Origin of the sequence: Bradyrhizobium sp. Ce-3, from assembly GCF_022835695.1 — a bacterium.
Classification (GTDB): domain Bacteria; phylum Pseudomonadota; class Alphaproteobacteria; order Rhizobiales; family Xanthobacteraceae; genus Bradyrhizobium.
The window spans coordinates 444166-554806 of the sequence record NZ_BQUV01000002.1; the positions used below are offsets into that span (position 1 = coordinate 444166).

The 110641-nt window shown below is 65.4% G+C and carries 107 protein-coding genes and 1 tRNA gene (2 of these 108 running past the window's edge); 61 read left to right on the plus strand and 47 right to left on the minus strand.

Annotated elements, in window-relative coordinates:
- Window positions 1–36: the final stretch of a ComEC/Rec2 family competence protein gene (locus tag BRSPCE3_RS08460; RefSeq protein WP_244065334.1), read on the plus strand. The gene continues 2250 nt to the left of window position 1, outside the view; 36 of the gene's 2286 nt are visible here — the last part of the coding sequence; the start codon falls outside the window, past its left edge; its stop codon occupies window positions 34–36.
- Between the two features lie 11 nt (window positions 37–47).
- On the opposite strand, the gene BRSPCE3_RS08465 is transcribed toward BRSPCE3_RS08460, so the two are convergent.
- From BRSPCE3_RS08465 to BRSPCE3_RS08510, 10 genes are all read right to left on the minus strand, one after another.
- Complete coding sequence (locus tag BRSPCE3_RS08465) at window positions 48–275, minus strand: hypothetical protein (RefSeq protein ID WP_244065335.1); 228 nt, start codon at window positions 273–275, stop codon at window positions 48–50.
- A gap of 161 nt (window positions 276–436) precedes the next feature.
- Window positions 437–865: a hypothetical protein gene (locus BRSPCE3_RS08470; RefSeq protein ID WP_244065336.1), complete on the minus strand. Its 429-nt coding sequence runs from the start codon at window positions 863–865 to the stop codon at window positions 437–439.
- Window positions 866–1104: 239 nt separating this feature from the next.
- On the minus strand, window positions 1105–1809 hold the full coding sequence (gene lexA, locus BRSPCE3_RS08475) for a transcriptional repressor LexA (RefSeq protein ID WP_244065337.1): 705 nt from the start codon (window positions 1807–1809) through the stop codon (window positions 1105–1107).
- A 244-nt stretch (window positions 1810–2053) separates the two neighbouring features.
- Window positions 2054–3265, minus strand: coding sequence for a gephyrin-like molybdotransferase Glp (glp, locus tag BRSPCE3_RS08480; protein ID WP_244065338.1), 1212 nt, complete (start codon window positions 3263–3265; stop codon window positions 2054–2056).
- Between the two features lie 19 nt (window positions 3266–3284).
- On the minus strand, window positions 3285–3917 hold the full coding sequence (locus BRSPCE3_RS08485; protein ID WP_244065339.1) for an HAD family phosphatase: 633 nt from the start codon (window positions 3915–3917) through the stop codon (window positions 3285–3287).
- Window positions 3918–4276: 359 nt separating this feature from the next.
- Window positions 4277–4429: a hypothetical protein gene (locus BRSPCE3_RS08490; RefSeq protein ID WP_244065341.1), complete on the minus strand. Its 153-nt coding sequence runs from the start codon at window positions 4427–4429 to the stop codon at window positions 4277–4279.
- Window positions 4430–4833: 404 nt separating this feature from the next.
- On the minus strand, window positions 4834–5064 hold the full coding sequence (locus tag BRSPCE3_RS08495; RefSeq protein WP_244065342.1) for a DUF6894 family protein: 231 nt from the start codon (window positions 5062–5064) through the stop codon (window positions 4834–4836).
- Between the two features lie 11 nt (window positions 5065–5075).
- The gene (locus BRSPCE3_RS08500; protein WP_244065343.1) at window positions 5076–5777 is read right to left on the minus strand and encodes a Crp/Fnr family transcriptional regulator; all 702 of its coding nucleotides are present in this window, start codon (window positions 5775–5777) and stop codon (window positions 5076–5078) included.
- A gap of 226 nt (window positions 5778–6003) precedes the next feature.
- A complete protein-coding gene (locus BRSPCE3_RS08505) occupies window positions 6004–6666 on the minus strand; it encodes a response regulator transcription factor (protein WP_244065344.1) in 663 nt (220 codons plus the stop codon).
- The gene (locus tag BRSPCE3_RS08510) at window positions 6663–8069 is read right to left on the minus strand and encodes a sensor histidine kinase (protein ID WP_244065345.1); all 1407 of its coding nucleotides are present in this window, start codon (window positions 8067–8069) and stop codon (window positions 6663–6665) included. The genes BRSPCE3_RS08505 and BRSPCE3_RS08510 overlap by 4 nt, the downstream gene beginning before the upstream one ends.
- 223 nt (window positions 8070–8292) lie before the next feature.
- Between BRSPCE3_RS08510 and BRSPCE3_RS08515 the strand changes: the two genes are divergently transcribed.
- The 6 genes from BRSPCE3_RS08515 to BRSPCE3_RS08540 all read left to right on the plus strand — a co-directional run bounded on the left by BRSPCE3_RS08515 (window position 8293) and on the right by BRSPCE3_RS08540 (window position 14935).
- A complete protein-coding gene (locus BRSPCE3_RS08515) occupies window positions 8293–9228 on the plus strand; it encodes a DUF3280 domain-containing protein (RefSeq protein WP_244065346.1) in 936 nt (311 codons plus the stop codon).
- Window positions 9229–9335: 107 nt separating this feature from the next.
- Complete coding sequence (locus BRSPCE3_RS08520; RefSeq protein WP_244065347.1) at window positions 9336–10247, plus strand: amino acid ABC transporter substrate-binding protein; 912 nt, start codon at window positions 9336–9338, stop codon at window positions 10245–10247.
- A gap of 167 nt (window positions 10248–10414) precedes the next feature.
- On the plus strand, window positions 10415–11458 hold the full coding sequence (locus BRSPCE3_RS08525) for an ABC transporter substrate-binding protein (RefSeq protein ID WP_244065348.1): 1044 nt from the start codon (window positions 10415–10417) through the stop codon (window positions 11456–11458).
- Between the two features lie 414 nt (window positions 11459–11872).
- Window positions 11873–12046 carry a hypothetical protein gene (locus BRSPCE3_RS08530; RefSeq protein ID WP_244065349.1) on the plus strand — a complete coding sequence of 58 codons (174 nt, stop codon included), beginning with the start codon at window positions 11873–11875 and terminating at the stop codon, window positions 12044–12046.
- A 134-nt stretch (window positions 12047–12180) separates the two neighbouring features.
- Complete coding sequence (locus BRSPCE3_RS08535) at window positions 12181–13368, plus strand: NADH:flavin oxidoreductase/NADH oxidase (RefSeq protein ID WP_244065350.1); 1188 nt, start codon at window positions 12181–12183, stop codon at window positions 13366–13368.
- Between the two features lie 208 nt (window positions 13369–13576).
- Window positions 13577–14935 carry a S41 family peptidase gene (locus BRSPCE3_RS08540; RefSeq protein WP_244065351.1) on the plus strand — a complete coding sequence of 453 codons (1359 nt, stop codon included), beginning with the start codon at window positions 13577–13579 and terminating at the stop codon, window positions 14933–14935.
- A 260-nt stretch (window positions 14936–15195) separates the two neighbouring features.
- Here the strand turns inward: BRSPCE3_RS08540 and BRSPCE3_RS08545 are convergent, their stop codons facing one another.
- The 5 genes from BRSPCE3_RS08545 to BRSPCE3_RS08565 form a co-directional block, all read right to left on the minus strand.
- Entirely contained in the window at window positions 15196–17928 is a 2733-nt protein-coding gene (locus tag BRSPCE3_RS08545) for an EAL domain-containing protein (protein WP_244065352.1), read from the minus strand.
- Window positions 17929–18085: 157 nt separating this feature from the next.
- On the minus strand, window positions 18086–18592 hold the full coding sequence (moaC, locus tag BRSPCE3_RS08550) for a cyclic pyranopterin monophosphate synthase MoaC (protein WP_244065354.1): 507 nt from the start codon (window positions 18590–18592) through the stop codon (window positions 18086–18088).
- A gap of 4 nt (window positions 18593–18596) precedes the next feature.
- On the minus strand, window positions 18597–19418 hold the full coding sequence (gene trpC / locus BRSPCE3_RS08555; protein WP_244065355.1) for an indole-3-glycerol phosphate synthase TrpC: 822 nt from the start codon (window positions 19416–19418) through the stop codon (window positions 18597–18599).
- A 10-nt stretch (window positions 19419–19428) separates the two neighbouring features.
- Window positions 19429–20442 carry an anthranilate phosphoribosyltransferase gene (trpD, locus tag BRSPCE3_RS08560; protein WP_244065356.1) on the minus strand — a complete coding sequence of 338 codons (1014 nt, stop codon included), beginning with the start codon at window positions 20440–20442 and terminating at the stop codon, window positions 19429–19431.
- A 70-nt stretch (window positions 20443–20512) separates the two neighbouring features.
- Complete coding sequence (locus BRSPCE3_RS08565; RefSeq protein ID WP_244065357.1) at window positions 20513–22414, minus strand: peptidylprolyl isomerase; 1902 nt, start codon at window positions 22412–22414, stop codon at window positions 20513–20515.
- 240 nt (window positions 22415–22654) lie between these two features.
- On the opposite strand from BRSPCE3_RS08565, the gene tpiA reads away from it, so the two are divergent.
- Window positions 22655–23407: a triose-phosphate isomerase gene (gene tpiA / locus BRSPCE3_RS08570; RefSeq protein ID WP_244065358.1), complete on the plus strand. Its 753-nt coding sequence runs from the start codon at window positions 22655–22657 to the stop codon at window positions 23405–23407.
- Between the two features lie 167 nt (window positions 23408–23574).
- On the opposite strand, the gene BRSPCE3_RS08575 is transcribed toward tpiA, so the two are convergent.
- Both BRSPCE3_RS08575 and BRSPCE3_RS08580 read right to left on the minus strand, forming a co-directional pair.
- Window positions 23575–24108, minus strand: coding sequence for a GNAT family N-acetyltransferase (locus BRSPCE3_RS08575; protein ID WP_244065359.1), 534 nt, complete (start codon window positions 24106–24108; stop codon window positions 23575–23577).
- 3 nt (window positions 24109–24111) lie between these two features.
- Window positions 24112–24678 (minus strand): XRE family transcriptional regulator, encoded by a 567-nt coding sequence (locus BRSPCE3_RS08580; RefSeq protein WP_244065828.1) that lies wholly within the window; start codon window positions 24676–24678, stop codon window positions 24112–24114.
- A 203-nt stretch (window positions 24679–24881) separates the two neighbouring features.
- On the opposite strand from BRSPCE3_RS08580, the gene secG reads away from it, so the two are divergent.
- Together secG and BRSPCE3_RS08590 are read left to right on the plus strand one after the other, a co-directional pair.
- Window positions 24882–25271 (plus strand): preprotein translocase subunit SecG, encoded by a 390-nt coding sequence (gene secG / locus BRSPCE3_RS08585; protein WP_244065360.1) that lies wholly within the window; start codon window positions 24882–24884, stop codon window positions 25269–25271.
- A gap of 167 nt (window positions 25272–25438) precedes the next feature.
- A complete protein-coding gene (locus BRSPCE3_RS08590) occupies window positions 25439–27070 on the plus strand; it encodes a CTP synthase (protein ID WP_244065361.1) in 1632 nt (543 codons plus the stop codon).
- Window positions 27071–27089: 19 nt separating this feature from the next.
- On the opposite strand, the gene BRSPCE3_RS08595 is transcribed toward BRSPCE3_RS08590, so the two are convergent.
- The 3 genes from BRSPCE3_RS08595 to BRSPCE3_RS08605 form a co-directional block, all read right to left on the minus strand.
- Window positions 27090–27755, minus strand: coding sequence for a class I SAM-dependent methyltransferase (locus tag BRSPCE3_RS08595; RefSeq protein WP_244065362.1), 666 nt, complete (start codon window positions 27753–27755; stop codon window positions 27090–27092).
- A 103-nt stretch (window positions 27756–27858) separates the two neighbouring features.
- Window positions 27859–29238 (minus strand): HAMP domain-containing sensor histidine kinase, encoded by a 1380-nt coding sequence (locus tag BRSPCE3_RS08600; protein WP_244065363.1) that lies wholly within the window; start codon window positions 29236–29238, stop codon window positions 27859–27861.
- Window positions 29235–29909: a response regulator transcription factor gene (locus tag BRSPCE3_RS08605; protein ID WP_244065364.1), complete on the minus strand. Its 675-nt coding sequence runs from the start codon at window positions 29907–29909 to the stop codon at window positions 29235–29237. The genes BRSPCE3_RS08600 and BRSPCE3_RS08605 overlap by 4 nt, the downstream gene beginning before the upstream one ends.
- A gap of 170 nt (window positions 29910–30079) precedes the next feature.
- Here BRSPCE3_RS08605 and BRSPCE3_RS08610 point away from each other — a divergent pair, with 170 nt between their 5' ends.
- Window positions 30080–30406, plus strand: a complete 327-nt coding sequence (locus tag BRSPCE3_RS08610) for an NIPSNAP family protein (RefSeq protein ID WP_244065365.1) — start codon at window positions 30080–30082, stop codon at window positions 30404–30406.
- A gap of 190 nt (window positions 30407–30596) precedes the next feature.
- On the opposite strand, the gene BRSPCE3_RS08615 is transcribed toward BRSPCE3_RS08610, so the two are convergent.
- On the minus strand, window positions 30597–30929 hold the full coding sequence (locus BRSPCE3_RS08615) for a PAAR domain-containing protein (protein ID WP_244065366.1): 333 nt from the start codon (window positions 30927–30929) through the stop codon (window positions 30597–30599).
- Between the two features lie 286 nt (window positions 30930–31215).
- On the opposite strand from BRSPCE3_RS08615, the gene kdsA reads away from it, so the two are divergent.
- Window positions 31216–32073, plus strand: coding sequence for a 3-deoxy-8-phosphooctulonate synthase (kdsA, locus tag BRSPCE3_RS08620; RefSeq protein WP_244065367.1), 858 nt, complete (start codon window positions 31216–31218; stop codon window positions 32071–32073).
- A 16-nt stretch (window positions 32074–32089) separates the two neighbouring features.
- A complete protein-coding gene (locus BRSPCE3_RS08625; RefSeq protein ID WP_244065368.1) occupies window positions 32090–33298 on the plus strand; it encodes an MFS transporter in 1209 nt (402 codons plus the stop codon).
- A 37-nt stretch (window positions 33299–33335) separates the two neighbouring features.
- Here the strand turns inward: BRSPCE3_RS08625 and BRSPCE3_RS08630 are convergent, their stop codons facing one another.
- From BRSPCE3_RS08630 to queF, 3 genes are all read right to left on the minus strand, one after another.
- Entirely contained in the window at window positions 33336–33632 is a 297-nt protein-coding gene (locus BRSPCE3_RS08630; RefSeq protein ID WP_244065369.1) for an antibiotic biosynthesis monooxygenase, read from the minus strand.
- A 102-nt stretch (window positions 33633–33734) separates the two neighbouring features.
- On the minus strand, window positions 33735–33917 hold the full coding sequence (locus BRSPCE3_RS08635; RefSeq protein WP_244065371.1) for a DUF1059 domain-containing protein: 183 nt from the start codon (window positions 33915–33917) through the stop codon (window positions 33735–33737).
- A 272-nt stretch (window positions 33918–34189) separates the two neighbouring features.
- A complete protein-coding gene (queF, locus tag BRSPCE3_RS08640) occupies window positions 34190–34666 on the minus strand; it encodes a preQ(1) synthase (RefSeq protein WP_244065372.1) in 477 nt (158 codons plus the stop codon).
- Window positions 34667–34786: 120 nt separating this feature from the next.
- Between queF and eno the strand changes: the two genes are divergently transcribed.
- From eno to BRSPCE3_RS08705, 13 genes are all read left to right on the plus strand, one after another.
- Complete coding sequence (gene eno, locus BRSPCE3_RS08645) at window positions 34787–36070, plus strand: phosphopyruvate hydratase (protein ID WP_244065373.1); 1284 nt, start codon at window positions 34787–34789, stop codon at window positions 36068–36070.
- Between the two features lie 50 nt (window positions 36071–36120).
- Window positions 36121–37257, plus strand: coding sequence for a zinc-binding dehydrogenase (locus BRSPCE3_RS08650; RefSeq protein ID WP_244065374.1), 1137 nt, complete (start codon window positions 36121–36123; stop codon window positions 37255–37257).
- Between the two features lie 170 nt (window positions 37258–37427).
- Window positions 37428–37979: an NADPH-dependent FMN reductase gene (locus BRSPCE3_RS08655; RefSeq protein WP_244065375.1), complete on the plus strand. Its 552-nt coding sequence runs from the start codon at window positions 37428–37430 to the stop codon at window positions 37977–37979.
- Window positions 37980–38081: 102 nt separating this feature from the next.
- Complete coding sequence (locus tag BRSPCE3_RS08660; protein WP_244065376.1) at window positions 38082–38399, plus strand: septum formation initiator family protein; 318 nt, start codon at window positions 38082–38084, stop codon at window positions 38397–38399.
- 157 nt (window positions 38400–38556) lie between these two features.
- Window positions 38557–39576 (plus strand): pyruvate dehydrogenase (acetyl-transferring) E1 component subunit alpha, encoded by a 1020-nt coding sequence (pdhA, locus tag BRSPCE3_RS08665; protein WP_244065378.1) that lies wholly within the window; start codon window positions 38557–38559, stop codon window positions 39574–39576.
- Between the two features lie 45 nt (window positions 39577–39621).
- Window positions 39622–41028 carry a pyruvate dehydrogenase complex E1 component subunit beta gene (locus BRSPCE3_RS08670; RefSeq protein ID WP_244065380.1) on the plus strand — a complete coding sequence of 469 codons (1407 nt, stop codon included), beginning with the start codon at window positions 39622–39624 and terminating at the stop codon, window positions 41026–41028.
- 5 nt (window positions 41029–41033) lie between these two features.
- Complete coding sequence (locus BRSPCE3_RS08675) at window positions 41034–41339, plus strand: DUF5076 domain-containing protein (RefSeq protein WP_021079261.1); 306 nt, start codon at window positions 41034–41036, stop codon at window positions 41337–41339.
- A gap of 2 nt (window positions 41340–41341) precedes the next feature.
- Window positions 41342–42709, plus strand: coding sequence for a pyruvate dehydrogenase complex dihydrolipoamide acetyltransferase (locus BRSPCE3_RS08680; RefSeq protein ID WP_244065381.1), 1368 nt, complete (start codon window positions 41342–41344; stop codon window positions 42707–42709).
- A gap of 12 nt (window positions 42710–42721) precedes the next feature.
- Window positions 42722–42898 (plus strand): hypothetical protein, encoded by a 177-nt coding sequence (locus tag BRSPCE3_RS08685; RefSeq protein ID WP_244065382.1) that lies wholly within the window; start codon window positions 42722–42724, stop codon window positions 42896–42898.
- Entirely contained in the window at window positions 42899–43141 is a 243-nt protein-coding gene (locus BRSPCE3_RS08690; protein WP_244065384.1) for a hypothetical protein, read from the plus strand. It abuts the gene before it with no gap.
- Window positions 43142–43158: 17 nt separating this feature from the next.
- Window positions 43159–44580 (plus strand): dihydrolipoyl dehydrogenase, encoded by a 1422-nt coding sequence (gene lpdA / locus BRSPCE3_RS08695; protein ID WP_244065386.1) that lies wholly within the window; start codon window positions 43159–43161, stop codon window positions 44578–44580.
- A gap of 177 nt (window positions 44581–44757) precedes the next feature.
- On the plus strand, window positions 44758–45999 hold the full coding sequence (locus BRSPCE3_RS08700; RefSeq protein WP_244065387.1) for a threonine synthase: 1242 nt from the start codon (window positions 44758–44760) through the stop codon (window positions 45997–45999).
- Between the two features lie 79 nt (window positions 46000–46078).
- A complete protein-coding gene (locus BRSPCE3_RS08705) occupies window positions 46079–47047 on the plus strand; it encodes a tripartite tricarboxylate transporter substrate binding protein BugD (protein ID WP_244065389.1) in 969 nt (322 codons plus the stop codon).
- 153 nt (window positions 47048–47200) lie between these two features.
- Here the strand turns inward: BRSPCE3_RS08705 and BRSPCE3_RS08710 are convergent, their stop codons facing one another.
- The gene (locus BRSPCE3_RS08710) at window positions 47201–49432 is read right to left on the minus strand and encodes a lytic transglycosylase domain-containing protein (RefSeq protein ID WP_244065391.1); all 2232 of its coding nucleotides are present in this window, start codon (window positions 49430–49432) and stop codon (window positions 47201–47203) included.
- Between the two features lie 301 nt (window positions 49433–49733).
- Here BRSPCE3_RS08710 and BRSPCE3_RS08715 point away from each other — a divergent pair, with 301 nt between their 5' ends.
- Window positions 49734–50582: an SMP-30/gluconolactonase/LRE family protein gene (locus BRSPCE3_RS08715; protein ID WP_244065392.1), complete on the plus strand. Its 849-nt coding sequence runs from the start codon at window positions 49734–49736 to the stop codon at window positions 50580–50582.
- Here BRSPCE3_RS08715 and BRSPCE3_RS08720 read toward each other — a convergent pair.
- On the minus strand, window positions 50579–50755 hold the full coding sequence (locus BRSPCE3_RS08720; RefSeq protein ID WP_244065393.1) for a hypothetical protein: 177 nt from the start codon (window positions 50753–50755) through the stop codon (window positions 50579–50581). The two genes, BRSPCE3_RS08715 and BRSPCE3_RS08720, sit on opposite strands and share 4 nt — an antisense overlap.
- Window positions 50756–50868: 113 nt before the next feature.
- Here BRSPCE3_RS08720 and BRSPCE3_RS08725 point away from each other — a divergent pair, with 113 nt between their 5' ends.
- Entirely contained in the window at window positions 50869–51006 is a 138-nt protein-coding gene (locus BRSPCE3_RS08725) for a hypothetical protein (protein WP_244065394.1), read from the plus strand.
- Window positions 51007–51046: 40 nt separating this feature from the next.
- On the opposite strand, the gene BRSPCE3_RS08730 is transcribed toward BRSPCE3_RS08725, so the two are convergent.
- The 3 genes from BRSPCE3_RS08730 to dctP are packed head-to-tail and all read right to left on the minus strand — an operon-like array spanning window position 51047 to window position 53975.
- Entirely contained in the window at window positions 51047–52405 is a 1359-nt protein-coding gene (locus tag BRSPCE3_RS08730) for a TRAP transporter large permease (protein ID WP_050402485.1), read from the minus strand.
- Entirely contained in the window at window positions 52402–52914 is a 513-nt protein-coding gene (locus BRSPCE3_RS08735) for a TRAP transporter small permease (RefSeq protein WP_375709875.1), read from the minus strand. The genes BRSPCE3_RS08730 and BRSPCE3_RS08735 overlap by 4 nt, the downstream gene beginning before the upstream one ends.
- Window positions 52915–52952: 38 nt before the next feature.
- Window positions 52953–53975, minus strand: coding sequence for a TRAP transporter substrate-binding protein DctP (gene dctP, locus BRSPCE3_RS08740; RefSeq protein WP_244065396.1), 1023 nt, complete (start codon window positions 53973–53975; stop codon window positions 52953–52955).
- 363 nt (window positions 53976–54338) lie between these two features.
- On the opposite strand from dctP, the gene BRSPCE3_RS08745 reads away from it, so the two are divergent.
- Complete coding sequence (locus tag BRSPCE3_RS08745; RefSeq protein ID WP_244065397.1) at window positions 54339–54572, plus strand: pentapeptide MXKDX repeat protein; 234 nt, start codon at window positions 54339–54341, stop codon at window positions 54570–54572.
- A gap of 59 nt (window positions 54573–54631) precedes the next feature.
- On the opposite strand, the gene BRSPCE3_RS08750 is transcribed toward BRSPCE3_RS08745, so the two are convergent.
- Both BRSPCE3_RS08750 and BRSPCE3_RS08755 read right to left on the minus strand, forming a co-directional pair.
- Window positions 54632–54988 (minus strand): DUF6481 family protein, encoded by a 357-nt coding sequence (locus tag BRSPCE3_RS08750; protein WP_244065398.1) that lies wholly within the window; start codon window positions 54986–54988, stop codon window positions 54632–54634.
- Window positions 54989–55255: 267 nt separating this feature from the next.
- On the minus strand, window positions 55256–55507 hold the full coding sequence (locus BRSPCE3_RS08755; protein ID WP_244065399.1) for a hypothetical protein: 252 nt from the start codon (window positions 55505–55507) through the stop codon (window positions 55256–55258).
- Window positions 55508–55657: 150 nt separating this feature from the next.
- On the opposite strand from BRSPCE3_RS08755, the gene BRSPCE3_RS08760 reads away from it, so the two are divergent.
- Together BRSPCE3_RS08760 and BRSPCE3_RS08765 are read left to right on the plus strand one after the other, a co-directional pair.
- Window positions 55658–55870, plus strand: coding sequence for a hypothetical protein (locus BRSPCE3_RS08760; RefSeq protein ID WP_375709876.1), 213 nt, complete (start codon window positions 55658–55660; stop codon window positions 55868–55870).
- Between the two features lie 137 nt (window positions 55871–56007).
- Window positions 56008–56301 carry a hypothetical protein gene (locus BRSPCE3_RS08765; protein ID WP_244065400.1) on the plus strand — a complete coding sequence of 98 codons (294 nt, stop codon included), beginning with the start codon at window positions 56008–56010 and terminating at the stop codon, window positions 56299–56301.
- A 15-nt stretch (window positions 56302–56316) separates the two neighbouring features.
- Here BRSPCE3_RS08765 and BRSPCE3_RS36020 read toward each other — a convergent pair whose 3' ends face one another.
- Complete coding sequence (locus BRSPCE3_RS36020; RefSeq protein WP_283843104.1) at window positions 56317–56448, minus strand: hypothetical protein; 132 nt, start codon at window positions 56446–56448, stop codon at window positions 56317–56319.
- 242 nt (window positions 56449–56690) lie between these two features.
- On the opposite strand from BRSPCE3_RS36020, the gene BRSPCE3_RS08770 reads away from it, so the two are divergent.
- The 3 genes from BRSPCE3_RS08770 (at window position 56691) to BRSPCE3_RS08780 (ending at window position 58606) form a co-directional block, all read left to right on the plus strand.
- The gene (locus BRSPCE3_RS08770) at window positions 56691–56906 is read left to right on the plus strand and encodes a hypothetical protein (protein ID WP_244065401.1); all 216 of its coding nucleotides are present in this window, start codon (window positions 56691–56693) and stop codon (window positions 56904–56906) included.
- A 138-nt stretch (window positions 56907–57044) separates the two neighbouring features.
- Complete coding sequence (locus tag BRSPCE3_RS08775) at window positions 57045–57974, plus strand: 2-dehydro-3-deoxygalactonokinase (RefSeq protein ID WP_244065830.1); 930 nt, start codon at window positions 57045–57047, stop codon at window positions 57972–57974.
- Window positions 57971–58606 (plus strand): 2-dehydro-3-deoxy-6-phosphogalactonate aldolase, encoded by a 636-nt coding sequence (locus BRSPCE3_RS08780; protein ID WP_244065402.1) that lies wholly within the window; start codon window positions 57971–57973, stop codon window positions 58604–58606. The genes BRSPCE3_RS08775 and BRSPCE3_RS08780 overlap by 4 nt, the downstream gene beginning before the upstream one ends.
- A 27-nt stretch (window positions 58607–58633) precedes the next feature.
- On the opposite strand, the gene BRSPCE3_RS08785 is transcribed toward BRSPCE3_RS08780, so the two are convergent.
- Window positions 58634–58939, minus strand: coding sequence for a hypothetical protein (locus tag BRSPCE3_RS08785; protein WP_163150412.1), 306 nt, complete (start codon window positions 58937–58939; stop codon window positions 58634–58636).
- A 254-nt stretch (window positions 58940–59193) separates the two neighbouring features.
- Between BRSPCE3_RS08785 and BRSPCE3_RS08790 the strand changes: the two genes are divergently transcribed.
- The 3 genes from BRSPCE3_RS08790 to BRSPCE3_RS08800 are packed head-to-tail and all read left to right on the plus strand — an operon-like array spanning window position 59194 to window position 60187.
- Window positions 59194–59607 carry an SRPBCC family protein gene (locus tag BRSPCE3_RS08790; RefSeq protein WP_244065403.1) on the plus strand — a complete coding sequence of 138 codons (414 nt, stop codon included), beginning with the start codon at window positions 59194–59196 and terminating at the stop codon, window positions 59605–59607.
- A gap of 20 nt (window positions 59608–59627) precedes the next feature.
- Window positions 59628–59870 (plus strand): YdeI/OmpD-associated family protein, encoded by a 243-nt coding sequence (locus BRSPCE3_RS08795; protein ID WP_244065404.1) that lies wholly within the window; start codon window positions 59628–59630, stop codon window positions 59868–59870.
- Between the two features lie 44 nt (window positions 59871–59914).
- A complete protein-coding gene (locus tag BRSPCE3_RS08800; protein ID WP_244065405.1) occupies window positions 59915–60187 on the plus strand; it encodes a hypothetical protein in 273 nt (90 codons plus the stop codon).
- A gap of 21 nt (window positions 60188–60208) precedes the next feature.
- Here BRSPCE3_RS08800 and BRSPCE3_RS08805 read toward each other — a convergent pair whose 3' ends face one another.
- The gene (locus BRSPCE3_RS08805) at window positions 60209–60505 is read right to left on the minus strand and encodes a Zn-ribbon domain-containing protein (RefSeq protein ID WP_244065406.1); all 297 of its coding nucleotides are present in this window, start codon (window positions 60503–60505) and stop codon (window positions 60209–60211) included.
- Window positions 60506–61226: 721 nt separating this feature from the next.
- The gene (locus BRSPCE3_RS08810; protein WP_244065407.1) at window positions 61227–61652 is read right to left on the minus strand and encodes a DUF992 domain-containing protein; all 426 of its coding nucleotides are present in this window, start codon (window positions 61650–61652) and stop codon (window positions 61227–61229) included.
- A gap of 877 nt (window positions 61653–62529) precedes the next feature.
- Between BRSPCE3_RS08810 and BRSPCE3_RS08815 the strand changes: the two genes are divergently transcribed.
- From BRSPCE3_RS08815 to BRSPCE3_RS08825, 3 genes are all read left to right on the plus strand, one after another.
- Window positions 62530–63048 (plus strand): hypothetical protein, encoded by a 519-nt coding sequence (locus BRSPCE3_RS08815; protein WP_244065408.1) that lies wholly within the window; start codon window positions 62530–62532, stop codon window positions 63046–63048.
- A gap of 140 nt (window positions 63049–63188) precedes the next feature.
- A complete protein-coding gene (locus tag BRSPCE3_RS08820) occupies window positions 63189–64775 on the plus strand; it encodes an alpha/beta hydrolase domain-containing protein (protein WP_244065409.1) in 1587 nt (528 codons plus the stop codon).
- 166 nt (window positions 64776–64941) lie between these two features.
- Window positions 64942–65574 (plus strand): TetR/AcrR family transcriptional regulator, encoded by a 633-nt coding sequence (locus tag BRSPCE3_RS08825; RefSeq protein WP_244065410.1) that lies wholly within the window; start codon window positions 64942–64944, stop codon window positions 65572–65574.
- Window positions 65575–65776: 202 nt separating this feature from the next.
- Here the strand turns inward: BRSPCE3_RS08825 and BRSPCE3_RS08830 are convergent.
- Window positions 65777–65853: transfer RNA gene (locus tag BRSPCE3_RS08830), tRNA-Arg, on the minus strand.
- Between the two features lie 291 nt (window positions 65854–66144).
- Between BRSPCE3_RS08830 and BRSPCE3_RS08835 the strand changes: the two genes are divergently transcribed.
- From BRSPCE3_RS08835 to BRSPCE3_RS08865, 7 genes are all read left to right on the plus strand, one after another.
- Window positions 66145–71352, plus strand: a complete 5208-nt coding sequence (locus BRSPCE3_RS08835; protein ID WP_244065411.1) for an alpha-2-macroglobulin — start codon at window positions 66145–66147, stop codon at window positions 71350–71352.
- Complete coding sequence (gene pbpC / locus BRSPCE3_RS08840) at window positions 71349–73463, plus strand: penicillin-binding protein 1C (RefSeq protein WP_244065412.1); 2115 nt, start codon at window positions 71349–71351, stop codon at window positions 73461–73463. Before BRSPCE3_RS08835 ends, pbpC begins: the two co-directional genes overlap by 4 nt.
- An 82-nt stretch (window positions 73464–73545) precedes the next feature.
- Complete coding sequence (locus BRSPCE3_RS08845; protein ID WP_244065413.1) at window positions 73546–75291, plus strand: glycosyltransferase family 39 protein; 1746 nt, start codon at window positions 73546–73548, stop codon at window positions 75289–75291.
- Between the two features lies 1 nt (window position 75292).
- On the plus strand, window positions 75293–76138 hold the full coding sequence (locus tag BRSPCE3_RS08850; RefSeq protein WP_244065414.1) for a phosphatase PAP2 family protein: 846 nt from the start codon (window positions 75293–75295) through the stop codon (window positions 76136–76138).
- A 62-nt stretch (window positions 76139–76200) separates the two neighbouring features.
- The gene (locus BRSPCE3_RS08855) at window positions 76201–76944 is read left to right on the plus strand and encodes a glycosyltransferase family 2 protein (RefSeq protein ID WP_244065415.1); all 744 of its coding nucleotides are present in this window, start codon (window positions 76201–76203) and stop codon (window positions 76942–76944) included.
- Window positions 76944–77282, plus strand: a complete 339-nt coding sequence (locus tag BRSPCE3_RS08860) for a lipid-A-disaccharide synthase N-terminal domain-containing protein (protein ID WP_244065416.1) — start codon at window positions 76944–76946, stop codon at window positions 77280–77282. Before BRSPCE3_RS08855 ends, BRSPCE3_RS08860 begins: the two co-directional genes overlap by 1 nt.
- Before the next feature lie 203 nt (window positions 77283–77485).
- A complete protein-coding gene (locus BRSPCE3_RS08865) occupies window positions 77486–79285 on the plus strand; it encodes a M23 family metallopeptidase (protein WP_244065417.1) in 1800 nt (599 codons plus the stop codon).
- An 18-nt stretch (window positions 79286–79303) separates the two neighbouring features.
- Here BRSPCE3_RS08865 and BRSPCE3_RS08870 read toward each other — a convergent pair whose 3' ends face one another.
- Complete coding sequence (locus BRSPCE3_RS08870; RefSeq protein WP_244065418.1) at window positions 79304–80986, minus strand: Na/Pi cotransporter family protein; 1683 nt, start codon at window positions 80984–80986, stop codon at window positions 79304–79306.
- A 263-nt stretch (window positions 80987–81249) separates the two neighbouring features.
- Between BRSPCE3_RS08870 and BRSPCE3_RS08875 the strand changes: the two genes are divergently transcribed.
- Both BRSPCE3_RS08875 and BRSPCE3_RS08880 read left to right on the plus strand, forming a co-directional pair.
- Window positions 81250–81495, plus strand: coding sequence for a PilZ domain-containing protein (locus BRSPCE3_RS08875; RefSeq protein ID WP_076828746.1), 246 nt, complete (start codon window positions 81250–81252; stop codon window positions 81493–81495).
- Between the two features lie 141 nt (window positions 81496–81636).
- Window positions 81637–82461 (plus strand): tetratricopeptide repeat protein, encoded by an 825-nt coding sequence (locus tag BRSPCE3_RS08880; protein ID WP_244065419.1) that lies wholly within the window; start codon window positions 81637–81639, stop codon window positions 82459–82461.
- Between the two features lie 27 nt (window positions 82462–82488).
- Here BRSPCE3_RS08880 and BRSPCE3_RS08885 read toward each other — a convergent pair whose 3' ends face one another.
- The 5 genes from BRSPCE3_RS08885 to metC all read right to left on the minus strand — a co-directional run bounded on the left by BRSPCE3_RS08885 (window position 82489) and on the right by metC (window position 88295).
- Entirely contained in the window at window positions 82489–83757 is a 1269-nt protein-coding gene (locus tag BRSPCE3_RS08885) for an AAA family ATPase (RefSeq protein WP_244065420.1), read from the minus strand.
- Window positions 83754–84497 (minus strand): CpaD family pilus assembly protein, encoded by a 744-nt coding sequence (locus BRSPCE3_RS08890; protein ID WP_244065421.1) that lies wholly within the window; start codon window positions 84495–84497, stop codon window positions 83754–83756. Before BRSPCE3_RS08890 ends, BRSPCE3_RS08885 begins: the two co-directional genes overlap by 4 nt.
- Before the next feature lie 30 nt (window positions 84498–84527).
- Entirely contained in the window at window positions 84528–85997 is a 1470-nt protein-coding gene (locus BRSPCE3_RS08895; protein ID WP_375709877.1) for a type II and III secretion system protein family protein, read from the minus strand.
- A gap of 13 nt (window positions 85998–86010) precedes the next feature.
- On the minus strand, window positions 86011–86814 hold the full coding sequence (cpaB, locus tag BRSPCE3_RS08900; RefSeq protein WP_244065422.1) for a Flp pilus assembly protein CpaB: 804 nt from the start codon (window positions 86812–86814) through the stop codon (window positions 86011–86013).
- Between the two features lie 284 nt (window positions 86815–87098).
- The gene (metC, locus tag BRSPCE3_RS08905; RefSeq protein WP_244065423.1) at window positions 87099–88295 is read right to left on the minus strand and encodes a cystathionine beta-lyase; all 1197 of its coding nucleotides are present in this window, start codon (window positions 88293–88295) and stop codon (window positions 87099–87101) included.
- 325 nt (window positions 88296–88620) lie between these two features.
- Between metC and BRSPCE3_RS08910 the strand changes: the two genes are divergently transcribed.
- From BRSPCE3_RS08910 to BRSPCE3_RS08925, 4 genes are read left to right on the plus strand one after another with little or no spacing between them, the layout of a single operon-like run.
- Entirely contained in the window at window positions 88621–89637 is a 1017-nt protein-coding gene (locus BRSPCE3_RS08910) for an amino acid ABC transporter substrate-binding protein (protein ID WP_244065424.1), read from the plus strand.
- Between the two features lie 24 nt (window positions 89638–89661).
- Window positions 89662–90867, plus strand: a complete 1206-nt coding sequence (locus BRSPCE3_RS08915; RefSeq protein ID WP_244065425.1) for an amino acid ABC transporter permease — start codon at window positions 89662–89664, stop codon at window positions 90865–90867.
- Window positions 90864–92384, plus strand: a complete 1521-nt coding sequence (locus BRSPCE3_RS08920; RefSeq protein WP_244065426.1) for an amino acid ABC transporter permease — start codon at window positions 90864–90866, stop codon at window positions 92382–92384. Before BRSPCE3_RS08915 ends, BRSPCE3_RS08920 begins: the two co-directional genes overlap by 4 nt.
- 10 nt (window positions 92385–92394) lie before the next feature.
- Window positions 92395–93135 carry an amino acid ABC transporter ATP-binding protein gene (locus tag BRSPCE3_RS08925; protein ID WP_244065427.1) on the plus strand — a complete coding sequence of 247 codons (741 nt, stop codon included), beginning with the start codon at window positions 92395–92397 and terminating at the stop codon, window positions 93133–93135.
- A 56-nt stretch (window positions 93136–93191) separates the two neighbouring features.
- Here the strand turns inward: BRSPCE3_RS08925 and BRSPCE3_RS08930 are convergent, their stop codons facing one another.
- The 4 genes from BRSPCE3_RS08930 to BRSPCE3_RS08945 all read right to left on the minus strand — a co-directional run bounded on the left by BRSPCE3_RS08930 (window position 93192) and on the right by BRSPCE3_RS08945 (window position 97843).
- Window positions 93192–94226: a cysteine synthase A gene (locus BRSPCE3_RS08930; protein ID WP_244065428.1), complete on the minus strand. Its 1035-nt coding sequence runs from the start codon at window positions 94224–94226 to the stop codon at window positions 93192–93194.
- A 233-nt stretch (window positions 94227–94459) separates the two neighbouring features.
- Window positions 94460–95641 carry a cyclopropane-fatty-acyl-phospholipid synthase family protein gene (locus tag BRSPCE3_RS08935; RefSeq protein WP_244065429.1) on the minus strand — a complete coding sequence of 394 codons (1182 nt, stop codon included), beginning with the start codon at window positions 95639–95641 and terminating at the stop codon, window positions 94460–94462.
- Window positions 95642–95690: 49 nt separating this feature from the next.
- Window positions 95691–96494, minus strand: coding sequence for a DUF1365 domain-containing protein (locus BRSPCE3_RS08940; protein WP_244065430.1), 804 nt, complete (start codon window positions 96492–96494; stop codon window positions 95691–95693).
- The gene (locus BRSPCE3_RS08945; protein ID WP_244065431.1) at window positions 96491–97843 is read right to left on the minus strand and encodes an NAD(P)/FAD-dependent oxidoreductase; all 1353 of its coding nucleotides are present in this window, start codon (window positions 97841–97843) and stop codon (window positions 96491–96493) included. The genes BRSPCE3_RS08940 and BRSPCE3_RS08945 overlap by 4 nt, the downstream gene beginning before the upstream one ends.
- A gap of 237 nt (window positions 97844–98080) precedes the next feature.
- On the opposite strand from BRSPCE3_RS08945, the gene BRSPCE3_RS08950 reads away from it, so the two are divergent.
- From BRSPCE3_RS08950 to BRSPCE3_RS08960, 3 genes are read left to right on the plus strand one after another with little or no spacing between them, the layout of a single operon-like run.
- Window positions 98081–98668, plus strand: a complete 588-nt coding sequence (locus BRSPCE3_RS08950; protein WP_244065432.1) for a sigma-70 family RNA polymerase sigma factor — start codon at window positions 98081–98083, stop codon at window positions 98666–98668.
- Window positions 98665–99315 carry a ChrR family anti-sigma-E factor gene (locus tag BRSPCE3_RS08955; RefSeq protein ID WP_244065433.1) on the plus strand — a complete coding sequence of 217 codons (651 nt, stop codon included), beginning with the start codon at window positions 98665–98667 and terminating at the stop codon, window positions 99313–99315. The genes BRSPCE3_RS08950 and BRSPCE3_RS08955 overlap by 4 nt, the downstream gene beginning before the upstream one ends.
- 24 nt (window positions 99316–99339) lie before the next feature.
- Window positions 99340–100140: a DUF1295 domain-containing protein gene (locus BRSPCE3_RS08960; protein ID WP_244065434.1), complete on the plus strand. Its 801-nt coding sequence runs from the start codon at window positions 99340–99342 to the stop codon at window positions 100138–100140.
- On the opposite strand, the gene BRSPCE3_RS08965 is transcribed toward BRSPCE3_RS08960, so the two are convergent.
- Window positions 100129–100530 (minus strand): DUF2177 family protein, encoded by a 402-nt coding sequence (locus BRSPCE3_RS08965; protein WP_244065435.1) that lies wholly within the window; start codon window positions 100528–100530, stop codon window positions 100129–100131. The genes BRSPCE3_RS08960 and BRSPCE3_RS08965 overlap by 12 nt on opposite strands.
- 444 nt (window positions 100531–100974) lie before the next feature.
- Here BRSPCE3_RS08965 and BRSPCE3_RS08970 point away from each other — a divergent pair, with 444 nt between their 5' ends.
- The 5 genes in view from BRSPCE3_RS08970 to BRSPCE3_RS08990 are tightly spaced (at most 48 nt apart) and all read left to right on the plus strand, a layout consistent with a single transcriptional unit that may run on beyond the window.
- Window positions 100975–102441, plus strand: a complete 1467-nt coding sequence (locus BRSPCE3_RS08970; RefSeq protein WP_375709892.1) for an efflux transporter outer membrane subunit — start codon at window positions 100975–100977, stop codon at window positions 102439–102441.
- Window positions 102431–103897, plus strand: a complete 1467-nt coding sequence (locus BRSPCE3_RS08975) for an efflux RND transporter periplasmic adaptor subunit (protein ID WP_244065436.1) — start codon at window positions 102431–102433, stop codon at window positions 103895–103897. The genes BRSPCE3_RS08970 and BRSPCE3_RS08975 overlap by 11 nt, the downstream gene beginning before the upstream one ends.
- A gap of 48 nt (window positions 103898–103945) precedes the next feature.
- Window positions 103946–107074, plus strand: a complete 3129-nt coding sequence (locus tag BRSPCE3_RS08980; RefSeq protein ID WP_244065437.1) for an efflux RND transporter permease subunit — start codon at window positions 103946–103948, stop codon at window positions 107072–107074.
- Complete coding sequence (locus tag BRSPCE3_RS08985; protein ID WP_244065438.1) at window positions 107071–110175, plus strand: efflux RND transporter permease subunit; 3105 nt, start codon at window positions 107071–107073, stop codon at window positions 110173–110175. Before BRSPCE3_RS08980 ends, BRSPCE3_RS08985 begins: the two co-directional genes overlap by 4 nt.
- Window positions 110176–110210: 35 nt before the next feature.
- On the plus strand, window positions 110211–110641 hold the 5' portion of the coding sequence (locus tag BRSPCE3_RS08990; RefSeq protein ID WP_244065439.1) for a tRNA-uridine aminocarboxypropyltransferase. Its footprint extends 295 nt past the window's final position; 431 of the gene's 726 nt are visible here — the first part of the coding sequence; the start codon lies at window positions 110211–110213; its stop codon lies beyond the right edge, outside the window.

Consider the following 110641-nt stretch of genomic DNA (forward strand, 5'->3'; position numbering starts at 1 on the left):
ACGCCGGCCGAGAGCGATCTGCAGGGAGAGGATTAGCCGCTTGAGGATTAGCCGTTGTCGGGCGGGTGACCGGCCGGCAATTCGAACAGGCCGAGATGGTATTCGTCGGAGTCGGGGCCGGCGTCGGGCTTCTTGACCAGCGTGAAGGAAGCCTCGGGGAATTGCTCCCAGACCTTCAGATCGTCAGCCGTTACGGTCAGCCAGCCGAACCGGAACATGTAGCGGCCCGGCTCCGTGACGCGTCCAGCCTTTTGCCATGTGACCTTGTCGACCACTGAGCAGGTTTCCGTGAGTGCACGTCCTCCGTGCCCGATGATGCGCCAAGGTGGCCGCCGACGCAAATCTCCCTATGCGCCCCGGAAGCGGACGTCCGGGGTCGCTCGAAATGGCTTAGGTCACTCGCCGACGGATGGCTCATTCCGCGGCGACGATGCGTTCAACCCAAAAACAGCGATGCGAATGCGGACGGCCGCCGCTCGACGACCTTGGGCTTCTGCACGACCGGCGGGTGCAGCGCAGGCAATTGCAGCACGCTGACGCGCTGTCCCTCGACCAGCTGGGTCACCAGCACATGGTTGCCGTCGGGAAATTCGACCGCGTCATGATGCCGATCCGGCACGTCCGGCTCGACTTCGTTGAACACGCCGACGCGATAGTTCAGCGTCTTGGTCCAGATCCAGCGGCTGTCGTAGCGAACGTTCTCGGCGAAAGCGAGCTCGGTGCCCGGCAGCATGCAAACCGCGACAGTGGGATCGTTCTCCGAAGCAAAGCCGCGGGTCGACGTGCCGCGGAAAGTCGTGGTGATCAGCGTCTCTCCGACAATGGCGGGGCGCGATGCCACGGCGTGCAGACTATAGTCACACATCGGATGGCTCCTCATTGAGGTAGCGACCCGTGCCTCTCTTTGAGGCATAGGGCCTCTACCAGAGTGGACGATAGCGAACGAGCGTCTGCTCGTTTCTAGGCGATTGTACGACTGGCCCGCGATTGCCTCAATCACAAACACGCGACGCTGCGCGAGAGGTATCGGAGCGCATCGGGCGGGCCGTACGTTACGCTATCAGTCAAGGAACGATCCGATGTGTCGCTCGTTCCTTGCCGCCATTAGTATTTGCGATAAAGGCCGATCAGCTTGCCCTGGATGCGGACCCGGTTCGGCGGCAGGATGCGCACTTCATAGGCGGTGTTGGCCGGCTCCAGCGCGATCGATGCACCGCGGCGGCGGAAGCGCTTCAGGGTGGCTTCCTCCTCGTCGATCAGCGCCACCACGATGTCGCCGGTGTTGGCGACGTCGTTGCGCTGGATCAGCGCCATGTCGCCGTCGAGGATGCCGGCATCGACCATCGAGTCACCGCGCACTTCGAGCGCATAATGCTCGCCGGCGCCGAGCATGTCCGGCGGTACGCTGATGGTGTGGCTGCGGGTCTGCAGCGCCTCGATCGGCGTACCGGCGGCGATCCGGCCCATCACCGGGACCGCGACCGGACGGTTGCCGTCGTCCTCGGCGATCGGCGGCGTGCTGGTGCGCTTGCCGAGGGTGCCTTCGATGACGCTCGGGGTGAAGCCGCGGCGGCCGCCGCCGCCACCGGCCGACAGTTCGGGCAGCTTGATGACCTCGATGGCGCGGGCGCGGTTGGGCAGGCGGCGGATGAAGCCGCGCTCCTCCAGGGCAGTGATCAGGCGGTGGATACCGGACTTCGAGCGCAGGTCGAGCGCATCCTTCATCTCGTCGAATGAGGGCGGGACGCCGGCCTCCTTCAGACGTTCATTGATGAAACGCAGAAGTTCGTACTGTTTGCGCGTGAGCATCTCGAGTATTCCCCCGGTTGATAGCGTCGTTCGATTCCGAGACTCTTCAGGTGGGCCTGCAGGCGGGGCCTGACCTCCGAAGCGCCGTGCTGTTTGCAAGCGCCCCCTGAATGGTCTCCCGTTTGTAGACACCAGTACTCGAAACAAATCATGAACGGACACTATATGTTCGATATGTGTTCCGCAACCACTTAATTTCCGGTGAACGCGTTCTGCAACGCGCGATCGACGGGCTGCGAAAGCCTCACTCAGGCAGTGTCAGGATCTCGCATTCGCTGCCCTTGGCGGCGGCGGGCGCAAACGGCGGACGCACGAGAAGTGCCCGTGCCGCAGCGAGATTCCCGAGCAGCGACGAGTCCTGCTGCATCACGGGCGTTGCGATCAGCGAGCCGTCTTCGCGCGTCTCGAGACGCGCACGCAGATAGTCCTCGCGCTGGTCGTTGGCGGCGAGGTCGCGGCCGAGCAGGGCGCTCGCGCGGCGATGATGAATCACTTTTCGGCCGCTCAGCGCCCGAATCAACGGCACCAGAAACAGGAAGGCGCAGACATAGGACGACACCGGATTGCCGGGCAGGCCGATCACCCGCATCGCCCCTAATCGGCCGTGCATCATCGGCTTGCCGGGCCGCATCGCGATCCGCCAGAACGCCATCTCGACACCCTCGGCCTCCAGCGACTGCTTGACCAGATCGTGGTCGCCGACCGAGGCGCCGCCGGTCGTGATCAGGATGTCGGCGCCGGTTTCCCGTGCCCGGCGGATGCCGGCGGTGGTGGACTCCACCGTGTCGGCGGCAATCCCGAGATCGACGGTCTCGGCGCCTTCGGCGCGCGCCAGCGCCCGCAGCGCATAGCCGTTGGAATAGACGATCTGGCCGGGGCCGGGCTTTGATCCCGGCATCACCAGCTCGTCGCCGGTCGCCAGCACCGCGACCTTGGGACGGCGGCGCACCGCGAGCTCCGGGTGGTTCATGGCGGCGGCCAGCGACAGCGCGCGGTCGGAGAGGCGGCTGCCGGCCTCGAGCAGCACGTCGCCCTCGCGGAAATCGACCCCGGCCGGGCGGATGTGCCGCCCGGCGGTGGCGGCTTCCGTGATCGTGATGTGGTCGCCGTCGACCGCGGTGTCTTCCTGGATGATGACGGCGTCGGCGCCATCGGGGATCACACCACCGGTGAAGATCCGCACCGCTTCGCCGGCGCCGACCGTCCGCTCGAACGGCCGGCCGGCCGCGACTTCGCCGATCACCCTGAGGCGGGCCGAGAGGTCAGCCGCGTCGGCAGCGCGCACGGCATAACCGTCCATCGCCGACATCGGCTGCGGCGGCTGGGTGCGCCGCGCGGCGAGGTCGCGCGCCAGGGTGCGGTGGTAGGCGGCATCGAGCGCGACCATCTCCTCCGGCAGCGGTTCGGCGCCGGCGAGGACGGCGGACAGGGCATCGGCAACCGGCATCAGGGCCACGCTCGGAGCTCCTCAATTCCTAATGTTCAATACCAAGTGCAGTCAGAGCCCTCGCCACGTCATCCATCGATGTCACGTGGACGGCATGAAGGCCGCGCGCCCGCGCACCTTCGACATTGGCGGCCAAATCGTCGAAGAACAGGATCCGAGACGCCGGCACGCCGATGGCTTGTACCACATGATCGTAGGCCTCGGCGTCGGGTTTGCGATGCCCGATGGTCGAGGACAGGAAAACGTTACGGAAATGGCTGAGCAGCTCGGCATGGACCACCGAGAAATGCGCGACATGGGCGGGATTGGTGTTGGAGAAGGCATAGAGCGGCATCCGCTCCGCGGCGGCCGCGAGCAGGGGGGCGATATCAGGCATCGCGCCGGTGAAGATCGCATTCCAGCCCTCGAGGAATTGCGCGTCCGTGATGTCGATGCCGAGCGTTCGGCGCAAATTAGCGAAGAACGCCGCGTCGTCGATCCGTCCGATCTCGTGATGCTTGTAGCTGTCGTCGACGACAAAGCGCGTGGCGAGCTCGGCCGGCGCGCAGCCGGCATGCTGCGCCCAGTGCGCCATCACCTTGTCGAGGTCGATGTCGAGCACGACGCGGCCGATATCGAACAGCAACACGTCGACGGAATCGGGAGAGAGTTGCGAGGTCATTGCGTGAAACCGTGTACGAGAATTGCGGGCAGGCGGCAATGTCCTCGATTTGTGCGGCAGGCATGCGACCACGGTGCTGGCGGCCGGTGATCTTCTCATCGTCGACCCGGCTTTCGCCACCCCATCCTGGTGTCATCGTCCGGCATTGACCGGGCGATCCAGTATTCCAGAGACGGCTATGCTTGGGCCGAGAGGCCGCGGCGTACTGGATAGCCCGGTCAAGCCGGGCGATGACAGTTGTGGTTGGGGATGCAGCTTCGCGTTCGTCGCAAAACCGCCAGGACGACGATGAAGATGGTGCTCAGGAAAGATGAAGATGGTGCTCAGGAAATAAGGCGCATCGTCATTGCGTACTTCACTCACAGTCTGGAAAGCGCCAGGCCGAGGTAAGCGATCAGCGCGCCGGTGCTGAGAATGATGACGACGAGCGCCTGCTCTGAACGCGCCTGCAAGGTTTTCCGGGTCACAATGATGACGCTCCATCCTCCAAAATCATACTGTCCAACTAACATTGGTTGGTGTCCGTTCCGGTTCCTGTCCGGGGAACTTGCGCGCGCGTCAGGCCGCGCGGGCACGCCGGCCTCGTCCTGTTCCAGGCCAGAAATGCGCAACGCCGCCCGCATTGAAATATGGCGGGCGGCGTTGGTTCTAGCCCCAGGAGGGATGGCAAAATCCTGACCTGTACGGATACGGACGACGGACGAATAAGGTTCGCGCCTTCGACCCCGTACGACTCCGGTACCCCGAACGGCCAGAGGAAAGCATCGGCGACGAGGTCTAGGATGACGTGACCAAGTTGCTTTGGCCTCAGCGTGTACCCCCTCGCTGGGGCCTCTCTTTGCGCGACGGATCAGGGAGAGGGCAGCAACCGCGGTTCTCGCGAAGGAATGAAGCCGCCGTGAGTCGCTGGTGGGGGCTAGCGCTTCGCTAACACCGTTGCGTTGAGCTCGACCGCCAGGATCTCGGCATGCTGATCGCGCACCAGAATCTTGATGGATCTCGAGCGTTGGCCGGCGTTGTCCTTCGCGATGTCACACGCGGTTTGCCAGGCCTTGAGCTCGGCCTGCTGCGCGTCGGCCAGGTCGACGCCTTCGCGATCCAGGAGGACGCTGCCGTCTTCTTGAAGATCAAAAAAGAACTGTGCCATAGCCGATCTCATTACGCAGAGGGGGTGAGATGGAGATAGTGCGGGTCGAATTGGCCGCGCTCTTCCAGCCCCGCCCGATCGAGCAGATTGAACGCCGCGCGGTCGATTTCGATCAGTCCGTCGCCACGAAGTTCCTGCAGCACCCGGTTGACGTGCACGGTCGACAGCGCCAGGCAATCGCCGAGTTCGGCCTGCGTGATCGGCAGCCTGAAGGTTTCGCCCGACGTCCGGCCGACCGCCTCCAGCCGGCGGCGCATTTCCGACAACAGATGAGCCATGCGCTGAACGCCGGTCCGGCGGCCGACATTGAGGATCCATTCCCTGAAGATGGATGCGTCGATCAGCGTCTCCCGCCAAAGCGCGGCGGCGATGTTCGGGAACACCGCGTTCATCCGCTTCAAGGCCTCGTGCGGGATGAGGCCCAGCGTGCAGGATGTGAGTGCGACGAGGTCGTGGTCCATGATTCCGAGGTGGAGGCTTTGAAGATCCGGAATCTCCCCTGGAATATGCAGCGACAGGATTTGTCGCTGCCCATCGGGCGTCGACTTGGACCGGAACACGAAGCCCTCCGCCACCAGGCAGCATTGGGTTGCTCTCTGTCCGTCATGCACGATGATCTCGCGCGCCCGGAACTCGCGCCTCTGAATCGGGAGTGTCTGCAGCGTTTCGATATCAGCGCGATCGAGCCTGTTGGAGACACTGATCTTGCGCACCAGCGCTTCCGATAGAGTTCCAGCCATCATCCCGTTCCCTGTCATCGGAGCCAGGACGATCAGGCGTGGTCCTGCTGCTTCGGGACGCTACGAGCGCAACCGACGCCCAGCGGTCATTGCCGGCGACGAAGGGCAACGGATGGAACGGGACCCGTGTTCCAGATCGGAATGCGCTTTGCCGCTGATCGCACGGTCTCTTGAACATACGGCCCGACGGGCCGCGAGCTCACCGTTCGCCGAGATCGATCTGCGTCAGGATGCCCTGGCGCAGCGCGAGGCGGACCAGCTCGATGTCGGTGCCGACGCCGAGCTTGTCCTTGATCATGGAGTGCAGGTTGGCGACCGTCTTGGGGCTGAGGTGCAGCGTCACGGCGATCTCGTCGGTGGTCTTCTCCGCGAGCAACATGCGCAGCACCTCGAACTCCCGTGCGGTCAGCAGATCGGCGGCGGCGCTCTCGCCGGCGAGGTGGCTGAGCGCGAGCTCGTGGTCGATATCCGGGCTGATCGCGATCTTGCCCGACAGCGCCTCCATCACGGCATGCACCAGCGTCTCCGGCGGGCTGGTCTTGGTGACATAGCCGCTGGCGCCGGCGCGGATCGCCTGCACGGCAAAGGCCGCGTTCTGGTGCATGGTGAACACCAGGATCTTGGCGCGCTTGTCCCACTGCCTGAGCCGCCGGATCGCCTCGATGCCGCCGATGCCGGGCATCGACAGGTCCATGATCACGAGGTCGGGCGTGGTCTCCTTGTAGAGACGGTAGGCCTCGACGCCGTCGGAGGCTTCGGCGACGACGGAGAGGCCCGGCTGCTTTTGCAGCATCGCCCGGTAGCCCTCCCGAACGACGGCGTGGTCGTCGACCAGGAGGATGGTGCGTGCCGTCGCGCTCATGCCGCGCGATCCCTGGGTGCGGCCTCCAGGCCGGCCGCGACGGGAACGCTGACGCGCAGCGACGAGCCACCGGACTGCCTGGCCGCGAAGCTCAGCCGCCCGCCCAGTGCTGCGACCCGCTCGCGCATCCCGAGCAGGCCCATGCCGGACTTGGCCGGTGGATCGCCGGGCTTGCCATCATCGTCGATCGCAAGCACGATTTCGCCGTCGCCGGCCAAAGCCGGCTCGCGCATCTCGAGCCGTAGTGTGACCCGCGTGGCGCCGGCGTGCTTGGCGGCGTTGGTGAGCGCCTCCTGCACGATGCGATAGAGATTGGCGGCGGTCGAGGCGGGGATGCGCTCGAACGATCCCGCAACGGTGATCTCGAACCGCTGACGTCCCCGGCTGCGGCTGTTCCAGCCGGCGATCAGACCCTCCAGGCTGGCCGCAAGTCCGAGCTCGTCGACGTCGGGCGGACGCAACCGGAACAGGGCGCCGCGCAGCGTCTCCATCATGTCGGTCGCGGTGCGCGCGATGCCGTCGCATTCGGCGAGCAGGGGTGGACAATCCTGCGCCGCGGTCAGGCGTGCCGAGGCGGCGAGCGCACGGATGGCGGCCAGCGACTGCCCGAATTCGTCATGCAACTCGCGTGCAAGATGCCGGCGCTCCTCGTCCTGCACCAGGATCAGCTTTTGCGTCAGCGCGTTGCGGTCGCCGAGCGCGGCGGCGAGGCGCTCGGCGAGCTGATTGAAGACATCGCCGATCGCCGACAGTTCGGCGAGATCGAACGGCGGCAGGCGCGCGGCGAGGTCGCCTGTGGCGATCCGCGCCAGCCCGTCGCGGATCAACAGCGTCGGACGCAGCGCGCGCGACAGCGCGGCATAGACCAGGGCGCAAAGCAGCGGCAGCGCCAGCATCAGCACCGTCATCAGCCGGCCGGCATCGTGCCAGGCCTCGGCCGTCAGCACGGCCGGATCGACCCAGACCACGGCCTCGCCGATCGCCTGGCCGCGCGAGACCACCGGGCGGACGGCCTCGCGGCCGGGATCGAACAGGCGGCGATACAGCGCAGTAAAGGCCAGTGGCGGGGTGGCCATATCGGTCTGCGCACCGCCGCAGAACCGCTGGCTGATCTCACCGCCTGTGTTGCGAAAAGCGAGGCACAGCCCCGGCGCCATTACCGAGGCGGCGACGCCGTCGAGATTGGGGAAGTCGGAGCGCGCATTGTTCAGCCACTGGGTCTTGCTCTGCTGCAGCTCCAGCGTCCTGGCAGTGACATCGGCAACGGCTGTGATCCTCGCGCGCACCGAGCGATCGGCATCGACCAGGAAGTAGCCGGAGATCGCTGCAAAGCAGAGCATCGACACGACGGCCACGCGCAACGTCAGCCGCAGTTTCAGATCGCTTCCGGACCAATTCCGCATCGGTGTATCCTCAGAGGTCGCAGACGGGCCATGGCGCCCGCCGGCGGGCAGGGCCGTCATGCCCATTAAACGGCAGAATGCGAGTGTCGAGAAGCGCCGCCATGAGCGCGGACCGCCGTCGTGAAATTTTCCCGGCACCGGCCGGGAGGCACGCAGCTGCGGCACGGAGGCCCGTCGGCCTAGGTTGCGATCATCCGCTCCCAACCGCTGAAAGGCCTAGATCATGCGCCAGTCCCGTCTCGTCCTGCTCTCCGTTGCCCTGATCGGCCTGCTGGCCGGAATTGGTCCGCTGCGCGCCGGGACCGGCGCCGCGGCAACGGCCCCACTCGGCGTCAGCATCGATGATTTCAGCTATCTCGACACCTCGGGCGAGGTCGTCGATCAGACCGTCGCGCATCAGAAGCGGCTGGATGCGTTGATGCAGAAGCTGCGCGCCGATGTTGCCGCGGAGCCGCGCTATCGGCTGGTCCCATCGGCGGCGCCCGCGGGCGAGGCCCGGATCAAGGTGATCGGCGGCGTGCAGAAGATGAGCACGCTGATCCAGTGGGCCAAGGTGGCGGTGATCGACGCCGCCGCGAGCCAGGTGCTGTACGAGAAGCTTTACACGTTTCGTGGCGATACGGATGAGGCGTGGGACCACGCGGCGATGTTCGTGTCGCGCGAGGTACGCGGCGCTCTTGCGACCGTGCTGCCGCCGGAACAGACCGCTGCCCCGGCGCCGATCCGGCTTGCGGTGTTCGAATTCGAGCTCGAGGATACCTCCGCGGCACCGTCGTCAGGCGTCGCCGGCTCCGATGCAGTCACTCTCGCCGACGTCACGAAGGGCGTGCGCGATCGCATTGCGCAGTCCGGCCGCTACCGCCTGGTCGATACCGGCGGCGCGAGCGCGGAGCCGGTCAAGGCGCGGGCGCTGCGCGACTGCGACGGTTGCGAGGCTACGATTGCGCAGCAGCTCGGCGCTGATCAATCGCTGATTGGCGTGATCAGGCGGGTCAGCCGGACCGAATACACGGTCGGCTTCCAGGTGCGCGACGCCCGCAGCGGCACGGTCGTCTCGCGCGGCGACAGCGGCCTGCGGATGGGCGCCGATTATTCCTGGACCCGCGGCGCGGTCCATCTGGTCGGCGACCGCCTGCTCGAGGGCGAGACGCAGCGGTAGGTCGACGGACCATCGCAAACTGCGATAGCTGCTAGACACGGCGTCATCTGGCCGTGCTCTGATCCGTGCGCTATCAACGCCGCCTGATCGCCGCACAGGAGCCGCCGATGCGTTTGCCCGCCATTCTCTTCGCCCTCACGCTCGCCGCAAGCCCCGCGGCGGCCGAGGAGCTGTCGGGCACGCTGCAGAAGATCAAGGAGACGAAGAAGGTCACGCTCGGCTTTCAAGAGGCCTCGGTTCCCTTCAGCTATCTCGACGACAATGCGCGGCCGATTGGCTTCGCGCTCGACATCTGCCTGAAGATCGTCGACGCGGTGAAGAAGCAGCTCGGCATGCCCGACATCGCGGTCGACTATCTCCCGGTGACCTCGTCGAACCGCATTCCCTTGATGGTCAACGGCACGATCGACCTGCATTGCTCGGCCACCACCAACAGCGCCGAGCGCCAGAAGCAGGTGACTTTCACCAACTCGCATTTCCTCAGCGCGACGCGCTTTGCCGCCAAGAAATCCGCGGGCATCAACACGATCGACGACCTCAAGGGCAAGTCGGTCACCGCAGTGGCTGGCTCGGTGAACCTGACCCAGCTCATCAAGGTCAACACCGAACGCAAGCTCGGCATCAACGTGCTGCCGGCCAAGGACCAGGCCGAGGCGTTTTTGATGCTGGAGACCGATCGTGCCCAGGCCTATGCGCTCGATGACGTGCAGCTGGCCGTTGCGATCGCGCGATCGAAGCAGCCTGCGCTCTACATGATCAGCGAAGAGGCCTTCTCGAAGGCGGAGCCGTTCGGCGTCATGCTGCGCCGGGAGGACGCGCCGTTCAAGGCGCTGGCCGACCGCGCCACGGCGGAGCTCTACCAGAGCCCGGAGATCGAGGTGATGTACGGGAAGTGGCTGCAGCAGCCGACGCCGCCGAACGGCATCAACTATAACGTGGCGATGTCGCCGGCGCTGAAGAATGCATTCGCCCATCCGAGCGCGAGCTTCGATCCCGATGTGTACGAGGTTACGAAGTAGTCCGGAGCAGGATGGGCAGAGCGAAGCGATATCCATCATTCGGACCGCGGGAAAACGGATCATCGCGCCAGGCAGCCAATCCTTGGAACGGCTTTTCGCGCGCGCGGCGAAAAACGAAATAGCGTCTCATATACATCGGCGGCGTTTCTCCTAAGCTTGCAGCAGTTGTGACTGCTGATCAGGAGCTCAAGCCGGTGACCACGCCATTCTCCCTCTCTCGACGTTCTGCGCTCGGTGCGCTTGCCGGAAGTCTGATCGCAAGCCGTGCGCACGCAGAGGGCGGGGCAGGCGCGGCGCCCGATCTCGGCGGCGTCACGCTGCGCGTCGCCTATTACAAGGGCGGCTGGCGTCAGCTGTTGCAGGCGGCGGGCGAGGACAAGACGCCGTACCGGATCGAATGGAAGGAGCTCAACAACGGCGTGCTCCACATCGAGGCCTTGAACGGCGATGCGCTCGATATCGGTTCGGGCAGCGAGATTCCCGCGATGTTCGCCGCGCGGCAGAACGCCAAGGTGCGCTTCATCGCGGTCACCCATGAGGATCTCAATATCCAGGTCACGGTCGCGGCGAAGGATGCGCCGATCCATTCGATTGCCGACCTCAAGGGCAAGCGCGTCGGCTATGTGCGCGCGACCACCGCGCATTACTTCCTCGCCAAGCAGCTCGAGGAGGCCGGCATTGCATTCGGCGATATCGAGGCGATCAATCTGACGCCGTCGGACGGTTATTCGGCGTTCGCCTCCGGCAAGCTCGATGCATGGGCGATCTACGGCTATAACGGCCAGCTCGCCATCGCCAGGCAGGGCGCGCGCTTGCTCAAGACCGGCGTCGGCTATCTCTCGGGCAATTTCCCGATCTACGCCAATCCGAAGGTGGTCGACGATCCGCTGCGCCACGCCGCGGTGAGCGATCTGTTGCTGCGGATCCAGCGCGCCTATGCGTTCGCCAACAGGAATTTTGCGCTCTACGCGGCGGCACAGGTGGCGGAAACCCATCTGCCGCTGCAGGACATTCTCGATCAGTTCGCCCGCCGCAGCGACGATTTCTCGCTCGCCGGCGTCAGCCCCGACGTGCCGGAGACCCACCAGAAGGTCGCCGATACCTTCCTCAAGCTCGGCGTGCTCGATGCGCGTGCCGAGGTTGGAAAATTCTGGGACACGAGCTTCAACGACGCGATCGCCGCGGGCGCAGCAAAGCTTGCGCGCAGTTGACCGTCGCCGCGAGGACGTAGTCCATATGGGCTAGGGTGACGAGCGGGCGGGAACCGCGCGATCGGCGCGTCCATTTCCCGGAGATCGCCGCGCTCCGGCCGACAACGCCAGTCCGCCCGCAGCTTCAATGTTTTACGGCCCCAGCGTGACGGCTGGGGCCGCAGGAGGTGTTGTGTGCCTCTGGGGCAATGATCAGGGGACAATCACCGAACGGCACACGGGCGGCAAAGTTCCGGCAGTGCCGTGGCCGGCTCTGCCATGCAGCCATGCAGACGGGCAAGCTTGCAGACGGGGCCAAGGCCGTACCATGATGATGTCGACCGGCTCGAATCGAACGCGGCGTGGTCGACGGCCCGGCGCCGGCCTCGAACGGCGCTGGCGTTACATTGTTGTTGCGGCTGATTGCCTTCGTTGATGCCGATTGTTTCGGAGCTGACATTGAATCACGACGCATTGGCCAAGCTCACCGTCACCATCATTGTCCTGGTGGCGCTGCTGGTATGGCGTGTCGCCGACCAGAAGAAAGCGATCGCATGCGGGGTCAACTGCCCGACCGACCTGTCGGCCAGCCGGAAGCCCGCTCAATAGGATCGCAACGGTTCGTCGCGCGATATCGGCTCGGCGTCGCGCGCCTCTATCGACGATCGCGTGCCGCGTATATCGTCGCCGGCAAAACCAAGATCGGCCCGTGCACCGGGGTAACGACCTCATGTGAGGAAGCCATGTCCGACAGACTGCTGTTTTCGCCGATGACCATCCGCGGCGTCACGCTGAAGAACCGCATCGTGGTGCCGCCGATGCACCAATATTCCGCCGAGAAGGGCTTTCCGACCGACTGGCATCTGATGAATGCAGGCAAGTTCGCCGCCGGCGGCGCCGGTCTCGTGATCGTCGAATCGACCAAGGTCGAGCGCCGCGGCTGCGGCACGATCGGCGATCTCGGCATCTGGGACGACAAGTTCATCGCGCCGCTCGGCCGCCTCGCGGGCTTCATCAAGCAGCAGAATGCGGTGGCCGGCATCCAGCTCGGCCATTCCGGTCGTAAGGCGCGCGCGAGCCGGCCGTGGGAGGGCGACCGTCCGCTGGAGCGCACGCCCGAGATCGAGGATTGGGACGCCTGGACGCCGGTGGCGCCGAGCGCGGTCGCCCATAGCGAACGCTGGCCGGTGCCGCGCGCGCTGGAAACCCATGAGGTGCAGGACCTCGTCGCAGCCTGGGGGCAGGCGGCACGGCGCGCGCACGCGGCCGGGTTCGATGTGCTGGAGCTGCACGGCGCCCATGGCTATCTCGTGCACGAATTCCTCTCCGGGCGTTCGAACCAGCGCAGCGACGCGTATGGCGGCTCGGAATCGAACCGGATGCGGTTCCTGATCGAGGTGACCGAAGCCGTGCGTGCGCACTGGCCGGACCACAAGCCGCTGTTCGTGCGGCTGTCGGTCGAGGACAATGCCGGCTGGGGCCCGGAGCAGAGCGCCCGGCTGGCGACGATCCTGAAGGCCAAGGGCGTCGACGTGATCGACTGCTCGTCGGGCGGAATCAGCGAGATGGCGCCGATCCTCGGCAAGGAGATCAAATACAACTATCAGGTGCCGCTGGCGGAATATGTCCGCTCCCATGCCGATATCATGACCATGGCGGTCGGCCTGATCATCCATGGTGACCAGGCCGAACAGATCCTGCGTGATAAACAAGCAGATTTGATCGCGGTCGGCCGGGAAATCCTCAATAACCCGAACTGGCCGATGGATGCCGCGCTAAAACTCGGGGTTGAAGGGCCATTTCGCAATGTTCCTCCGCAGTTTGGCTATTGGCTGGGCACGCGGGCCAAGCGCGGCTTCGGGACCCAGCCGTCGACCTGGCAGAACGGGTTGCGGGAAGCTGGTCCAGAGGCCGACCGGGAGCTGACTTGAAAGGCTGGCTTGGAAGCCCGATCTGGAAGGCCGAGAGGCCGATCTGGAAGGCTGATCCGGGGCTGGACAGGGTATCGTGACAGGACCGTAATGGTCCGGTGACGCGGCGGCCTTGATCCGACCAAAAAGCCGTTGTGTGGTGCCCCGCGTCGGGGTGGGGCCGAATGTTGCGAAACGTTGCCGGCCGATAGCGAAGGGATCACGGATAATGCGCAAACATGTTGGCTTCTTCCTCGGGACGGTCGCGGGCGCGTGTCTCACCCTGCTCGTGGCCTCGCCGCAGGGCGCGCATCTGTTCGCCGTCGCCAACGCCGCCGCGCATTCCGACAACAGCAACACCTATTCGCAGCTCAACCTGTTCGGTGAGGTGTTCGAGAAGGTCAAGAGCGACTACGTCGAGAAGCCCGACGACTCCAAGCTCGTCGAAGGGGCGATCAACGGCATGATCTCCTCGCTCGATCCGCACTCCCGCTACATGAACGAGAAGGGCTGGGCGGAGATGCAGGAGACCACGCATGGCGAGTTCGGCGGGCTCGGCATCGAGGTCACGATGGAGGACGGCTTCGTCAAGGTGGTGGCGCCGATCGACGACACGCCGGCCTCGCGCGCCGGCATCATGTCGGGCGACGTCATCACCACGATCGACGATGACCAGATCCAGGGCATGACGCTCGACCAGGCCGTCAACAAGATGAAGGGCGCGCCCAACAGCTCGATCCGGCTGAAGATCATCCGCAAGGACGCCGACAAGCCGATCGAGCTCTCGATCACCCGCGAGGTCATCCGCGTCCGCCCCGTGAAGTACCACGTCGAGGGCGGCGACATCGGCTACATCAGGATCACCTCATTCAACGAGCAGACCACCGAGGGCCTGCGCAAGGCGATCGCGGAGATCCAGAAGCAGGTTCCGCAGGACAAGCTCGACGGCTACGTCGTCGACCTCCGCAACAATCCGGGCGGCCTGCTCGACCAGGCGGTGTCCGTGACCTCGACCCTGATGCAGCGGGGCGAGGTGGTCTCGACCCGCGGCCGCAACCCGGAAGAGACCCAGCGCTTCACCGCCCATGGCGGCGACATGACCAAGGGCAAGCCGCTCGTCGTCCTGATCAACGGCGGCTCCGCATCCGCCTCCGAGATCGTCGCCGGTGCGCTGCACGACCACAAGCGCGCGACCCTGATCGGCACCCGCTCGTTCGGCAAGGGGTCGGTGCAGACCATCATTCCGCTCGGCACCGGCAATGGTGCGCTGGCGCTGACCACGGCGCGCTATTTCACTCCGTCGGGCCACTCGATCCAGGCGCTCGGCATCAAGCCCGACATCGAAGTGCTGCAGGACGTGCCGGACGAGTTCAAGACCCGCTCAGAGATCATCAGCGAGGCCAAGATGCGCGGCCATCTGGCGGCCGAGGGCGCCGAGCAGACCGGCTCGCAGTCCTACGTCCCGCCGGACGAGAAGAACGACAAGGCGCTGGCCGCGGCGTTCAACCAGCTGCGCGGCGTTACCGTCAACGCCGACGCCAAGAACGCCGACACCAAGGCAGCCCAGAAGCGCCCGGTGCCGAACTAGAGCCACCTGTAGCCCGGACGAAGCGAAATCCGGGAACCGTCTGCGCATTAGCAGGGTCCCCGGATTGCGCTTCGCTCCATCCGGGCTACGGAACTGCCAAAATATCGAAAACAACCCCATGCACAGTAGCCGGTGGTGGCTTGCGCTCAACCAGGCCATTGACACGTCGGGCAATTTCAGGGCATTATTCTAATATTCCGAAATCGTGCAATTGCGCCCCTCGGGCTCCGGTCCCCGAGAAGCCTCACGCCCGAGAAGCCCTATGCCGCGCCGACGACCGGCTTGCGCCGGCGCGTGGCGGCCGTGCCCGCGGCGGGGCCGTGGCGGTGCCCGGCCAGCAGCTCGCGGATCTGGGCCGCGGGTTTGGGCGGGCTGAACAGATAGCCCTGCATTTCCGAACAGCCGAGCTCGCGCAGCAATTGCTGCTGCTGCGCGGTCTCGACGCCTTCCGCCGTGGTGGTCATGCTGCGCTCGGCCGCGATGTTGACGACGGCCTCGACGATGCCGGCCGAGCCTTGCGGATCGGCGATGTCGGTGACGAAGCAGCGGTCGATCTTGATCTTGTCGAACGGGAAGCGCTTCAGATAGCTCAGCGACGAGTAACCGGTGCCGAAATCGTCGAGCGCGATCCGGATGCCGATGGCGCGCAGCTGATGCAGCGCGGCCAGCGCCGTCTCGTCGTCGCGGATCAGCACCGCCTCGGTGATCTCGAGCTCCAGCCGGCTCGCTGACAGGCCCGACGCCGCGAGCGCCGCGATCACCTTGAGCGCCAGCGTGCCGCTGCGGAACTGGATCGGCGAGACGTTGACCGCGAGCCTGACATGGTCGGGCCAGTTCACGGCCTCCTTGCACGCCGTCATCAGCACCCATTCGCCGAGCTGGTTGATCAGGCCGGTCTCCTCGGCGATCGGCACGAACTCGGCCGGCGAGATCATGCCGCGCACCGGATGGCGCCAGCGCACCAGCGCCTCGCAGCCGGTGATCGCGTTGCTGCGCAGGTCGACGCACGGCTGGTAATGAACTTCGAGTCCGCTGCCGGCCGAGATCGTCTGCCGCAGCTCCATCTCGAGCTCGCGGCGGGCGCGGGCGTCGGCATCCATCGCCGGCTCGAAGAAGCGCGAGACGCGCCGGCCGGCCGACTTCGCCGCATACATCGCAAGGTCGGCGTTCTTCATGATCTGGTCGAGATCGGTGCCGTCCTTCGGCGCCAGCGCAACGCCGATGCTGGCATCGGTCGTGACCTGGTGGCCGAGGCATTGATAGGGTGTGCGGATCACCTCGTAGATGCGCGCCACGAGGTCGGTGACCTCGATCTCGCTCTTCACGCCGGTCTGCACGATCGCGAATTCGTCGCCGCCGAGCCGGGCGACGAAATCGCCGTCGCCGATCACGCCGCTCAGCGTCCGCGCGACCGACTTGAGCAGTTCGTCGCCGACCATGTGGCCGAGCGAGTCGTTGATGCCCTTGAATTCGTCGATGTCGATATAGAGCACCGCGAGCTGGCTGTCCGGTGCGACATGCGCCAGCTCGCGCTTGATCTCCTCGTGGAACAGCGCGCGGTTCGGCAGGTCGGTGAGCGCATCGTAGTGGGCGAGATGCGTGATGCGCTCCTCGGCGCGGCGGCGCTCGGTGACGTCCTCGTGGGTGGCGAGCCAGCCGCCATCGGCCAAGGGCTCATTGACGACCTGGATCGAGCGCCCGTCGGGCGTCGTGATCACCATGGTGTTGCGGGTGCCGACGTCGCGCAGCACGAGGTTGACGTAGCGTTCGACGTCGCCCTGGAACGAGCCGGTCAGGTGGCGATGCACGATGACGTCGCGGAAGCTGCAGCCGGGCCGGATGACGTCGGCGGACAATCCGTACATCTCGATATAGCGCTTGTTGCAGATCACCAGGCGCTGCCCGGCATCGAACAGCAACAGCCCCTGCGTCATGTTGTTGACGGCGGTATCGAGCCTGAGCTTCTCCAGCGTCAGGCGCTGCTGCTGGGCGCGATGGTGCTGCACCAGCTTGCGCACCACGAGCGTCAGCAGGATCGCGATCGCCAGCACGGACAGGGCGGTCACCACGATCAGGATGGCGATCTGCTCGCGCCAGCTGGCGAGCGCCGCTTCCCTGGTGGTCGTCGCGACGACCACGATCGGGTATTTGGTCAGCGCCCGCGACGACAGCAGGCGGTCCTTGCCGTCGACCGGGCTGGCGAGCCGCGTGGTGCTCTGCGGCAGCTCGAAGACCTGCTGCTGGTTGGCCGGGCCGCTGCGAAAGTTCTTCCCGATCAGCTCCTCGACATGGGGATAGCGCGCCAGCAGCGTGCCGTCGCGATGGTGCATCGAGATCGCAGCACCTTCGCCGAGCGCAACGGTGGAGAAGAACCTCTCGAAGGTCGCCGGCTCGATGCCGCGGCCGACCACGCCGAGGAATTCGCCGTGCGGACCGGTGACCTTGCGGACGATGACGGTGGTCCAGCCGCCGTTGACGCGGCTGACCACCGGCGCGACCAGCATGTCGGGCGAGTAGGGGCTCGATTTGAAGATCTGGAAGTAGGTGCGGTCGGCGATGTTGACCTGCGGCAGCGGCCAGGCGCCCGAGCTGTTGATCAGCACGCCCTCCGCGTCGAACACGTTGAGGCTGCCGACATTGGACAGCGCGTCCATCTTGGACTTGAGCATCGCATGGATGTCGGCGGCCGACATCCGGCGCTTGTAGTTCTCCTGCGTCGCGATCCCGTTGTCGCGCATGAACGCGATCAGGTCGCGCTGGACGACCTCGAGATCGTCGAGCTGCTGGTCGAAATGCCGCGCCAGCAGCAATACGGTGTTCTCGAGCTCGCGCTCGCTGTTGTGCAGGGCGCGCTCGCGGAAATTCTCGGCCATCAGGGTCGCGCCGATCGCGATCGCTGCCATCAGCACGGCGCCGCCAAGGATCAGCCAGCGGATCGGACCGCTGCCGATCACCGAGGCGATATTGAATGAGGCGCTGCCGTTTGGATTCATCTGGCGCAATCGGATCCCCGCGTTTCACCCGGAAGTAGCTTTCATGCACCTCCGGCCCGCGAAAGTCGTATCCAAACGAAATGGAGCAGCGGTTAGCGAGATTGGTTAACGAAACGTTGCGCACTTGCGCGAAAAGGCATCCTGCGCATTGGTCGGATCACGCGCCGGCGCGATAGTGCCCGGACTTGCCCCCGATCTTCTCGACAAGATGGATGCCTTCGATCCGGATGCCGCGGTCGACCGCCTTGACCATGTCGTAGATCGTCAGGCAGGCGACCGAGACTGCGGTCAGCGCCTCCATCTCGACGCCGGTCGGGCCGGTCACCTTGACGCTGGCGCGCACGATGCAGCCGGGCAGCTTGCGGTCGGTTGCGATGTCGATCGTGACCTTGGTCAGCGCCAGCGGATGGCAGAGCGGGATCAAGTCCGAGGTCCGCTTCGCGGCCATGATGCCGGCGATCCGCGCCGTCGCCAGCACGTCGCCCTTCTTGGCCTGGCCGGTTTCGATCAGCGCCAGAGTCGCATCGCTCATCAGCACGCGGCCTTCGGCGACCGCGGTGCGCTCGGTCGCGGGCTTGGCCGAGACGTCGACCATGCGCGCGTCGCCCTTGGCGTCGATATGGGTGAGGGTGGTGCCGGCGCCGGCCTTGCTCTTCCGCGCCATCGCGTCAGCGCGTGCCGGTGGCGCGCGGTGCGGCCGATCGTGTCAGCAACGCGCGGGTGGCCGCGGTCACGTCCTGCTGGCGCATCAGGCTCTCGCCGACCAGGAAGGTCGACATCCCGACGCGCTCGAGCCGGGCGAGATCCGCAGGCGTGAAGATGCCGCTTTCGCCGACCATCAGACGATCACGCGGGATCAGCGGCGCAAGCATCTCGCTGGTCGCGAGCGTGGTCTCGAAGGTGCGCAGATTGCGGTTGTTGACGCCGATCATCGGCGATCGCAGCTTCAAGGCTCGATCGAGTTCGGCGCGGTCGTGGATCTCGATCAGCACGTCCATGCCATAACCGAGGGCTGCGTTCTCGATCTCGCTTGCCGCCGCATCGTCGAGCGCGGCCATGATGATCAGGATGCAGTCGGCGCCATGGGCGCGCGCCTCCGCCACCTGATAGGTGTCGAACATGAAATCCTTGCGCAGCACCGGCAGGTTGGTCGCGGCGCGGGCCGCGACCATGAAGTCGAGATGGCCCTGGAACGAGGGCGCGTCGGTCAGCACCGACAGGCACGCCGCGCCGCCGGCCTCATAGGCCTTTGCGAGGGCGGGCGGATCGAAGTCGGCACGGATCAGCCCCTTCGAGGGCGAGGCCTTCTTCACTTCCGCGATCAGCGCGTAGTCGCCGCGCGCGTGCTTGTCCTTGAGCGCGCGGACGAAGCCGCGCGGAGCTGCGGCCGATTTCGCCTGAGCCTCGACCTCGGCGAGCGGCCGCGCACGCTTTGCGGCGGCGATCTCCTCGCGCTTGTAGGCCTCGATCTTGGTCAGGATGTCGGACATCGCTAGATTCTCAACCGTTTGAAACCGCGACCAGATGCTTCAGCCGCGCAGCGGCAGCACCGCTGTCGAGCGACTGCGCTCCGATCGCCACGCCCTCTTTGAGGTCCTTGGCCCGGCCGGCCACGATCAGCGCCGCGGCGGCGTTGATCAGCGCGACGTCGCGATAGGCGCTCGGCTTGCCCTGCAGCACGTTCGACAGCGCGACCGCATTGGCATCGGCATCGCCACCCTTCAGCGCCTCGCCGCCGACGCGGCCGAGGCCGGCGTCCTCCGGTGTCACCTCCGATGTCGTGATCTCGCCATTCTCGAGCCGGGCAACGAAGGTCGGGCCGGTAAGGGTGATCTCGTCAAGGCCGTCGGAGCCGTGCACGACCCAGACCTTGTCCGAGCCGAGGTTCTTCAGCACCTGCGCCAGCGGCTGCACCCATTGCCGCGAGAACACCCCGACCATCTGCCGCTTGACGCCGGCCGGGTTCGACAGCGGCCCGAGCAGGTTGAAGATGGTGCGGGTGGCGAGCTCGACCCGGGTCGGGCCGACATTCTTCATCGCCGGATGATGCGCGGGCGCGAACATGAAGCCGATGCCGGCTTCCTTGACGCAGCGCCCGACCTGTTCGGGCGTCAGGTCGATCTTGACCCCGAGCGAAGCCAGCACGTCGGCCGAGCCCGAACGCGACGACAGCGCGCGGTTGCCATGCTTGGCCACGGGCACGCCGGCGCCTGCCACGATGAAGGCCGCGCAGGTCGAGACGTTGACCGAGCCGGAGCCGTCGCCGCCGGTGCCGACGATGTCGACGGCCTCCGCCGGCGCCCTGACCGGCAGCATCTTGCCGCGCATCGTGCTGACCGCGCCGGTGATCTCCTCGACGGTCTCGCCGCGCACCCGCAGCGCCATCAACAGGCCGCCCATCTGCGAGGGCGTGGCGTCGCCCGACATCATGCTGTCGAAGGCGGACGCCGCTTCCTCGCGCGTCAGCGTGGCGCCGGTGGCGACTTTTCCGATGATCGATTTCAGATCGTCCATTCGCTGGCTCAGGGTCAGTTGTTGGAGCTTGATCGCCGCACAGCGCGTCGTCGCGCTGTCCCGATCATGCTCAATTATTCGCGCCTGTCACCTGTGCGAAGGCTGCCTGGTTGATGGTCACGCCGATGTCGGACTCGATCTTGCTGACATATTGCGCGACCTGCTCGTCGCTCAGCGAGCGCCGCAGCGCCTCGGTGAGCTGCTTGACCTCGTTGGAGGCGAAGTCGACCGGAGGCACTGTCACGTCGGTGACGCGGAACACCACCCACTGGCTGCCGCCGGCAGCGGAGGTCTGACCGTCGCCGTCCTTGGCGGTGCGGAACGCGGCCGCGATCACGCCGGCCGGCACGTTGGGCAGCGTGGCCTCGCGGCGGAAGTTCGCCGCGGTCTCGACCTTGACGCCCGCGGCCGCCGCCTCGTCGGCGAGCTTGGCGCCGCTGTCGAGCTTCTGGACGATCTCGGTTGCCTTGGCGCGCAGCTTGGCCGCGACCTGGTCCTCGCGCCATTTGGCCTCGACCTGGTCGCGGACCTCGTCAAGGGTGCGCTCGCGCGACGGCGTGATGCCTGTTACGTCGTACCAGACATAGCCGTTGTTGAACTGGATCGGGTCGTTGTCGACGCCGACGTCGCTGTTGAAGGCCTGCGACACCACGTCGAGCCCGCGCGGGATGTTTGACGCGACCTGGCCGTTCGGCAGCCGCCCGGAGCGATCGATCGCGTCGATCGTGACGGCGGTCAGTTTCAGCTTCTGCGCCGCGTCGATCACGCTGGAGCCGCCGCCGCGCTCGTCTTCCATCTTGTCGCGCAGCTCGGCGACCTTGGTGCGGGCGCGCTCGGAGGCGATCTCTTTCTTCACCTGCGGTGCAAGGCTCTCGTAGCTCGGTGTCACGCCCGGCTCGATCTTGCCGACCTTGACCAGCGCGACGCCGAAGCGGCCCTGGACCGGCTGGCTGACTTCGCCTGCGGGGAGCGCAAAGGCGGCGTCGCCGACGGCCGGATCGAGGATCGCGGATTTTGCAACCATGCCGAGATTGACGTCGGCCAGATTGAGGTTGCGCTCCTTGGCGATGTCGTCGAACGAGGTACCCGACGTGATGCGGGCGCGGGCGGCCTGGGCCTCGCCGGCATCCGGAAACACGATCTGCGAGACTTCGCGCTTCTCCGGCGTGCTGAGCCGGTCCTTGCGCTCCTCGAATATCTTCTTGGCTTCTTCGTCCGACACCGTTTCCCACTTGCCGATTTCCTCGGGCGTGATCGCGACGAAGGAGATCTTGCGGTATTCGGGCGCGCGGAACTGGACCTTGTGGTCCTCGAAATAGGCGGCGAGCGCCTCGGGCGAGGGCGGATCGATGGTGCCGGCCTGCGCGGCGCCGAGCGTGACGTAGTCGATCGAGCGCTGCTCGTTCTGGAAACGGGTCAGCGCCTCGACCATCGATTTGGGCGGCTCGATCCCGGACGACACGGTGCCGGCGATCTGGCGCCTGAGGCCGACGCGGCGTTGCTCGGCGATATAGCGGCCTTCGGTATAGCCATAGTTGCGGATCACGGCCTGGAAGCGCTGCGGATCGAACTGGTTGTTGAGGCCCTTGAAATTCGGATCGTTGTAGATCGAGCGCAGCACCTCGGCGTCGGACTGGTTGAGGCCCATACGGCGCGCTTCCTCGTCGAGCGCGGCTTCCGCGAGCGTCTGCTGCAGCACCTGGCGGTCAATCCCGAAGGCGCGTGCCTGGTCAGGCGTCAGCGGCCGGCCGAACTGGCGGCCGAGCTGCTGCAGGCGGTCGGTATAGATCTGGCGGAACTGCTCGGCCGAAATCTCGGTTCCGCCGACCTTGGCGAAGGTCGACTGGCCGAATCCCTTGAAGATGTCGGCAATGCCCCAAATTCCGAAACTGACGATCAAAACGCCCATCACAACGGCCATAATCGTCTTGCCGAGCCAGTTTGATGAGGCTTTCCGCATTCCTCGAAGCATGGGTCCAACTTGTTTTGCAGGTGGGGAACCGGGTCGTGCCCAAGTGGGAGCTAAAAGTCGAGACTTTTGTCCGCAGCAGGGCGTCACCGAGTTGAAAACCCATCATAAAGTGACCGAAGCCCCCCCGCAACCTTGGCCGCGCGGGCGGAAGCGTCGCACGGTGCGCGCGAAGCCGTGCTCTGGAAGTCGCCGCCCGGCTCTGGTAGCGCATGACGACGCTTGAACGATGGGACATCCGACATGACCGACGCCATCCGGCCGCTGATCGCCGGCAACTGGAAAATGAACGGCCTGAAATCCTCCTTTGCCGAATTCGACGCGATGCTGGCCGGCGCCGGCGATGTCGCCGCCAAGGCCGATCTCCTGGTTTGTCCGCCCGCGACATTGGTCGGGGCGTTCGCCGACAAGGCGCGCGGCTCGAAGGTCGCCGTCGGCGCTCAGGATTGCCATCCGAAGGCCTCGGGCGCCCACACCGGCGATCTCTCGGCGGAGATGTTCAAGGACCTGGGCGCGGTCGCCATCATCGTCGGTCACTCCGAACGGCGCGCCGACCATGGCGAGACCGACGCATTGATTCGGCAAAAGGCAGAGGCGGTCTGGCGCGCCGGGCTGACCGCGATCGTCTGCATCGGCGAGACGCGCGAGCAGCGCGACGCCGGCAAGACGCTCGACGTCTGCGGCACCCAGCTTGCGGGCTCGCTGCCCGACGGCTCGACCGCGGCCAATCTGGTGGTGGCCTATGAGCCGGTCTGGGCGATCGGCACCGGCCTGACCCCGACCGCGGGGGATGTCGAGGAAGTTCATCGGTTTATCCGGGGTCAGCTCACCGATCGCTTCAAGGGCGAGGGAAACCGGATCAGGATTCTCTACGGTGGCTCGGTGAAGCCGTCGAACGCGGCCGAACTGATGGCGGTCGCCAACGTCAACGGCGCACTGGTCGGCGGCGCCAGCCTGAAGGCGGCGGATTTTCTCGCGATCGCGGCGGGCTGTTAGGCCGGTACGCGATCTCTCTCTCCGTCACCCCCGCGCAAAGGCTTTGCCTTTGTCGCTGGAGGAGCGCGCATCGCGCGCGTCTCGAAGGGGCGATGGCCCGGCCAGTGGCCGATTCATCCTTCGAGGCTCGCGGCGCTCGCACCTCAGGATGACGGGTTGCTGCTGCTTCAGGTGGCCGCCGCAGCCCCGATCCGCTTCCAGTAGATCATCGTCCCGGTGAGGCCGCCATGCGGCTTCAGCGCGTAGTCCGGGATGATGCCGCTGAACTGATATCCCTGCTTTTCATAAAGCGGCGCGGCACCGTCCTCTTCGGCGGTGTCGAGCACCAGCAGCGTGCGTCCATGCGCGATCGCCAGCCGCTCGGCGGCCCGCAGCAAGGCGGCCGCGGCGCCGCGGCCGCGGTCGGCGAGGTGCGTCATCATCTTGGCGATCTCAGCACGATGCGGCTGGTTCGGCGGCAGCTTGAGCTGCAGCGTCACGGTGCTGATCAGGCGGTTGCGGTCGAACGCACCGAGCACGATGCGCTCGCCGCGCGCGGCGGCGGCAAGCGAGTCCTGCCAGAATGCGTCGGCATCCTCCGGCGACAGCGGATGCATGAAGCTCACCGAGCCGCCGCTGGTGACGGTCTCGATCAACAGCGCGGCGAGTGCGCTTCGAATCTCCGGCGCATCCTCGATGGGCTTGATGGCGAAGGGCAGCATGGATCAGCTCCGGGCCAGCGCGACGACGTAGGTGCAGGCGGCGTTGGTTTCGTTGGCGAAGGTCGTTTCCGCCGGCGGGCCGAAGCCGAGGCAATCGCCGCTTGCGAGCTCATGGCGTGCACCGCCTTCGGTGATTGTGAGGCTGCCGCTCAGGACCCAGACCAGCTGGCGGATATGGGCGTAGGAGGAGGCGGGCAGGGTCACCGATTGCTTCGGCGGCAGCTCGACCCGCACCAGCTCGACCGGGTGCACCGGGCTGCTGAACACCTGGCGGCGCAGATATCCGGTTTCGGGATCGCGCCAGATTGGCTGCTTGCCGGCACGCGCGAGCCGCTCGTTCGAACCCTCGACGCGCAGCATCAGCCCGGCAAAGGTCAGATCGAAGGCGCTGGCAAGGCGCACCAGCACCGCCGCGGTGGGGCTGACCTCGGCGCGTTCGATCTTGCTGATGGTGGCCTTCGAGACGTCGGCCTGCTTGGCGAGGTCTGCGAGTGACCAGCCGCGCTGGTCGCGTTCCAGCCGAATCCGTTGCGCCAGGCGCCGGGTCAGGTCGTCTACTAAAATATCCATCTGTCCAATATAATGGAATTTTCCGGTTCCGATCAAGGCTTGGGCGCGGGCAATCGGGACTGCTTGTGATGTCGGCCGATGCGACTATCTCGGGGGTGACAATGCCCGGTGCAATCGTGTAACAGGGCGCGACTTCACGAAACCCGCAAAGCCGATAGCGCCGTTTGTCTGGCCGCTTGGCGGCTTGTGACGGAAGGCTTGCGATGCAGACTGTCGTTATCATTGTTCATCTCATGATCGTCGCCGTCATGATCGGCTGCGTGCTGCTGCAGAAATCCGAAGGCGGCGGCCTCGGCATGGGCGGCGGCGCCGGCTTCATGTCGAGCCGCGGCACCGCCAACCTGCTGACGCGGACCACCGCGATCCTCGCGGTCGGCTTCTTCCTGACCAGCCTGTTCCTGTCCTGGTACGCGGGCTACGACCGCAAGCCGAGCTCGATCATCGGCACCGGCGCACCGGCGCAGACCCAGCCCGCCGGCGGCACGCCGCTGACCGCGCCGACCTCGGGCGGCATCCTCGATTCGCTGAAGAAGGCCGACGAACAGCAGGGCCAGCAGGCTCCATCCGGCCCGCAGGCGCCACGGTCGCAATAAAGCAGGGTGGCCATGCAGGATGCCCGGCTGGCATCCTGCATCCAAAGCCCCCATTAATGCTCTGAAATCGCTCTCAATTTAACGTAACCCACAGCCCGGTGAATTGTTTGCCGGGAACAGCCGATTCGTTTTGCGAATCGCAGGAAGCGGCTTAAAGGTAAAGTCCCATGGCGCGGTACATCTTCATCACCGGCGGCGTGGTCTCCTCGCTCGGAAAAGGTCTGGCATCAGCGGCGCTCGGCGCTTTGCTGCAGGCCCGGGGCTACAAAGTCCGCCTTCGCAAGCTCGATCCCTATCTCAACCTCGATCCCGGAACGATGTCGCCGTATCAGCACGGCGAAGTGTTCGTGACCGACGACGGCGCCGAGACCGATCTCGATCTCGGCCATTACGAGCGCTTCACCGGTCGTCCGGCCACCAAGGCCGACAACATCACGACCGGGCGCATCTACCAGGACATCATCACCAAGGAGCGCCGCGGCGATTATCTCGGCGCCACCATCCAGGTGGTCCCGCACGTCACCAACGCGATCAAGGAATTCGTGCTGTCGGGCAACGACGACTACGATTTCGTGCTGGTCGAGATCGGCGGCACGGTCGGCGACATCGAGGGCCTGCCGTTCTTCGAGGCGATCCGCCAGCTCAAGAACGAGCTGCCGCGCGATCACGCCGTCTACATTCACCTGACGCTTCTGCCGTACATTCCAAGTGCCGGCGAACTCAAGACCAAGCCGACGCAGCATTCGGTGAAGGAGCTGCGCTCGATCGGCATCCAGCCCGACATCCTGCTGTGCCGCACCGACCGCGAGATCCCCAAGGAAGAGCGGCGCAAGCTCGGCCTGTTCTGCAACGTGCGCGAGAGCGCCGTGATCGAGGCGCGTGACGTCGACAACATCTATGCCGTGCCGGAGGCCTATCACGCCGCCGGCCTCGACGACGAGGTGCTGGCCGCGTTCGGCATCACCGCGAAGATTCCGCCGGCGCTGCAGAGCTGGAACGTGATCAACGAGCGCGTCCGCAATCCGGAAGGCGCCGTGACGATCGCGATCGTCGGCAAGTACACCGGCATGAAGGACGCCTACAAGTCGCTGATCGAGGCGCTCTCCCATGGCGGCATCGCCAACAAGGTGAAGGTCAATCTCGACTGGATCGAGAGCGAGGTGTTCGAGAACGAGGACCCGGCGCCGTTCCTCGAGCACGTCAACGGCATCCTGGTGCCCGGCGGCTTCGGCCAGCGCGGCGCCGAGGGCAAGATCCGCGCGGCGCAGTTCGCCCGCGAGCGCGACGTGCCGTATTTCGGCATCTGCTTCGGCATGCAGATGGCCGTGATCGAGGCGGCGCGCAATCTGGTCGGCATCGAGGAGGCCAACTCGACCGAGTTCGGCCCGACCAAGGAGCCGTTGGTCGGCCTGATGACCGAATGGCTGCGCGGCAATGAACTCGAGAAGCGCTCGCAGAGCGGCGATCTCGGCGGCACCATGCGGCTCGGGGCCTATCCCGCCGCGCTGAACCGCGGCAGCCGCGTCTCGCAGGTCTATGGCGGCGCGACCGAGATCTCCGAGCGGCATCGCCACCGCTACGAGGTCAATACCGCCTACAAGGACCGCCTCGAGCAACACGGCCTGCGCTTCTCCGGCATGTCGCCCGATGGCGTGCTGCCGGAGATCGTCGAATACGAGGACCATCCCTGGTTCATCGGCGTCCAGTTCCATCCCGAACTGAAGTCGCGGCCGTTTGAGCCACACCCCCTGTTTGCGTCGTTCATCGAGGCGGCAGCGAAGCAGAGCCGGCTGGTTTAGGCTGCGATCAGCTGCGCCGTCACACGGCGGCGCAGTCTTCGCTGGCCCGGCGTCCTTTCTTGATCGGTAAGACATCTGCACCCGCCGTCGGCGCGACGTCGCGCGTCATCAACCTGTATTGCGGGCGCCGCGTCAGCCGGTAGACCGCGGCCGGCGGCACGTTGAGGATGGCGCGATCGACCAGCGTGGCGCGCAGGCCGAGCCGATCGAGGATCGGCCGCGGCACCGGGCAGCGCATGCCGTAGGTGAATTGATAGAACGCACCGCCCGGACGCAGATAGCTGAACGCGCCACTGAGGATCGAGATCACCTTGCGCGGCGACATGTTGAGCAGCGGCAGTCCGCTGACCACGGCGCCGACCGGCGCGCCGTCATAGAGCCGTTCCGCGGCCAGCCGCGCGGCGTCCATCCACAGCACGCGCGCGCCGGGAAAGCGCAGCTGCAGCAGCCGCATGAAATCCGAGCCGTATTCGATCAGCGTGAGATCCTGCTGGCGCACGCCGCGCTTCAACAGCTGATAGGTGAAGGCGCCGGTGCCCGGGCCGAGCTCCAGCACCGGGCCGGTGTCGGCGGTGATGTCGCGCGTGATCAATTCGGCGAGCGCAGCACCCGACGGCGCGATGGCGCCGACGCGGCCGGGGGCGGCCATCCACGCCGTGAAGAAAGACAGGAGATCGTGTGACATTGGGCTTCCCAACAAGGTGTCGTCGCGCTTCGACTCGATTGCGAAGCGTCACGCCTTGTTTGCGGGAGCTGCATTGCGAGAACATTGCGCAAGATTGCGCGCATCACGACACGAACGGCGCCGGCGGCAAGGTGAGACGGAAGCACGCGCCGCCCTTCGGTCCGTCGAGCACGGAGACGTGACCGCCATGCAGCCTCGCGATCTCGCGCACCATGTTGAGTCCGAGGCCGGCGCCGCGGTCGAGCGGCGCGAGCCGGTAGAACGGATCGAAGATCCGCGTGCGCTCATCCTTCGGAATGCCGTCGCCTTCGTCTGATACGTCGATGGTTGCGGCGCTGCCGACATGGATGGTGATGGTGCCGCGGCGGCCGCCATGCTGGATGGCGTTCTGCACCAGATTGGTCAGCGCGCGCTCCAGCGCTGCGCGATCGCCTGATGTCTCGACCCGATCGATTGCGGTCTCGAGCGAGAGCTCATAGCCGGCCGCGATCGCGAGCGGCGCGAGGTCGGCGGCGACATTGCGCGCGACCGCGACGAGATCGACGCGTCCGAATGGATTGCGGCACTGGTCGAAGCGCTGGATGTCGAGCAGCTGCTCGGCGAGCGTCGCAAGGCGCGCGGAGTCTTCCAGCAGGCGGGTCTTCTCGGGTCCCGGCGGCAGCGACTCCAGCCGCGTGTTGAGGATCGCGATCGGCGTGCGCAGTTCATGCGCTGCGTCGGCGACGAAGCGCTGATGGCGCGAATAGCCGTCGTCGAGCCGCTTCAGCGCGTCGTTGACGGCAGTGACCAGCGGCGCGACCTCGAGCGGCAAATGATCCGCCGACAGCCGGCTGCCGCGCTGGCGGAAGTCGATCCGGCGGGCTTCGTCGGCCGCGGTGTCGAGGCCGGCGAAGGCGCGCCTGACCACCATCGGCGTCGCCACGAAGGTCGCCGCCGCCATCAGCATCAGGCCGGGCAGGGCGACGGCGAGAAAGGCCAGCGAGGTGGCAAGCACCGTCTTGGCGCGCGACATCGGCCCCTGCGTCGCCGTCATCACCTGAACCGGTCCGGCATCGGTGTTGACGCGCTTCATGCGGGCCGGCGGCTTGCGCGGATCGTCCTCGAACATCTGCCAGCCGAGCCGTGCCTGGCTGATCTGGTCGAGCGCGTTGCCGATCCGGGCAAACTCGATCGGCACTGCACCTTCCGACAGCGAATGGCCCTGCCGGTCGCGCACCACGAACCAGAGGTCGGGGGTGTTCTCGCGCAGCTCCTTCAGATCCGCCGTCGGGCGCAGCGTCAGGCCGCCTTGCGCGTCGCGCGCGAGCGCGCCCTGCACGATGCCGATGACGTGGTCCTCGTCGCGCGGCACCAGCAGGATGCCGGAGGCGCACAGGCCGGCGATCAGCAGGATGACGAGCATGGCGAGCAGCGCCGCCTGCAACGTCACCAGCCACCAGCTCAATTTGGAGCGCAGGCAATAGTGGTCGGCGGTTTCGCTCATGACACTTGCTTCAGCAAGTAGCCGACGCCGCGGATGCTGTGGATCTCGACGCCGGCCTCCGCGTCGGCGAGCTTGCGCCTGAGACGCGAGACGTGGGCGTCGAGCGCGTTGGACTGGATCTCGTCCTCGAAATTGTAGACGGCCTCCTCGAGCGTCGCGCGCAGCACGGTGCGGCCGAGGCGGCGCAGCAGCGTCTCCAGCACCAGCAACTCGCGCCGCGGCAGGTCGAGCGGATGGCCGTCGACGCTGGCCTCGCGATGGCTGCAATCGAACGCCACGCGGCCGGCCCTGATGATTTCGAGCTGCAGGCCGGCCGGGCGGCGCAGCACGGCGCGCAGCCGCGCCAGCAGCTCCTCGACCGCGAACGGCTTGGCCAGATAGTCGTCGGCGCCGCTGTCGAGGCCGGTGATGCGGTCGGCAAGATCGCCGCGTGCGGTCAGCACGATGATCGGAACGCCGTCCGCCTTGGCGCGCAGCTTCGGGATCAGCGTCAGGCCGTCGCCGTCGGGCAGCTGGCGGTCGAGCAGCACCGCGCCGTGCACGTCGGCCGAGATCGCTTCCTCGGCCTCGGCAAGGTTCGGGACATGGTCAACCACCATGTCGTAGCCCTTCAGCGCCTGCGACAGCGCCGCCGCCATCTCGGCCTCGTCCTCAACCAGCAGTATCCGCATGTCCTTTGGGTCCAGATCCCGAGCCAGCCGGTTTTAAGGCAAGTAACATTGCAACAACATTGCGGAAATGCCCGGTTGCGGCGAGCAGAGGTGCCATGTTGTCACCCCCTCAAGACAGTCCGGAAGGCGCTGGCTATAACCGCCCGTACCTAAATCTGGGAGGACTGCCAATGATCTACGAGACCCGCGTCTATCGCTGCCTGCCGGGCCGGCTGCCGGCGCTGCTCAAGCGCTTCGAGACCGTCACGCTGAAGCTGTGGGACAAGCACGGCATCAGGCAGGCCGGCTTCTTCACGACGCTGGTCGGCGAATCCAACCAGGACCTGACCTATCTGCTGGCCTGGGAGTCGCTCGCCGAGCGCGAGAAGAAGTGGACCGCGTTCGTGACCGATCCGGAATGGAACAGCGCGCGGGCCAAGTCCGAGGAGGACGGCCAGATCGTTCTCACCATCGAAAACCAGCTTCTGGTGCCGACCGCGTTCTCGTCGGTGAAGTGACGCCCGCTTCGGCCACGTTCCCATCATTGCGAGCGAAGCGAAGCAATCCATCGGCGCCACATATGCGGGGCGATGGATTGCTTCGTCGCTTCAGCGCAAAATTGCTTCGCAATTTTGTCGCGAGCTCCTCGCAATGACGGGGGAGGTATCTTTTCTCGGCCACTCGGGGCGGGAAAATGTTGCAGCGACGCTATTGCGGGCAGCCCGAGGTCTGATCGCCCTGGGTCACCATCGGCTTGCCGTTGATGAAGACGCCGTGGCTGCCGGAGGTGGTCTTGCCGCCGCAATGGGTGCGATCGCCCATCACCACGGCCGGCTTGCCGTTGATCAGGACATTGGGCACGCCTTCGACGAGGGGGCCGCCATTGCTGGTGGTGTCGCCGCTGCGCGCCGCCGGCTTGCCGTTGACGGTGACGCCGGTCGCACCGCCGGTGACGACCCCGGGCTGACCGCTGGCCTGGCCATAGGCGCTCGATATCGTCGACAGCGCGGCCACGGCTCCGATGACTAGCGAGATGCGCATGCCGTTCCTCTCATCATCCCCCCTTGGGAATCTGCTCCCGACCAGTCTAGAGCCATTTCCGTTCCGATTGAATCGGAACGGGGGCTCTAGATTTGTCGTTTTGACGCGTTTTCTTCACGCGACCCGGTACCCAGTTCGCTCGAAAACGCTCTAGAAGGGGCGGCTGGGGCAGGATTGTGATAGCACGGCGCACCCACGGCGTCAGTGCAACCCCCTCATCGTGCGGGATGGCTTGATCCCTCCCGCGCGGGATTGCATGGTCGCCGGCGAATAAGGATGCAGCATTTTGACCAATCAGGTTTCCGCGCCAGCCGCCGCGCCGATCGTTGCCGTCGGATCGGCCAAATTCGGCAATGCCTTGCCCATCTCGATCATCGCAGGCCCGTGCCAGCTCGAGAGCCGGGCGCATGCGCTTGAAGTGGCGTCGGCGCTGAAGGAGATCGCGGCCCGGCTGAAAATCGGTCTGGTGTACAAGACCTCGTTCGACAAGGCGAACCGCACCAGCGCGTCGGCAGCGCGCGGCATCGGGCTGAAGCAGGCACTGCCGATCTTCGCCGAGATCCGGTCTTCGCTTGGGCTGCCGGTGTTGACCGACGTCCATGAGCCCGACCAGTGCGCCGAGGCGGCGCAGGCGGTCGACGTGCTGCAGATCCCGGCCTTCCTGTGCCGGCAGACCGATCTCCTGCTGGCGGCGGCGGCGACCGGCAAGGTCGTCAACGTCAAGAAGGGCCAGTTCCTGGCGCCGTGGGACATGACCAATGTGGTCGGCAAGATCACCGGCGCCGGCAACGCCAACGTGCTGGTCACCGAGCGCGGCGCCTCGTTCGGCTACAACACGCTGGTGTCGGACATGCGCGCGCTGCCGATCCTGTCGCGCACGACAGGCGCGCCCGTGATCTTCGACGCCACCCATTCGGTGCAGCAGCCGGGCGGCAAGGGGACCTCGTCGGGCGGCGAGCGCGAATTCGTGCCGGTGCTGGCGCGCGCTGCGGTCGCGGTCGGTGTCGCCGGCGTGTTCATCGAAACCCATCCCAATCCGGATCACGCACCGTCGGACGGCCCGAACATGGTGCCGCTTCGTGATTTCGAAGCCCTCGTCGCGCGGCTGATGCAGTTCGACGCGCTCGCCAAGACGGCAGGCTGACAGGGCGGACGACGACATGACCGCAACCAGCGGCATGCCGCCGGCCCTCAACGTGATCACGCTGGCGACGTTCGCGGCGAGCCTGTCGGTGCGGGCGCTCGATCCGGTGCTGCCGCATGTCGCGGATGATTTCGGCGTCAGCATCGCGACTGCGGCGAGCTTTGCCGCGGTGTTCGCCTTCACCTTTGCCGCGGTCCAGCCGGCGATCGGCGCCGCCGCCGATCTGTTCGGCAAGGCGCGGCTGATGACGATCTGCCTCGGCCTGCTCGGCATCGCCAACATCCTCGGCGCGCTCTCGACCTCGTTTCCGATGCTGTTCGTGACTCGCATCCTCGCCGGCATCGGCTCGGGCGGCGTGTTTCCGGTGGCGCTGTCCTTGACCAGCGATCTCGTCGGCCCGGACAAGCGGCAGCTTGCGATCGGACGGACGCTGGCGGGCTCGATGACCGGCAATCTGCTCGGCGCCACGGCCTCCGGCCTGATCGGCGATTTCCTCGGCTGGCGCGGCGTGCTCGCGGTGCTCGGCGGCCTCGTGATCATCGTCGCAGTTGCGGTTGCAGCCGGCTTCCGCGGCGCCGAGCTGAACCGTCCGCCGCGCACCAGCCTGAAGGCGCTGCGCCACGGTTACCGCACCATCTTCACCAACCCGAACGCGCGCATTTGCTATTCGGCTGTGTTCGTCGAAGGCTGCTGCGTGCTCGGGCTGTTTCCCTTCATCGCCTCGTTCCTGTTCGAGCTCGGCGAGACCTCGCTGTCGATCGCGGGCATCGTGATCGCGGGCTTTGCGATCGGCGGATTGCTCTACACGCTGACGGTCGGCCGCCTGCTGCCGTTGATCGGCGTCAGGGGCATGATGATCATTGGCGCGACCCTCGTCGGCATGCAGCTCGCCGGCGCGGCTTTCGGGCTGCACTGGAAGCTGCAGATGGCGAGCCTTCTCGTGATGGGCCTTGGCTTCTACATGATCCACGGCTGCCTGCAGGTGTTCGCCAGCGAGCTGTCGGTCGAGGCCCGCGCCACCGCGCTATCGCTGCATTCGTTCTTCTTCTTCATGGGCCAGACCGTCGGCCCGATCGCCTATGGCTTCGGCCTGCAGCACGCCGGCAAGACCGTGACGCTGGTCTCGGCCGGCGCCGTGATGGTGGTGCTCGGCTTTATCTGCGCGAGATTCCTGAAGCAGACGCGACCGGCCGATGCCGCTGCGCGGCCGGACCTCAAGCCTTAGCGATTTTAGGTCATCTCGGTCCGCGGGCTCCCGCAACCTACTTCAAGGATAAAATGACCGGCCCCGCAACCGGATCGGTCACGCCGAGACCGGTGCCAAGATCTTCGAGCGTGTCGCGAAAAGAATTCAGAGTGGAAATCATAGCTGGCCGCGCCTCGATGCACGCGTCCATATTTTGCCACTCGGCGATAATGCAGTAGGAGCGGTCGCCGGTTTTAATGATGCTGGCGTGCAATAGACCTGGCCAAGTTGCTCCAATTGTCTTGTGAGCGTCCAAGAACTCTTGATCGCGCCCCGGCTTCACCTGAAAACGCACAGCATTGAAAGCGGTCACCGGTTTCTCCCAAGGCACTGAGACGCGCGCTTACATGGGCGCGCAGGTTGAAAGCGCATGCATTGACTTCGCTTCGTGGCGCTCGCGGACTGATCAGACTGCCTACTGGGCCTTTATCATCTTCGCTAATTCGTGGCGCAATTCCGGGCTATCGTGATGGCCATGCACCACGACAGCATGTTGTACTGCCGCTTCCAGAAGTTCCTTTTGAGTATCAGCTGAAATCGCGATCGTGCAGTTCATCTCACTTGGGTAATCTCGGCAATCCACAAACATTCTACCCATAACTGTCTCCGTCAATACGAGTAAACTATTCGCCTTGCTCAACTCACCTACCCACGATAATTCCCGCGACCGCTCACTGTGCCTGACTTCCTAAAATGATAGTTCATGGCCGACCACGCTTGCCGGCCGTCGACAACGAGCGTGTCAATCGTCTCGATCGTGGTCGCGTCGTTATCGAACATATCATACGTCGGAGGGCGTGCCATGTCGGTTCCCGGCTCAGGGCCGACATTCGATGACCGGCAGACGTTGCGAACGGAAAGGGGCCCGATCTAACCCCGTCCACGATACGTCGCGACGCCCTGATCCGGAACCCAGAGGCCCTTCGGCAACCGGCCGGTCTGGAAGAACACGTCGATCGGGATGCCGCCGCGCGGATACCAGTAGCCGCCGATGCGCAGCCATTTCGGCTTGATCTCGTCCGTGATCCGCTTGCCGATCATGACGGTGCAATCCTCATGGAAGGCGCCGTGGTTGCGGAAGCTCGCGGCAAACAATTTCAGCGACTTCGATTCCAGGAGCCAGCGGCCCGGGACATAGTCGATCACCAGATGGGCGAAATCGGGTTGGCCCGTCACCGGGCAGATCGAGGTGAACTCCGGCACCGTGAAGCGTACCAGATAATCGGTACCAGCCTGCGGATTGGGCACGCGGTCGAGCTGCGCCTTTTCCGGCGTGTCGGGCCATTCCACCGCGCGGCCGAGTTGCAGGCCGGGGGAGGTGGTCGATTTGCTGGATTTCTTTGCCATTCGGGTCTCCGTGGCGCTCTCTTAGCCAATGCCGGGGGGGCCGTCACGCGGCCTTTTCCCCCCGGATGCATTGCGCTAGAAGCACGGCCATCCGACCCAGCACTGCCAAGAGAGGTTCTCATGACTGACATCGTCGACATCATCGGCCGCGAAATCCTGGATAGCCGCGGCAACCCCACGGTCGAGGTCGATGTGGTGCTGGAGGATGGGTCAATCGGTCGCGCGGCGGTGCCGTCGGGAGCGTCCACCGGTGCCCATGAGGCGGTGGAACTGCGCGACGGCGACAAGTCGCGCTATCTCGGCAAGGGCGTGCTGAAGGCGGTTGCCGCCATCAACGGCGAGATCTTCGAGGCGCTCAGCGACCAGGCCGTCGAGGAGCAGGTCGCGATCGACCAGATCATGATCGATCTCGACGGCACGCCGAACAAGAGCCGGCTCGGGGCCAACGCCATCCTCGGCGTCTCGCTGGCCTGCGCCAAGGCCGCCGCCGAATCCTTCGACATGCCGCTGTACCGTTACGTCGGCGGCACCTCGGCGCGGACGCTGCCGGTGCCGATGATGAACATCATCAATGGCGGCGTGCATGCCGACAACCCGATCGACTTCCAGGAATTCATGATCCTGCCGGTCGGCGCCACCTCGTTCGCCGAAGCACTGCGTTGCGGCTCGGAAATCTTCCACACGCTGCGCGGCGAACTGAAGAAGGCCGGCCACAACACCAATGTCGGCGACGAAGGCGGCTTCGCGCCGAACCTGCCGTCGGCCGACGCGGCGCTCGAGTTCGTCATGAACGCGATCGGCAAGGCGGGGTACAAGGCGGGCGACGACGTCGTGCTCGGCCTCGACTGCGCCTCCACCGAGTTCTTCAAGGAGGGCGCCTACGTCTATGGCGGCGAGAACAAGACCCGTTCGCGCTCCGAGCAGGTGAAGTATCTCGCCGACCTCGTCAGCCGCTATCCGATCGTCACCATCGAGGACGGCATGTCGGAAGACGACATGGACGGCTGGAAGGAGCTGACGGATGCGATCGGCAACAAGTGCCAGCTGGTCGGCGACGATCTCTTCGTGACCAACGTCACGCGGCTTGCCGACGGCATCAAGAACGGCCGCGGCAATTCGATCCTGGTCAAGGTCAACCAGATCGGTACGCTGACCGAGACGCTCGCGGCGATCGAGATGGCCTACAAGGCCGGCTACACCGCCGTGATGTCGCACCGCTCCGGCGAGACCGAGGACTCCACGATTGCTGACCTCGCGGTCGCCACCAATTGCGGGCAGATCAAGACCGGCTCGCTGGCGCGCTCCGACCGTACCGCCAAGTACAACCAGCTGCTGCGCATCGAGCAGCAGCTCGGCACGCAGGCGAAATACGCGGGCAGGGCGGCCTTGAAGGCACTGGGCTAGCGCCCCAACTGATCGGGACTGAACAAAACACGCAAAAAGGGGAGGTCGGGATGAGTGACGGCAAGAGCGGTCTGCAACTGCGTTCGCTGCTCAAGAACAATGGCGAACTGGAACTGTCGCTGGTCAATGTCCCGACCCCCGAGCCCGGCCCCGACGAGGTCGTGGTCCGGGTCGAGGCGACCCCGATCAATCCGTCCGATCTCGGTCTCCTGATCGGCCCGGCCGACATGGCGGCCGCCAAGGTTGCCGGCAGCAAGGAATTGCCCGTCGTCACCGCGCGCGTGCCGGAAGCGGCGCTGCCGGGTCTTGCCGCCCGGCTCGACGAGTCGATGCCGGTCGGCAATGAAGGTGCCGGCGTCGTGATCAAGACCGGCTCGTCGGACGCCGCGAAGGCGCTGATGGGCCGCACCGTCGCGATGATCGGCGGCGCGATGTATGCGCAATACCGCACGCTGCGTGTCAACGAATGCCTGCCGCTGCCGGACGGCATCACGCCGGCGGAAGGCGCCTCCTGCTTCGTCAATCCGCTGACCGCGCTCGGCATGACCGAGACGATGCGGCGCGAGGGGCACAAGGCGCTGGTGCACACGGCCGCAGCGTCGAACCTCGGCCAGATGCTCAACAAGATCTGCCTCAAGGACGGCATCGGCCTCGTCAACATCGTGCGCAACCGCGAGCAGGCCCAGATCCTGCACAAGATCGGCGCCAGGCATGTGGTCGATTCCAGCGCGCCCGATTTCATGGACAAGCTGACCGCCGCGCTGGTCGAGACCGGCGCGACCATCGCCTTCGATGCGATCGGCGGCGGCAAGCTCGCCGGCCAGATCCTGGTGGCGATGGAGACCGCGATCAACAAGACCGCCAAGGCCTACAGCCGCTACGGCTCGAATGTGCACAAGCAGGTCTATGTCTACGGCAGTCTCGACGCCCGCTCGATCGAGCTGCCGCGCGGCTTCGGCATGGCCTGGGGCGTCGGCGGCTGGCTGCTGTTCCCGTTCCTGATGAAGATCGGCCCCGAAGCCGGCAACAAGCTGCGCCAGCGCGTGGTGGCCGAATTGAAGACGACCTTCGCCAGCCACTACACCAAGGTGGTGTCGCTGCAGGAAACCTTGCAGCTCGACAACATCGCCGTCTACGGCAAGCGCGCGACCGGCGAGAAATTCCTGATCAACCCGAACAAGGGATGAGGATCGAAGCCGAAGGGCCGGCCCGCGAGGCGCGGCCTTTTTGCTTTGCATAGACCAATTCCGGGAAACGCTGGGTTTCCGGAATTGGGTGATCCATGCACTTGCATCTTTCTTGGCGTGCCGGTAGGTGAGGTCGACGCGGATCACGCGAACCCGAGGGGAATTTTGCTATGGCCTATAACATCGTCACCATCGTCGGCAGCATCCGCAAGGAGAGCTTCTCGCTCAAGATCGCCAATGCGCTGGCCAAGCTCGCGCCCGCTTCGCTGCAGCTCGACGTCACGACGCTTCAGGGCATTTCCTTCTTCAACCAGGACCTCGAGGCGGCGCCGCCGGCGGACTGGCTCGCCTTCCGCGAGAAGCTGCAGAAGTCGAACGGCGTGCTGTTCGTGACCCCCGAATACAACCGCTCGATCCCGGGCGTGCTGAAGAACGCGATCGACGTCGCCTCGCGGCCTTACGGCAAGAGCTCGTTCGTCGGCAAGCCGGTCGGCCTGATCGGCAACTCGCCCGGACCGCTCGGCGGCGTCAGCGCGGTGAAGCACCTGCAGAACATCCTGCCGGGCATCGCCGGTCCGATCCTCGGCCAGCCGGAAACCTACCTCAACGGCGTCGGCGATGCCTTCGACGACAAGGGCGAGCTGACCAAGGAGTCCCTCAAGGGCGTGCTGCAGCAGTACCTCGACGCCTTTGCGGCGTTCATCGAAAAGCAGAACCGCTGATCTTGTCTTGACCCGTTTCCTTCACGCGAACCGGCAGCCACTTCGCTCGAAAACGCACTGATTTTAGCGTTCCATTAACCCCATGGCCGCATCTTCGCGGCCATGGTTTCCCGCACCCGCCTCAAATCGATTCTGTCCGGGCTCGCCCTCTACACGCTGGCGGCGCTGATGGTCGGCTATTTCGGCGTCAACGCCTATACCGGCAAATACGGCCTGAACGCGCGGCAGGAGCTCGACCAGGAAATCATCGCGCTGACCTCGGAGCTGGCGCGGTTGAAGAAGGAGCGGACCGAGGGCGAGCAGCGGGTGTCGCTGCTGCGGTCGGACCGGGTCGATCCCGACATGCTGGACGAGCGTGCGCGCTTCCAGCTCGATTACGCCAACCCGCGTGATCTGGTTCGGATCAACAAGTCGAACTGACGTTCGCAAATTTCAAAAACGTTCGCGCACTATCACAAAAGTGTCGCGCTGCGCTGCAGTGCGGCATAGCAAAATTCCATCGGGCGAACGCAATCCTTCCAAGGCGATTTGAGTTGGGTTAGAGAGGGTTCTTCGACTTCTCTCACCCGGAATTGCCATGGCCACACCCAAGAAAACCGTCGCAAAAGAATCAGGGCAGGAGAAGGCTGGCTCTCCCCCCGAATTCTCCAGGGAGCAGGAGCTCAAGGCCCTGCGCGACATGCTCCTGATCCGGCGCTTCGAGGAGAAGGCCGGTCAGCTCTACGGCATGGGTGCGATCGGCGGTTTCTGCCATCTCTATATCGGCCAGGAAGCCGTCGTGGTCGGGATGCAGATGGCGCTGAAGCCAGGCGACGAGGTCATAACCGGCTACCGGGACCACGGCCACATGCTGGCCTGCGACATGGAAGCCAAGGGCGTGATGGCGGAGTTGACCGGACGCCGCGGCGGCTATTCCAAGGGCAAGGGCGGCTCCATGCACATGTTCAGCAAGGAGAAGCATTTCTACGGTGGTCACGGAATCGTGGGCGCGCAGGTGTCGCTCGGCACCGGCCTTGCGTTCGCCAACCGCTATCGCGGCAACGATAACGTCAGCGTGACCTATTTCGGCGACGGCGCGGCCAACCAGGGCCAGGTCTACGAAAGCTTCAACATGGCGGAGCTGTGGAAGCTGCCGGTGATCTACGTGATCGAGAACAATCGCTACGCGATGGGCACCGCGGTGTCGCGTGCCTCGGCGCAGCAGGACTTCTCCAAGCGCGGCGTGTCGTTCAACATTCCCGGCAGGCAGGTCGACGGCATGGACGTGCGCGCCGTGAAGGCTGCCGCCGACGAGGCCACGGCGTGGTGCCGCGGCGGCAATGGTCCGATCATCCTGGAGATGCAGACCTACCGTTACCGCGGCCACTCGATGTCGGATCCCGCCAAGTACCGCACCCGCGAGGAGGTCGAGAAGGTCCGTCACGACCAGGACCCGATCGAGCAGGTGCGCAACCGCTTGCTGGCATCGGGCTTGAGCGAGCAGGACTTGAAGGCGATCGACGCCGAGGTGCGCGAGATCGTCAACGAGGCCGCCGATTTCGCACAGCACGATCCGGAGCCGGATCCGTCCGAGCTCTACACCGACATCTACCGCTGACCCCACCCGCGCAGACGAATTTCAAGACCGATTTCGGGAGCCGATATGCCCATTCAAGTGCTGATGCCTGCGCTGTCGCCCACCATGGAGAAGGGCAACCTCGCCAAATGGCTGAAAAAGGAAGGCGAGACCATCAAGTCCGGTGACGTCATCGCCGAGATCGAGACCGACAAGGCGACGATGGAGGTCGAGGCCACCGACGAGGGTACGCTCGGCAAGATCCTGATTCCGGAAGGCACCGCCGACGTCGCGGTCAACACGCCGATCGCCACCATCCTGGCCGACGGCGAAAGCGCCGCCGACCTCGCCAAGGCGCCGGCCGCACCGGCGCCGCAGCCGAAGGCCGCTGAGGCCGCGCCGGCCGAAGCCAAGGGGGATGCAAAGGCAGAAGCGCCGCAGCCCGCTGCAAAGGCGCCGGCCGCTCCCGTCAGCGAGACGCTGCCCGATCCGGAAATCCCCGCCGGCACCGAGATGGTCACCCAGACCATTCGCGAGGCGCTGCGCGATGCGATGGCCGAGGAGATGCGCCGCGACGGCGACGTCTTCATCATGGGCGAGGAGGTCGCCGAGTATCAGGGCGCCTACAAGGTGACGCAGGGCCTGTTGCAGGAATTCGGCGCCCGCCGTGTGATCGACACGCCGATCACCGAGCACGGCTTTGCCGGCGTCGGCGTCGGTGCTGCGATGGCCGGGCTGAAGCCGATCGTCGAGTTCATGACCTGGAATTTCGCGATGCAGGCGATCGACCAGATCATCAACTCCGCCGCCAAGACGCTCTATATGTCCGGCGGCCAGATGGGCTGCTCGATCGTGTTCCGCGGCCCGAACGGCGCCGCCGCGCGCGTCGCCGCCCAGCACAGCCAGGACTACGCCGCCTGGTACTCGCAGGTGCCGGGCCTCAAGGTGGTCGCGCCGTACTCGGCCTCCGACTACAAGGGCCTGCTCAAGGCCGCGATCCGCGATCCCAATCCGGTGGTCTTCCTCGAGAACGAGATGCTGTACGGCCACACCGGCGAGATTCCGAAGCTGCCGGATTTCGTGGTGCCGATCGGCAAGGCGCGGATCGCGCGCGCCGGCAATCACGTCACCATCGTCTCTTGGGCGATGGGCATGTCCTATGCGCTGAAGGCGGCTGATGAGCTCGCCAAGGAGGGCATCGAGGCCGAGGTGATCGATCTGCGCACCATCCGTCCGATGGACACCGAGACCATCGTCAATTCGGTGAAGAAGACCGGCCGTGCGGTGACGGTGGAGGAGGGCTGGCAGCAGAGCGGCGTCGGCTCCGAGGTTGCGGCGCGCATCATGGAGCACGCCTTCGACTATCTGGATGCGCCGGTCGCGCGCGTCTCCGGCAAGGACGTGCCGATGCCCTATGCCGCGAACCTGGAAAAGCTTGCTCTGCCCTCCGTCGCCGAGGTGGTCGCGGCCGCCAAGGCCGTGTCCTACCGGTAACGCCGATGGCCGGTCCCAAGGAGCAGCCGCTGCCGCCCGACGTGATGGGCCGCGACGACGCCGTCGAGGTGCTGCGCGCCTTCGTCGTCGACGGCGGCCTGTCGATCGCGTTCCAGCGCGCCTTCGAGGAGCCGGACATGTGGGGGCTGATGCTCGTCGACATCGCCCGCCACGCTGCGCGCGCCTATTCGCGCGAGAGCGAATACACTGAAGACGAGGCGCTCGCGCGCATCGTCGAGATGTTCGAAGCCGAAATCGCCCGGCCGACCGACATGGGCCAAACCAAACCGCGGTCGCAACAAGGTCACTGACAATGCCGATCAATATTCTTATGCCCGCGCTGTCGCCGACGATGGAAAAGGGCAATCTCGCCAAGTGGCTCAAGAAAGAGGGCGACACGGTCAAGTCCGGCGACGTGATCGCGGAGATCGAGACCGACAAGGCGACGATGGAGGTCGAAGCCGTCGATGAAGGCACGATCGCCAAGATCCTGGTGCCCGAGGGCACCCAGGACGTGCCGGTCAACGACGTCATCGCCGTGATGGCCGGCGACGGCGAGGATGTGAAGGCGGCGGCCAGCGCCGGAGCTGGCGCTGCACCGGCGCCCAAACCCGCCGAGGCACCGAAGCCCGCTGCCCAGGCCGCGCCTGCGGCAGCACCCGCTGCGGCAGCCGCGCCTGCGCCGAAGCCGGCCGCTGCGCCCGCAGCCGCTCCGCAGGCCGCCGCACCGGCCGCGCAAGCCAACGGCCACGCCCGCGTGTTCTCCTCGCCGCTGGCGCGCCGCCTGGCAAAGGAGGCCGGCATCGATCTCGGCCGGATCTCCGGCACCGGCCCGCACGGCCGCGTCATTGCCCGCGACGTCGACGACGCCAAGTCCGGCAAGGGCCTGAAAGCGCCGGCAGCCGCGCCCGCCACTGCGGGGCCGAGCATCGCGCCGTCGATGTCGGACAAGCAGATCCTGGCGCTGTTCGAGCCGGGCTCCTACGAGATCGTGCCGCATGACGGCATGCGCCGGACCATCGCGCAGCGTCTCACCGCCTCGGTGCAGAACGTCCCGCACTTCTATCTCACGATCGACTGCGACATCGGCAAGCTGCTCGCCGCGCGCGAGGAGATCAATGCGGCTGCGCCGAAGGACAAGGAGAAGAAGCCGCTCTACAAGATCTCGGTCAACGACTTCGTCATCAAGGCGATGGCGGTCGCGCTGCAGAAGATCCCGAACTGCAACGTCAGCTGGACCGAGGGCGGCATGCTCAAGCACAAGCATTCCGACGTCGGCGTTGCGGTCGCGATGCCAGGCGGCCTGATCACGCCGATCATCCGCAAGGCCGAGACCAAGACGCTGTCGACCATCTCCAACGAGATGAAGGATTTTGCCGCCCGCGCCCGCGCCCGCAAGCTGAAGCCGGAGGAATATCAGGGCGGCACCACCGCGGTCTCCAACCTCGGCATGTACGGCATCAACCACTTCACCGCCGTGATCAATCCACCGCATGCCTCGATCCTCGCGGTCGGCACCTCGGAGGAGCGTCCGGTGGTGCGCGGCGGCAAGATCGAGATCGCGAGCATCATGAGCGTGACCTTGTCGTGCGACCACCGCGCCATCGACGGCGCGCTCGGTGCCGAGCTGATCGGCGCCTTCAAGCAGCTGATCGAGAATCCCGTCATGATGATGGTGTGACGGGCATCCGCCATGTACGCGATCTACGGTCCGTACGTCCTGCTCGCCGCCGTTGCCGTCGCGTTGCTCCTCGCCGTCAACCGCGACCTGATCTCGACGATCCAGTTCAGGATCATGATGATCGCCGCCGCCGTGCTGGCGCTGGCGTGGACAGTGTTCCTTGGGGCGGTATGGCAGGAGTACGGATAGATGGCCGGCACGGCTCGCACCCGCTGGCCCTGGATCTCGCTGCTGCTGTCGGCCGCACTGCTGCTCAATCCGGTCGGATTGGATTTTCTGCACTCCGCGTTCTTCGCCGGCGAACAGCTGGCGCGGAACATCGCCCAGCCGATCGTGCTGACGGCCCTGGCCATCATGGCCGTGGTGATCGGGCTCGAATGGCTGGTCAGGACATTGATCGCAAGAAGCCGCGCGCGCGGCGTCACACGCTGAGTTGAACGGGAGCCGCCATGGCCGACACATCCTTTGACGTCATCATCATCGGCTCCGGCCCCGGCGGCTACGTGACCGCGATCCGTGCCGCGCAACTCGGCTTCAAGACCGCGATCGTCGAGAAATCCTATCTCGGCGGCATCTGCCTGAACTGGGGCTGCATCCCGACCAAGGCGCTGCTGCGTTCCGCCGAGATCTACCACTACATGCAGCACGCCAAGGATTACGGGCTGTCGGCCGACAATGTCTCGTTCGATCCGAAAGCCGTGGTGCAGCGCTCGCGCGGCGTCTCGAAGCGCCTCAACGACGGCGTCGGCTTCCTGATGAAGAAGAACAAGATCACGGTGATCTGGGGCGACGCCACGATCGACGCGCCCGGCAAGATCACGGTGAAGAAGTCTGATGTCGAGGCGCCGAAGGGCGCGAGCGGCGAGGGCACCTATCAGGCCAAGCACATCATCGTCGCGACCGGCGCGCGGCCGCGCGTGCTGCCCGGGCTCGAGCCCGACAAGAAGCTGATCTGGACCTATTTCGAGGCGATGGTGCCGGAGCGTATGCCGAAATCGCTGCTCGTGGTCGGCTCCGGCGCGATCGGCATCGAGTTCGCTTCGTTCTTCCATACCATGGGCGCCGACGTCACTGTGGTCGAGGTGTTGCCGCAGATCTTGCCGGTCGAGGATGCCGAGATCGCGGGGCTGGCGCGAAAGCGGTTCGAGAAGATGGGCATCAAGATCATGTCCTCGACCAAGGTGACGAAGCTGGAGAAGAAGGCCGACAGCGTGGTCGCGACCATCGACGACGGCAAGGGCCAGCCGCAGACCAAGGAATTCGAGCGCGTGATCTCCGCGGTCGGCGTGGTCGGCAACATCGAGAATCTCGGGCTGGAGAAGCTCGGCGTCAAAACCGACCGCGGCTGCATCGTGATCGACGGCCTCGGCAAGACCAATGTCCCCGGCATCTATGCGATCGGCGACGTCGCAGGCCCCCCGATGCTCGCGCACAAGGCCGAGCATGAGGGCGTGGTCTGCATCGAGGCGATCAAGGGTCTGCATCCGCACCCGATGGACAAGCTGCTGATCCCGGGCTGCACCTACTGCAACCCTCAGGTCGCGTCCGTCGGCCTCACCGAGGCCAAGGCCAAGGAAGGCGGCCGCGAGATCCGTGTCGGCCGCTTCCCGTTCGTCGGCAACGGCAAGGCGATCGCGCTCGGTGAGGACCAGGGCCTGGTCAAGGTGATCTTCGACAAGAAGACCGGCCAGCTGCTCGGTGCGCACATGATCGGGGCCGAGGTCACCGAGCTGATCCAGGGCTATGTGGTGGCGATGAATCTGGAGACCACGGAAGAGGAACTGATGCACACCGTGTTCCCGCATCCGACCCTGTCGGAGATGATGAAGGAAGCGGTGCTCGACGCCTACGGACGGGTGCTGAATATCTGACGTTCGGAGACGTCGCCGATAGAAGTTCCGTCATCCTGAGGTGCGAGCAGATGAGCCTCGAAGGATGCACGGCCGAGATCTAGCAGCCGGGCTCGTCGCCCTTCGAGACGCGCTTCGCGCTCCTCAGGGTGACGGGTCTGATATGAGTGAACCCAAGAACAAGAAAGAGCACATCTCGTGAAAGACAACGACAACCTCACCATCGAACGGTCGACCTTCGTGACCCATCTCGAATGCGCGATGGAGGGCGATCACTATCCGGCCGACCAGGTCCACAATCTCTCCAAGGCGGGCAAGCCGCTCTTGGTGCGCTACGATCTGGCCGGGGTGAAGAAGGCGCTCACCAAGGACGCGCTGGCGCAGCGCCCCGCCGATTTGTGGCGCTACCGCGAGCTGCTGCCGGTGCGTAAATGCAAGGACATCGTCTCGCTCGGCGAGGTCACGACGCCGCTGATCCGGCTGCCGCGGCTCGGTGCCAAGCTCGGCGGCGGCGAGATCATCGTGAAGGATGAAGGACGGCTGCCGACCGGCTCGTTCAAGGCGCGCGGCCTCGTGATGGCGGTGTCGATGGGCAAGGCGCTCGGCATCAAGCACATGGCGATGCCGACCAACGGCAATGCCGGCGCGGCGCTCGCTGCCTACGCCACCTCGTGCGGCATCAAGACCACGATCTTCTGCCCGGCCGATACGCCGGAGGTCAATGTCAGCGAGATCGAGCTGCAGGGCGCCACCGTCTATCGCGTCAACGGCTATATCGACGATTGCGGCAAGATCGTCGGCGAGGGCAAGGCCAAGGTCGGCTGGTTCGATACCTCGACCCTGAAAGAGCCGTACCGGATCGAGGGCAAGAAGACGATGGGCCTCGAGCTCGCCGAGCAGCTCGGCTGGGACGTACCCGACGTGATCTTCTATCCGACCGGCGGCGGCACGGGTCTGATCGGCATGTGGAAGGCGTTCGACGAGCTCGAGAAGATCGGCTTCATCGGCTCGAAACGCCCGCGGATGGTCGCGGTGCAGGCCTCCGGCTGTGCGCCGATGGTGCGCGCCTATGAGGCCGGCACCGAGCACGCCGCGCGCTGGGAGGACGCTCACACCATCGCCTCCGGCATCCGCGTGCCGCAGGCGATCGGCGACTTCCTGATCCTGCGCGCGGTGCGCGAGAGCAAGGGCTTTGCGATCGCGGTCGACGACGACAAGATCAGCGCCGCCCTCAACGAGGTCGCGCGCGAGGAGGGGCTGTTGCTGTGCCCCGAGGGCGCCGCGACCTACGCCGCCTACAAGGAAAGCCTCGCCGACGGCCGTGTCTCGAAGGACGACCGCGTCATGCTGTTCAATTGCGCCAGCGGCCTGAAGTACCCGCTGCCGCCGATCACGCGGACGCTCGACCGGCACAAGCCGATCGACTTCTCGCAGTTCTGACGCCTCATCCGAAGGGCCATCTTGTCGAAAGGTGGCCCTTCAAAAATAATCAGAAACAAGAAGATTGCGGGAGAGCGTGATGCGGAAGCTGGTGCTGGCGGTGCTGGCGATGTTGGCGTTGACGGGAACCGCTTCCGCGGAAACCTGGCCCGCGCACCCGATCACCATCGTGGTGCCGTTCGCTGCCGGCGGCCCGTCGGATGCGATGGCGCGCATCCTCGGCGAGCGCATGAAGCAGTCGCTCGGCGAGGTGCTGCTGGTGGAGAACGTCACCGGGGCGGGCGGCTCGATCGGCGTCGGCCGCGCGGTGCGCGCAGCGCCCGACGGCTACACCATCTCGTTCGGCCATCTCGGCACCCATGTCGCCAACGGCGCGATCTACAAGCTCGGCTACGATCTCGTTGCTGATCTCGAGCCGGTGGTGCTGCTGCCGAGCAACCCGATGATCATCGTCAGCAAGAACGCGGTGCCGGCGAAATCGCTGAAGGAGCTATTGGCGTGGCTGAAGTCGCGGCCGGAGCCGCCGACCGCGGGCACCGCCGGCGCCGGCAGCGGCAGCCACATCGCCGGGCTCTATTTCGAGAACGTCTCCGGCATCAAGCTGCAATACGTGCCGTATCGCGGCACCGGGCCGGCGCTGAACGACCTCGTCGCCGGCCAGATCGACATCATCGTCGACCAGACCTCGAATTCGATCAACCAGGTTCGTGGCGGCAACATCCGCGCCTATGCGGTCACCGATTCCAAGCGGGTCGCGAATGCGCCGGAGGTCCCGACGGTCGACGAGGCCGGCCTGCCGGGCTTCCACATGACGCTGTGGTCCGGCCTCTGGGTGCCGAAGGGCACGCCGAAGGAGATCGTCGCCAAGCTCAACGCCGCGGCGGTCGAGGCGATGGCCGATCCGGCGGTGCAGAAGCAGCTTGAAAACCTCGGCTTGCAGATGCCGCCGAAGGACCAGCTGACGCCGGAGGCGCTCGGCGCCTGGCAGAAGGCGGAGATCGCAAAGTGGTGGCCGATGATCAAGGCCGCCAATGTGAAGGTGGATTGAAGCGCCGGCTCTCTCTTCCACGTCGTCCCGGCCTAGTGCGCAATTGCGCACGGGGGCCGGGACCCATACGCCGTCGCCCGCGCAAAGGGCAATCGGCTCGACGATTTGCGAACAAGGGTACAACGGTGGTTATGGGTCCCGGACGACAGTGTGCTACTGCGCGGGCGCCGCGTTGCTCTCCTGGGTCACGACACGCTCGCCGTTCTTGGCCATCGCCGTGCCGGCATCATCGAACCGGACCTGATAGACCGCAAAATTCTCCATCACGCGCTGCACGTAGTTGCGCGTCTCCGAGATCGGAATCCGCTCCACCCAGTCGACCGGATCGACGTTGGGATCGCGCGGATCGCCATAGGCCTTGACCCAGTCGCGGACACGGCCGCGGCCGGCGTTGTAGCCGGCAAAGGTCATGATGTGGCAGTTGCGGTATTCCGACAGCAGCGCGCTCAGTTCCGCTGCGCCCATCTGGGTGTTGTAGACCGGATCGGAGACCATCCGGCTCCAGTCGTAGCTGACGCCGAAGCGCTTGGCGGTGTCGCGGCCGGCTTCGGGCGTTACCTGCATCAGGCCGACGGCGTTGGCCGCCGACTTGTCGCGCTGGTCGAACGCGCTTTCAGTGCGGGCGATCGAATAGGTCATGCTGCGCCCGATATCGGGCGCGATCGGGGCGTGCTTGGGAATGCCGATCACCGGGAAGGCGTAGTGGTCGAACGCAAAACCGCGGGCGAGCGCGATCTTGCCGATCTGCAGCATCGCACGCGCATCGTTATGGCGGCCGGTGAGCTCGCCGAGCGCCTCGAGCATCCCGACATCGGCGCTTTCCTCGGCGAGGTCGGCGGCGAAATAGAGCACGATGTCGGGCTCGCCGATCGCATAGAGCATCTCTGCGGCACGCACGCGCTCGTCGGCCGCGATGCTGCCGGCGCTGGCGGCCGGCGAGGGCGCGCGCAGCTCGACGCCGTCACGGCCAAGCTTGGCCAGCGCCAGCTGACCGTAATAGGCGGTCGGGTAGCGCGCCGCGGCCTGGTAGTCCGCCCGCATCGCCGCTGAATTGCCGAGCGCCTCGGCGGCACGGCCGCGCCAATAGGCGGCACGCGCCAGCACGGTCGGGTTGGTCTGGCCTTCGTCGATGTGGGCGAAATGCGCGGCCGCGGTCTTGGCATCGTTGAGATAGCGCAACGCGATCCAGCCGCGCATGAAGTGCATGTCGGAGCGGTAATAGGGATTGTCCGGCGCCGCCGCGCCTCGGATCACGTCATAGGCCGCCTGAACCTCGCCCTGGTCGAGCAGCTTGCGCGAGAGGATGCGGCGCTCGCGCCACCATTGGTCGGTGTCCTGCTGTGCCATCGTCTCGGGCGCCGCCGCGATCGTCACCCGCGCCGCATCATCGATCCTGTTCTTCGCCAGCAGAAACTGGATCCGGCACAGCGTATAGCCAAGGTCGCTGCGGGCATCGGCCGGCACATCGTTGAGCGTGTCTTCGGCCTTGCTGGATTGCCCGCGCACCGCGGCGCAAGCCTTGACGATCGCGAGTTCGTCGCTGCCGATGTGCTGTGCCGCGCGCCGGGCGCCGGCGAGATCCTTGGCGCCGATCCGCTTGTCCATGCGGGCGCGATGATCATCGCGGGTCAGCAGGTCCTTGAATGCGTCGTAGGCATCGCTCTCGGTGCGCTCAAGCAATTCGTCCGAGCGCCAGGCGTCGCGCACCAGCCGCGTGGCGCCGTCGCGGTCGCCTTCGACCAGCAGCGTGCGCGCGAGCGCGAACTTGCCCTTCGCGCTGATCGGCTGATCGAGCGTGAAGCCGTGCACCGTGGCCGGATCGCTGCGCTCCTGCCAGATCCGCGCTTCAGCCCGCTTGCGGAGCAGCGTGGCGCTTGGCCAGTCCGGGTTGGCCGTGACGAACGCCGCGTAGCGGCTGAACGGCGCGTTCGACTCGGAGTGGCGCAGCAGGTACCACTCGACCAGCTTCCGCCCAACGGGATCGGTGATCCTGGCCTGGATATCGGTCGCGTCGCTGGTCTTGCCGCGGCGCGCGGCGGTGATCGCGTCTCTGATCGCGGCGAGGTCGCCGGACAGTTGCGGCCCCGCAGGTTTCTCGGGCTCGGGTGCCTTCGTCGTCTCAGCCGATTTGGACGGAACGGACTTGGCCTTGGCGGATTTGTGTTTGTCGGCGCCGTGCCTGGCGTGCCGGCGCTTACCGGAAGCGCTCTCGCGCGCAGACTTCGTGCCCGACTTTGCGCTCGATTTGGCGCCATGCACCTTCTTGTCGCCATGGCCGCTCTTGGCCTGGTGCTGGTGATGCGGCTTGGCGGTCGCCTGGACCGGAAGCAGCGCGAGCGCTGCGGCGGTGGCGAAGCACGCCAGCGGACGTAGGCAACGGTTCATTCCCTGGTCCCCCCCTGAGAAACCATGAGGCACAACAGAACGCGTCATACGGCGGCACAACCGCCGCAGATTACCACTACCCTCGATTCTCGAGTGTTAATGCGCTGCAACTCAACAGGGAAAACGCGGCGAAATATGGAATATGGCGTGTGGAACCGGCGGGAACCGGGGTTTTTACGGGTGAAGACGACACAGGGCACGGTCGCTTTGATCGGTTCCCGCCGGCATGTATCCTCATTGAACGAGCGCCGCGGGGGCTGCCCATGTCACTGACAGATCACTTACTTCCACCGGGGATGCCATGACGGCAGGCCTCAGGACCATCCATGACGGCGGCCGCTATTTCGAGGGCCCGCGCTGGCATCGCGGGCGGCTCTGGTTCGTTGACTGCATGGCGCGGACGCTGCTCAGCATCAGCCCGTCGGGCGAATTGCAGGAGCATGCCGCCGTGACCGACGACACGCCGTGCGGTCTCGGCGTGCTGCCCGATGGCGACATCGTCGTGCTGACGATGTTCAGGAAGCGGCTGCTGCGTTTCGCCGACGGCGCGCTGTCGCTGTATGCCGACCTCTCCGCGGTTGCGACCGGCACGATCGACGACATGATCGTCGACGCGCAGGGGCGCGCCTATGTCGGCGATCTCGGCTTCAATCTGCCGCCGCCGGAGGGCCGCGGCGCCGTCGGACGGATCATCCTCGTGATGCCCGACGGCAGCGCCCGCGTCGTTGCCGACGGCTTGCGCTTTCCCAACGGCATTGCCGTCTCCGCCGACCATCGCCGGCTCGTCGTCGCGGAGATGGATGGTGCTGGTCTCGCCGACTACGACATCGCGCCGGACGGCGGCCTGAGCCTTCGCGGGCGGTTCGGTCGCGTCAACGATCCCGACGGCATTTGCCTCGACGGCGATGGCGCGGTCTGGGTCGCATCGTTCACCGAAGACGCGTTTGTCCGGATCGACCGCGATGGTGTGGAGCGCGCGCGCGTCGCGGTCCCCGGCCGCCGCGCGCTCGCCTGTGCACTCGGCGGTGCGGACCGCAGGACGTTGTTCTGCCTGAGCGCGGAGACGTCTTACGCAGACTTGCGGAAGGGCAAATCGGTGTCGCGGATCGACGTGGTCGAGGTCGATGCGCCGGGTAACGGCTATCCCTAGCCGGGGCGAGACGGCTTCTTCTTTTTCTTCTCTTTCTTCTTCAGGATCTCGGCCTGGCTCCTGAAGGCGTGGGCGAGGGAGCGCATCTGGTTGGCGACAAATGCGTCGGCCGTCGTCGATGCGACCCGCTCCGCGGTCTGCGCCTGTTTGCGAATCGCCTTGGCCATTTTCATGAAAGAGCCAATCGCGCTGCGCCGTTCTGGTTCCCGCGGCAGCGATCGCATCGAGAGGCCTTGAGTGTTGTTCTTGTTTCGTTCATAGTGGCGTGCCCGGGAGAATGCCAGCCATGGACGCCGAGCGAGACCGCGAAATCATCAGGCTGTGGAATGAGCTCCGCCGGCTGCAGCGCGAGGGCCGTCCGACGGCGTTGCTGATCCGCCGGATCGAGCAGGCCCTGGCGGCGAGGGAGCGGGAGGCCGCCTGAAGCTGCGTCTGACGACCGCTTCAAGCGAACCGAAAGCCGTCTAGCGCCCGCCGTCCGGGCCCATCACCAGGTTCGGCAGCCAGGTCGAGATCTCCGGGAAGAAGCACAGCATCAGCACGGCGAACATCATCAGCAGCACGAACGGCAGCGTCCCCCAGATCACCTCGCTGAGCGGGATGTCCGGCGCGACGTTGCGGATGACGAAGATGTTGAGGCCGACCGGCGGGTGGATCAGGCCCATCTCCATCACGATGGTCATGACGACACCGAACCAGATGATGTCGAACTCGGCCGCGCGCAGCGGCGGCAGGATGATCGGCGCGGTCATCAGGATGATCGAGACCGGCGGCAGGAAGAAGCCGAGCACGATCACCATCACGAGGATCGCAAACAACAGCTCCCAGCGCGGCAGGTGCATCGCGACGATCGCTTCCGCCGCCGATTGCGAGATGTGCAGATAGCTCATCACGTAGGAATAGAGTAGCGACATGCCGATGATCAGCATCAGCATGGTCGACTCGCGGATGGTCGATTTCAGGATCGGCGACAGGTCGCTGGGCTTCCAGACGCTGTAGATCACCGCGATCAGCCCGAGCGCCAGGAGGCCGCCGAGGCCCGCGGTTTCCGACGGCGTGGCGTAGCCCCCATACAGCGCGATCATCACGCCGGTCAGCAGCAGCACGAACGGGATCACGCGCGGCAGCGCGCTGAAGCGCTCCGCCATGGTGAACTCGTCGCGCTGCAGGATCGCGGCATCCTTGCCGGTCGCCTCATAGGCGGCCTTGGCCATTGCGTATTCCTTGCGGAAACGGAACACGGCGTAGAGGCCGAACAGCGACACCAGCAGCAGTCCGGGGCCGATGCCGGCGAGGAACAGCCGGCCGAGCGATTTCTCGGCCGCGACGGCGAACAGGATCATCGTGATCGAGGGCGGCAGCAGAATGCCGAGCGTGCCGCCGGCGGCGATGATCCCCGCGGCAAAGCCGCCGGAATAGCCCCGCTTGCGCATCTCCGGAATGCCGGCCGAGCCGATCGCCGAGCAGGTCGCGGGCGAGGAGCCGGCCATCGCCGCGAACAGCGCGCAGGCAAACACGTTGGCGACCCCGAGGCCGCCGGGCACGCGGTGCAGCCAGGCATGCAGCGCCGAGTAGAGGTCCTGGCCGGCGCGCGATTTGCCGATCGCCGCGCCCTTCAGGATGAACAGCGGGATCGACAGCAGCGTGATCGAGGCCATTTCCTCGTAGACGTTCTGCGTCACCGTATCGAGCGAGGCCGCCGGCATGTAGATCGCCATGAACACGACCGCGACGGCGCCGAGCGCGAACGCGATCGGCATGCCGGAGAACATCGCAAACAGGGTGGCAAGCCCGTAGGAGATGCCAATACCAAACACGGTCATCGGCGCGCGCCACCGGTCAACGGAACGAGGATTTGCAAAAGCAGCTGCACGCAGAGCAGCGTCATGCCCAGCGCCATCAGCCCGTAGGGAATGGCGAGCGGCGGCGACCACATCGAGTTGGACACCTGGCCGTCGACATAGGCCTCGTGCGCCAGCGTCCAGGACTTCCAGGCGAAGAAGGTGCAGAACGCGAAGCTCGCGACATCGACCAGCCACAGCCTGATGCCGTTGGCCCGCGGCGAGAGCAGGCCGACGAACGCCTCGATGCTGACATGGCCGCGCTGGCTCTGCACATAGGCCGAGGTCATGAAGGTGGCGCCGACCAAAAGGAACACGGCGGCCTCGTCCTGCCAGTAGTTCGGGCTGTGGAACAGGGCGCGGCCGAGCACGCTGTAGCTCAGGATCCCGCAGGCCGCGATCAAGGCGAGCGCGGCCAACACCACGATGACGTTGTTGCAGACGGACAGCGCGCGCCCGAGCAGCGCCACGGGTGTGTTGCCCGTGGCCATGCTTGGGGCTTCGGCTTGATCCGCGACCGGACCATGCATCATGCGGCGACGTCGCTTGCGAGCTTCAGCAGGTTGGCGGCGGTTGCCGTCTTGGCGCCGTAGTCCTTCCAGGCGGTGTCGCGCGCGATGTCGCGCCACTTGCCGACTGTGCCGGCATCGAGCGCGCTGACCTTGGCGCCGGCCTTCTCGTAGACCTTGGCGACTTCGGTGTCGTCGTCCTGCGCACCCTTGCGGCCGAACGCCTCGAGCTCGGTGCCGACGGCGAGGATGATGTCCTGCTGGTTCTTCGGCAGCTTGTCGAAGATCGCCTTCGACATCATCAGCGGCTCGAGCATGAACCAGTAGGAGGCGCCGGCGCCTGATGTCAGTGACTTCGCGACTTCCTCGAGGCGGAACGAGATCAGGCTGGTCGAGGAGGTGATGCCGGCATCGCAGGCGCCGGTCTGCATCGCGGCGTAGATCTCGTTGGAGGGCACCGACAGCACCGCGGCGCCGGCGGTCTGCAGCACCATGTCCATCTCGCGCGAACCGCCGCGCACCTTGAGGCCCTTGGCGTCTTCCGGCGCCACGATCGCCTTGGAGCGGCTGGCGACGCCACCGGCCTGCCAGACCCAGGAGATCAACAGAATGCCCTTGTCGGCGAGGAAGTCGGTCAATGCCTTGCCGATCGGCTCCTTTTTCCAGCGCAGGCCCTGGTCGTAGGTCGTGACCAGCCCCGGCATCAGGCCGATATTGGTCTCCGGCAGCTCGCCGCCGGCATAGGGCATCGGATACAGACTGAGGTCGAGCGCGCCCTTGCGCATCGCCGAGAACTGCGCGTTGGTCTTGATCAGCGAGGAGTTCGGATAGATCTCGGCGGTGAGGTCGCCGCCCGAGCGCTTGGCGACCTCGGCCGCGAACATCCGGCACAGCCGGTCGCGGAAGTCGCCCTTGTCGATGGTGCCGCCGGGGAACTGGTGCGAGATCTTCAGCGTGGTCGCGGCATGCGCGGTCCCCACGCCCATGCGCAGGACGGCGGGCGCGGCGAGGGCGGAAGCGAGGACATGGCGGCGTGTGAGCATGGTTCTTCCCTGGAGTGCTTCTTGAGTGGCTGCTAGGCCGGTGCGGAGCTTCAGCTTAGCCGGTCTTCCCGTGAATATTCTCTAGTCTGATAGTTCGAGGCGCCCTGATGGTGCGGGCCGATCCATGGCCGCAAGTCGTGGCGTCGAAGTCCCGGTTGTCAAAGTCCCGGTATTCAAGCCTGGCGTTCAAACCTTGCGTTCGAGTCTCGCCGTTGCTGCGGTGCACACCGCCCGCGTACGACGAGCGCGCGCCGCGATGCTTCAAGAATTCGTTATTGGAGGTAACAGCGGGCGGCGCAAGTGCGTCGAGTAGAGAGCGGCAAGTCGTCGCGCTCACATTCGACCATACAAGGGATCAACATCATGACCACCAAGACCCGCCTCGGCCTTTCCGCCGCGTTGCTCTCGTTCAGCCTGGCGCTGGCGCCGGCTGCCTATGCTCAGGACAAGATGGGCAAGGACGACGCGATGAAGAAGGAAGACTCGATGTCCAAGGATGCCATGAAGAAGGACGGTGGCATGATGAAGAAGGACGACGCCATGAAGAAGGACGGCGGCGCGATGATGAAGAAGGACGACGGCATGAAGAAGAACTGATTGCCGTCAGCGTTTTCATCGTCCGCAGGCCCGCCGTCGTGGCGGGCCTGGTTGCCGCCTCAGCGCTTCTTCTTGCCGCGCTCCTTGCGCGCGGCGTAGCGGGCGTCGCGCTTGGCCTTCTGCTCGGCCTCAAGCGCAGCCAGTCTTGTGGCTTCCTCTTCCTTTTCCCGTGCTATCCGGGCGGCCTCGGCTGCGGCGGCCTCTTCCTCTTGGCGCTTCCGCTCGGCCTTCTCGATTTCACGAGTTTCCTTCGCCTTGGCGCGGCGTTCGGCGATCGCCGCGCGCTCCTCGGCGCGTGCCTTCACAGACGGATCGTCAGCCCCTGGCTGAGAGCGAAATTTGTTGAGGAGGTTTTGCCGCGCCTGCAGGGCCGCCTTTTGGCGGTCGGCAAAACCCGGTTCCTTGAAGCCACTCATAGAGGAAGCCTTGCTGCTTTCTGTTCGGATGATGATGGAAGGGGTTCGGTTCGGCGTTTCAATAAGTGAATGGCGGCGAAATTGCCAGTGGTGAACGGCGTGCTGTGGAGCAATGGAGATATGAGCGCACAGCAAATGGCCGATGTCGGTGACTGCCGGCGCCGGGGCGCCGGCGTGGTGAGTGGTTGGTCACCGAATCGGCCGAAAATTCTTGGTTCGATTTGACGCGTTTTACGCGAGCCGGTACCCGCCTCGCTCGAAAACGCTCTAGCCGCGCTGAAACGGCTCGCGCCGCCCGTTGCCCTGAGCCCTTGTGTCCGAGACCTTTGTGCCCAGCACCTTGGCGACCGTCTCGGCAGTCATCGCGTCTCGGTCCGAGGCGCGCTGGACTTCCAGCCGGTCACGGGCCTTTTCACTGATCAGCAGGCTGATCAGCCGCAGCCTGCTGGTCTCGTCGACAGCCTCCGAAAGCAGCTGCCTGTAACGCTGATAGTCGTAGGTCGCTTCTTGCTCGCTCACTGGCACGCCCCGCACACGCGCTCCACTACAGCGGGCAGTGTTTCGCGAGTCGTGGAAGCCCGCAACGGAATTGCTGGGTCGATGGCCGCTGGGGCGCATTTCGCCGTGCGACTGTTGCAGAATTGATCGCACGCAACCGTGCAAACCGTCATGATGCGGCGGTGGCAATTGGGAACCCAGACGGGCATGAGCGAATCCGAAGACGGAGGCAACCGCCGCGGCGCGCTGATCGGATTGCTGGTCGCGGCGCTGATGCTCGCGGTCGGGCTTTGGCTTGCGCATGACCTGACCGCAGCGAGCAAGATGCAGGACTGCCTGATGTCGGGCCGGACCAACTGCAATGTGATCGAGCCGGCCCGCTGACCGCGTCTTGCGGCAGTGCAATATCGATCCCACATCAACCGCAAAGACTCGGGCTGAACTGTTTGGTCCCGGTTGTGATTCCGGTCACACGCGGGCGGGCGGGCTGCCTCATCGACCCCCAGAGATCGGCGGGAACCATGATGTCAAAGCTGTGGTCCGGAAAGGGCGCGGCACTGGCTGCTGCAGGCGCGGCAGGTGCCGTTTTGGTCGCGTATCTATCCCTGACGCTGGCCTCGCCCGAAGCGGTGTCCAGTGCGGCGCTCGGGCCGGAATGGCAGTGCAGCCGGGTGGCGTTCGTGCTGACGACCTGCACCAGAGGGACCGAGGCGGAGCGCGAGGCCGAGGTTGAGATCAAGCCCGAAGGCAGACCCCAGGGCGAGGTGAGGGCAATCCCGGTGCGGGCGAAAGACGATTGTCCGCCGGAGCCCTAGCGGCGGTATTTCAAGTCATTTCTTGCCGGCGCTACGCGGCTTGATCGACAGGCCGAGGCGCATTGCCATCTTCTTGATGCGTTCCGGCGAGCGGCCGGTCGCCTTGACGACCTCCTCGAGCGACTTGGAGGAGCGTGCCAGTTCCATCAGTCGTCGGTCCTCCTTGAACGACCACCGCGGCTTTCGGGCCATCTTGTTGGTATCCTTGTGCATTGCTGGGCAACAAGGCCGCCAGGCTGGGTCGCCTGGCGGCCTTGCCGGTGTGGGCCCGGACCTTGGGGAAATGTCCGGTGGATAAGCAATACTGCTTCCGGATAAGGTCGCAATTGAAACCGGAATTTAACCTAACCCATCAAGGTTACTAAGGTTTACGCGTGGCAGGAGGCCTTATGCGCAAGGTCGCCGTTTTCAGTGCCGCAGCATTTTTACTGTCCGGTTGCTGGTCCGACCCCGAGGTCACGGGATCGACCAACAGCTGTGCGGCCAATCTTTACAGTCAGTACAATCCCAAGGTCATGGATCAGTGCGTCAACGTCTGCATCAAGTGTGACCGCGGCAACGTGACGACCTGCACCACCTCCTGCACGCTGAAGGGCGCGCGGTAGCCGAACCGCGCCTCGAACCCGGGCGAGGCAGGGCCAGCGGCGGCGCGCGCCTTGCGCGGCGCGATGAACGCCTTTATCGCGTCTGGCAGCGGCGCCGTGGTGGCGGCGCGGCAAGCTGAGAGGCTGGAACAGAGCGCGATGAGCGGTCCCTCCTATGTCGCGGTCGATTGGGGCACCAGCAGCTTCCGGCTGTGGCTGATGAATGCCGGCGGTCAGGTGCTCGGGGAACGCCGCAGCGACCAGGGCATGACGGCGGCTGCCAAGGCCGGCTTTGCGTCCGTGCTGCAATCGCATCTCGACGCGCTGGGCGTGCCGGCCGGTCTGCCGGTCGTGATCTGCGGCATGGCGGGCGCGCGGCAGGGCTGGGTCGAGGCCGGCTATATCGATACGCCCGCGCACCTCTCCGACATCCTCAAGGGCGCTGTCGTGGTCAGCGGGCAGGCGCGCGAGATCCGCATCCTGCCGGGCATTGCGCAACGCGATATTGCGGCACCCGACGTGATGCGGGGCGAGGAAACCCAGTTGCTCGGCGCGCTCGGCCTGGATCCGGCGGATGCGGCGGATGTCTGCATGCCGGGAACGCATTCCAAATGGGTGCGTGTGCGCGGCGGAGCGGTCGCGCGCTTTGCGACTTTCATGACCGGTGAGCTGTTCAGCGCGGCCGCGCGCGACACCATCCTGTCGCACGCCGTCGGCGGCGCGGGCGAGACGATCGATAGCGATGCATTCGGCGCGGCCGTCGCGGAGGCGTTCGCCGCCCCGGCGCTTGCGGCCAATCTGCTGTTTCGTGTCCGCGCCCGGCAATTGTTGTTCGGCGGCAGCGCCGAGGCCGCGCGTGAGACGATCTCGGGCACGTTGATCGGTATCGAACTGGCAGCGAACCTTGCGGAGCGCGAACGCGCGACCCGGGTGATGCTGATCGCATCGGGCCGGTTGCAACGGCTTTATCAAATCGCATTCGAACGCCTTTCGATTCCGCTCAATGTCGTGGACGCGGAGGAGGCGGTTCGCCGCGGCCTTGCCAATGCAGCGGCGGCGATCTGGCAGGATGGAAGGATCAACGCATGAGCATGCCGTTTCCGCCGATGAAGCGTGCGCTGGTCGCGATCCTGCGCGGCGTCAAGCCCGACGAAACCGCCGGCATTGTCAGCACGCTGATCGAGGCGGGGATGACGGCGATCGAGATTCCCTTGAACTCGCCGGAGCCGTTCCGGTCGATCGAGATCGCGGCGAAGCGCGCGCCTGCGGAAGTGCTGATCGGCGCCGGTACGGTGCTGTCGGCGGCGGACGTCGATCGTCTCCACGACGCAGGCGGCCGCCTGATGGTGTCGCCGAACGTCGACGTCGACGTGTTGAGGCGGGCCAGGGACCACGCGATGGTCACGATGCCCGGCGTGTTTTCGCCAACCGAAGCGCTGCTCGCCGCGCGCACCGGCGCCTCGAGCCTGAAATTCTTTCCGGCGAGCGTGCTCGGCGCCGCCGGCATCAATGCGATCCGCGCCGTGCTGCCGCCGGACGTGATGATCGCCGCCGTCGGCGGTGTCTCGGACCAGAATTTCGCGGAGTACGTCAAGGCGGGCATCCGCGCCTTCGGTCTCGGCAGCAGCCTCTACAAGCCGGGCATGACGACCGCGGATATCGCCGTCAGGGCAAAGCTGACGATCGAGGCATATGACCGGGCTTTGCAGGGCGCGGGCTAGGGGCGGTCCGCCATTCCTGACGGGGGGCTAATCGTCCCGCTTGCCGCCGTCGATCACCCTGAACAGCGGCGCTGCCTCGCGCGGGTTCTCGAGCAGTTCCTCGACCATCGCGATCGCGGCTGCGACGTATTTCTCGGTGGCGGCATCCAGCGGCCGTTCGGCTTCGTCCGATAGTGCGAGCTTGGCGCCTTCGAGCAGCTTGCGGGTGCGCACGGCGGACTCGTCGCCGGCGGTGAGGGCGGCGCGGGCGATCGAGCGCAGCACGAACAGCTCGCCCTCCAGTCGCAGCAGGCGGTCGTTCAGCTTGCTCAGGACAGTGTTCAGGTTCCGCATGACGAGCTCTCGGGGCATTGGACCTGTCTTCCATACACCGTCATTCCTGACGAAATTCTTGTGGCGGCCGCACACCATCGGGTTCGTTGCACGGTACCCAGGATCTCCTCATGTTCCCAGCCGGCCTGGCGCGCCTTCTGCGGGAGCCATTTGTGGATCACGGCGAACCGTCCGGGTAGAGTGGCCCACGATACGACACGCGTGCCGGGCGCAAGGGCAGATCCGCCCATCTCAGCAAGGACAAGGGAACGCATATGAGGATTGCCGTCGAAACGACCATTGCTGCGCCGATCGCAGATGTCTGGCGCGCCTACACCACGCCTGACGACATCAAGCAGTGGAACGCGGCTTCCGACGATTGGCACACCACTGCCGCGACCGTCGACCTGCGCGCCGGCGGCGCCTTCTCGTCGCGAATGGAAGCCAAGGACGGCAGCATGGGGTTCGATTTCGCCGGTACCTACACCAGGGTCGAGGCGCCCCGGCTGCTCGAATATTCGTTCGGCGACCGTACCGCGCAGGTCGCATTCACGCCGGAGGCTGCTGGCGTCAAGGTGCAGGTTTCCTTCGACAGCGAGGATACCCATTCGGTCGAGCAACAGCGCGGCGGCTGGCAGGCGATCCTGGACAATTTCAAGCGCTACGTTGAAGCCGGGCGGCGATCCTGACCCGGCGGCGGGAAGACGGCGTGACGTTGAAGCGAGCCCGTGCGACGATGCCGGCGAGCGTCCGCCGCGAGCTCGATGGTCTCGGCCTGATGCAGGCGTTCAAGCAGCGCCCGCCGTATCAACGCAACGACTATCTGCACTGGATCGAGCGCAGCGTACGGGCTGTCACCAGGCGCAAGCGGATCGATCAGATGCTGGCCGAATTGAAGGCCGGCGGGCTCTACATGGGAATGGCGCATCGGCCGAGCGCGCGGGCGAGGTGACAGGTTTCCCGGCGTGATCGCGATGCTGGTCCGGAGCACATGCAATGCGCATCGTCGTGACACTTGAAGTCTTCTCACGTGAAGTCTTGGCACGTGAAGTCTTGGCATTTGGAGTTTTGGCACTTGGACTGTTGGTCATGCTGTGCGTGTCGGCGAGCGCCGCACCACGGCGTCAGTCCCACGCACGCCAGGCTGCACCTGTTCATTCGCCCGCGGCTGCGGCGCCGGCAGGGCGCTTCGCCGTTCCCGGCTGGAGCGACCAGTCGACCCGCCAATGGCTCGACCGTGCCTCGTCCTATGTGGGCCTGGGTGGCTAGTCGGGCAGCGGCGGCGCCAACTCAATCGTCGTCGGCTTCGTCAGTCCCCCGCGCGTTCGCCGCCGAGCGGCCGCCGTACTGCCGGGGAACGGCTGCGGCCTTTCTCGCGCTGATGCCCTCGCTCTCACGCAGTTCCTTCCGCGCGCGCCGCGCCGTTCGCATCGCGCGCTTGATGTTTGAATCGTGCGAGTCCTCGTCGAAGAACAGAACGATCTCGCAGCTCGGGCACTGGCGCGAATACCCGTTCTGCAGCCGCTTGGCGCGATCGCGGAAGACGTTCTTGCAGCGTGTGCAACGGACCTGGACGGAGTCTTCCATATCGATCCCAAAACATCGATGAACAATGAGCGCGCGGGCAATCTTCTTGAGGAAGCAATTCCAGATTAAGAAATCACGAAGCCCGTCGCGAGAATTGGAACCTGGACGTGATGAACCGGATGCGCCCGGAACCTCAAGCGCCGGTCGGAACTTTGTTCACGCACGGAGAACTACGGAAGCATTCGTGCGCTGAATGAGAAAGATCGAGCCCCTATTTCAGAGCAGACCGCAAGCAGCAAAAAAGAAAGGCCTCAGCGCGTGGGCCACGCTGAGGCCAAGTTGACACTTTGGTCGTGAGGCACCGTCACCAGCGCCTCGGTGCTTAACCTATCCTCGTTTCTCTCCAGTCAAATGGCCCATTTGGGCCATGATCGCTGGCGGCGGATGTGCGACCTGCAGGCATCAGGATGTTGCACCACCTGTTGCCAGAGCCGACGCCGTCCGCGTGTATTTCAAGCGGGCGGCGTCGTGCTTCTTGCGCGCCGATTTGCGCGCCGCTGTGTTCCGGAACCAACGAGATTCAAGCCGGTCCGCCCAGCGCGTGATAGCCAATTTGGGACATGCGCCTTTGGCACAAAGTGTGCAGAGTCGGATCCGTCAGGATTTTGCATCACCTTCCTGGGGCTAGGGCCAACGCCGTCCGCATATATTTCAAGCGGGCGGCGTTGTGCTTTTTGGCGGCCGCGCAAGTTTTCTTCGACGACCAGGCTGCACGCCGAGGTCAGTGATCCGCCGGCCGGATCTCGAGGTTTTCGACCTTCACGGGCGGAGGTGAGGGATCGGCCTGCTCATTCAACGGACGCAGCGTGATCGCAGCGCTGGTGCCGCCGGCGAGCACGTTGGCGCCGGCGCCGGCGTCGTGCGTGTAACCACCAGCGAGATCGCCGGGTCCGAGCCACGGCACCGGCGCCATCACCTTCCAGCTCAATGCGACGTCCTGATCGCCGATGAAAACGTTGAGGTCGCGAACGGCCGCGACATAGCGACTGTCCGGCGCACCATCGACATGCAGGACGCAATCGAGATTGGTGAACGGGCCCAGGATGAAGCCGGCATCGGGCCCACCACGACACTCAAGCGTCCCGGCCTGCACCTGCTGTGCATCTGCTGGTGCGATGTGGATGGCGAGCGCTGCTGCGCCACACACCGCAGAGATGATCCAATGGCCCGTCCTGCGCATGGTGCCGTACAACGCGCATGCGCGCGCAATCGGCGCGCGACCTCGCGCGCGTCCTTCGCTTGTGGTTAAGAGAGGCTTAGAAAGCGGGGTTTGGCGGCTAGCCGCAGATATGAGTCACCGGTCCCGGCACCGACGCCAAACGGTTCGGATCACTGGCAATTGGCCTGTCCCGGAAACTACGCCGCCGGGCTCGAAATGCATTGTCCCGGCGGCGCCCTGTTTCAATCTGGGCCCGCAATCCCAGTGATGGTCTGTCTGCAAACCCCGTGCAAAGGTTCGAAGCCACCGTAGTCATACGGGGGCTAACGTCTGGCGATGGATTGCTGTTGGTTGCCGATCTTCTTGTGACCGGGCGGAGGCCCGATCGTTGCCCACACCACAGCCGCGATCACGATCGCGGTCAGGATGGCGCCGGCCAGGGGCCGGTCGTTGTCCACGCGCCGCCCGATCAGCTGTGATGCTCCAGCTTCCGCATTTCCTGCAGGCGAGCCAGGCAAAAGTCCCGATACAATTCGTTGATGAAATCCCACATGACCGAATCCCCTTTGGTCTAATGGTCGAAGGCTAGGCCGGGTTTGTTTCCGGCCGGCTTCGCGGCGCGCGGAAAATGGTTTCATCGAAGGGGTAATGGCGTGGCGATCCCGGAAGAGTGATTGGCGAAATCGCTCACAGCCAACTACTAGACGATCGGTCTAATTTAATGGGTCGCAGTAAAATGCAGCGATATCGGCTTCGGCGGAGTTCGGTCTCTGCCGACCGCTGACGGATTGATCGAGACATCTTCAATCAACAACGTCCGCCGACTCCTTTGCGGTTGGCTGGTTTCCGACATGAGAGGTCACACATGGCTCGCAAGATCGCGCTTGGAATGACGATCGCTCTCGCAACGGCTCTGACCGCTCCGGTGGCCATGGCCCAGCAGAAGCACCGTGTCAGCTATGATACCGCGGCAACTCAGACGACATACACCCAACAACATGTCATCGATGTCGGCGATATTCCGGGACATCAAGCTCGGCTCTTCGAAATTCGGCGGACCTATGGGGACGATGCCCCCATGATCAACGGGTCGAAGCTGAAGGAGCAGTGGACGCGCGGCATGTCGGACTACATCGACAACAATGGTCCGGCCCTCATCTACAACGTCTGGATACTGGAGAATGGCGACAAGTTTTTTGTCAGGACATCTCTGGTCGCCCAAAGCAGTGGAGACGGGAAGCTTACAAACATGACGTCGGGCGTCATTACCGGAGGCACAGGTAGCCTCGCCAGGATTCGTGGCATCATCAGCAGCCACGGGCCGTCCGAGCCGAACGCCGGCGTCAATGCCAATCAGACCGACATCGACTATTGGATGGAGTGAGAAGGTCTTCGCGACAGGCGATGGACCGGCGAGAAACGGCCGGTCCATTGTGTCCGTTTCCACGATGTTTCCCCCTGTGACGAGATCTGGACAACGGCGACACCAAAAACGTCATGGCGATCAAGCCGGGAGGAGTCCAAATGTTGCACCTGAACAGGTCCATCGTGGCGTTTCTGCTCTGCCTGCTCAGCCTCATCGCTGTGACGCGATCTGCGTCCGCGGAAGTCACCAAAATCGAATTCACCTCGAAGCAGCCGTACGGTACGTTTCGCGCCGGCGACTATGTGATCTGGCAGGGCATGATCCATGGCGACCTGGCGCCGCAAGAGGTCATTCCGGGCATCGACAGGGCGGCGCGCAATGAACGCGGGCGCGTCGACTATGCCGCAAAGATCATCCTCATGATGCCGGCGGCTCTGCGCGCCGGTAACGGCGCATTGCTGGTGGATGTGCCCAATCGCGGTCGCGTCTACGCCGAGGCGCTCTACAACTCGCCGCGCGACGCGCCGTTTCTCTCCGGCACGCTGGAGCAGGGCACCGGCTTTCTCCAGGACCACGGTTTTGCGATCGCCGAGGTGCATTGGGAACTCGGACAGGGCGCGGAGCTACCTTCGTTCGCCGACAGCGACGGCAAGACGCGCTATGTCGAGGGGGTAGGCTTTGCGATCGTGCGCGATACCGCGGATTTCCTCGCGCACGCAGCCGCTGACGCCGGAGGAACGCCGAACCCGCTCAAGGGCGCTATCAGCCGCGTGCTCGCGAGCGGCAAATCCCAGGACGGACGCTTCCTGAAGACCTTTCTCTTGAACGGCTTCAACATGGCGGGCAACCGTCGCGTATTCGACGGCATGCACGTGTTCGTCTCGGCTGCTGGTCTTCTTCCCATCCTGCAGACCGGCCTCGGGCCGCAATCGAGCGGCGAGGAGGCTCCCACCTTCGCCAATCCGGACTTTCCCGGCGTCAATGACGGGCCGTTCACGATCGGCGAGATCACCGCCAAGGTCGCGGCGCGTGGCGAGGTGCCGCCGAAGATGATGCTGGTCAACTCGACCACGGATTACTACTCGCTGCGCGCTTCGCTCGGCCGCACCGGCGCGTCCGGTACCGCGGACCAGCCGCTCCCCGCCAACGTGCGGATGTACGATGTCGCCGGCGGCTCGCATGTGGTCGTTCCAAAGGCGCCCACGTGCACGCAATCGCCCGGCCGTCTTGATTGGGCTCCCTTGTCGCGGGCCTTGTTGCTGCATCTCGATGACTGGGTGAGCCGCAACGCCGAGCCGCCCGCCAGCGAGTTGATGCCGCTCGAAACCGCGAGCGGCGATCCGCCCGCGCTGCGCGCACCGACCGCGCTTTCCGCTGCCGCGATCCAGGTGCCGAAGCGCGATCAGGACGGCAACGCGCTCGGCGGCGTCCGGCTGCCTGACATCGCGGTGCCGACCGGCACCAATGGCGGACAGAACCAGCCGCAGACGTTCACCTGCATGCTGGTTGGATCCTTCTCGCCCTTCGCTGCGACGAAAGCGGAACGGGAACGCACGCCCGACACCCGTCCGTCGATCGAGGAGCGCTATCGCACCCGCAACGATTACGTGAACCGGATCCGCATCGCCGCGCAGGACCTCGTGACGCGCGGCCTCATGCTGCCGGACGACGCCGCGGTGATCGTTCAGGAAGCCGCGTCGAGCAAACTGTTCGCACCTGCCCCTGCGAATGACGCGCCGCGCTGAGCGACGCCCGGGTCACGTGCGCGACACCTTGGTGATCTGCTCTTCCGAGAATCTGCCCTTACGCATGGTCGTGAACAGAACCGTAAGTTAGAACCGGGGCGTTTCAGGGGAGCAGGTCAATCCAGGCAGGCTTGCTCTCCTAGACGATCGGTCTATTATAATCTGCATGAGCAAGACGCTGCCTCTCCGCCGTCGCGGGCGACCGCCTAAAGAACTTGCGGGCACTAGCGCGACCCGTGAGGCGCTGGTCCGTGCAGGTGTCGTCATGCTGACGGAGAAGGGCTATTCCGCGACGGGGATCGAGGAGGTCTTGCGTAGCGTCGACGTGCCAAAGGGTTCGTTCTACCACTACTTTCCGAGCAAGGAAGCGTTCGGAGCGGAACTGATCGACAGCTACGCCGCCTATTTTTCGCGGAAGCTCGACAGCTTCTTCCTGAACGAGCAACACCCCCCGCTGGAGAGGCTGAAGGGTTTTACCGACGATGCTGCGTTCGCCATGAAGCGCTTCCGTTATACGCGCGGCTGTTTGGTCGGCAATCTTGGCCAGGAGATGGGCGCACTTCCACAATCTTTTCGTCAGCAACTATTCGCTGTGTTCATCGACTGGCAGCAGCGCACAGCCAAGTGCCTGAGGTCTGCTCAGACAATGGGTGCGATCTCTTCCAGCCACGATTGCGATTGGCTTGCCGAATTCTTCTGGATCGGCTGGGAGGGCGCGGTCCTGCGCGCCAAACTCGAGCGCCGTTCCGAGCCGCTTCGCTCCTTCTCGGAAGGTTTTTTCAAACTGCTCAGTAAGTGAGCCTTTTTGTCATCGGGTCGTTCAATATCGAAACAACCGTTTCGCTGTGCGGGGTTCGGGGATTTTTTCGGGGATTTGGTGCAACATTTGGCGTCATACAGCTGCATTGAGCGACATCTGTTCTACACAAAGCGTGAATTAGCTTTGCACCGCAAACCAGCTAAAGGCCTTTGAAATTTAAGGAAGTTTGGCCTCTGAAAACTGGCGATCCCGACAGGATTCGAACCTGTAACCCGCGGAGTAGAAATCCGCTACTCTATCCAGTTGAGCTACGGGACCGTCGCCGTCTTGTAGCATCCGCAATATGAAAAATCCGCCCTTCCGCCAAGTCCGTCCGAACCGATTTTTGTGGTCAGACGACAAAGGCGAGCAGGGGTCCCGCCCTGTGTTGGCCAGACCAGCCCGCCGAGCCGGCATGACGCTGCCGCCCGGGCGGCTGGTCGAAGGAATGTCGGCAATGCGAGCTGCGACGTTTTCGACCGTTCATGTCCGCGCCTTCACGCCGTCACCTTTTCGCGCATTTTTGGCCCCAACGCGGCGTTCGACCGCGGGGCGTTCAGGAGCTCCATCATGATCGGATTGATTCGTGCCGCCGCGATTTGCGCCACGCTGGCATTCGCCTTGGTGAGCGCCCAGGCCGCCGACAAGGCCTTCAAGCGCGACGACCTCGCCGATTCCGCGATCAAGCTGGAGGCCCAGATCAAGAGCGAGGCGGGCGCCGTCAACAAATCGGCCGCGACCTTGCGCACCGACGCGGACGCAGCCTTCAAGCGCAATGATTTCCGCGGCGGGCTCACGATCCTCGGCCAGATCGCGGCGACCGCACCTGAAGACGGCGCCAACTGGCTGCGGCTGGCCAGGACCGTGTTCCAGATCCGCTCGGCCAACTCCAGCGAGCAGACCTTCCTGATGGAGCGCGCCTCCACCGCGGCCTACATCGCCTATCAGCGCGCCGGCAATGCCGGCGAGGAGGCGGATGCGCTGGCGGTGCTCGGCAAGGCGCTCGCCGAGCGCAAGCTGTGGCGTCCGGCGCTGGACGCGATGCGGATGTCGCTCGACCTGCGCGAGGTGGCCGATGTCCGCGGCCAGTACGAGAAGATGCGCGACGAGCACGGTTTCCGGCTGCTCGATTATACCGTCGATTCCGATGCGGCCTCGCCGCGGGCCTGCTTCCAGTTCTCCGAGGAGCTCGCCAAGCGGGTCGACTTCGCGCCGTATCTCGCGCTGGCCGGCACCGACAAGCCGGCCCTGTCGGCGGAAGGCCAGCAGCTCTGCGTCGACGGGCTGAAGCATGGTGAGCGCTACAACATCAATCTTCGCGCCGGCTTGCCGTCGACGGTCAAGGAGACGCTGCCGAAATCGGCCGAGTTCAACATCTACGTCCGCGACCGCAAGCCGTTCGTGCGCTTCACCGGGCGGGCCTATGTGCTGCCGCGGACCGGGCAGCGCGGTATCCCGGTGGTCAGCGTCAACACGCCGGCGGTCACGGTCGACGTATTCCGGATCGGCGACCGCAATCTGATCAACACGGTGATCGACTCTGACTTCCAGAGCACGCTGAGCCGCTACCAGTTGTCCGATCTCGGCGACCAGCGCGGCGTCAAGGTGTGGTCCGGCGAACTCGCGACCGCCACCACGCTGAACCAGGACGTCGTCACCGCATTTCCGGTCGACCAGGCGCTCGGCGATCTGCAGCCGGGTGTCTACGTCATGACCGCCGCGGCCAAGGGCCCCGGCACCGACGACGACGGCACGCTGGCGACACAGTGGTTCATCGTGTCCGACATGGGCCTCTCGGCCTTCTCCGGCAATGACGGTATCCACGTCTTCGTCAATTCGCTGGCCTCGACCGAACCGGTCGCCAACGCAGAGGTGAAGCTGGTCGCCCGCAACAACGAGATCCTGGCCACCCGCAAGACCGACGCGGCCGGCCATGTGCTGTTCGAGCAGGGGCTGGCGCGCGGCGAGGGCGGGCTGTCGCCGGCGCTGCTTACGGTAACCGGCGAGAAGGCCGACTATGCCTTCCTGAGCCTGAAGACCAACGCCTTCGACCTCACCGACCGTGGCGTCGCGGGCCGGGCGATCCCGGCCGGCGCGGACGCTTTCGTCTATGCCGAGCGCGGCGTCTACCGCTCCAACGAGACCGTCTATCTGACCGCGCTGCTGCGCGACGGGCAGGGCAATGCCCTGACCGGGACGCCGCTGACCATGGTGATCGAGCGGCCCGACGGCGTCGAATTCCGCCGTGCCGTGCTGCCCGACCAGGGCGCGGGCGGCCGGATGCTCGCGGTGGCGCTCAACTCCGCGGTGCCGACCGGCACCTGGCGGGCCCGCGTCTTCACCGACCCGAAGGGTTCGTCGGTCGGCGAGACCACCTTCATGGTCGAGGATTACATCCCCGAGCGGGTCGAATTCGACCTGACCAGCAAGGAGAAGGTGATCACAGCTGAAGTTCCAGTGGAACTTCAGGTCTCCGGCCATTTCCTTTATGGCGCGCCGGCTTCGGGTCTGCAGCTCGAGGGTGACATGCTGGTGGCACCGGCGGCGAACGGCCGGCCCGGCTATGCCGGCTACCAGTTCGGCGTCGACGACGAGCAGACCGCGAGCAACGAGCGGACCCCGATCGAGGACCTGCCGGAGGCCGATGCCAATGGCGCGGCGACCTTCCCGGTGAAGCTCGACAAGGTCCCGGCCTCGACCCGGCCGCAGGAAGCCCAGATCTTCATCCGCATGGCGGAGACCGGCGGCCGCTCGGTCGAGCGCAAGATCGTGCTGCCGGTCGCCCCTGGCGCCTCGCTGATCGGCGTCAAGCCGCTGTTCGGCGACAAGAGCGTCGCCGAGGGCGACAAGGCCGAATTCGACGTCGTGTTCGTTGCGCCCGACGGCAAGCAATTGCAGCGTGACGGGTTGCGCTACGAGCTGCTGAAGTTGGAGTCGCGTTATCAATGGTACCGGCAGAATTCGTCGTGGAACTATGAACCGGTCAAGTCGACCCGCCGCGTTTCCGACGGCGACGTCAACCTCGAGGCCGACAAGCCGATGCGCCTGACCTTCCAGCCGCAGCCCGGCCGCTACCGGCTCGACGTCAAATCGACCGACGCCGACGGTCCCGTGACCTCGGTGCAGTTCGACGTCGGCTGGTATTCCGACGGCAGCGCCGACACACCCGATCTGTTGGAGACCTCGATCGACAAGCCGGAATATTCCTCCGGTGACACCATGACCGTGTCGGTCAATGCGCGCACCGCGGGCAAGCTCACGGTTTATGTGCTCGGCGACCGCCTGCTGACGACGCAAAGCGTCGACGTCAAGGAGGGCACCCAGCAGGTCAAGCTCCCGGTCGGCAAGGACTGGGGCACCGGCGCCTATGTCATGACGACGCTGCGCCGTCCGCTCGATGCCGCCGCAGGGCGCATGCCGGGCCGCGCGATCGGGCTGAAATGGTTCGGCATCGACAAGAAGACGCGCACGCTGGCCGTCGAGCTGTCGCCGCCCGCTCTGGTGCGGCCCGGCTCGACGCTGAAGATCCCGGTCAAGCTCGGCGGGCTCAATCCCGGCGAGGACGCCAAGGTGGTGCTGGCCGCGGTCGATGTCGGCATTCTCAATCTGACCAACTACAAGCCGCCGGCGCCGGACGATTACTATCTCGGCCAGCGCCGCCTGACCGCCGAGATCCGCGATCTCTACGGGCAGCTGATCGACGGCATGCAGGGCACCCGCGGCCAGATCCGCAGCGGCGGTGACGCCGCCGGTGCCGAGCTGCAGGGCTCGCCGCCGACGCAGAAGCCGCTGGCGCTCTATTCCGGCATCGTCACGGTTGGCCCCGACGGCACCGCCGAGGTGAGCTTTGATATCCCCGAATTCGCCGGCACCGCGCGGGTGATGGCGGTGGCATGGAGCGCGACCAAGCTCGGCCGCGCCAATGTCGACGTGATCGTGCGCGATCCCGTGGTGGTGACCGCGACCTTGCCGCGCTTCCTGCTGACCGGTGACAAGGGCACCATCAGCATGGATATCGATAACGTCGAAGGCGCCGCCGGCGACTACGCCGTCAGCGTCAGGGCGAGTGGCCCGATCAAGGCTTCGGGCAATTCGACCACGACGGTGAAGCTCGCTGCCAAGCAGCGCTCCTCGCTGTCGCTCGGCCTCGAGGCCGGCGGCGCGGGGCGCGCCGAGTTCGATGTCGACATATCAGGGCCGAACGGGCTGACGCTGGCGCGGCACTATGCGCTCGACGTCAAGCCGGCCACGCAAGTGCTGGCGCGCCGTTCGATCCGCACGCTGGCGAAGGGCGAGAGCCTGACGCTGACCTCGGACATGTTCTCCGATCTGGTGCCTGGCACCGGCAGCGTCTCGGTCTCCGCGAGCCTGTCGACCGCGCTCGATGCCGCGAGCATCCTGAAGGCGCTCGATCGCTATCCCTATGGCTGCTCCGAGCAGATCACGAGCCGCGCGCTGCCGCTGCTCTATGTCAACGATCTCGCCGTCGGCGCCCATCTGGCGATGGACACCGCGGTCGACCAGCGCATCCGCGACGCGATCGAGCGGCTCCTTGCACGGCAGGGCTCGAACGGTTCGTTCGGCCTGTGGTCGGCCGGCGGCGATGACGCCTGGCTTGACGCCTACGTCACCGACTTCCTGACCCGGGCCCGCGAAAAGGGCTTTGCGGTGCCGGACGTGCTGTTCAAGAACGCGCTCGACCGCGTCAGGAACTCGGTGGTCAATGCCAACGAGCCGGAGAAGGACGGCGGCCGCGATCTGGCCTACGGCCTCTACGTGCTTGCCCGCAACGGCGCAGCGCCGATCGGCGATCTGCGTTATCTCGCCGACACCAAGCTGAACAATCTGGCGACGCCGATCTCCAAGGCGCAGCTCGCCGCGGCGCTGGCGCTGGTCGGCGACAGAGCGCGGGCCGAGCGGGTCTATGGTGCCGCGCTCGACGCGCTGAACCCGAAACCGGTGATCGAGTTCGGCCGGGTCGATTACGGCTCGGCGCTGCGCGATGCGGCGGCGCTGGTCTCGCTTGCCGGCGAGGGCAACGCACCGCGCACCACGCTGACGCAAGCCGTGCTGCGCGTCGAAGCGGCGCGGGGCCTTTCGTCCTACACCTCGACGCAGGAGAATGCGTGGATGGTGCTGGCGGCGCGCGCGCTCGCCAAGGAGACGATGGCGCTCGACATCAACGGCCAGCCAGTCAAGACCGCGGTCTATCGCAGCTACAAGGCCGAGGAAATGACGGGCCAGCCGCTCAAGATCACCAACACCGGCGATGCGCCGGTGCAGGCGGTGATTTCGGTGTCGGGCTCGCCGGTGACGCCGGAGCCCGCGGCCTCAAACGGCTTCAAGATCGAGCGCAGCTATTTCACGCTCGACGGCAAGCCGGCCGACGTCACCAAGGCGAAACAGAACGACCGCTTCGCGGTTGTCCTGAAGGTGACGGAGGCGAAGCCGGAGTTTGGGCACATCATGGTGGCCGACTATCTGCCGGCCGGGCTCGAGATCGACAACCCGAACCTGGTGTCATCAGGGGATTCCGGCACGCTGGAGTGGATCGAGGATGGCGTCGAGCCGAAGAACACCGAGTTCCGCGACGACCGTTTCACCGCGGCGATCGATCGCGCCACCACCGATAAGTCGGTGTTCACCGTGGCGTATGTCGTGCGCGCGGTGTCGCCGGGCAAATACGTGCTGCCGCAGGCCTATGTCGAGGACATGTACAACCCCTCGCGCTACGGCCGCAGCGGCACCGGCGCGGTTGAGGTGAAGCCGGCGAAATGAGTGCAACGTTGAGGACAGCACCGGTACGCGGATCGCGCTGGCGACGGATCAAGACAGCCGTGGCGGTCTGTGCCGTCGCCACACTGGTCGCAGCCGGCGCCTTTGCAGGCTGGGTCGTCTCACTGGGGCCGCTGCCGCTCACGCAGGCGCAGCAGGTCTCGACCACGGTCGTCGACCGCAACGGAAAACTGTTGCGCGCCTACGCGATGGCGGACGGGCGCTGGCGGCTGCCGGTCGACACAAAGGCGTCGGTCGATCCCGGCTATCTCAAGCTGTTGTTCGCCTATGAGGACAAGCGCTTCTACGAACATCACGGCATCGATCCGCTGGCGTTGTCGCGCGCCGCGCTGCAGCTCTTGACCCGCGGCCACATCGTCTCGGGTGGCTCGACCATCACAATGCAGCTGGCGCGGCTGATCGAGCCGCGGCACCAGCGCTCGGTCTACGCCAAGCTGCGGCAGATGGTGCGCGCGGTTGAACTGGAGCGGCAGCTCTCCAAGGACCAGATCCTCGATCTCTATCTCGCGCTGGCGCCGTTCGGCGGCAATCTCGAGGGCATCCGCTCAGCCTCGATCGCCTATTTCGGCAAGGAGCCGAAGCGGCTCTCGCTTGCGGAAGCCGCGCTGCTGGTGGCGTTGCCGCAATCGCCGGAGCGGCGGCGGCTCGATCGCTATCCGGAAGCAGCGCATGCCGCGCGCGATCGCGTGCTCGACCGCATGGTCGAGGACGGTGTGGTGTCGAAGGACGACGCTGCGCAGGCGAGGGCTGCCGCGGTGCCGAAGCTGCGCAAGCAGATCCCGATCCTGGCGCCGCATTCGTCGGATCAGGCGATCGCGACGGTGAAGGACACGCCCGTCATCAAGCTGACGCTCGACGCGACACTGCAACGGAGCCTGGAGGCGCTGGCGCGCGACCGCGCCATCGCGCAGGGGCCTGATGTCTCGGTTGCGATCGTCGTGGTCGACAATGAGACCGGCGACGTGCTGGCGCGCGTCGGCTCGGCGGATTATTTCGACGAGCGGCGGGCCGGGCAGGTCGACATGACGCGCGCGGTGCGCTCGCCGGGCTCGACCTTGAAGCCGTTCATCTATGGCCTCGCCTTCGAGGACGGCTTCGTCCATCCCGACAGCCTGATCGAGGATCGGCCGATCCGCTTCGGCACCTACGCGCCGGAAAATTTCGACATGACGTTCCAGGGCACGGTGCCGATCCGCAAGGCGCTGCAATTGTCGCTGAACGTGCCGGCGATTGCGCTGCTCGACCGGGTCGGCGCCAGCCGGCTGTCGTCGCGGCTGAAGCAGGCCGGCACCAGTCTCGTGCTGCCGAAGGACGAGGCGCCGGGCCTTGCGATGGGTCTCGGCGGCGTCGGTATCACACTGCAGGATCTGGCCCAGCTCTATTCGGGGCTGGCGCGGCTCGGCGCGACCAAACCGCTGCGCGAGATCATGCGGGACAATGATAGCCGCGACACGATGCGGCTGATGGACCAGGCCGCGGCCTGGCAGGTCGGCAATGTCCTGCTCGGCACCCCGCCGCCTGAGAACGGCGTGCACAACCGCATCGCGTTCAAGACCGGCACCAGTTACGGCTATCGCGATGCCTGGTCGGTCGGCTTCGACGGCCGCATCACGATCGGGGTCTGGGTCGGCCGTCCGGACGGCGCGCCGGTGCCGGGCCTGGTCGGCCGCACGGCCGCTGCGCCGATCCTGTTCGATGCCTTTGCGCGCACCGGCAAGATCCCGGCGGCGTTGCCGAAGCCGCCGCGTGGCGTGCTGGTCGCCTCCAACGCAAAACTGCCGCCGCCGCTGCGCCGGTTCCGGCCGCTCGGCGAATTGATCCGCAGCGGCAACGACCAGGCGCCGCACATCCAGTTTCCGCTGAACGGCTCGCGTATCGATGTCGATCAGTCCGAGGGTGGCCGCAACGCGGCGATGCCGGTCAAGGTCGCCGGCGGAGCCCTGCCGCTGACCGTGCTCGTCAATGGTGTCTCAGCCGGGGACATCGACAGCCGGCGCCAGCGCTTGATCGACCCGCCAGGGCCGGGCTTCGCGCGGCTCACCGTGATCGACGCCACGGGAGCAGCGGATACCGTTGTGATCCGCGTGCAATGATCGCGCGGGAAAGCGGCGCGGCACGGTTGGAAAGCGGAACAGCACGGTTGTTTGCGGTGCGGTTTCATCGTATGCGAAACCCATGGTGGATAGCCTCCAACCCCGGCGCTTCGGAGCAGGGCAACAGTCTGTAAAACCTGCGCATTCGAGCCGCAGGCTGTTCATGGCGTTCGAGTTCGCAACGGCCAGCCAATGGCGTTCGATCCTGTTCCTGACGCTGACCTGTCTGGTGCTGTTCCTGCCGGGCTTCTTCACCATCCCGCCGATCGACCGCGACGAGGTCCGCTTTGCCCAGGCGACCAAGCAGATGGTCGAGAGCGGCGACTTCGTCGACATCCGCTTTCAGGATGACGTTCGCTACAAGAAGCCGGTCGGCATCTATTGGATGCAGGCCGCGGCGCTGAAGACGATCTCTGCGCTCGGGGTGCCGCGGGCCCAGGTCCGGATCTGGGTCTACCGCCTGCCGTCCCTGATCGGCGCCATCGGCGCCGTTTTGCTGACCTATTGGACCGCGCTCGCCTTCGTGACGCGACAGGGGGCGGTGCTGGCCGCCCTGATGATGGCAAGCTGCGTGCTGCTCGGGGTCGAGGCGCGGCTCGCCAAGACCGACGCGATGCTGCTCTTGACGGTCACCGCTGCGATGGGCGCAATGGCACGGGTCTATCTGTCATGGCAGCGCGGCGAGGATCCGGCGCGTCCATCATGGGGCCCGCCCGCGATCTTCTGGACGGCGCTGGCGGTCGGCATCCTGCTGAAGGGGCCGCTGATCCTGATGTTCGTCGGCCTTGCGATGGCCGGCCTTGCAATTCTCGATCGCTCGGCAGCGTGGTTCTGGCGCATGCGCCCGGTCTGGGGCCTGATGTGGACCCTCGTGCTGGTGCTGCCGTGGTTCGTGCTGATCTTCCTGCGCGCGGGCGAGACCTTCTTTGCCGACTCGGTCGGCGGCGACATGCTGAGCAAGCTCGGCGCACAGGAATCCCACGGCGCGCCGCCCGGGATTTATCTGCTGCTGTTCTGGATCACGTTCTGGCCCGGCGCGCCGCTCGCCGGCCTGGCGGCGCCGGCGGTGTGGCGCGCGCGACGCGAGCCTGGCGCCCAGTTCCTGCTGGCCTGGCTGATCCCGTCCTGGATCGTATTCGAGGCGGTGCTGACCAAGCTGCCGCATTACGTGCTGCCGCTTTATCCGGCGATCGCGATCCTGACCGTCGGCGCGCTGGAGCGGCGTGTGCTGTCGCGGTCCCCCTGGCTGTTGCGCGGCGCCGCGTGGTGGTTCGCGATCCCCGCGTTCGGCGCGGTGCTGGTGATCGTCGGCGCCATCAAGGCGATCCATCAGCCGGTGTTTCCGGCCTGGCCGTTGTTCGCCGGCGCGATGATATTCGGCCTGATCGCGTGGTGGATGTTCGAGGACAGCCGTGCCGAGCGCTCGCTGCTCAATGCGGTGATCGCCGCTGCGCTGATGGCGGGCGCCACCTATGGCGTGGTGCTGCCGCGGCTCACCACCGTGTTTCCGAGCCAGGAGGTCGCACGCGCGCTGCGCAACGTGACCTGTGTCGGCCCGAAGGCGGCCGCCGCCGGCTTCCACGAGCCGAGCCTGGTGTTCATGACCGATACCTCGACGCTGCTCACCGACGGATCGGGCGCTGCCGATTTCCTCGGGCAGGGCTCCTGCCGCTTCGCGCTGGTCGAACAGCGCTCGGAACGTGCGTTTGTGCAGCGCGCCGAGGCGATCGGCCTGCGCTACAACGCGCCGGTTCGGGTCGAGGGCTACAACATCTCGCAGGGCAAGGCGGTCTCGATTGCGATCTTCCGTTCCGAGGGGACGGAGTGACATGCCGGCGCCGCCAGCCACCGCCGAGACCACCAACTATTTCGGACGATTGCTGACGCTGGTCTGGGTGTCCCTTGCCCAGCTCGTGCGGGCGCCGTCGCATTCGCGCCGGGCCGAGGCGGCGCGACGCTCCGCGCGCCACGTCCTCCTGCTCGTCGTCATCGCCGGCGTCGCGATCATCACGCTGATGTATGCGGTCGACGTCGCCGAGATCAGCCTGATGCCGCCACGCGGCACGCCGGGTCTGTGGTGGGTGAAGATCCTCACCGATTTCGGCAAGGACGAGTATGTGCTGAGCGCGCTCGGCGTGCTGCTGATCGCGGTCGCATTGGCGGCGCCTGCGCTGCGCGGCGTGCCGCGCGCGACCTTGCTCGGTCTCGGAACGCGGCTGCAATACTTGTTCCTGTCGGTCGCACTGTCGGTCGCGGTGGGGGAAGTGATCAAGTGGATCGTCGGCCGCGGCCGGCCGTTTGTCGGCGGCAAGGCCAACGCGTTCAACTTCCAGCATTTCGCCGGCACCGAGGCCTATTCGAGCTTTCCGTCGGGGCATTCGATCACGGCATTCGCGCTGGCCTTCGCCGTGTCGGCGGTCTGGCCACGGGCACGGCTCGCGATGCTGGTCTATGCGCTGATCATCATCGCGACCCGGCTCGTGCTGCTGGCCCATCATCCGAGCGATGTGGTGGCCGGCGCGCTGGTCGGTGTGATCGGCGCCATGGCCGTGCGCTACTGGTTCGCCGCCCGCCGCCTTGGTTTCGCCATTCATCAGGATGGCACCGTGGTGGCGCTGTCAGGACCGTCGGAAGGGCGCCTCAAAAGGGTTGCGAGGAGCGCCTTCGCCCCATAAAAGCGGTCGCCCGACGGTCGGGCGGGTTCCCGCCGCCGATAACACCAACCCCGAGTGCCGATTTGCCTGCTTCCGACCAGACGCCGGTCGCCGTTTCCATCGTCGTGCCTGTGCGCAACGAGGCGGATAATATCGCGCCGCTGATCGCCGAGATCGCGACGGCACTCGACGGCCGCTGGGCCTACGAGATCGTCTATGTCAATGACGGCTCGACCGACGCCACCGGCGAGCGGCTGAACGCAATCATGGCGCAGCGGCCCAATCTCCGGCAGCTTCGTCACGCCGTGTCGTCGGGCCAATCCGCGGCGGTGCGCAGCGGCGTCCGAGCAGCGCGTGGCGGCATCGTCGCGACGCTCGACGGCGACGGGCAGAACGATCCCGCCTTCCTGCCGGACCTGATCGCGGCGGTCGAGGGCGGTAACGGCACGGTCGGCCTTGCCGCGGGCCAACGCGTCGGGCGCAAGGATACCGGCTTCAAGAAGCTGCAATCGCGCATCGCCAACGGCGTGCGTGGTGCGATCCTGCGCGACGGCACCCGCGACACCGGCTGCGGCCTGAAGGCGTTTCCGCGCGACGTGTTCCTCGCGATGCCGTATTTCGACGGGCTGCACCGCTTCCTGCCGGCGCTGGTGCGCCGCGAGGGATATGCGATCGCGTATGTCGATGTCGTCGACCGCCCGCGCCATTCCGGCGTTTCGAACTATGGGTTCTTCGACCGGCTTTGGATCGGGATCATGGATCTCGCCGGCGTGTGGTGGCTGATCCGCCGCAAGCGCCCGACGCCGATCGTCTCCGAGGTGAAGTGATGCTGATTCAATACGGCCAGGCGTTGAGCGCCTATCTCTACGACGTCTTCATCGCCAAGTTCGACTTCTGGCTGGCGTTCGGCCTGATCGCACAATTGTTCTTCACCGCCCGCTTCCTGGTGCAGTGGATCTCCAGCGAGCGCGCCGGCCAGAGCGTGGTGCCGATGGCGTTCTGGTTCTTCTCGATGGGCGGCGGTTTGATGACGCTGGTCTACGGCCTCGCCAAGCGCGAGCCCGTCATCATCATCGGGCAGGGCCTCGCGACGCTGATCTACATCCGCAATATCATGCTGATCGTGAAGAACCGCGGACGCGCGTCGAAGACGCTCGACAACTGAGCCGCGCGATCGTCGCGCAGCGAGCGGTATAATCAGCCTCCGCGCGAATCTGGACCGATTCCAGCATTGGGCTCAGCCCGCCACCCATTGCGACTGAATCCGAGCCAAGGTCAAACAATCGCCCCAAGGCGCATGGCATCTACGGCTCGCCGTGGGCGTGGCGGCATTTCCGAGTCCGTGCCCCAGGGGATGAGGGGGCGTTGATGAGCGGCCGTGGCGAAGCGACGAAAGCGGATGGCTATCGATCGAGTGTCCGCGACGTTCAGATGCCTGACGAGCCGCCGCTGACCGGCGAGCACGAGGTGCCCGACCGTCGCAGGATCAGTATCCGCTGGATGGCGGGGACGGTTCTGATCGGGACTGCCGCGATCGCCTTGCTTGCCGGCGCACTGCGCGGCGCATTTGGCGATCGCACGCAATTCGCGATCTCGCCGGTCGTCTCACCGCCGCGTTTCACAGGGCAAGTGGTCGACGAGGCACGTCGTGGCGATCGTCTGGACCGGAGGCCCGGCTCACAAGGCAATCCCACCGCGCTCAAGATCGAGCAGCTCAGCGATGCCGGCTCGGTCCGCCGGTTCACCCGGGTGTCTGCGCGGCTCGCCGAGATCGATACCGAGCCGCAACCGGACCATCGACGCGAAGCGCCTGCAGACGGTAAGGACGACCAGCGCGTGAGCTCGCTGCCGGAGTTGCCAGCCATCATGCGGACGGGTTCATCACGAGGTGGACTGCCGGGTGGCGCCAGCGCCTATGCTGCCGATGAAGAGGTGCCGCATTCGCCGTCTCCGATCGGTGACGCGGTCAACGTCACCAGCCTTCCGAAGTCTCCCTCGACGTCACGTCACCATCGACATGTCATCATCGCGAGAGCCGGTGACACGCTGTCGGCCATTCTGCGGGCACTCACCGCGGCGGCGGAAGATGCGCCGGCGATCCTTGCCGCTTTCCCGTCGCCTCGCGGTCAGGAAACGCTGTCCGGCGGCGAGAAGATCACGATCATCGAACAAGGTGAAGAGGCCGGTTCGCCGCGTGGCCGTGTTGCCAAAGTGTCGATTGAACGGGCGGATTCCAGCGTGTCCGCCGTCGGTCGCACCGATGGCGGCCAATACCAGCCGATCGTGCCGGAACAGCCTGATGTCGCCGCGCGAAACGCAAGCTCGCTACGCCAGTCGATCGACACGCACGCCGTCCCCGGCGAAACGCTGCGTGACGGCCTGAACGCGCTTGCTCGCTCCAATCACGTCGACGAAGGCATCGTTGCCGAACTGATGCGGCTTTGTGGCCGCGACTTCGACCTCGACGGTCCACTCGGCGAGGCCGACGTGGCCGAGATCATCTATGCGCCCAACGACATCGGCCAGCCGGAGCTGGTCTTCAGCGATCTGACGGCTGGCGGGCAGACGCGCCGCTACTACCGCTTCACCGCACCGGACGACGGCAGCTCGGATTTCTATGATGAGGATGGACAATCCATCACCAAATTCCTGCTGCGCAAGCCGGTCGTCAGCGGGCGCCTCGGCGACGGTTTTGGCTGGCGCATTCATCCGATCCTTGGCGACCGCCGCTTCCATGAGGGCGTCGACTATGCGGCGCCCTACGGCTCGCCCGTCGCGGCCGCGGGCGCCGGCGTCGTCGAGATCGAGGGATACGAACGTGGCTACGGGAAATATATCCGAATACGCCACGATCGCGGCTATGAGACGACCTACGCCCACATCGCGAGCTTCCCGCCCGGGCTGAAGATCGGCGACCGCGTTCGTCAGGGCGAGACGATCGCCTATGTCGGATCGACCGGACTCTCGACCGGACCGCATCTCTATTATGAGGTGCGGATCAACGGCCGCAACGTCGATCCGCTTCGGATGAAATTGTCAGGCGGCCGGCTGCTGCAAGGGGATCTCCGCGAGGCTTTCGATCGTCAGCGCGACAGCATCGACCAGCTCGCTGCTGCAGCCACGTTTCCGCAGCGCCGTCCCGATTCCGAACACCGGCCGCCGACATAGCCTTGTATGCGCGTTCGATCAGAGCCGCCCGGGAGCTGGAAGTTCGGCCGTATCGACCGCCTTCTCGCGATCGGCGGCGGTCTCGCCGGCGGCATCCAGCACGGGATAGGCGACCGAGCAGATGTGCGAATGGATGCGGCGAAGGTCGCGCAGCACGTCGAGATGCAGCGACGTCGTCTCGATGCTCTCGGGCCGGCCTTCGCGCAGGCGCTCCAGATGGCGTTCGACGGCCGCCAGTTCGGCCGCGCGCAGCACCGCCTTCTCGGTGAGCAGCTTGCGCGCCTCGTTGGCGTCGCCCGACATGAATACGCCGAACGCGATCCGCAGCGAGTCGATCGTGCGCTTGTGGAATGCCGACAGTTCCTCGGCGCCCTCGGCTGAGAATTGCAGGCGGTGCTTGATTTTCTTGGTCGCGAGCTCGCTCAGATTCTTGTCGATGATGTCGCCGATATGCTCGAGATTGATCGCGAACGAGACGATCTCCATGGCGCGCTGCCCTTCGCGCTCATCGAGGCTGCCGCGGGTCAACTTGGTGACGTAAAGCTTGATCGCCTCGTTCAGGCGGTCGACGGTGTTGTCCATCTTCGACACCTGATCGACCAGAGCGCGATCGTTGGTCATCATCGCCGCCATCACCTTGCGCAGCATCGCCTCGGTGTGGTCGCCCATATGCAGCACCTCGCGCGCGGCATCGGCCAGCGCAAGCGAAGGCGTTTCCAGTGCGCTCTCGTCGAGATAGCGCGGCCGCGACGGATCCGTCTCCTGCGCCCGCTTCGGCAACAGGCGCTCGAGCAGCCGGGCCATGTGGTCGAGTCCGCCGATGAACAGCAGCGCAGTCGCGACGTTGAAGGCAATGTGGAACAGCGCTGTCGCCTTGGCGAGATCCGGCTGCCAGGCGTAAATGATCTCGGTGATCGGGCGCAGGAACGGCGCCACCAACAGGATGCCCACGACGCGGTTGACGAGGTTGCCGACCGGCAGCCGGTAGCTCGCCGGATTGTCGCGCCGTGCGCCCTCCATCAGCGGATTGATGGCGCTGCCGAGGTTTGCGCCGAGCACCAGCGCGAACGCGGCATAGGGCGAGATGAACTGGGAATAGGCCAGCGACATCACCAGCAGCACGCTGGCGACGCTGGAATGCACCAGCCAGGTCACGACGGCGCCGATCAGGATGCAGAGCACGGGGTCGCCGGTGATCGCGGCCAGGAACACCCGCACCCCCGGCGCATTCTCGGCCGGCGCCATGGTGTCGAGCAGGATGTGCAGCGCGAGCAGCATCAGGCCGAGGCCGATCGAGACGCGGCCGAGATCCTTGATGCGGGAGCGCGGTCCGCTGCGGAATGCGACGAGACCCGTGATGAACAGCACCGGCGCCACGGCTGCGACGTTGAACGACAGCACCTGCACGATCAGCGTGGTGCCGATATTGGCGCCGAGCATGATCGCGAGCGCCGGCACCAGGCTGACGATCTCCTCGGCGGCGAAGGAACTGGTGATCAGGGCGGTCGCGGTCGAGCTCTGGAGCAGGGCGGTCAGACCGAGACCGGCGCCGAGGGCGGAGAAGCGGTTGTTCAGCGCCCGGGCCAGCAGCAGCCGCAAATCGGGCCCGAAGGCGCGTAGAATCCCGCTGTGGACCATGTGAAGGCCCCACAGCAAGAGGGCGACGCCCCCCATCAGATCAAGCAGAACAAGACTTCCCATACTTCCTGGATATCCCGGCAAATTCGAGTCGAAGGGGTCACGCTATCGCCAAACGACCTGATAGCAACCCCTTTTTGTTCCCGTCGGAACCGGCTGCGCGGCAAATGAGCTGTGACGGGAGGACCGCCGGGGCAAGCCATGCCGGGTAAATGAATCCGCAACGCGTCCGTTCAATTGCAACCGGTTGCGCTAGTCAGTTCCCAATCTTTCCCGGTTATGACGGTAGGAACCAGAGAGTTGCCCAGAAAGGCTTGGGGATCAGAATGTTTATGAATCGCCGCAAGAGCGAACGCCGCCCGTGCCGGAGCGTCGCGAAAATTCAGTTGGGTACGGGGTCGTTGCCACGGGATTGCATGATCACCGATATTTCCGCCGGCGGCGTCAAGGTGATCGCCGAATATCTCGAGATTCCGCCGGAATTCACCATCATCCTTTCCAGCGGCAGTCCGCGCCAGTGCCGGTTGGCCTGGCAGATCGGGCACGAGTTCGGCGCCCAGTTCGTCGACTGATCCAGCGACCAGGGCTGGTGTCCCGCCTGGCGTCCGGCGCCCTGATCGGGGCCGGATGACGGCGACATGATGGCATCCTTAACCGGAACTTAGGGTTAAGCTGTGAGCATCCCGGAACCTTCGCTGTTCCGAGTCTCGTTGATGTCTGAGAAACTATCCCGACCTTTGGGCCGCGTGCGCCATCTCGCCGGCTCGGTATCCGCCGTGATCCTGCTGATCGGGCTGTCTGCCTGTCAGACCTCGGGTCCGTCCGACATCACCGGGTCATTGGGCGAGACGGCGGAGGCCACGCCGGCTCCGGCCGATCCGCGGCGCGACATCGCGACCTACCACGAGCGGGTCCGCGCCAACCCGAAGGACACCGAAGCTGCCCTGAAATACGCCCGGGCGCTGCGCGCCACCGGCCAGCGGGCGCAGGCGGTCGCCGTCATGGAGCAGGCCGTGCTGGCGCAGCCCAGCAACAAGGCGCTGCTCGCGGGCTACGGACGGGCGCTCGCGGACAATGGCAATTTCCAGCAGGCATTCGACGTGCTCGGGCGCGCCCACACCCCGGAGGATCCGGACTGGCGCATCCTGTCGGCGCAGGGTGCCGTGCTCGATCAGCTCGACCGCCACGACGAGGCCCGCCAGTATTACGCGAGCGCGCTGAAGATCGTGCCTGACGATCCATCGGTGCTCTCCAACCTCGGCCTGTCCTATCTGCTGTCGAAGGATCTGCCGAAGGCCGAGGAGACGCTGCGCCGCGCCCGGGAGCGCGCAGCCGACGACATGCGGGTGCGAACCAATCTCGCCGTCGTGGTCGGCCTGCAAGGCCGCCAGGCTGAGGCCGAAACCATCATGAAGGCCGATCTGTCGCCGGAGCAGGGCTCGGCCAATGTCGCCGCGCTGAAGCGGCTGCTGGCGCGCAGGGACGCGAGCCGGACGGATACGGACAAGATTCCGGTCGCGGCCAGCCGCCGCGACTAGCGCGCCCTTGCGCGAATATCTTCGAAGCTAGCCGGCGGCGCGGCGTCTGTCGTTGCGGCGCGACTGCAGCTTCCTGAGCAACGGCGACAGGAACGACTCGCGTGCCTCGGCGAGATCGGGACGTCCGGTCAGGCGATGCGCGATCTGCAGGAAGGTCTTGGTGGTGCGGTGACGTGCCGAGACTTCCGCGATCATCTGGCCGTTGTTGGCGGCTTCACCGAACAGCCTGGAATCGAACGGGATGGTCGCGATCGGCTGGCTTTCGATCGTCTTGGCGAAATCCTTGACCTCGATCTCGGGCCGCTTCGACATGCCGATCTGGTTCAGGCAGTAGAGCGGCGGCCGGTCGTTGGGACGCGCGGCCTTGAGCAGGTTCATCATGTTCTTGGTGTTGCGCATGTTGGCGAGGTCGGGCTCGGCAACGATCAGGATATCGTCGGCACCGACCAGCACGCGCTTGGTCCAGGCGGTCCATTGATGCGGGACGTCGAGCACGATGCAGGATGTGGTCATGCGCATCGTATCGAAGATGGCATCGAACGCTTCAGCACCGAAATCGTAGACCTGGTCGAGCGTGGCCGGGGCCGCCAGCAGGCTGAGATGATCGCCGCATTTTGCGAGCAGGCGGTCCATGAAGGCGCTGTCCGGACGCTCGGCCGCGAATACCGCGTTGGCGATGCCCTGTGTCGGATCCTGGTTGTAGTCGAGGCCGGCGGTGCCGAAGGCGAGGTCGAGATCGATCACGACCGAGTCCAGCCCGAGGTCGCGCGCGATGGTCCAGGCGACATTGTGGGCGATGGTCGAGGCGCCGACGCCGCCCTTGGCGCCCGCGACCGCAATCAGGCGGCCGACCGAGACCGATTCCGACGATGAGAACAGGCCGCAGATCGATCGCACGATGTCGAGCACCTTGACCGGCCCGATGACGTAATCGTTGACACCGCGCCGCACCAGTTCGCGATACGGCGCGGTCTCGCCGGACGAGCCGAGCACGACGACGCGGGTGCCGGGATCGCAGACCGTGGCGAGTTCGTCGAGACCGGCGAGCAAATCGGTGTCCGGCTCGCTCTCCAGCATGATGACGTTGGGTGTCGGCGCCTTGTGATAGGCGTCGACTGCCGCGGCGATGCCGCCCATATGAACCGAGAGATGAGCCTTGGCGAGCCGGCGGTCATCGGCGGCGGCGCGCGCGGTCGTGGCGGTCGCGACGCTGGCGCAGAAGGCCTGCACCGAAATCCGGGGCGCCGGCGCGATGTGGTCGTTGGCGTGCTGCGGCTCGTCTTGTTGTTCGGTCATTTCGCGGCGTCGCTCAGCTTGGCTCTGTCGGCTTCGGGGTAGGTGGTCGCGGTCGACTCACCCTTGCTGTATTTCTGGAACGCGACCGACCGGCGTGGGGTGTAGGACGCGGTTTCGGTCCGCGGCTGCACGAGGTCGGACGGATTGGCGACCATCGCGGCGAGGTTGCGTTGCGTGGCGCAGCCGAAATTCTCGTACTGCTTGTTCTCGTTGTAGCTCGGATTGTAGATCGAGGGCCCAAGGTCGGCCGGCCACACGCCGCAGGGACCGGCGACCGCGGACATCTTCGGATAGCTGAGGCGAATGGTGGGCAGCGCGCGCGGATCGTCCACCCGATAGGAACGCCTGGTGATGGCGTGGGCGGGCACGCCCATCGACGCGAGCACGCCGCGGATCTCCTGGTACACCGCCTGCGCCGAGCGCCCGTTCGAGGTGTCGGCCGGCACGTCGATCGCGATCGCGCCGGTGCCTTCGCGGCGCCAGGTGCGGGCCAGCCCCATGACGTCGTCGCGCTGGGTTTCGGTGAGATTGCCGCGGGAGCGCCCCACGAACACGACGATCGATTGCTCGCCCTCGGTGACCGCGATCGGATGCCGCTGCCGGTAGTCGTCGGCTACCGTGCCGGTCGCAATATTGTCGCCGGTCAGATTGCAGCCGCCGAGCGCGATCGCCGACGTGACGAGGGCGCCGATCAGCGACAGCGTCCTCACATGAGCGGCTTGTCTGTTGCGTATCATCATAGGATCCCCCAATCCCTCAAGGTCCGCGCCTCAGTCGATGATGAAGCCGAAATTGACCGGCGTGGCGCCGATCGGTTCGGCGCGGGCGGCGACGCCGTAGATGCGATTGACGCGCGCCAGCAGCGCCGACTGCGCATCGGAAGCCGGAGCGAACCCGTCGTCGGGACGGGACAATTCCTTTTGTGTGACGGCGCGCACCACATAGGGCGTCACGATGACCATGAGCTCGGTCTCGTTGTTGACGAAGTCCTGGCTCCTGAACAGCTGGCCGAGGACCGGGATCTGATCGACACCGGGCATGCCGTTGATGGCCTGCTTGGTCTGCTCCTGGATCAATCCGGCCATCGCGATCGAACCGCCGGAGGGCACCTCCAGCGTGGTGTCGGCGCGGCGGGTCTTGATCGAGGGGATCGTGGTGCCGCCCTGACCGCCGGTCAGCGCATTGTCCATCGAGACTTCGGAGACCTCGGTCATCACCTTCAGGCTGATGCGTCCCTCGGACAGCACCACCGGGGTGAAGTTGAGCGAGATGCCGAATTTCTTGAAGCTGACGGTCTGCACGCAATTGCCGATCGTGCCTGTCGACGAGGTCTGACAGGTGACGCCGGTCGGAATCGGAAACTCGCCGCCCGACACGAAGGTCGCGGACTCGCCGGAGATCGCTGTGAGATTGGGCTCGGCTAGCGTCTTCACGACGCCCGCGCTCTCCATCGCACGGAGCGTCGCGGTGACGGTCGGCACGCCGAGCTTGTTCAAGGCGGCACCGGTCAGGCCATTGGCCGGAGCGAGCGGTCCGTTGTTGGCGGTGAAGGCGTTGGCGTTGTTGAAGACCACGGCGGCGGTGCCGTAATTCATGTTGGCGCTGAGGTCGACGCCGAGCTGCTTGACGACGTCCCGGCGCACTTCGGCGACGGTGACTTTCAGCATCACCTGGTCGCGGCCGCGCACCACGATGGAGTTGACGACCTTGTCGGGGGTGCCGACCAGTTTTGCGGCGATGTCGCCGGCCTGCTGGGCCTCGACCGGGCTCGCCACCGTGCCGGTCAGCACCACGCTCTCGCCGACGCCCTCGATCTGGACGCCCGGCAGCATCTGCTTCAGCGCGGCGCGCATGCCGTTGAGATCGCGCTTGATCGCGATGTCGTAGGCGGCGACCTGGTTGCCGTCGGCGTCGAAGAACACGACGTTGGTCTGGCCGACCGCCGCGCCGATGATATAGGCGCGCTGCGCCGAGCGGATCACGGCGTTGGCGATCTTGGGATCGGCGACCAGAACGTCCTTGGCTTCGCGCGGCAGGTCGACCACCACCGACTTGCCGACGCCGAGCGAGACGAAGCGCGTCTTGGCGGCAATGCTGCTCGTCACCGCAACGTCCGCGTTCTTGTCGGGATCGGTCGCGCTGGCGAGAGCAGGGATCAGCATCAGGGCGGTGACCGCCGAGAAGGACAGCGAGCGGACCAGCGTGGTCCGGGTCGCCAGTTGTTTTGCAGCCGTTGTCATATCGAAGCCCCCATCACTTCTGTGTCGTCTGAGAGCTCGGGATGCCGAAACGCACCACCCTGATGCTCTCGCCCCGTTTCGGGGCACGGTCTCTGGTCTCGTCGATCTTCTCGTTGACGTCGGCGATGCTGCGCAGCGCGAGCGCCAGCGTGCCGCTCTGCCGGGCACGCGCCAGCGTCTCGGCCTGCTCGGGCTTGAGCTCGAGGGTCACGGTCTTGCCGACGAGGGAGTTGTTGCCGTCCTTCTCTTTCGGCGCCTGGTCGATCGCCAGCACGCGGACGTTGGACAGCAGGATTTCGCTGGTGATGATGTCGCGGCCGCCCTGCAATTGATCGGGGTTCTTGTCGCGCCGCGACAGGATCACATCAACGCGGTCGTTCGGCAGGATGAAGCCGCCGGCGCCGGTCTCCGGCGAGATTTCCGTGGAGATCGCGCGCATGCCTGAGGGCAGGATCGCGGCCATGAATCCGCTGCCGTTGGCCTTGACCAGTTTCTGCTCGCGGATCGGTTCGCCGACGATGAAGGGGGCCCGCGCAATCGAACCGATGACATCGTTCATGGCGTCGGCATTGGTGTCCTGGCGGATGAACGCGGCGCTCGCGGTCTCGGCCGGCCAGCGCTGCCATTGCACGTCTTCGGCCTTCACCGACTGGCCGAGCCCGATGTCGGTCTTCGCCACCAGGACCTCGACGGTCGGCAGCTGCGCCACGGGCGGCGCGACCGGCGCCGGTTTGCGATCGCCCACGCTCGCGAGATACATGGCCGCGAGGCCTGCGACGCCGGCGATGCCGAGGACCACGATGCGTGCCGTCTTCATGCGATTGTCTGAATGCCCTTAACTCAGGGCAGTCACGTCCTTGCGGCACCGACAGCCCTTCCCAAGGCATCACTACGGCCGCAAAAGTATAAGGGAACTTGATGGAAGGTCCGGACAATTAAGGGATTGGTGGGGATGGTGAACGGCGAGTTATCGGCGCCCTCGCTTCTCCGCAGAATCCCGGAGATCCCGCGTGCGCGGCGCATGCGACGTTGGTCGCGATGCGGCGTCGCGGCAGGTCGGCCGTGGTTAATGCCGGCTAACCTGCCGCCCGCGCGGGACGTTCAGCGTGCGGCCTTCAACGCCGCGAACCCGCGATCGAGATCGGCCTTGAGGTCGTCGAGGTTCTCGAGCCCGATATGCAGCCGCAGCGTCGGTCCGCCCGGCGCCCATTTGGTCGCGGTGCGGTACTCGCTGCAGTCGAACGGAATGGCGAGGCTCTCGAAGCCGCCCCAGGAAAAGCCCATGCCGAACAGCGTGAGCGTGTTGAGCATGGTATCGACGGCGGTCTGCGGCACCGGATTCAATACGATGCTGAACAGGCCGGAGGCGCCGGTGAAGTCGCGCTTCCAGATCGCATGGCCCGGATCGGTTTCGAGGGCAGGGTGGAGCACGCGCGCGACCTCGGGCCGCTCCGCTAGCCAGCGCGCCATCTCGAGTCCGGAGCGATGATGTTGCGCGAGCCGCACCGACAATGTGCGCACGCCGCGCAGCGCGAGGTAGACGTCGTCGGGACCGGCGCAGACGCCGAGCAGGCGGATGCCCTCGGCGATCAGCGGCCACGCCTTCGCATTGGCCGAGATGGTGCCGAACATGATGTCGGAATGGCCGCCGATATATTTGGTCGCGGCCTGCATGCTGATGTCGACGCCTTGCTCGAGCGAGCGGTGATAGAGCGGAGTGGCCCAGGTGTTGTCGTCGATCACCAGCGCGCCGCGGGCATGGGCCACCGCTGCGATCGCCGGAACGTCGGGCATCTCGAACGATTGCGATCCGGGCGCCTCGAGCAGCACGGCGCGGGTGTTGGGCTTGAACAGCGCCTCGATACCGGCGCCGATCAGCGGGTCGAAATAGGTGGTCTCGATCCCGAGCCGGCTCAGCATGCCGTTGCAGAAGTTTCGCGTCGGACGGTAGGCGTTGTCGCAGACCAGCAGATGGTCACCGGCCTTCAGCACTGCGAGCAGCGTGGTGCTGATGGCCGCAGCGCCCGATGGCGCAAGCCCGACGCCGGCGCATTGCGGCCCCTCCAGCGTCATCAGCACGTCCTGCAGCGCCCGCGTGGTCGGGGTGCCGTGACGGCCATAGGTGAATTCGGCGCGATGGGCGTGAAGGTCCTCCGCGGTCGGATAGAGCACGGTCGAACCGTGAAAGACCGGCGGATTGACGAAGCCCTTCTGGGCCTTGGTGTCGCGGCCGGCCGTGACCAGCCGGGTCGCGACATCTTGGGGGCGGGAGGGCGTGGAGCCGTCAGAGGAGGTCATGGAGCGCTACCGTTCGACTTTAGACTTTTTGCCGCAGCCGCCGCGTCGGGAAGACAGGGCCAGGCCGGGAGGTGTTACTAACAAGAGGTAGAAGACATGCGTCAACCCCTTGACCCGGCTCGTCAGTCGCTATGTGATGCGGCGCAACTACCAGTCGCCGCACGTTGAGGGGCCTGCCGCGACCTTCGATCCGTTGCCTGACCGATTTGCAGTCAAACTGCCGATCGAATCAGCATTTTTCGCTGCAGGGGATCATTGGGATGGCCCGTGAACGCGAGGCGATCACAAAGCAAACGTCCAACGGACGACCCTGAAAGGCCTACCCATGAAACGCGTATCCCTGGCTGTCATCCTTGCCGCCGCCGCCGCCCTGTCGGTCCAGGCGGCCTCTGCGCAAACCCTCAAGACGGTCAAGGACCGGGGCCAGCTGTCCTGCGGCGTCAGCCAGGGCCTGCCGGGCTTCTCGTCGCCGGACGACAAGGGGAACTGGACCGGGATCGACGTCGACGTCTGCCGCGCCATTGCCGCCGTGGTGCTCGACGACCCGACCAAGGTCAAGTTCGTGCCGCTGTCGGCCAAGGATCGCTTCACTGCGCTGCAGTCGGGCGAGATCGACGTGCTGTCGCGCAACACCACCTGGACGGTGTCGCGCGATACCTCGCTCGGCGCCAATTTCACCGGCGTGACCTATTATGACGGGCAGGGCTTCATGGTGAAGAAGTCGCTCAAGGTCAATTCGGCGCTCGAACTGAACAGCGCGTCGGTCTGCGTGCAGACCGGCACCACGACGGAGCAGAACCTCGCCGACTTCTTCAAGGGCAACAACATGAAGTACGAGGTGATCGCGTTCGGCAGCATCGACGAGGCGGTCAAAGCCTATGAATCCGGACGCTGCGACGTCTTCACCGACGACGCCTCCGGCCTCTATGCCAGCCGTCTGAAGCTCGCGAACCCCGCCGATCACATCGTGCTGCCGGAGATCATCTCCAAGGAGCCGCTGGGGCCGATGGTGCGCCACGGCGACGACCAGTGGTTCGACATCGTGAAGTGGACGCTGTTTGCGATGATCAATGCCGAGGAGCTCGGCATCACCCAGAAGAACGTCGACACGATGCTCAAATCGGACAAGCCGGAGATGAAGCGCGTGCTCGGCACCGACGGCAATCTCGGCGAACAGCTCGGCCTCACCAAGGATTGGGTGGTGCGCATCGTGAAGGCGGTCGGCAATTACGGCGAGACCTTCGAGCGCAATGTCGGCACCGGCTCGCCGCTCGGCATCGCCCGCGGTGTCAACAATCTCTGGACTAAGGGCGGGATCCAGTACGCGCCGCCGATCCGCTGATCGCTCCGGCCAACGGCTGCCGCGATGAGCATCGCGCCCCGCAAACCACCGCTGCAACTTGCCCTCAGGCTGAAGCGTGCGCTTGGCGGCAAGACCGGCTGGAACGGACTGGCCGCCCAGATTGCCTTCGCCGCGATCCTGGCATGGATCGCCTATGAGATCGTGGCGAATGCGCGGACCAACCTGGAGACCCAGCACATTGCGTCGGGCTTCGGCTTTCTCAACTACAATGCGGGCTTTGACGTCAATCTGAGCCTGATCGCCTACAACAATTCCGACACCTATTGGCGGGTGTTCTTCGTCGGCTTGTTGAATACGATCCTGGTCTCGGTGATCGGCATTGTGTTTGCCACCGTGATCGGCTTCACCGTGGCGTTGTGCCGGTTGTCGCCGAACTGGCTGCTGTCGCGGATCGGCGGCATCTATGTCGAGATCATCAGGAACTTGCCGGTCCTGTTCCAGATCCTGTTCTGGTACCTCGCGGTGCTCGCGGCGCTGCCGGCGCCGCGGCAGAGCATCTCGATCTTCAGCACGTTCTTCCTCAACAATCGCGGCCTGATCGTGCCGCAGCCGGTCAGCGAACCCGGCCTCTATCCGTTCCTGGCCGCGCTGACGGTCGGCATCGTCGCGGCGCTGGGTCTGCGGCACCACGCGCGGCGCGCCTTGTTCGAGCGCGGTCAGATGATCCGGGTCTGGCCCTATGTGCTGGGTTGCCTGGTCGGACTGCCGCTGGTCTCGATGCTGATGTTCGGCTGGCCGCTGAAGTTCGAGCTGCCGCAGCTGAAGGGCTTCAACTTCGCCGGCGGCGCGCGGATCATCCCTGAATTCGTCGCACTGACGGTCGCGTTATCCACCTACACGGGGGCCTTCATTGCCGAGATCGTCCGCGCCGGCGTCATGTCGGTGCACAAGGGACAGATGGAGGCGGGCTCTTCGCTCGGCCTCAGCCGTGCCGCGACGCTGCGGCTGATCGTGGTGCCGCAGGCGATGCGCGTCATCGTGCCGCCGCTGACCAGCCAGTACCTCAATCTCACCAAGAATTCGTCGCTGGCGGTCGCCATCGGCTATCCGGATCTGGTCTCGGTGTTCGCCGGCACCGCGGTGAGCCAGACCGGGCAGGCGATCGAGATCATCGCCATGACGATGGGCGTCTATCTGCTGCTCTCGCTGACGACGAGCGCGCTGATGAGCGTCTATGGCTGGCGCATTAACCGGAGCATGGCGGCATGACGGATATTTCCGCCTCATCCTTTGTCCGGCAGGATCTGGTCGCCGAGCGTGCGGCGCCGGCGAAGACGACCGGCTTCATCGGTTTCCTGCGAACGCGGCTGCTGAATTCGCCGGGCAACATCCTGCTCACGATCCTCGGGCTATTGCTGGCCTGGTACATCGTCGTCCCGGCGCTCAAGTTTCTGCTGGTCGACGCGGTCTGGTCCGGCAAGGACCGCACCGCTTGCCTCGTCGAAAAGGCGGGTCACGAGGTCGGCGCCTGCTGGCCCTACATTCAGGCCAAGCTGACGCAGCTGATCTATGGCTTCTATCCGGAAGCCCAGCGCTGGCGGGTCAATCTGACCTATGGCCTCGGCGCCGCGCTGCTGCTGCCATTGCTGCTGCCGCGCCTGCCGGCCAAGGGCTTGAATTCCGGCCTGTTCTTCTTCGCGTTTCCGGCGGTGGCGTTCTTCCTGCTGCATGGCGGCGGCATCGCGGGCTTCGGCGTCAGCTGGACCGCCGGCCTGTTGCAGCTGTTCGAGCAGAGCATTGGCGGCGCCGGCGATCTCCTGGTCAATCTCAGCAAGAGTTCGGCGATCGCTCCACTGCTGTGGGTGCTGGGCAAGGTGCTCGTCCTGGTCGGCTTGCTGATCCATTGGCTGATCTTTCCGCTGACCTGGCTGCGCGACCAGCTGCAGCTCTCGGCGCTGCCGGTCTGGGGCGATTTCCTGGTCACCGCGGTGATCGTCTCCGCCGTGCTGTTTGTGCTCGGAGGCGGCATGCGCACCGGGCGCAGGGCGCTGATCGGCAGCCTGCTGACGTTTGCCGGGATCGCTGCTGGCATCAAGCTGATGGGGCTCGATCGCGGCGGCTTTCCCATTGTCGACACCAGGCTGTGGGGCGGCCTGCTGGTGACCTTGGTGATCGCGATCACCGGCATCGTCGCCTCGATGCCGATCGGGATTGCACTCGCGCTCGGCCGCCGCTCGAGCATTCCGCTGATCCGGATCTTCTCGATCGCCTTCATCGAATTCTGGCGCGGCGTGCCGCTGATCACGGTGCTGTTCTTCGCGACCTACATGCTGCCGCTGTTCGTGCCGGGCAATTTCGCCGTCGACGGCCTGCTGCGTGCCCTGATCGGCGTCGCGATCTTTACCGGCGCTTACATGGCCGAGGTGATCAGGGGCGGGCTCGCCGCGGTGGCGCGCGGGCAGGCGGAGGCCGCATCGGCGCTCGGCCTGTCCTGGTGGAAGACGACGTCGCTGATCGTGCTGCCGCAGGCGCTGCGCTACGTCATCCCGGGGATCGTCAACAGCTTCATCTCGCTGTTCAAGGACACCTCGCTGGTGTCGATCGTGGCGCTGTTCGATCTATTGGGTTCTCTGCGGGCATCGTTCTCCGACCCCAACTGGTCGACGCCGACCACGGCCTTTACCGGCTTTGCGTTTGCCGGAATGATCTATTTCGTGTTCTGTTTCGGAATGTCGCGCTACTCGCTGTTCGTCGAAAACCGGCTGAACGCCCACCGCCGCCACTGACAAGGTCACCATGTCCACAACCCCGATCGTCAACATTTCCGCCCTCAACAAATGGTACGGCGACTTCCATGTGTTGCGCGACATCAACCTCGATGTCGGCAAGGGCGAGCGCATCGTGATCTGCGGCCCGTCGGGCTCGGGCAAGTCGACGCTGATCCGCTGCATCAACGCGCTGGAGGAGTTCCAGGAGGGCGAGATCGTGGTCGACGGCATCGACCTCGGGCCGAACCTGCGCCGCGTTGACGAGGTCCGCCGCGAAGTCGGCATGGTGTTCCAGAGCTTCAACCTGTTCCCGCACCTTACCGTGCTCGACAATTGCACGCTGGCGCCGATCTGGGTGCGCAACATCCCGAAGAAGGATGCCGAGGCGATGGCGATGAAGTTCCTGGAGCGGGTCAAGATCCCGCATCAGGCCAACAAGTTTCCTGGCCAGATGTCGGGTGGTCAGCAGCAGCGCGTCGCGATCGCCCGCGCACTGACCATGAACCCGAAGGTGATGCTGTTCGACGAGCCGACCTCGGCGCTCGACCCGGAAATGGTCAAGGAGGTGCTCGACACCATGGTCGATCTCGCCAGGGAAGGCATGACCATGCTGGTCGTGACCCACGAAATGGGCTTTGCCCGCGAGGTCGCCAACCGCGTCGTGTTCATGGACGCCGGCCAGATCATCGAGTCGAACACGCCACAGGAATTCTTCGCCAATCCGCAGCACGCGCGGTCGAAGCTGTTCCTGAGCCAGATCCTGCGGTGAGCGAGTAGCGAATAAGGATCGCCCGTGTTCACCACCCACCATTCATTATTCGCGCCTCACACGAACGGCAGCTCGATCTTGCTGCGCTTCTCCAGCCATTCCGGGACCGGCAGGTTCTTCGAGCGCATGAAGGCCGGGTTGAACAGCTTGGACTGATAGCGGTTGCCGGAGTCGCAGAGGATGGTGACGATGGTCTTGCCGGGGCCGAGCTGCTTGGCGAGCTGGATCGCGCCTGCGATGTTGATGCCGGTCGAGCCGCCGAGGCACAGGCCTTCGTGCTCCAATAGCTCATAGATGGTGGTGACCGCATCCTGGTCGGACACCAGGAACGCATCGTCGACATTTGCGGTCTCGACCACCGGGGTCTTGCGCCCGAGCCCGATGCCTTCGGTGATCGAGTCGCCGGGCGTCGATTTGACCTGGCCGTGCTTGAACAGTTCGTACATCGCAAAGCCGTGCGGATCGGCGCAGGCGGTGACGATGTCCTTGTTCTTTTCCTTCAGATAGCGGCTGATGCCGGCGAGCGTGCCGCCGGTGCCGACTGAGCAGATGAAGGCGTCGACCTTGCCGTCGGTCTGCTGCCAGATCTCCGGTCCGGTCGAGTCGTAATGCGCCTTCGGATTGTCGAGGTTGTTCCACTGGTCGGCGAACAGCACGCCGTTCGGTTCGGTCTTGCGCAGCTGGTCGGCAAGCCGCCTGCCGAGATGCTGATAGTTGTTCGGATTGGAGAACGGCAGCGCGGGCGCTTCGACAAGCTCGGCGCCGCACAGCCGCAGCATGTCCTTCTTTTCCTGGCTCTGCGTCTCCGGAATGACGATCAGGGTGCGATAGCCGCGCGCACTCGCCACGACCGCAAGCCCGATCCCGGTATTGCCGGCGGTGGACTCGACCACCAGGCCACCGGGCTTCAGATCGCCGCGCTTCTCGGCCTCCAGGATCATCCATTTGCCGGCGCGGTCCTTTACCGACTGGCCCGGATTCATGAATTCGGCCTTGCCCAGGATGGTGCAGCCGGTCAGTTCCGATGCGCGCTTCAGCTTGATGAGGGGGGTGTTGCCGATCGCTTCAATGACGTCTTTGTTGAATGCCATGTCGGGGGTAATCTTTTGCCGGTCCGTGTTTTGCTCTGGTCGGAAACTAGTGTGCCGACGGCAAAAGGGAAAGGCTTTTGCAGTGCGGCGAATTTCGTGCGGCGGACAGCGTTAACCAGCAACTGGCGTTGATCATTACCCCGCTGGAACGCTCGTTTTGCGAATGCCCGCGATCCGGCCAAATCTTGCTGCAATTCGTCGTACCGCGTTAGTTTCGCTGCACGGATCCAAATTCAGGATGGTCGCTCGACCTTGTATAGCCCCACATTGAGGGCGCCAATTTCAAAGCCAAGCCTGCAATATGCCAAGTAGTACTCCCACATCCGCTTGAACCTGATATCGAAGCCGAGTGCTTCGATCGACGGCCAGGCGTCGAGGAAACGATCATGCCAATCGGCCAGCGTGCGGGCGTAGCTGGCAGCGAAAAATTCGGTCGAAACCAGCCGCAATCCGCAATTGCTCACCAGCTGCTTGACGATGTCGACGGTCGGCAGCATTCCGCCGGGGAAGATGTACCGCTGGATGAATTCCGGCCGCCTGCGGTAGCTTTCGAAGCGACTTTCGTCGATCGTGATCACCTGCAGCACCGCGACGCCGCCGACATCGAGCCGTTGCCGCAACTTGTCGAAAAACAGCGGCCAATAGGCTTCGCCGACCGCTTCCAGCATCTCGATCGAGACGACCCGGTCGTAGCTGCCGTCAGTGTCGCGATAGTCCTCGAGCCGCAGATCTGATCTGTCGGCAAGTCCTTGCGCAGCCAGCTGCTCGCGCGCGTAGCCAAGTTGTTCGATCGACAGCGTCAGTCCGGTGACGTGACAGTCGTGTCGTTCGATCAGATGCCGCGCCAGCGCGCCCCAGCCGCAACCGATCTCCAGGATCCTCTCGCCGCCGTTGAGATCGAGCAGGTCGGTGACCCGATCGAGCTTGATTTGCTGGGCTTGCGCGAGCGTCTGGTATGGCGAAGCGCAGATACCGGATGAGTAGGTCATACTCGGGTCGAGCCAGAGCCGGTAGAAATCATTGCCGAGATCGTAATGAGCGCGAATGTTGCGCCGGCTGCCGCGCCTGGTATTTCGATTGAGCAGGGCGTGGCGGAGCCACATGAGGGGTTGCGGAGGCCTCAGCCGCTCGAACGAGGCCGCGTGGGTCGATCGCGGTGCAGCCGCGTTCAGGAATGCATGGATGTTGGGCGTCGACCATTCGCCGGCAAGGTAGCCTTCGGCAAAGCCCAGATCGCCGCCGGTGAACAGCCGCAGCAGGCACTTCCAGCTGTGAATCCTGATATGCACCGGATCTCCGCCGCGTGCGCCGGAGATCGCAACACCACGCCCGCCGGGCAGTTGCACGAGTATTTCGCCGCAATCGATCCGGCGGAGCATGCGGCGCAGCAGCACGCCAATCGTCGCGCGCAGCACCGGCGGCCATTCGACGGGCATCCAGCCGGGGGCGGTCTGCTGCTGCTGGTCAGTGCGCATGCAAATTCGTCCGTTGCTCGGGTGATCTGGCAGCGAGCGTCATGCCGTTCGCGGATGGCCTCGGGCGTTCGCGAATGCGCATGCCCTTCAGCCAAAGCCTTGCCGCCTCCCAATGGATCGCGAGGATGACCTTGGTCGTCACCAGCGGAATCCCCAGGAAGCTGCGCAACAGCGTCCAGTCGGTCAGTGACTGGCGTGACGCGGTAAGGCACGCACTGAGTATCGTTTTGCCGCCTTCGCTCGTGCTGATGCCGAGCGCGAAATGCCCATCCGGTCGGTTCAAGCGGAAATGATAGCGCTGGTTCATGGCCATGAAAGGCGACACATGGAAGGTCTTGGCGCACTCATGCCGAATGCTGGCGTCGTCAGCGTCGACCGCGGCTACATAGGCGTGGCGCTCGCCGAACGTGTTGTGAACCTGATAGACGATCGCCGCCAGTTGGCCCGAGTTCCGGTAACAGAAATAGAGGCTGAGGGGATTGAAGCTGTAGCCAAGTGTCCGCGGCATGCAGAGCAGCTGGATTGGACCGCCGGCCGGGTCGATCCCCGCTTGCCCGAGCAGTCGCTCGATCTGAGTGCGAAGTGGCGTCGCGCTGCCGTCACCGTGATCGTTGTCATACAATGCGAACAGGTTGAACCGGTTGTGCGAGAATAGCCGTAGCCGCGAGAGAAGCACGGGCATCTCGTCGAGATCGAGCAACAGCCAGAAAGCGCGGTAACGGAAGCGATGAGATGTCGGATGCAGCCGCCGATGCATCACGCTACCCCGATAGAGGCAGGAGCGGAGCGTCATGGCTGCAGCTCCGGCTCAGGCAAGGACCTGCTGTTGGCGGCGAGCACAATTCGTCCGGATTCGTTCGGCACGGTCCACGGTCTGCGTACGCTGCCAAGTTGTTCGGCGACCGCAAGTCCTGATTGCAGTCCGTCTTCGTGGAAGCCGGCTCCGAAATGCGCGCCGCAGAACCAGATTTTTCCAAGGCCTTGCAGCGACCATAGCCGGCGCTGGGCGGCGATCGCGGCCGCATCGAAGATCGGGTGCTCGTAGACCTCCGTCTGATGCAGCGTCTCCGCGCGCGGTGGACGAGCCGGATTGAGCGTAACGAACAGCGGCAAATGGTGGGGAATGCCTTGCAACCGGTTCATCCAATATGTGACGCCGACCGGCGCGCGGCATTTGTCGCGGGATTCGACGTAATTCCAGCTCGACCAGGCCAGCCGCCGCCGCGGCATGAACGTTGGATCGGAATGGAGCACGGCAAGGTTGCGGCTGTAACGGAACGCACCGAGCAATGCGGATTGATCCGGCGTGGGCTGGTCTATCACCGACAGCGCTTCATTCGCGTGCGTTGCCAGCACGACATGATCGTATGATCGCGTTTCGCCGTGAACGTCAGTCACCGTCACAGCGCGTACCGACTGTCCAATCCTGACCACGCCGCAATCGAGCCTGACCCGGTCCGCGAATGGCCGGACCAATCGTTGCACATAGACGCGGCTGCCGCCGGTCACGGTTTCCCATGGTGGCCGTCGGGTCAGCTGGAGCAGCCCGTGATTGTGGTGGAAGCGGATGAAGGTCGCCGCGGGAAAGGCGAGAATGTCCTCCGGAGGCGCCGACCAGATGGCGCTTGCCATCGGCAGCAGATGATCGTCACGAAACGCTGAACCATAACCACCTTGCGCGAGATAGTCGCCGAGGCTGATCGTCTCGTCACGCAGCAGCGCCGCATCGCGTGTCGCCCGATCGTAGAACCGGACAAGGTCGCGCAGCATCGACCAAAAGCGCGGACGGAGCAGATTACGGGGTTGGGCCAGCAGGCCCGAAAGGCCGGTTCCGGAATATTCCAGTTCGCCCCGGTCGAGAGAAACCGAGAGCGACATCTCCGATGCTTGCGTGGGAACGTCGAGATGCCGGAACAGCGCGGCGAGGTTAGGGTAGGTCTTCCGGTTGAACACGATGAAGCCGGTATCCACAGCGACGTGCGCGTCGCCAAGGGACGCGGTCACGGTGTTGGAATGCCCGCCGATGCGATCGGATTTCTCGTAGACGGTCACATCGTGGCGCTGGCTGAGCAGCCAGGCAGCCGCGAGGCCGGAAATGCCGGTTCCGACTACGGCGATGTTCAATTTGCCGTCGGTCCTCAACGACTGTCCCTCTTCGATCCACCGGTGCGCCAGCCCGCTGCGCGGGCGGCGTCATCGGTAGAAACGACAGACCGTGAGGGTTGGATCACCAGCAGTGATCCAACCGCGGACGGATAGCGTTCCTGTTGCATGCAAGCCGCCGCACGACATATCTCCGGGGTTATCGGTCTGGTCAGGCTGGGCGCTATCCGGTACTGCGGTCCCAGAGCCTTCAACGACAGGGAGTGCCCGCGCGGCATGCTGAGTGAAACTCCCGACAACCAGACGTCGGATGCCGCCCGATGGGCCCGGCTGATCGAAGCCGTTGCGGTCCGAAGGGATCGCGAGGCGTTCGCGGCGCTGTTTCGGCATTTTGCGCCGCGCATAAAGACGTTGATGCAGCGCTCGGGTGCGAGCGAGCAGCTTGCCGACGAGCTGGCGCAGGAGGCCCTGTACCTGGTGTGGTCGAAAGCCAGTCTCTTCGATGCCAAAAGCGGCGGCGCCGCAGCCTGGATATTCACGATCGCGCGAAACCTGCGCATTGACGCGCTCCGTCGTCAGAAGCGGACCCCAACCGGCGATACGTCCGAGACGGAGCTTGAGTTTCAGCGCGATGAGGGGCCATTGCCTGACGCGGGAATGCTGACATCTGAGATCGAAGCGCGGGTCCGTGACGCGCTATCGGTGCTACCGGACGAGCAGATGCGGGTGATCGAGCTATCCTTCTTTCACGAAACAGCCCATGCGGAGATCGCAAGGGCGCTCGATATCCCGCTCGGCACCGTCAAATCGCGCCTGCGGCTCGCGATGGCCCGGCTGCGCAGCTTGCTGGATGACTTCTCATGACCGTCCATCATCACCCCCCGGACGAGCTGTTGGCGGCGTTCGCAGCAGGTACCATCGACCTTGGCCAGCATGTTGCGATTGCCACCCATTTGGTCAGCTGTGCCAAGTGCCGCGGAGCGGTGCGGGCGATGGAGCATGTTGGCGGCGCGGTGCTGGCTGCACTGCCGCCGACCGCGATGTCGGACGGCTCGTTTGAGGCGTTGCAACGCAGGTTGGACGAGGCCTCGGGCAACTCCGCGGCGGTGCGGCGTCGGGGGCGGGCGTTCCGCGACGTGCCGGGCCTGCCGGACTTTCTGGACAGCTATCCCGACAGTTCGTGGCGATGGATTGCGCCAAAGGTGCATCTACGGCCAATCCGATTGCCTGAGCAAAGCGCGACGCGCGTCTTTCTGCTGAGGTCCAGCCCGGGAACCAGAATGATCGAGCATACGCACACGGGCTTTGAGATGACCTGCGTGCTGTCGGGAAGCTTCGTTCACGCCGGCGGCTGGTTCGGCCCCGGAGATTTCGACTTTGGTGACGGGGCGGTGGATCACGATATCAGGATCGACTCAGCCGAAGACTGCATCTGCCTGGTCGCAATGCAGGGCGATTTGAGGCTCAACGGAGTGATCGGCCGCTTGTTGCAGCCGTTGATCCGTATGTGACGGCTGCTCCCGGAAGATTGCTCGATGATCTCCCAATTCATCGTCATGGCACTCGCGATGTCTGCGGTCATGGCGATCGCCTGGTTCATTCAGCGCCGGACCGGGGCCACCGGATGGATCGATGTTTGCTGGACATTCGGGACCGGCCTGGTGGCCTGCGTGGCCAGCCTCGTCCCGGTCCCGACGGACGGGACGGGCAGCGCGCGGCACATCGTGGTGGCGCTGCTGGTCGCGATCTGGTCGCTCCGGCTCGGTGGTCACCTGCTGCTGCGAACCTGGAAGGCCGGCGATGATCCGCGCTATCGCGACCTGATCGATCAATGGGGCGCCACCGCCGACAGGCGGATGTTCCTGCAGTTGCAAGCGCAGGCGGCAGTTGGTTTGATTCTGGCGGTCTCGGTCGCGCTTGCTGCGCATAACCCGCGCACCGAGCTGGGGCTTGCGGATTTGCTCGGTGCGCTGCTGCTGCTGGCCGGCCTGATCGGGGAGGCGTTATCCGACGCGCAACTGCGCAAATTCCGCTCGGATCCCGCCAACCGACATCGGGTCTGCGAGGCTGGGCTATGGAAATGGTCGCGTCATCCGAACTATTTCTTCGAATGGCTTTGCTGGCTGGCCTATCCGCTGATCGCGATCGACGCCTCATATCCGGCCGGCTGGATCACGCTGCTGGCGCCGGCCTGCATGTACTGGGTTCTGGTCCACGTGTCTGGCGTACCTCCGCTCGAGCAACACATGCTGCGCTCGCGCGGCCAGCAATTCCGTGATGTGCAGGCGCGAACCCGGCCGTTCTTTCCATTTCCAAGGCTGAGGTCAGGCCACTAGCCTCGCTGTCACGAGATAGGCCGCCGTCGCGGAAATCGCCCCCAGCAGCGTTCCCCAGGTGACATCCAGCAAGGTCAGCTGGACGGTCCAGTTCCGCAATGTCGCCTGGTTGGTCAAATCGTACGTCATGTAGCTGAAAAAGCCGAGCAGCGCGCCGCCGAGCGTTGCCGAGCCAAGGCTTCCCGACTTCAGGGCGGGGAGTACGGCGAACACCACCAGCCCAACCGGGTAGATCAGATAGAAGACGATCGCCGGAGGCAGATTGACCTCGGTCGACAGGATGTCCCCGAGCGTCGGACGATACAGTCGGCTCGCCATCGTTCCAAGCCAGGCCATGTCGCAGAGCAGGAAGACGATCGACGTCGAGAGGTAAGCGTAGAGGTAGGTCATGTCGGGCCCGAAGGTTGAACGCCGCTATCTGCCGCAAGGTGCGACTCTCTCGAAGAGGTAACGATGGATCACGGCGTCTGGATCATGGTGACGCCGGTTAAGGCGCCTGAAGTTGCGGATTCGGCGCAACAGGGCCGAGAAATCCCCATGAAATCTTGGTAAGAATGGTGACTTCCGGCAGGGCCCGAAATGCGCGGGAATGGCCTAAAAAATAGGGCGAAGTCGATATCCGGGATGGCCGCGAATCACCGTGGATGCGACGTCGCGCAGTCGTGACAGGGCTGTCCGCCCCATCATCCCAAGGGTAGGATGGGACAACAGGTTCCATTGAAAGCATTGTCCCGTGAACGTCACCCAGACTACCGCTGAACGCGTCATTCGTGCGCCACAGAGGAAGTCTGGCTGCGGCGGAGGCCGGGTGTGACCCAGCCCGCATCCGTGATGATGCTTGGAGGCTGGTCCGGCCTCGCCGTTCGCCTGCGACGGGTCGCGGGACGTGCGCTCGTCGCGTTCGGTCTGGTCGCGGGCTCCGCCGGCTGCATTCTGACCCAGGATATCCCCGATCCGGCGCTTGACGTGCCGCAGGGCTACAAGGCTGCGCGCCTGGAGCGGCCGGGTGACGCGCTTCCGACGCTCGACTGGTGGCGCGGCTTCCGCTCCAAGGAGCTGACCCAGCTGATGGAGGAGGCGCAGACCGTCAACCTCGACATCGCCGCGGCGGTTGCGCGCTTCCGCCAGGCCGATGCGCTGGCACGGCAGGCCGGCGCTGCGCTGCTGCCGACCCTCAATCTCAATGGATCGGAGACTTATTCGCGCACCTCCGGCTCCAGCGCCAGCGGCCTCACCAATGGCGGACGCGAGGTGGTGAACTACAACGCCTCGCTGAGCGCGAGCTATCAGCTCGACTTCTGGGGACAGAATCGCGATGCAGCGCAGGCGGCGGAGGAGACCGCCGTCGCCAACCGGTTCGACCGCGAGGTGGTGGCGCTGACTACGCTTGCCAGCGTCGCCAACGCCTATTTCACGGTGCTCGCCACCCAGGACCGGCTGCGCACCGCGCAGCGCAATATCGCCAGCGCCGAGCGCATCCTCAACGCGATCAGGGATCGCTTCAAGGCCGGCACCGGCTCCGATCTCGACGTCGCGCAGCAGGAAAGCGTGCTTGCCAATCAGCGTGCGCTGGTGCCGCCGCTGCGCCAGACGCTCGACCAGAACATCAACGCGCTCGCGGTGCTGGTGTCGCGCCCCCCAGAAAGCGTGCGCATTGCCGGCGGCTCGCTCAACTCGGTCGCGATCCCGCGCGTCACGCCGGGCCTGCCGTCCGAATTGCTCACCCAGCGTCCCGATATCCGCCGGCAGGAGGCGCAGCTGGCGTCGGCCACCGCCAATGTCGGCAGCGCGCGGGCGCAGTTCTTCCCGAGCATCCAGCTGACCGGGACCGGCGGCTACCAGAGCCAGGCGCTGGTCTCGCTGTTCCAGCCGCATGCAGCCTTCTTCAACCTGGTCGGCAGCATGACCCAGCCGATCTTCGACGGCGGCCGGATCCTCGGCAATTTCGAGAACGCGAAGGCGCGGCAGGACGAGCTGCTGCAGACCTATCGCAAGACGGTGGTGCAGTCGTTCACCGATGTCGACAACGCGCTGGTCGCGATCCGCGAGACCACGCGGCGGCTGCAGCTGCAGCGCGACGTGCTGTCGTCGTCGCGGCGCGCCTTCGACCTTGCCGAGCAGCAGCTCAAGGCCGGCACCGCCGACATCGTAACTGTGCTAAATACGCAGCTGACCCTGTTCCAGGCGGAAGATGCTTATTCCCAGGCCCAGCTGGCCCGGCTATTGGCGATCGTGAGCCTGTATCAGGCCTTGGGGGGCGGCTGGGAACCGAAGATGGAAAGACCGGTCGATGCTCTTTAAGCCTGACTCGACGGATGACGAGAAAAGCACTGCGCCGCGCAAGCGGAGCCTCCTCTCGCGCCTGCTTGGGCGCATGGTGTCGCTGCTCATCACGCTCGTGATTCTCGGCGGGCTCGGCTATCTCGGCTGGCTTGCTTTCCAGCCCAAGCAAAATGGCGGCGGCGGGCGCGGCGCGGGCGCGCGGCCCGATCTGCCGGTGCCGGTGCTTGCGGCGACGCCGCAGGTGCACGACGTACCGGTCTATCTCGACGGCGTCGGCTCGGTGAAGGCGCTGAACACGGTCACCGTGCGCTCGCAGGTCGACGGCAAGCTGCTCAAGGTGAATTTCGTCGAGGGCCAGGACGTCAAGAAGGACGAGGTGCTGGGCGAGATCGATCCTGCGATCTATCAGGCGCAATACGACCAGGCCGTCGCCAAGAAGGCGCAGGACGTAGCTCTGCTGACCAACCAGAAGCTCGATCTCGTCCGCTATGAGCAGCTGGCCGCCAGCAATGCCGGCTCCAAGCAGCAGGCCGACACGCAGCGCGCGCTGGTCGCGCAGCAGGAGGCGCTGATCAAGGCCGATCAGGCCGCGATCGACAATGCGGCGGCGACGCTGAGCTACACCAAGATCGTCGCGCCGATCGCGGGGCGTGCCGGCCTGCGCCAGGTCGACCAGGGCAACATCATCCACGCCTCCGACACCACCGGGCTCGTGATCCTGACCCAGCTGCAACCGATCGCGGTGTGGTTCAGCCTGCCGCAGCAGCAGATCATGCGGGTCAACGCCGCGGCCGCGAAGGGCCAGCTGGCGGTCGACGTGTTCGGCAATGACGGCGTTACCGTGATCGACACCGGCAAGCTGACCGGCATCGACAACCAGGTCGATCCGACCACCGGCACGCTGAAGCTGAAGGCCGAATTGCCGAATGCCAGCTACCAGCTCTGGCCCGGCCAGTTCGTCAATGTGCGTCTCAAGGTCGAGACGTTGCCGCAGGCCATCGTGGTGCCGACCTCTGCCGTGCAGCGCGGCCCGGCGGGCACGTTCAGCTATGTGATCGGCGAGGACAACACCGTCACTGCCAAGCCGGTCACGGTCACGCAGCAGGACGAGCACGAGGCCGTCATCGCCAGCGGCCTGACCACGTCGGACCGCGTAGTGACGACGGGCTTTGCCAATCTCTCCGACGGCGCGAAGGTCGTGGTCGGCAAGGATGATGGACCGCCGTCCGCTGATCTCGCGCCGCGCAAGCGCAGCCGCAATCCCGACGGCAAGCGCGGTGCAGGCCAAGGCGAGGGGCAAGCCAAGGAACAGGGCAAAGAACAAGGCAAGGACGGCAGGCGGGACGGGCAGGGCGGCGAGCATCGCGGCCGGCGCGAGCATAGCGAAGGCGATCAGAAGGGGCAGACCGGCCCGGCGCCCGCGCCGGCGGCAGGGGGCGACCAGTCGGGCGGCGCGCCGAGGGCACAGCCATGACCGACATCCTGACCTCGTAATGTCCGACCCAACAGCGAGCACGCAGCCATGAGCGTCTCCGAACCGTTCATCCGCCGGCCGATCGCCACCTCGCTGCTTGGCATCGCCCTGATGATCGGCGGCGCGCTGGGCTACTGGGCGTTGCCGGTGTCCGCACTGCCGCAGGTCGATTTCCCGACCGTGCAGGTGACGACGCAACTGCCGGGCGCGAGTCCCGACGTGGTGGCCTCGTTGATCACGGCGCCGCTGGAGCGGCAGCTCGGCCAGATCCCGTCGCTGTCGTCGATGAACTCGACCAGTTCGTTCGGCGTCAGCCAGATCTCGCTGCAGTTCGACCTCAACCGCGACATCGACGGCGCCACCCAGGACGTGCAGGCCGCGATCAATGCCGCGGCCGGAATCCTGCCGAAGACGCTGCCGTACCCGCCGGTCTACGCCAAGGTGAATCCCGCCGACGCGCCGGTCATGACCCTGGCGCTGACCTCGGACACGATCTCGCTGCGGGCGATGAGCGATCTGGCCGATACCATCCTCGGCCAGCGGCTGAGCCAGATTTCCGGCGTCGGCCGGGTCTCGATCCTCGGCGGATTGAAGCCCGCGGTGCGCGTGCAGGCTGATCTCGCCCGGCTTGCGGCCTATGGCATCGCGATGGAGGATCTGCGCAACGCGATCGCCGGCGCCAACGTGTCGGGACCGAAGGGCTCGCTCGACGGCGCCCAGCAATCCTACACCATCGCTGCCAACGACCAGATCGCCGCTGCCGACGCCTACCGGCCGATCATCATCGCCTATCGCAACGGCTCGCCGGTCACGATCGGCGACGTCGCGCAAATCGTCGACGGGCTCGAGAACGACCGCACCGGCGGCTGGTACCAGGGCACGCCGGCCGTCATCATCGACATCCAGCGCCAGCCCGGCGCCAACGTCATCGACGTCGTCAAGCAGATCCGCGGCGAAATCCCGCGGCTGCAGCGGTCAGTGCCGGCCGGTGTCAAGCTGACCGTCGTCTCCGACCGTACCGTGACGATCCGCGCCTCGGTTCACGACGTGCAGTTCACGCTGATCCTGAGCGTCGTGCTGGTGACGCTGGTGGTGCTGTTGTTCCTGCGATCGTTGCGCGCGACCCTGATCGCCGGCGTCGCGCTGCCGCTGTCGCTGATCACGAGCTTCGGCGTCATGTATTTCGCCGGCTTCAGCCTCGACAATCTGTCGCTGATGGCGCTGACCATCGGAACCGGCTTCGTGGTCGACGACGCCATCGTCATGATCGAGAACATCGTCCGCCACATGGAAGACGGCGAGACGGTCATGGAGGCCTCGCTGAAGGGTGCCAGCGAGATCGGCTTCACCGTGATCTCGCTGACGGTGTCGCTGATCGCGGTGTTCATCCCGCTGCTGTTCATGTCCGGGCTGGTCGGCCGCATGTTCCGCGAATTCGCGCTGACCTTGACAATTGCGGTGGTCACCTCGGCGATCGTCTCGCTGACGCTGACGCCGATGATGTGCTCGCGGCTGCTGAAGAACATCCATGAGGAGATGGCGGTCCCGGGCCTCGCCGCGGTCAGCCGCTTCATCGACCGCATGGTGGAGTTCTACCATCGGACGCTGCTCTGGGTGCTGCAGCGCCAGCGCGCGACGCTACTGGTGACGTTCGCGACCATCGCGCTGACGCTCGTCATGTATGTGCTGGCGCCGAAGGGTTTTCTGCCATTACAGGATACTTCCTCGATCACGGCGGTGACCGAGGCCGGCCCCGACGTCTCGTTCGCCGAGATGCAGCGGCGGCAGGGCGCGGTCTCCGACCTCATCAAGGCCGATCCTGACGTCGTCGGCGTGGTCTCGGTGATCGGCTCGGGCTCGGTCAATCCGACCACCAATGTCGGCCGCCTGGTGATGACGCTGAAGCCGCTCGATCAGCGGCGCGACGGCGTCGTCAAGGTGATCGAGCGGCTGAAGCAGAAGATCGCGGCGGTGCCCGGCATGACCGTCTACTTCCAGCCGGTGCAGGACGTGCAGATCTCGACCCAGTCGAGCCGCTCGCAATACCAGTACACGCTGACCGCGACCGATGCCGCCGAGGTCTCGCAATGGTCACAAAAGCTCGTCGCCGAGATGCGGCGCGACCCGATCTTCCGCGACGTCTCCTCGGAAGCGCAGGAAGGTGGCCTGCGCGCGGCGCTCGACATCAACCGCCAGCGCGCCGGCCAGCTCGGCGTCAGTCTGCAGGGCGTCACCGACACGCTGAACGACGCCTTCGCGCAGCGCCAGATCTCGACGATATACGGCCAGGCCAACCAGTACCGCGTGGTGCTCGAGGCGTTGCCGATGTATCAGCGCGACCCCTCGATCCTGGACAAGCTCTATCTGCCGGGTGCTGCCGGCGCGCAGGTGCCGCTGTCGGCGGTGGCGACGCTGGTCCGCACCACGGCGCCGCTTGCGATCTCGCACCAGGCGCAATTCCCGTCGGTCTCGCTCAGCTTCAATCTCGCGCCCGGCGAAGCGCTTGGCGACGCGGTCGAGGCGGTGAAGGCAATCGAGACCAGGATCGGGATGCCGGGCAGCATCGTCGGCATCTACTCCGGCGACGCTGCCGAATTCGCCCGCGCGCTGGCCGGTCAGCCCTGGCTGATCCTGGCCGCGATCATCACGATCTACATCGTGCTCGGCGTGCTGTACGAGAGCTACATCCACCCGATCACGATCTTGTCGACGCTGCCTTCGGCCGGTGTCGGCGCCATCCTCGCCTTGATGCTGTGCGGGCAGGACCTCTCGGTGATCGGCCTGATCGGCATCATCCTGCTGATGGGCATCGTCAAGAAGAACGCGATCATGATGATCGACTTCGCGCTGGAGGCCGAGCGTCACAAGGGCATGGCGTCCTATGACGCCATCGTGCAGGCCTGCCTGCTGCGCTTCCGCCCGATCATGATGACGACGCTGGCGGCGCTGTTCGGCGCGCTGCCGCTCGCGATCGAAAGCGGCACCGGCGCCGAGCTGCGCTTTCCGCTCGGCATCTCGATCATCGGCGGCCTGCTGCTGAGCCAGCTGCTGACGCTCTACACCACGCCGGTGATCTATCTCGCGCTCGACCGGCTCAATCGCCGGATCGAGCGGGCGGTGCCGGAGCCGGGTCGCGGCGGCCCGCCGATCGCCGGCGCCACCGAGGGCATGCAGTGATCTCGATCTCCGAGCCCTTCATCCGCCGGCCGGTGGGCACCACCTTGCTGGCGATCGGGCTGTTCCTGGTCGGGATCGTCGCCTACGAGTTCTTGCCGGTGTCCTCGGTGCCGAATGTCGACTTCCCGACCATCCGGGTATCGGCGTCGAGGCCCGGGGCCGATCCCTCTGTGATGGCCGCGACGGTCGCGGCACCACTGGAGCGCAAGCTCGGCACCATTTCGGGTGTCGACCAGATCACCTCGACGAGCTCGCTCGGCACCACCAGCATCCAGGTGCAATTCTCGATCGGCCGCAACATCGACCGCGCTGCGCGCGACGTACAGGCCGCGATCAACGCCTCGCTCGCCGATCTGCCGAGCGACCTGCCGTCGCTGCCCAAGTTCCGCAAGGCCAATCCAGCCGCGGCACCCGTGTTCGTGCTGGCGCTGACCTCGAAGACGATCTCGACCAGCGCGATGTACGACGTCGCCGACACCGTGCTGGCGCAGCGCATCTCGCAGGTGCCGGGGGTAGGCGAGGTCACGGTCAGCGGCGCCGACCAGCCGGCGGTGCGCATTGCGCTCAATCCGGTATCGCTGGCCAATGCCGGGATCGCGACCGACGATGTCCGGCTGGCGATCATCAACGCCAATCCGCTGGGTCCGGTCGGCATCTTCAATGGCGACCGGCTGAGCGAGACGCTGTCGATCAACAAGCAGATGCGCACCGCGGCCGAGTTCCGCGACATCGTCATCAAGAGCTCGAACGGCAATTTCGTGCGGCTCTCCGATGTCGCCGAGGTCGAGGATTCCGTCCGCAATTCGCGCTCGATCGCCTGGTTCAACAAGCAGCCGGCGGTGCTGATCCAGATCACCAAGCAGGGCGACGCCAACGTCATCGACACCGTCGACAGCGTGCGCAGGATGCTGCCGGCACTGAGGCAATGGATCCCGGCCGGCGTCGAGATATCGACCCTGGTCGATCGCACCGGAACCATCCGCGCCAGCGTCGAGGATATGCAGTTCACGCTGCTGGCGACCGCCATGCTGGTCATGGTCGTGGTGTTCGTGTTCCTGCGCAGGATCGTGCCGACGATCGCAGCCGGCGTCTCGGTGCCGCTGGCGCTGGCCGGCACCTGCGCCGGGATGTGGCTCGCCGGCTTCTCGATCGACAATCTGTCGCTGATGGCGCTCGCGATCTCCGTTGGTTTCGTGGTCGACGACGCCATCGTGATGATCGAGAACATGTATCGCAATCTCGAGCAGGGCATGGCGCCGTATCCGGCCGCGGTCGAAGGCGCCAAGCAGATCGGCTTCACGGTGCTGTCGATCTCGCTCTCGCTGATCGCGGCCTTCACGCCGCTGATCTTCATGGACGGCATCGTCGGCCGGCTGCTGCGGGAATTCTCGCTGACCCTGACGTTCGCCATCATCGTGTCGACCCTGGTGTCGGTGACGATCACGCCGATGATCTGCGCGCACTACATCAAGGAGGCGACCTCGGATCGCGCCACCTGGTACGACCGCGCCATCGAGGGCACGCTGTCGCGGGTCGTGGCGTTCTATGCATCGACGCTGCGGATCGTGCTCGGCTATCCGTTCCTGACGCTGGTGGTGTTCTTCGCCACCGTGGCGCTGACGGTGACGCTCTACATCAAGACCCCGAAAGGCTATTTCCCGACCGACGACAGCGGCTTCGTGATCGGCTCGACGCGGGCTTCGGCCGATATCTCGTTCCAGGCGATGCTCCAGCTGCAGCAGCGGCTGGCCGACATCGTGATGGCCGATCCCGCGGTCGCCGGCATCGGCTCGTCGGTCGGCTCCGGCGGCGGCCCGGGCGGCGCCACCTCCAACCGCGGCACCATGTTCATCAGCCTGAAGCCGCCGGAGGAGCGGGCAGGGCTGTCGACCGCGCAGGTGATCGACCGGCTGCGCCGCAACCTGTTCATGGTGCCCGGCATCCGCCTGTTCATGTTCGCCGCCCAGGACATCCGCACCGGCGGCCGGCAGAGCGATTCCGACTACCAGTACACGCTCGCTTCGACCGATCTCGATCTGTTGCAGAAATGGGCGCCGCTCGTCGCCAAGCGCATGGAGACCGTGGAGGGCATCACCGACGTCTCCTCCGATCGCGATCCCGGCGGCCTGCAGCTCAACCTCGTGATCGACCGCAAGATCGCCTCCAGCCTCGGCGTCCGGGTGCAGGACATCGACAACGCGCTCAACAACGCCTTCTCGCAGCGGCAGATCTCGTACATCTACACCCAGCGCAACCAGTACGTGGTGGTGCTCGAGATCGATCCGAAGTTCCAGAGCGACCCGTCGAACCTCGAGCGCATCTATGTCGCCGGCGCCAATGACGTGCAGGTGCCGCTGTCGGCGCTGGTGCACACCCAGCGCGGATTGTCGGCGCTCGCGGTCTATCACTCCGGCGGCTTCCCCTCGACCACGGTGTCGTTCAACCTGCTGCCGGACGTGCCGCTGGAGGTCGCAACCACCAACATCCAGCAGGCGGTCAACGAGCTGCATATGCCGGAAGGCATCCGCGGCAGCTTCGACGGCAATGCCGGCGACTTCAACAAGACCAGCGGGCGGCAGCCGCTCTTGATCCTCGGCGCACTGGTCGCGATGTATATCGTGCTCGGCGTGCTCTATGAGAGCCTGGCGCATCCGATCACGATCATCTCGACCTTGCCGTCGGCCGGCCTCGGCGCCCTGCTGGCATTGCAGGTGACCAACACGCCGCTCACCGTGATCGCCTTCGTTGGCATCATCCTGCTGATCGGCATCGTCAAGAAGAACGGCATCATGATGGTCGACTTCGCGCTCGACGCCGAGCGGCATCAGGGCCTGTCGTCGCGGGATGCAATCTTCGAGGCCTGCCGGGCACGCTTCCGCCCCATCCTGATGACGACGATGGCCGCGCTGTTCGCCGGCATTCCGCTCGTCATTGCGACCGGCCCAGGCACCGAGCTGCGCCGCCCGCTCGGCATCACCATCATCGGCGGCCTGTTCGTGTCGCAGATCCTGACGCTCTACACCACGCCGGTGATCTATCTGTTGATCGACCGGCTGCGCCAGCGCGGCGCGCCGTCCGGCGTGCACGCGCCTGCGGAATAGTTTGAATTGCGCCGTTGCAAGCGTATAGCGGAGCCATGACCGAACCGACCGAAGTCAAGATCGACGATGTCACCGAGGTGGAGGATTGCCCGCATTGCGGCAAGCCGCTGCCACTGTGCATCTGCGACAGCGTTACGCCGATCGAGAGCCGCATCCAGCTCCTGATCCTGGTCCATCCGCAGGAGCAGGACAGGGCGCTGGGCACCGCGCGTCTGCTGGCGCGGCATTTCGCGAAGTCCGTGGTCCGGATCGGGCTGTCCTGGCCGAGCCTTGCCAAGGCGCTCGGCCGGCCGGTGCCCGATCCGTCACGCTGGGCGGTGCTCTATCTCGGCTCGGCCAAGGTCGAGGAGCTCGATACCGATGCCGAGATCGTCGCGATCAACCGCAAGGGCGAGCTTGAGCCGCATCAGCGCGCGATTCTCTCCGACATCGAAGGCATCGTGCTGCTCGACGGCACCTGGAGCCA

Excerpts from the sequence above, each read along its gene's own strand:
- BRSPCE3_RS08870 (WP_244065418.1), bottom strand. The coding sequence starts at position 80,986 with ATGGGAAGTCTTGTTCTGCTTGATCTGATGGGGGGCGTCGCCCTCTTG.
- BRSPCE3_RS08975 (WP_244065436.1), top strand. The coding sequence starts at position 102,431 with ATGCTCTTTAAGCCTGACTCGACGGATGACGAGAAAAGCACTGCGCCG.
- BRSPCE3_RS08760 (WP_375709876.1), top strand. The coding sequence starts at position 55,658 with ATGATGCGGCGGTGGCAATTGGGAACCCAGACGGGCATGAGCGAATCC.
- BRSPCE3_RS08890 (WP_244065421.1), bottom strand. The coding sequence starts at position 84,497 with ATGATGATACGCAACAGACAAGCCGCTCATGTGAGGACGCTGTCGCTG.
- BRSPCE3_RS08960 (WP_244065434.1), top strand. The coding sequence starts at position 99,340 with ATGATCTCCCAATTCATCGTCATGGCACTCGCGATGTCTGCGGTCATG.
- BRSPCE3_RS08815 (WP_244065408.1), top strand. The coding sequence starts at position 62,530 with ATGGCTCGCAAGATCGCGCTTGGAATGACGATCGCTCTCGCAACGGCT.
- BRSPCE3_RS08880 (WP_244065419.1), top strand. The coding sequence starts at position 81,637 with ATGTCTGAGAAACTATCCCGACCTTTGGGCCGCGTGCGCCATCTCGCC.
- BRSPCE3_RS08705 (WP_244065389.1), top strand. The coding sequence starts at position 46,079 with ATGCGGAAGCTGGTGCTGGCGGTGCTGGCGATGTTGGCGTTGACGGGA.
- BRSPCE3_RS08635 (WP_244065371.1), bottom strand. The coding sequence starts at position 33,917 with ATGGGTAGAATGTTTGTGGATTGCCGAGATTACCCAAGTGAGATGAAC.
- BRSPCE3_RS08685 (WP_244065382.1), top strand. The coding sequence starts at position 42,722 with ATGTACGCGATCTACGGTCCGTACGTCCTGCTCGCCGCCGTTGCCGTC.
- BRSPCE3_RS08565 (WP_244065357.1), bottom strand. The coding sequence starts at position 22,414 with ATGCTTCGAGGAATGCGGAAAGCCTCATCAAACTGGCTCGGCAAGACG.
- BRSPCE3_RS08505 (WP_244065344.1), bottom strand. The coding sequence starts at position 6,666 with ATGAGCGCGACGGCACGCACCATCCTCCTGGTCGACGACCACGCCGTC.
- BRSPCE3_RS08970 (WP_375709892.1), top strand. The coding sequence starts at position 100,975 with ATGCTTGGAGGCTGGTCCGGCCTCGCCGTTCGCCTGCGACGGGTCGCG.
- BRSPCE3_RS08530 (WP_244065349.1), top strand. The coding sequence starts at position 11,873 with ATGCCGATTGTTTCGGAGCTGACATTGAATCACGACGCATTGGCCAAG.
- BRSPCE3_RS08735 (WP_375709875.1), bottom strand. The coding sequence starts at position 52,914 with ATGGCCACGGGCAACACACCCGTGGCGCTGCTCGGGCGCGCGCTGTCC.
- BRSPCE3_RS08595 (WP_244065362.1), bottom strand. The coding sequence starts at position 27,755 with ATGTCACACGATCTCCTGTCTTTCTTCACGGCGTGGATGGCCGCCCCC.
- BRSPCE3_RS08675 (WP_021079261.1), top strand. The coding sequence starts at position 41,034 with ATGGCCGGTCCCAAGGAGCAGCCGCTGCCGCCCGACGTGATGGGCCGC.
- BRSPCE3_RS08950 (WP_244065432.1), top strand. The coding sequence starts at position 98,081 with ATGCTGAGTGAAACTCCCGACAACCAGACGTCGGATGCCGCCCGATGG.
- BRSPCE3_RS08930 (WP_244065428.1), bottom strand. The coding sequence starts at position 94,226 with ATGGCATTCAACAAAGACGTCATTGAAGCGATCGGCAACACCCCCCTC.
- BRSPCE3_RS08580 (WP_244065828.1), bottom strand. The coding sequence starts at position 24,678 with ATGGATATTTTAGTAGACGACCTGACCCGGCGCCTGGCGCAACGGATT.
- BRSPCE3_RS08805 (WP_244065406.1), bottom strand. The coding sequence starts at position 60,505 with ATGGAAGACTCCGTCCAGGTCCGTTGCACACGCTGCAAGAACGTCTTC.
- BRSPCE3_RS08910 (WP_244065424.1), top strand. The coding sequence starts at position 88,621 with ATGAAACGCGTATCCCTGGCTGTCATCCTTGCCGCCGCCGCCGCCCTG.
- BRSPCE3_RS08790 (WP_244065403.1), top strand. The coding sequence starts at position 59,194 with ATGAGGATTGCCGTCGAAACGACCATTGCTGCGCCGATCGCAGATGTC.
- lpdA (WP_244065386.1), top strand. The coding sequence starts at position 43,159 with ATGGCCGACACATCCTTTGACGTCATCATCATCGGCTCCGGCCCCGGC.
- BRSPCE3_RS08610 (WP_244065365.1), top strand. The coding sequence starts at position 30,080 with ATGATCTACGAGACCCGCGTCTATCGCTGCCTGCCGGGCCGGCTGCCG.
- cpaB (WP_244065422.1), bottom strand. The coding sequence starts at position 86,814 with ATGAAGACGGCACGCATCGTGGTCCTCGGCATCGCCGGCGTCGCAGGC.
- BRSPCE3_RS08865 (WP_244065417.1), top strand. The coding sequence starts at position 77,486 with ATGAGCGGCCGTGGCGAAGCGACGAAAGCGGATGGCTATCGATCGAGT.
- trpC (WP_244065355.1), bottom strand. The coding sequence starts at position 19,418 with ATGTCCGACATCCTGACCAAGATCGAGGCCTACAAGCGCGAGGAGATC.
- BRSPCE3_RS08775 (WP_244065830.1), top strand. The coding sequence starts at position 57,045 with ATGAGCGGTCCCTCCTATGTCGCGGTCGATTGGGGCACCAGCAGCTTC.
- BRSPCE3_RS08600 (WP_244065363.1), bottom strand. The coding sequence starts at position 29,238 with ATGAGCGAAACCGCCGACCACTATTGCCTGCGCTCCAAATTGAGCTGG.
- BRSPCE3_RS08520 (WP_244065347.1), top strand. The coding sequence starts at position 9,336 with ATGCGTTTGCCCGCCATTCTCTTCGCCCTCACGCTCGCCGCAAGCCCC.
- BRSPCE3_RS08920 (WP_244065426.1), top strand. The coding sequence starts at position 90,864 with ATGACGGATATTTCCGCCTCATCCTTTGTCCGGCAGGATCTGGTCGCC.
- pbpC (WP_244065412.1), top strand. The coding sequence starts at position 71,349 with ATGAGTGCAACGTTGAGGACAGCACCGGTACGCGGATCGCGCTGGCGA.
- BRSPCE3_RS08535 (WP_244065350.1), top strand. The coding sequence starts at position 12,181 with ATGTCCGACAGACTGCTGTTTTCGCCGATGACCATCCGCGGCGTCACG.
- BRSPCE3_RS08660 (WP_244065376.1), top strand. The coding sequence starts at position 38,082 with ATGGTTTCCCGCACCCGCCTCAAATCGATTCTGTCCGGGCTCGCCCTC.
- lexA (WP_244065337.1), bottom strand. The coding sequence starts at position 1,809 with ATGCTCACGCGCAAACAGTACGAACTTCTGCGTTTCATCAATGAACGT.
- BRSPCE3_RS08720 (WP_244065393.1), bottom strand. The coding sequence starts at position 50,755 with ATGAAAATGGCCAAGGCGATTCGCAAACAGGCGCAGACCGCGGAGCGG.
- BRSPCE3_RS08925 (WP_244065427.1), top strand. The coding sequence starts at position 92,395 with ATGTCCACAACCCCGATCGTCAACATTTCCGCCCTCAACAAATGGTAC.
- BRSPCE3_RS08590 (WP_244065361.1), top strand. The coding sequence starts at position 25,439 with ATGGCGCGGTACATCTTCATCACCGGCGGCGTGGTCTCCTCGCTCGGA.
- BRSPCE3_RS08955 (WP_244065433.1), top strand. The coding sequence starts at position 98,665 with ATGACCGTCCATCATCACCCCCCGGACGAGCTGTTGGCGGCGTTCGCA.
- BRSPCE3_RS08625 (WP_244065368.1), top strand. The coding sequence starts at position 32,090 with ATGACCGCAACCAGCGGCATGCCGCCGGCCCTCAACGTGATCACGCTG.
- BRSPCE3_RS08770 (WP_244065401.1), top strand. The coding sequence starts at position 56,691 with ATGCGCAAGGTCGCCGTTTTCAGTGCCGCAGCATTTTTACTGTCCGGT.
- BRSPCE3_RS08655 (WP_244065375.1), top strand. The coding sequence starts at position 37,428 with ATGGCCTATAACATCGTCACCATCGTCGGCAGCATCCGCAAGGAGAGC.
- BRSPCE3_RS08825 (WP_244065410.1), top strand. The coding sequence starts at position 64,942 with ATGAGCAAGACGCTGCCTCTCCGCCGTCGCGGGCGACCGCCTAAAGAA.
- BRSPCE3_RS08940 (WP_244065430.1), bottom strand. The coding sequence starts at position 96,494 with ATGACGCTCCGCTCCTGCCTCTATCGGGGTAGCGTGATGCATCGGCGG.
- BRSPCE3_RS08965 (WP_244065435.1), bottom strand. The coding sequence starts at position 100,530 with ATGACCTACCTCTACGCTTACCTCTCGACGTCGATCGTCTTCCTGCTC.
- BRSPCE3_RS08495 (WP_244065342.1), bottom strand. The coding sequence starts at position 5,064 with ATGGCACAGTTCTTTTTTGATCTTCAAGAAGACGGCAGCGTCCTCCTG.
- BRSPCE3_RS08915 (WP_244065425.1), top strand. The coding sequence starts at position 89,662 with ATGAGCATCGCGCCCCGCAAACCACCGCTGCAACTTGCCCTCAGGCTG.
- BRSPCE3_RS08835 (WP_244065411.1), top strand. The coding sequence starts at position 66,145 with ATGATCGGATTGATTCGTGCCGCCGCGATTTGCGCCACGCTGGCATTC.
- BRSPCE3_RS08670 (WP_244065380.1), top strand. The coding sequence starts at position 39,622 with ATGCCCATTCAAGTGCTGATGCCTGCGCTGTCGCCCACCATGGAGAAG.
- eno (WP_244065373.1), top strand. The coding sequence starts at position 34,787 with ATGACTGACATCGTCGACATCATCGGCCGCGAAATCCTGGATAGCCGC.
- BRSPCE3_RS08690 (WP_244065384.1), top strand. The coding sequence starts at position 42,899 with ATGGCCGGCACGGCTCGCACCCGCTGGCCCTGGATCTCGCTGCTGCTG.
- BRSPCE3_RS08780 (WP_244065402.1), top strand. The coding sequence starts at position 57,971 with ATGAGCATGCCGTTTCCGCCGATGAAGCGTGCGCTGGTCGCGATCCTG.
- BRSPCE3_RS08800 (WP_244065405.1), top strand. The coding sequence starts at position 59,915 with ATGCGCATCGTCGTGACACTTGAAGTCTTCTCACGTGAAGTCTTGGCA.
- secG (WP_244065360.1), top strand. The coding sequence starts at position 24,882 with ATGCAGACTGTCGTTATCATTGTTCATCTCATGATCGTCGCCGTCATG.
- BRSPCE3_RS08710 (WP_244065391.1), bottom strand. The coding sequence starts at position 49,432 with ATGAACCGTTGCCTACGTCCGCTGGCGTGCTTCGCCACCGCCGCAGCG.
- queF (WP_244065372.1), bottom strand. The coding sequence starts at position 34,666 with ATGGCAAAGAAATCCAGCAAATCGACCACCTCCCCCGGCCTGCAACTC.
- BRSPCE3_RS08765 (WP_244065400.1), top strand. The coding sequence starts at position 56,008 with ATGATGTCAAAGCTGTGGTCCGGAAAGGGCGCGGCACTGGCTGCTGCA.
- BRSPCE3_RS08605 (WP_244065364.1), bottom strand. The coding sequence starts at position 29,909 with ATGCGGATACTGCTGGTTGAGGACGAGGCCGAGATGGCGGCGGCGCTG.
- BRSPCE3_RS08980 (WP_244065437.1), top strand. The coding sequence starts at position 103,946 with ATGAGCGTCTCCGAACCGTTCATCCGCCGGCCGATCGCCACCTCGCTG.
- BRSPCE3_RS08470 (WP_244065336.1), bottom strand. The coding sequence starts at position 865 with ATGTGTGACTATAGTCTGCACGCCGTGGCATCGCGCCCCGCCATTGTC.
- dctP (WP_244065396.1), bottom strand. The coding sequence starts at position 53,975 with ATGCTCACACGCCGCCATGTCCTCGCTTCCGCCCTCGCCGCGCCCGCC.
- BRSPCE3_RS08875 (WP_076828746.1), top strand. The coding sequence starts at position 81,250 with ATGTTTATGAATCGCCGCAAGAGCGAACGCCGCCCGTGCCGGAGCGTC.
- BRSPCE3_RS08680 (WP_244065381.1), top strand. The coding sequence starts at position 41,342 with ATGCCGATCAATATTCTTATGCCCGCGCTGTCGCCGACGATGGAAAAG.
- BRSPCE3_RS08730 (WP_050402485.1), bottom strand. The coding sequence starts at position 52,405 with ATGACCGTGTTTGGTATTGGCATCTCCTACGGGCTTGCCACCCTGTTT.
- BRSPCE3_RS36020 (WP_283843104.1), bottom strand. The coding sequence starts at position 56,448 with ATGGAACTGGCACGCTCCTCCAAGTCGCTCGAGGAGGTCGTCAAGGCG.
- BRSPCE3_RS08850 (WP_244065414.1), top strand. The coding sequence starts at position 75,293 with ATGCCGGCGCCGCCAGCCACCGCCGAGACCACCAACTATTTCGGACGA.
- BRSPCE3_RS08785 (WP_163150412.1), bottom strand. The coding sequence starts at position 58,939 with ATGCGGAACCTGAACACTGTCCTGAGCAAGCTGAACGACCGCCTGCTG.
- BRSPCE3_RS08895 (WP_375709877.1), bottom strand. The coding sequence starts at position 85,997 with ATGACAACGGCTGCAAAACAACTGGCGACCCGGACCACGCTGGTCCGC.
- BRSPCE3_RS08650 (WP_244065374.1), top strand. The coding sequence starts at position 36,121 with ATGAGTGACGGCAAGAGCGGTCTGCAACTGCGTTCGCTGCTCAAGAAC.
- BRSPCE3_RS08510 (WP_244065345.1), bottom strand. The coding sequence starts at position 8,069 with ATGCGGAATTGGTCCGGAAGCGATCTGAAACTGCGGCTGACGTTGCGC.
- BRSPCE3_RS08745 (WP_244065397.1), top strand. The coding sequence starts at position 54,339 with ATGACCACCAAGACCCGCCTCGGCCTTTCCGCCGCGTTGCTCTCGTTC.
- moaC (WP_244065354.1), bottom strand. The coding sequence starts at position 18,592 with ATGGCGCGGAAGAGCAAGGCCGGCGCCGGCACCACCCTCACCCATATC.
- BRSPCE3_RS08715 (WP_244065392.1), top strand. The coding sequence starts at position 49,734 with ATGACGGCAGGCCTCAGGACCATCCATGACGGCGGCCGCTATTTCGAG.
- BRSPCE3_RS08885 (WP_244065420.1), bottom strand. The coding sequence starts at position 83,757 with ATGACCGAACAACAAGACGAGCCGCAGCACGCCAACGACCACATCGCG.
- BRSPCE3_RS08575 (WP_244065359.1), bottom strand. The coding sequence starts at position 24,108 with ATGCTGCCCTTCGCCATCAAGCCCATCGAGGATGCGCCGGAGATTCGA.
- BRSPCE3_RS08540 (WP_244065351.1), top strand. The coding sequence starts at position 13,577 with ATGCGCAAACATGTTGGCTTCTTCCTCGGGACGGTCGCGGGCGCGTGT.
- BRSPCE3_RS08845 (WP_244065413.1), top strand. The coding sequence starts at position 73,546 with ATGGTGGATAGCCTCCAACCCCGGCGCTTCGGAGCAGGGCAACAGTCT.
- BRSPCE3_RS08860 (WP_244065416.1), top strand. The coding sequence starts at position 76,944 with ATGCTGATTCAATACGGCCAGGCGTTGAGCGCCTATCTCTACGACGTC.
- tpiA (WP_244065358.1), top strand. The coding sequence starts at position 22,655 with ATGACCGACGCCATCCGGCCGCTGATCGCCGGCAACTGGAAAATGAAC.
- trpD (WP_244065356.1), bottom strand. The coding sequence starts at position 20,442 with ATGGACGATCTGAAATCGATCATCGGAAAAGTCGCCACCGGCGCCACG.
- BRSPCE3_RS08615 (WP_244065366.1), bottom strand. The coding sequence starts at position 30,929 with ATGCGCATCTCGCTAGTCATCGGAGCCGTGGCCGCGCTGTCGACGATA.
- BRSPCE3_RS08750 (WP_244065398.1), bottom strand. The coding sequence starts at position 54,988 with ATGAGTGGCTTCAAGGAACCGGGTTTTGCCGACCGCCAAAAGGCGGCC.
- metC (WP_244065423.1), bottom strand. The coding sequence starts at position 88,295 with ATGACCTCCTCTGACGGCTCCACGCCCTCCCGCCCCCAAGATGTCGCG.
- BRSPCE3_RS08725 (WP_244065394.1), top strand. The coding sequence starts at position 50,869 with ATGGACGCCGAGCGAGACCGCGAAATCATCAGGCTGTGGAATGAGCTC.
- BRSPCE3_RS08515 (WP_244065346.1), top strand. The coding sequence starts at position 8,293 with ATGCGCCAGTCCCGTCTCGTCCTGCTCTCCGTTGCCCTGATCGGCCTG.
- BRSPCE3_RS08490 (WP_244065341.1), bottom strand. The coding sequence starts at position 4,429 with ATGTTAGTTGGACAGTATGATTTTGGAGGATGGAGCGTCATCATTGTG.
- pdhA (WP_244065378.1), top strand. The coding sequence starts at position 38,557 with ATGGCCACACCCAAGAAAACCGTCGCAAAAGAATCAGGGCAGGAGAAG.
- BRSPCE3_RS08820 (WP_244065409.1), top strand. The coding sequence starts at position 63,189 with ATGTTGCACCTGAACAGGTCCATCGTGGCGTTTCTGCTCTGCCTGCTC.
- BRSPCE3_RS08485 (WP_244065339.1), bottom strand. The coding sequence starts at position 3,917 with ATGACCTCGCAACTCTCTCCCGATTCCGTCGACGTGTTGCTGTTCGAT.
- BRSPCE3_RS08545 (WP_244065352.1), bottom strand. The coding sequence starts at position 17,928 with ATGAATCCAAACGGCAGCGCCTCATTCAATATCGCCTCGGTGATCGGC.